88 protein-coding genes, 2 tRNA genes, 1 pseudogene and 1 riboswitch (1 of these 92 cut by a window edge) are annotated in these 95,472 nt (G+C 57.6%); of the genes and pseudogenes, 35 read left to right on the forward strand and 56 right to left on the reverse strand.

Translation table 11 applies throughout. The features are described from left to right. The 8 genes from AC0N03_RS11270 to AC0N03_RS11305 all read right to left on the reverse strand — a co-directional run. Positions 1-1,104, reverse strand: the 5' portion of a protein-coding gene (locus AC0N03_RS11270; protein ID WP_474288855.1) for a sugar ABC transporter ATP-binding protein. The gene continues 366 nt to the left of window position 1, outside the view; only the first 1,104 of its 1,470 coding nucleotides appear in the window; the start codon lies at positions 1,102-1,104; its stop codon lies beyond the left edge, outside the window. Between the two features lie 43 nt (positions 1,105-1,147). Beyond that, complete coding sequence (locus AC0N03_RS11275) at positions 1,148-2,170, reverse strand: substrate-binding domain-containing protein (protein WP_474288856.1); 1,023 nt, start codon at positions 2,168-2,170, stop codon at positions 1,148-1,150. 303 nt (positions 2,171-2,473) lie between these two features. Then, the gene (locus tag AC0N03_RS11280; RefSeq protein ID WP_474288857.1) at positions 2,474-3,487 is read right to left on the reverse strand and encodes an LLM class flavin-dependent oxidoreductase; all 1,014 of its coding nucleotides are present in this window, start codon (positions 3,485-3,487) and stop codon (positions 2,474-2,476) included. Positions 3,488-3,611: 124 nt separating this feature from the next. After that, positions 3,612-4,403, reverse strand: coding sequence for a DUF1217 domain-containing protein (locus AC0N03_RS11285; RefSeq protein ID WP_474288859.1), 792 nt, complete (start codon positions 4,401-4,403; stop codon positions 3,612-3,614). An 88-nt stretch (positions 4,404-4,491) separates the two neighbouring features. Beyond that, positions 4,492-7,623 (reverse strand): efflux RND transporter permease subunit, encoded by a 3,132-nt coding sequence (locus AC0N03_RS11290; RefSeq protein ID WP_474288860.1) that lies wholly within the window; start codon positions 7,621-7,623, stop codon positions 4,492-4,494. A 2-nt stretch (positions 7,624-7,625) separates the two neighbouring features. Further along, on the reverse strand, positions 7,626-8,888 hold the full coding sequence (locus AC0N03_RS11295; protein WP_474288861.1) for an efflux RND transporter periplasmic adaptor subunit: 1,263 nt from the start codon (positions 8,886-8,888) through the stop codon (positions 7,626-7,628). A 350-nt stretch (positions 8,889-9,238) separates the two neighbouring features. Then, entirely contained in the window at positions 9,239-9,976 is a 738-nt protein-coding gene (locus AC0N03_RS11300; protein WP_474288862.1) for an SDR family NAD(P)-dependent oxidoreductase, read from the reverse strand. Positions 9,977-10,161: 185 nt separating this feature from the next. Beyond that, positions 10,162-10,716 (reverse strand): hypothetical protein, encoded by a 555-nt coding sequence (locus AC0N03_RS11305; protein WP_474288863.1) that lies wholly within the window; start codon positions 10,714-10,716, stop codon positions 10,162-10,164. A gap of 223 nt (positions 10,717-10,939) precedes the next feature. Here AC0N03_RS11305 and AC0N03_RS11310 point away from each other — a divergent pair, with 223 nt between their 5' ends. Then, on the forward strand, positions 10,940-11,509 hold the full coding sequence (locus AC0N03_RS11310; protein ID WP_474288864.1) for an HNH endonuclease: 570 nt from the start codon (positions 10,940-10,942) through the stop codon (positions 11,507-11,509). Here AC0N03_RS11310 and AC0N03_RS11315 read toward each other — a convergent pair. Both AC0N03_RS11315 and AC0N03_RS11320 read right to left on the reverse strand, forming a co-directional pair. Beyond that, a complete protein-coding gene (locus AC0N03_RS11315) occupies positions 11,482-12,024 on the reverse strand; it encodes a disulfide bond formation protein B (RefSeq protein WP_474288865.1) in 543 nt (180 codons plus the stop codon). The genes AC0N03_RS11310 and AC0N03_RS11315 overlap by 28 nt on opposite strands. An 8-nt stretch (positions 12,025-12,032) precedes the next feature. After that, complete coding sequence (locus AC0N03_RS11320) at positions 12,033-12,614, reverse strand: YqaA family protein (protein WP_474288866.1); 582 nt, start codon at positions 12,612-12,614, stop codon at positions 12,033-12,035. 144 nt (positions 12,615-12,758) lie between these two features. Between AC0N03_RS11320 and AC0N03_RS11325 the strand changes: the two genes are divergently transcribed. Together AC0N03_RS11325 and AC0N03_RS11330 are read left to right on the forward strand one after the other, a co-directional pair. After that, positions 12,759-12,843, forward strand: a tRNA-Leu gene (locus tag AC0N03_RS11325). 85 nt (positions 12,844-12,928) lie between these two features. After that, complete coding sequence (locus AC0N03_RS11330; protein WP_474288867.1) at positions 12,929-13,546, forward strand: D-sedoheptulose 7-phosphate isomerase; 618 nt, start codon at positions 12,929-12,931, stop codon at positions 13,544-13,546. A 39-nt stretch (positions 13,547-13,585) separates the two neighbouring features. On the opposite strand, the gene cysC is transcribed toward AC0N03_RS11330, so the two are convergent. Continuing rightward, on the reverse strand, positions 13,586-15,433 hold the full coding sequence (gene cysC / locus AC0N03_RS11335) for an adenylyl-sulfate kinase (protein WP_474288868.1): 1,848 nt from the start codon (positions 15,431-15,433) through the stop codon (positions 13,586-13,588). After that, entirely contained in the window at positions 15,433-16,326 is an 894-nt protein-coding gene (gene cysD, locus AC0N03_RS11340; RefSeq protein ID WP_474288869.1) for a sulfate adenylyltransferase subunit CysD, read from the reverse strand. Before cysD ends, cysC begins: the two co-directional genes overlap by 1 nt. A 204-nt stretch (positions 16,327-16,530) precedes the next feature. On the opposite strand from cysD, the gene AC0N03_RS11345 reads away from it, so the two are divergent. Beyond that, entirely contained in the window at positions 16,531-16,746 is a 216-nt protein-coding gene (locus tag AC0N03_RS11345; RefSeq protein WP_474288870.1) for a ChaB family protein, read from the forward strand. Positions 16,747-16,769: 23 nt separating this feature from the next. Here the strand turns inward: AC0N03_RS11345 and AC0N03_RS11350 are convergent, their stop codons facing one another. Continuing rightward, positions 16,770-18,584 (reverse strand): ATP-binding protein, encoded by a 1,815-nt coding sequence (locus tag AC0N03_RS11350; RefSeq protein WP_474288872.1) that lies wholly within the window; start codon positions 18,582-18,584, stop codon positions 16,770-16,772. Between the two features lie 333 nt (positions 18,585-18,917). On the opposite strand from AC0N03_RS11350, the gene AC0N03_RS11355 reads away from it, so the two are divergent. Continuing rightward, on the forward strand, positions 18,918-19,772 hold the full coding sequence (locus AC0N03_RS11355) for an outer membrane protein (protein ID WP_474288873.1): 855 nt from the start codon (positions 18,918-18,920) through the stop codon (positions 19,770-19,772). Between the two features lie 45 nt (positions 19,773-19,817). Here AC0N03_RS11355 and AC0N03_RS11360 read toward each other — a convergent pair whose 3' ends face one another. From AC0N03_RS11360 to obgE, 11 genes are all read right to left on the reverse strand, one after another. Then, positions 19,818-20,321: an RNA pyrophosphohydrolase gene (locus tag AC0N03_RS11360; protein ID WP_474288874.1), complete on the reverse strand. Its 504-nt coding sequence runs from the start codon at positions 20,319-20,321 to the stop codon at positions 19,818-19,820. Beyond that, on the reverse strand, positions 20,318-21,535 hold the full coding sequence (locus tag AC0N03_RS11365) for a divergent polysaccharide deacetylase family protein (protein ID WP_474288876.1): 1,218 nt from the start codon (positions 21,533-21,535) through the stop codon (positions 20,318-20,320). Before AC0N03_RS11365 ends, AC0N03_RS11360 begins: the two co-directional genes overlap by 4 nt. Positions 21,536-21,657: 122 nt before the next feature. Then, a complete protein-coding gene (locus AC0N03_RS11370) occupies positions 21,658-23,022 on the reverse strand; it encodes a S41 family peptidase (protein WP_474288963.1) in 1,365 nt (454 codons plus the stop codon). Beyond that, positions 23,019-24,362, reverse strand: a complete 1,344-nt coding sequence (locus AC0N03_RS11375; RefSeq protein WP_474288877.1) for a murein hydrolase activator EnvC family protein — start codon at positions 24,360-24,362, stop codon at positions 23,019-23,021. Before AC0N03_RS11375 ends, AC0N03_RS11370 begins: the two co-directional genes overlap by 4 nt. A gap of 51 nt (positions 24,363-24,413) precedes the next feature. Next, the gene (gene rlmH, locus AC0N03_RS11380; RefSeq protein ID WP_474288879.1) at positions 24,414-24,896 is read right to left on the reverse strand and encodes a 23S rRNA (pseudouridine(1915)-N(3))-methyltransferase RlmH; all 483 of its coding nucleotides are present in this window, start codon (positions 24,894-24,896) and stop codon (positions 24,414-24,416) included. Positions 24,897-24,900: 4 nt separating this feature from the next. Continuing rightward, positions 24,901-25,233, reverse strand: a complete 333-nt coding sequence (gene rsfS / locus AC0N03_RS11385) for a ribosome silencing factor (RefSeq protein WP_474288880.1) — start codon at positions 25,231-25,233, stop codon at positions 24,901-24,903. A gap of 144 nt (positions 25,234-25,377) precedes the next feature. Beyond that, a complete protein-coding gene (locus AC0N03_RS11390) occupies positions 25,378-25,995 on the reverse strand; it encodes a nicotinate-nucleotide adenylyltransferase (RefSeq protein ID WP_474288881.1) in 618 nt (205 codons plus the stop codon). 11 nt (positions 25,996-26,006) lie between these two features. Then, on the reverse strand, positions 26,007-27,257 hold the full coding sequence (locus tag AC0N03_RS11395) for a glutamate-5-semialdehyde dehydrogenase (RefSeq protein WP_474288882.1): 1,251 nt from the start codon (positions 27,255-27,257) through the stop codon (positions 26,007-26,009). Continuing rightward, positions 27,250-28,395 (reverse strand): glutamate 5-kinase, encoded by a 1,146-nt coding sequence (gene proB / locus AC0N03_RS11400; RefSeq protein WP_474288884.1) that lies wholly within the window; start codon positions 28,393-28,395, stop codon positions 27,250-27,252. The genes AC0N03_RS11395 and proB overlap by 8 nt, the downstream gene beginning before the upstream one ends. Positions 28,396-28,453: 58 nt before the next feature. Then, positions 28,454-29,254, reverse strand: coding sequence for a DUF2189 domain-containing protein (locus AC0N03_RS11405; protein ID WP_474288885.1), 801 nt, complete (start codon positions 29,252-29,254; stop codon positions 28,454-28,456). Positions 29,255-29,272: 18 nt separating this feature from the next. Next, positions 29,273-30,310 carry a GTPase ObgE gene (gene obgE, locus AC0N03_RS11410; RefSeq protein WP_474288886.1) on the reverse strand — a complete coding sequence of 346 codons (1,038 nt, stop codon included), beginning with the start codon at positions 30,308-30,310 and terminating at the stop codon, positions 29,273-29,275. 105 nt (positions 30,311-30,415) lie between these two features. Here obgE and AC0N03_RS11415 point away from each other — a divergent pair, with 105 nt between their 5' ends. Next, a complete protein-coding gene (locus AC0N03_RS11415; protein ID WP_474288887.1) occupies positions 30,416-31,075 on the forward strand; it encodes a ferredoxin in 660 nt (219 codons plus the stop codon). A 6-nt stretch (positions 31,076-31,081) separates the two neighbouring features. Beyond that, positions 31,082-32,071 (forward strand): MBL fold metallo-hydrolase, encoded by a 990-nt coding sequence (locus AC0N03_RS11420; protein WP_474288888.1) that lies wholly within the window; start codon positions 31,082-31,084, stop codon positions 32,069-32,071. A 2-nt stretch (positions 32,072-32,073) separates the two neighbouring features. On the opposite strand, the gene AC0N03_RS11425 is transcribed toward AC0N03_RS11420, so the two are convergent. Then, positions 32,074-32,802 carry a GyrI-like domain-containing protein gene (locus tag AC0N03_RS11425; RefSeq protein WP_474288889.1) on the reverse strand — a complete coding sequence of 243 codons (729 nt, stop codon included), beginning with the start codon at positions 32,800-32,802 and terminating at the stop codon, positions 32,074-32,076. 199 nt (positions 32,803-33,001) lie between these two features. On the opposite strand from AC0N03_RS11425, the gene dapF reads away from it, so the two are divergent. After that, positions 33,002-33,865, forward strand: coding sequence for a diaminopimelate epimerase (gene dapF / locus AC0N03_RS11430; protein WP_474288890.1), 864 nt, complete (start codon positions 33,002-33,004; stop codon positions 33,863-33,865). After that, positions 33,865-35,148 (forward strand): tRNA (N(6)-L-threonylcarbamoyladenosine(37)-C(2))-methylthiotransferase MtaB, encoded by a 1,284-nt coding sequence (mtaB, locus tag AC0N03_RS11435; RefSeq protein WP_474288892.1) that lies wholly within the window; start codon positions 33,865-33,867, stop codon positions 35,146-35,148. Before dapF ends, mtaB begins: the two co-directional genes overlap by 1 nt. On the opposite strand, the gene AC0N03_RS11440 is transcribed toward mtaB, so the two are convergent. Then, positions 35,071-35,793 carry an RluA family pseudouridine synthase gene (locus tag AC0N03_RS11440; RefSeq protein WP_474288893.1) on the reverse strand — a complete coding sequence of 241 codons (723 nt, stop codon included), beginning with the start codon at positions 35,791-35,793 and terminating at the stop codon, positions 35,071-35,073. The two genes, mtaB and AC0N03_RS11440, sit on opposite strands and share 78 nt — an antisense overlap. Before the next feature lie 83 nt (positions 35,794-35,876). Here AC0N03_RS11440 and ftsY point away from each other — a divergent pair, with 83 nt between their 5' ends. Next, complete coding sequence (gene ftsY / locus AC0N03_RS11445; RefSeq protein ID WP_474288894.1) at positions 35,877-36,881, forward strand: signal recognition particle-docking protein FtsY; 1,005 nt, start codon at positions 35,877-35,879, stop codon at positions 36,879-36,881. On the opposite strand, the gene AC0N03_RS11450 is transcribed toward ftsY, so the two are convergent. Continuing rightward, the gene (locus AC0N03_RS11450; protein WP_474288895.1) at positions 36,882-37,778 is read right to left on the reverse strand and encodes a metallophosphoesterase family protein; all 897 of its coding nucleotides are present in this window, start codon (positions 37,776-37,778) and stop codon (positions 36,882-36,884) included. It abuts the gene before it with no gap. 30 nt (positions 37,779-37,808) lie between these two features. Further along, the gene (gene mbfA, locus AC0N03_RS11455; protein WP_474288964.1) at positions 37,809-38,804 is read right to left on the reverse strand and encodes an iron exporter MbfA; all 996 of its coding nucleotides are present in this window, start codon (positions 38,802-38,804) and stop codon (positions 37,809-37,811) included. A 185-nt stretch (positions 38,805-38,989) separates the two neighbouring features. Here mbfA and AC0N03_RS11460 point away from each other — a divergent pair, with 185 nt between their 5' ends. Both AC0N03_RS11460 and AC0N03_RS11465 read left to right on the forward strand, forming a co-directional pair. Then, the gene (locus AC0N03_RS11460) at positions 38,990-39,481 is read left to right on the forward strand and encodes an NUDIX domain-containing protein (protein WP_474288897.1); all 492 of its coding nucleotides are present in this window, start codon (positions 38,990-38,992) and stop codon (positions 39,479-39,481) included. Positions 39,482-39,539: 58 nt separating this feature from the next. Then, the gene (locus AC0N03_RS11465) at positions 39,540-40,037 is read left to right on the forward strand and encodes a GNAT family N-acetyltransferase (protein WP_474288899.1); all 498 of its coding nucleotides are present in this window, start codon (positions 39,540-39,542) and stop codon (positions 40,035-40,037) included. Between the two features lie 18 nt (positions 40,038-40,055). On the opposite strand, the gene AC0N03_RS11470 is transcribed toward AC0N03_RS11465, so the two are convergent. Genes AC0N03_RS11470 through AC0N03_RS11485 form a run of 4 tightly spaced genes read right to left on the reverse strand, consistent with a single transcriptional unit; the run spans position 40,056 to position 46,742 of the window. Continuing rightward, positions 40,056-42,158, reverse strand: coding sequence for a hypothetical protein (locus tag AC0N03_RS11470; RefSeq protein ID WP_474288900.1), 2,103 nt, complete (start codon positions 42,156-42,158; stop codon positions 40,056-40,058). Beyond that, positions 42,155-44,881: a DUF4159 domain-containing protein gene (locus AC0N03_RS11475; protein ID WP_474288901.1), complete on the reverse strand. Its 2,727-nt coding sequence runs from the start codon at positions 44,879-44,881 to the stop codon at positions 42,155-42,157. The genes AC0N03_RS11470 and AC0N03_RS11475 overlap by 4 nt, the downstream gene beginning before the upstream one ends. Continuing rightward, a complete protein-coding gene (locus AC0N03_RS11480) occupies positions 44,878-45,762 on the reverse strand; it encodes a DUF58 domain-containing protein (protein ID WP_474288902.1) in 885 nt (294 codons plus the stop codon). The genes AC0N03_RS11475 and AC0N03_RS11480 overlap by 4 nt, the downstream gene beginning before the upstream one ends. Further along, the gene (locus AC0N03_RS11485) at positions 45,759-46,742 is read right to left on the reverse strand and encodes an AAA family ATPase (protein ID WP_474288905.1); all 984 of its coding nucleotides are present in this window, start codon (positions 46,740-46,742) and stop codon (positions 45,759-45,761) included. The genes AC0N03_RS11480 and AC0N03_RS11485 overlap by 4 nt, the downstream gene beginning before the upstream one ends. A gap of 115 nt (positions 46,743-46,857) precedes the next feature. On the opposite strand from AC0N03_RS11485, the gene AC0N03_RS11490 reads away from it, so the two are divergent. The 4 genes from AC0N03_RS11490 to AC0N03_RS11505 are packed head-to-tail and all read left to right on the forward strand — an operon-like array spanning position 46,858 to position 49,563. After that, complete coding sequence (locus AC0N03_RS11490; protein ID WP_474288906.1) at positions 46,858-47,463, forward strand: DUF1285 domain-containing protein; 606 nt, start codon at positions 46,858-46,860, stop codon at positions 47,461-47,463. Further along, complete coding sequence (locus AC0N03_RS11495; protein WP_474288907.1) at positions 47,460-48,077, forward strand: NUDIX hydrolase; 618 nt, start codon at positions 47,460-47,462, stop codon at positions 48,075-48,077. Before AC0N03_RS11490 ends, AC0N03_RS11495 begins: the two co-directional genes overlap by 4 nt. Next, positions 48,074-48,337 (forward strand): DUF6111 family protein, encoded by a 264-nt coding sequence (locus AC0N03_RS11500; RefSeq protein WP_474288909.1) that lies wholly within the window; start codon positions 48,074-48,076, stop codon positions 48,335-48,337. The genes AC0N03_RS11495 and AC0N03_RS11500 overlap by 4 nt, the downstream gene beginning before the upstream one ends. Continuing rightward, positions 48,334-49,563 carry a CCA tRNA nucleotidyltransferase gene (locus tag AC0N03_RS11505; protein ID WP_474288910.1) on the forward strand — a complete coding sequence of 410 codons (1,230 nt, stop codon included), beginning with the start codon at positions 48,334-48,336 and terminating at the stop codon, positions 49,561-49,563. The genes AC0N03_RS11500 and AC0N03_RS11505 overlap by 4 nt, the downstream gene beginning before the upstream one ends. Here AC0N03_RS11505 and AC0N03_RS11510 read toward each other — a convergent pair whose 3' ends face one another. Continuing rightward, positions 49,564-50,328, reverse strand: coding sequence for an SDR family oxidoreductase (locus tag AC0N03_RS11510; RefSeq protein WP_474288911.1), 765 nt, complete (start codon positions 50,326-50,328; stop codon positions 49,564-49,566). A 462-nt stretch (positions 50,329-50,790) separates the two neighbouring features. Here AC0N03_RS11510 and AC0N03_RS11515 point away from each other — a divergent pair, with 462 nt between their 5' ends. Then, positions 50,791-51,435 (forward strand): outer membrane protein, encoded by a 645-nt coding sequence (locus AC0N03_RS11515; protein WP_474288912.1) that lies wholly within the window; start codon positions 50,791-50,793, stop codon positions 51,433-51,435. Between the two features lie 59 nt (positions 51,436-51,494). On the opposite strand, the gene AC0N03_RS11520 is transcribed toward AC0N03_RS11515, so the two are convergent. Beyond that, positions 51,495-52,097, reverse strand: coding sequence for a glutathione S-transferase family protein (locus tag AC0N03_RS11520; RefSeq protein ID WP_474288913.1), 603 nt, complete (start codon positions 52,095-52,097; stop codon positions 51,495-51,497). A 239-nt stretch (positions 52,098-52,336) separates the two neighbouring features. Here AC0N03_RS11520 and AC0N03_RS11525 point away from each other — a divergent pair. Next, a tRNA-Ser gene (locus tag AC0N03_RS11525) sits at positions 52,337-52,426 on the forward strand. Positions 52,427-52,857: 431 nt separating this feature from the next. Here AC0N03_RS11525 and AC0N03_RS11530 read toward each other — a convergent pair. From AC0N03_RS11530 to AC0N03_RS11565, 8 genes are all read right to left on the reverse strand, one after another. Further along, positions 52,858-54,483, reverse strand: a complete 1,626-nt coding sequence (locus AC0N03_RS11530) for a recombinase family protein (RefSeq protein WP_474288914.1) — start codon at positions 54,481-54,483, stop codon at positions 52,858-52,860. Continuing rightward, the gene (locus AC0N03_RS11535) at positions 54,473-54,985 is read right to left on the reverse strand and encodes a DUF2924 domain-containing protein (RefSeq protein ID WP_474288915.1); all 513 of its coding nucleotides are present in this window, start codon (positions 54,983-54,985) and stop codon (positions 54,473-54,475) included. Before AC0N03_RS11535 ends, AC0N03_RS11530 begins: the two co-directional genes overlap by 11 nt. A gap of 2 nt (positions 54,986-54,987) precedes the next feature. Further along, positions 54,988-55,902 carry a DUF3489 domain-containing protein gene (locus AC0N03_RS11540; protein ID WP_474288916.1) on the reverse strand — a complete coding sequence of 305 codons (915 nt, stop codon included), beginning with the start codon at positions 55,900-55,902 and terminating at the stop codon, positions 54,988-54,990. 296 nt (positions 55,903-56,198) lie between these two features. After that, positions 56,199-57,608 (reverse strand): phage terminase large subunit, encoded by a 1,410-nt coding sequence (gene terL, locus AC0N03_RS11545; protein ID WP_474288917.1) that lies wholly within the window; start codon positions 57,606-57,608, stop codon positions 56,199-56,201. Further along, complete coding sequence (locus AC0N03_RS11550; RefSeq protein WP_474288918.1) at positions 57,605-58,078, reverse strand: DUF5681 domain-containing protein; 474 nt, start codon at positions 58,076-58,078, stop codon at positions 57,605-57,607. Before AC0N03_RS11550 ends, terL begins: the two co-directional genes overlap by 4 nt. After that, the gene (locus AC0N03_RS11555) at positions 58,075-59,442 is read right to left on the reverse strand and encodes a site-specific DNA-methyltransferase (RefSeq protein ID WP_474288919.1); all 1,368 of its coding nucleotides are present in this window, start codon (positions 59,440-59,442) and stop codon (positions 58,075-58,077) included. Before AC0N03_RS11555 ends, AC0N03_RS11550 begins: the two co-directional genes overlap by 4 nt. A gap of 62 nt (positions 59,443-59,504) precedes the next feature. After that, positions 59,505-59,993, reverse strand: a complete 489-nt coding sequence (locus AC0N03_RS11560; RefSeq protein WP_474288920.1) for a hypothetical protein — start codon at positions 59,991-59,993, stop codon at positions 59,505-59,507. A gap of 281 nt (positions 59,994-60,274) precedes the next feature. Next, positions 60,275-60,718, reverse strand: a complete 444-nt coding sequence (locus AC0N03_RS11565; RefSeq protein ID WP_474288921.1) for a very short patch repair endonuclease — start codon at positions 60,716-60,718, stop codon at positions 60,275-60,277. Between the two features lie 70 nt (positions 60,719-60,788). Here AC0N03_RS11565 and AC0N03_RS11570 point away from each other — a divergent pair, with 70 nt between their 5' ends. Beyond that, entirely contained in the window at positions 60,789-62,321 is a 1,533-nt protein-coding gene (locus tag AC0N03_RS11570; protein WP_474288923.1) for a DNA cytosine methyltransferase, read from the forward strand. Between the two features lie 24 nt (positions 62,322-62,345). Here the strand turns inward: AC0N03_RS11570 and AC0N03_RS11575 are convergent, their stop codons facing one another. The 8 genes from AC0N03_RS11575 to AC0N03_RS11610 all read right to left on the reverse strand — a co-directional run bounded on the left by AC0N03_RS11575 (position 62,346) and on the right by AC0N03_RS11610 (position 73,468). Continuing rightward, on the reverse strand, positions 62,346-63,368 hold the full coding sequence (locus AC0N03_RS11575) for a hypothetical protein (protein WP_474288924.1): 1,023 nt from the start codon (positions 63,366-63,368) through the stop codon (positions 62,346-62,348). Positions 63,369-63,438: 70 nt separating this feature from the next. Then, positions 63,439-65,244 carry an AIPR family protein gene (locus AC0N03_RS11580; protein ID WP_474288925.1) on the reverse strand — a complete coding sequence of 602 codons (1,806 nt, stop codon included), beginning with the start codon at positions 65,242-65,244 and terminating at the stop codon, positions 63,439-63,441. Further along, on the reverse strand, positions 65,241-66,251 hold the full coding sequence (locus tag AC0N03_RS11585) for a PD-(D/E)XK motif protein (RefSeq protein ID WP_474288926.1): 1,011 nt from the start codon (positions 66,249-66,251) through the stop codon (positions 65,241-65,243). The genes AC0N03_RS11580 and AC0N03_RS11585 overlap by 4 nt, the downstream gene beginning before the upstream one ends. Beyond that, on the reverse strand, positions 66,235-69,129 hold the full coding sequence (locus AC0N03_RS11590; protein WP_474288927.1) for a Z1 domain-containing protein: 2,895 nt from the start codon (positions 69,127-69,129) through the stop codon (positions 66,235-66,237). Before AC0N03_RS11590 ends, AC0N03_RS11585 begins: the two co-directional genes overlap by 17 nt. Then, entirely contained in the window at positions 69,126-70,628 is a 1,503-nt protein-coding gene (locus AC0N03_RS11595; RefSeq protein WP_474288928.1) for an ATP-binding protein, read from the reverse strand. The genes AC0N03_RS11590 and AC0N03_RS11595 overlap by 4 nt, the downstream gene beginning before the upstream one ends. Positions 70,629-70,632: 4 nt before the next feature. Continuing rightward, positions 70,633-72,807, reverse strand: coding sequence for a sigma-70 family RNA polymerase sigma factor (locus AC0N03_RS11600; RefSeq protein ID WP_474288929.1), 2,175 nt, complete (start codon positions 72,805-72,807; stop codon positions 70,633-70,635). Then, positions 72,791-72,934: a hypothetical protein gene (locus AC0N03_RS11605; RefSeq protein WP_474288930.1), complete on the reverse strand. Its 144-nt coding sequence runs from the start codon at positions 72,932-72,934 to the stop codon at positions 72,791-72,793. Before AC0N03_RS11605 ends, AC0N03_RS11600 begins: the two co-directional genes overlap by 17 nt. A 162-nt stretch (positions 72,935-73,096) precedes the next feature. After that, positions 73,097-73,468: a hypothetical protein gene (locus AC0N03_RS11610; RefSeq protein WP_474288931.1), complete on the reverse strand. Its 372-nt coding sequence runs from the start codon at positions 73,466-73,468 to the stop codon at positions 73,097-73,099. Between the two features lie 569 nt (positions 73,469-74,037). Here AC0N03_RS11610 and AC0N03_RS11615 point away from each other — a divergent pair. From AC0N03_RS11615 to AC0N03_RS11640, 6 genes are all read left to right on the forward strand, one after another. After that, complete coding sequence (locus AC0N03_RS11615; RefSeq protein WP_474288932.1) at positions 74,038-74,772, forward strand: recombinase family protein; 735 nt, start codon at positions 74,038-74,040, stop codon at positions 74,770-74,772. 327 nt (positions 74,773-75,099) lie between these two features. After that, positions 75,100-75,459, forward strand: a complete 360-nt coding sequence (locus tag AC0N03_RS11620) for a MerR family transcriptional regulator (RefSeq protein WP_474288933.1) — start codon at positions 75,100-75,102, stop codon at positions 75,457-75,459. 26 nt (positions 75,460-75,485) lie between these two features. Next, the gene (locus tag AC0N03_RS11625; RefSeq protein ID WP_474288934.1) at positions 75,486-77,564 is read left to right on the forward strand and encodes a VIT domain-containing protein; all 2,079 of its coding nucleotides are present in this window, start codon (positions 75,486-75,488) and stop codon (positions 77,562-77,564) included. Between the two features lie 243 nt (positions 77,565-77,807). Further along, the gene (locus AC0N03_RS11630) at positions 77,808-78,068 is read left to right on the forward strand and encodes a hypothetical protein (protein ID WP_474288935.1); all 261 of its coding nucleotides are present in this window, start codon (positions 77,808-77,810) and stop codon (positions 78,066-78,068) included. A 302-nt stretch (positions 78,069-78,370) separates the two neighbouring features. Beyond that, positions 78,371-82,162 carry a RecQ family ATP-dependent DNA helicase gene (locus AC0N03_RS11635; RefSeq protein ID WP_474288936.1) on the forward strand — a complete coding sequence of 1,264 codons (3,792 nt, stop codon included), beginning with the start codon at positions 78,371-78,373 and terminating at the stop codon, positions 82,160-82,162. A 7-nt stretch (positions 82,163-82,169) separates the two neighbouring features. Then, a complete protein-coding gene (locus AC0N03_RS11640; protein ID WP_474288937.1) occupies positions 82,170-82,757 on the forward strand; it encodes a coiled-coil domain-containing protein in 588 nt (195 codons plus the stop codon). A gap of 106 nt (positions 82,758-82,863) precedes the next feature. Here the strand turns inward: AC0N03_RS11640 and AC0N03_RS11645 are convergent. Further along, positions 82,864-83,484, reverse strand: a pseudogene (locus tag AC0N03_RS11645) (integrase core domain-containing protein); the annotation flags it as partial. A gap of 446 nt (positions 83,485-83,930) precedes the next feature. On the opposite strand from AC0N03_RS11645, the gene AC0N03_RS11650 reads away from it, so the two are divergent. Next, positions 83,931-84,125 (forward strand): hypothetical protein, encoded by a 195-nt coding sequence (locus AC0N03_RS11650; RefSeq protein WP_474288939.1) that lies wholly within the window; start codon positions 83,931-83,933, stop codon positions 84,123-84,125. Positions 84,126-84,178: 53 nt separating this feature from the next. Here AC0N03_RS11650 and AC0N03_RS11655 read toward each other — a convergent pair whose 3' ends face one another. After that, a complete protein-coding gene (locus tag AC0N03_RS11655) occupies positions 84,179-85,066 on the reverse strand; it encodes a hypothetical protein (protein ID WP_474288940.1) in 888 nt (295 codons plus the stop codon). Between the two features lie 82 nt (positions 85,067-85,148). Here AC0N03_RS11655 and AC0N03_RS11660 point away from each other — a divergent pair, with 82 nt between their 5' ends. The 3 genes from AC0N03_RS11660 to AC0N03_RS11670 all read left to right on the forward strand — a co-directional run bounded on the left by AC0N03_RS11660 (position 85,149) and on the right by AC0N03_RS11670 (position 86,957). Continuing rightward, on the forward strand, positions 85,149-86,147 hold the full coding sequence (locus AC0N03_RS11660) for a helix-turn-helix transcriptional regulator (RefSeq protein ID WP_474288941.1): 999 nt from the start codon (positions 85,149-85,151) through the stop codon (positions 86,145-86,147). Positions 86,148-86,231: 84 nt separating this feature from the next. Then, complete coding sequence (locus AC0N03_RS11665) at positions 86,232-86,441, forward strand: hypothetical protein (protein ID WP_474288942.1); 210 nt, start codon at positions 86,232-86,234, stop codon at positions 86,439-86,441. 84 nt (positions 86,442-86,525) lie between these two features. Beyond that, a complete protein-coding gene (locus tag AC0N03_RS11670; RefSeq protein WP_474288944.1) occupies positions 86,526-86,957 on the forward strand; it encodes a hypothetical protein in 432 nt (143 codons plus the stop codon). Between the two features lie 250 nt (positions 86,958-87,207). On the opposite strand, the gene AC0N03_RS11675 is transcribed toward AC0N03_RS11670, so the two are convergent. The 4 genes from AC0N03_RS11675 to AC0N03_RS11690 form a co-directional block, all read right to left on the reverse strand. Further along, a complete protein-coding gene (locus AC0N03_RS11675; protein WP_474288945.1) occupies positions 87,208-88,164 on the reverse strand; it encodes a tetratricopeptide repeat protein in 957 nt (318 codons plus the stop codon). A gap of 34 nt (positions 88,165-88,198) precedes the next feature. Further along, on the reverse strand, positions 88,199-88,354 hold the full coding sequence (locus AC0N03_RS11680; RefSeq protein WP_474288946.1) for a hypothetical protein: 156 nt from the start codon (positions 88,352-88,354) through the stop codon (positions 88,199-88,201). Positions 88,355-88,493: 139 nt separating this feature from the next. Further along, a complete protein-coding gene (gene metK / locus AC0N03_RS11685) occupies positions 88,494-89,642 on the reverse strand; it encodes a methionine adenosyltransferase (protein ID WP_474288947.1) in 1,149 nt (382 codons plus the stop codon). Between the two features lie 86 nt (positions 89,643-89,728). Beyond that, entirely contained in the window at positions 89,729-90,157 is a 429-nt protein-coding gene (locus AC0N03_RS11690) for a DUF3293 domain-containing protein (protein ID WP_474288948.1), read from the reverse strand. 27 nt (positions 90,158-90,184) lie between these two features. After that, a riboswitch (SAM-I-IV-variant riboswitch) is annotated at positions 90,185-90,289 on the reverse strand. 484 nt (positions 90,290-90,773) lie between these two features. On the opposite strand from AC0N03_RS11690, the gene AC0N03_RS11695 reads away from it, so the two are divergent. The 6 genes from AC0N03_RS11695 to AC0N03_RS11720 all read left to right on the forward strand — a co-directional run bounded on the left by AC0N03_RS11695 (position 90,774) and on the right by AC0N03_RS11720 (position 95,338). Then, a complete protein-coding gene (locus AC0N03_RS11695; protein WP_474288949.1) occupies positions 90,774-91,541 on the forward strand; it encodes a hypothetical protein in 768 nt (255 codons plus the stop codon). Positions 91,542-91,679: 138 nt separating this feature from the next. After that, entirely contained in the window at positions 91,680-92,162 is a 483-nt protein-coding gene (locus AC0N03_RS11700) for a DUF6508 domain-containing protein (protein WP_474288950.1), read from the forward strand. Between the two features lie 127 nt (positions 92,163-92,289). Then, the gene (locus tag AC0N03_RS11705) at positions 92,290-93,030 is read left to right on the forward strand and encodes a DUF6946 family protein (RefSeq protein ID WP_474288951.1); all 741 of its coding nucleotides are present in this window, start codon (positions 92,290-92,292) and stop codon (positions 93,028-93,030) included. 357 nt (positions 93,031-93,387) lie between these two features. Beyond that, the gene (locus AC0N03_RS11710) at positions 93,388-93,729 is read left to right on the forward strand and encodes a hypothetical protein (protein ID WP_474288952.1); all 342 of its coding nucleotides are present in this window, start codon (positions 93,388-93,390) and stop codon (positions 93,727-93,729) included. Between the two features lie 35 nt (positions 93,730-93,764). After that, positions 93,765-94,676, forward strand: coding sequence for a DUF6884 domain-containing protein (locus AC0N03_RS11715; protein WP_474288954.1), 912 nt, complete (start codon positions 93,765-93,767; stop codon positions 94,674-94,676). Continuing rightward, on the forward strand, positions 94,673-95,338 hold the full coding sequence (locus AC0N03_RS11720) for a GIY-YIG domain-containing protein (protein WP_474288955.1): 666 nt from the start codon (positions 94,673-94,675) through the stop codon (positions 95,336-95,338). The genes AC0N03_RS11715 and AC0N03_RS11720 overlap by 4 nt, the downstream gene beginning before the upstream one ends. Positions 95,339-95,472: the final 134 nt, after the last annotated feature.

Consider the following 95,472-nt stretch of genomic DNA (forward strand, 5'->3'; position numbering starts at 1 on the left):
GGCAAATTCATCTTCCATCTGCGCCGAAATCAGACCGAAACGCCGCAATCGCGCCAGCGAACGGATGCCGACATTCTGGCCGATGGACCAGAGATTGAACACGCCGTCGCTCTGCCTGTCACCGGCGATGAAGGCAACGGGTGCAAAAACCTGCACGGGTCCGCTCCGGCTGCGTTCGTGCGCGAATACCGACACGAGTATGTCGGTCTGGCCATGTCCGGCCAGACCAGCAAGACCGATCACCTCCCCGGCATGAGCGACAAGTTCGCGCCCGTCGGCCTGACGCGCGGGGCGCACCCTGACGCGCATCTCGCCGGCATCCGCCTGCGCGCCGCTGGCCCGCACGGCTGACTGTTCCGCCGCATGGCCGCCCATCAGGGTAATGAGCTTGTCGCGGTCGAATGTGGCGCACAGATCATGCGCCACCACGCGCCCGTCGCGCATGACGATGATCTCATCCGATGCTGCGAGAATTTCGCCGAGCATGTGCGAAATGAGAATGCAGCTCACGCCCTGCTTGGTGATCTTGCCGATGAAATTCAACAGCTGATGGGTGGCGTGGGAATCGAGCGAGGATGTCGGCTCATCCAGGATGACCAGCGACAGCGGCTCCTCGGTTACGGTGAAGGCGCGGGCGATTTCGATCATCTGACGCCGGCCGATGGACAGGTCGCCCACCAATATATCCTCTTCAATGCCGTGACCGGGGAAAATCTCATCGAGCTTGTCGCGGATGAGCTTTCCGGCGCGCCTGCGCCAGCCAAAGCCCCGGATCGCGCCGTGCATGACACGGGTATTTTCCGCCACCGTCAGATTGGGGCAGAGCGAAAGTTCCTGAAATACGCAGCGCACGCCAAGCTGATGCGCGACGCTGACGGAATAGGATGAAACCGGCTTGCCATGAAAGAACAACTCGCCCTTGCTCGGCGCGAGGGTTCCGGCAAGAACATGCATCAATGTCGATTTGCCCGCGCCATTATGGCCGACAAGGCCGAGGCAGATGCCTGCCTTCAGGGCAACGGTTACGCCGTCAAGAGCCCTGACGGCGCCGAAATGCTTTTCGACGCCGTCAAGAACGATCATGGGTTTGATCGCCTCGTTCATGTTTCTCACAGTCTCAGCGACCCCTGAACGTTGAAAATCACGCTTACTTTTTCATATTGGCCGCAATGGCCTTCTGTGCGTCTTCCAGCGTATATTCAGCGCTGGCAACGCCGCCCTTCGGAATGCTCTCCAGAGCCTTTTCGAACGTATCCTGCGTGAATTCGAGATAAGGCACGCTCAGGTCATGCGGAATGTCCTTGTGGCCATCCAGCACCTGCTGGGCGATCCAGAATGCCAGAGTCGAAACGCCGGGCGCGATGGATGCAGACCAGGTCTTATAGCCGTTGGCGGCCTTCTGTTCCTTCCACCATTGCAGTTCGTCCTGACGATTGCCCATGATGATGGTCGGGATCGGCTTGCCGGCGGCCTTGAAAGCCTGCGCTGCACCATAACCGTCGCCACCCTGATCAACGACAGCTACAATTTCCGGCAGCGACGGCAGAACGGTCGAGACGGCCTTCTGCGCGGTTGTCTGGTCCCAGTCGCCCTCAACCGAATTCACAATCTTGAAATTCGGATGCTTGGCCACGCCTGCCGCAATACCGGCATGAATGGCATCGTCGATGGAAGTGCCGGCCACGCCGCGGATTTCCAGCAGATTGCCACCCTTGGGCAACTGGCCGGCAAGGAAGTCCACTTCCTTCTCGCCCATCGACTTGAAGTCGACGGTCACGCGATAGGCGCAAGGCTCGGTAACGATACCGTCAAACGAGACAACGACGATACCGGCATCGCAGGCCTGCTTGATGGCGCCGTTGAGCGCATCCGGCGAAGCCGCATTGATGACGATGGCGTCATAACCCTGCAGGATCAGGTTCTGAATCTGCTGGGCCTGGGTCGCGACTTCCTTGTCGGCGGTTGTGAACACGTCCGCCGCGCCCACCACATGGTCGGCCACCGCTTTCTTGGTGACGATGTCATAGCTCTTCAACATGGCCTGACGCCAGGAATTGCCGGCGTAATTATTTGAAAAAGCGATCTTTTTCTTGCTGGTATCGGCATGGGCCGCCACACCCACGCAGGTCATCAGCGCCGCAACGGCAGTCATGGTCACAAAACGTTTCATATGTACCTCCCTGTATTCCGACCAGCAAACGGGTCGGAAATCTTTTATTGGAAGCTGGGAAATTCCGGCTTCGTTGATCAAGCAGGAAAATGACTTCTCTTCCATCCGGGAAAATACCGAGGCAATTCGCCGGAGAATAGGAATTCAATGCGTCCTGCTAATAGCACTAACATGCTTGTATGTTTCTACTAAGACCTGTTAGCGCTGTCAATTGAGCCAGGTCAAAACACCGAAATTTATCGGTAAATGTCGGCATGGCCCGGCATTGACTTCGAAAAATGCGGGTTTTCGGCGTAAGTTCGCTTAAACCGGCGCCAATTTATCCATAGCCGCCCGGAACAAGGGGATCTGCGCCAGCAACTCATAGGAGCGGCGGCGAGCCTCATGGTCATAAATGGCCGCGGAGACAATCAGTTCATCCACGCCGGTTTGCCGGACAAAGGCTTCCAGCGCGCTATTGACCGTTTCCGGCGAGCCAACGAAGGAACAGGCCAGCATCCGCGAAACCTGCGCCTTCTCCGGAGGACTCCAGTAGGATTCGATATCGTCGATCGGCGGCTGGAGGAAACCGCGCCGCCCGCGAACCATCTCGGTAAAGCGCTGCTGGATCGTGGTGAACAGGCGGCGGGCCTCGCCGTCCGTTTCAGCCACGACCACATTGACTCCCGCAGCAGCATAGGGGGCAGCAATTCTGCCGGAAGGCTCAAATCGCTCCCTGTAAATCTCCAGCGCCGACCCGAGCGCCGCTGGGGCAAAATGCGAGGCAAAGGCATAGGGTAATCCGAGCATGGCGGCCAGTTGCGCGCCATAGTGGCTGGAGCCGAGAATCCAGATCGGCACGTTGAGCCCGCCGCCCGGCACGGCCTGCACCGCCTGCCCCGGCTGCACCGGCCCCAGAAAGGCTTGCAGTTCCAGTACTTCCTGCGGAAAATTCTCCGCAGCCTCCGCGTTGAGGCGCAGCGCCCGGCTGGTCAGCGGATCTGTGCCCGGCGCGCGGCCAAGTCCAAGATCGATGCGCCCCGGAAAAAGCGATTCCAGCGTGCCAAACTGCTCGGCAATCACCAGCGGCGGATGGTTGGGCAGCATGATTCCGCCCGCGCCCACGCGGATTGTGCGCGTACCCGCCGCGATATGGCCAATAACAACCGATGTCGCCGCACCCGCGATGCCAGCCATGTTGTGGTGCTCGGCGATCCAGTAACGGGTATATCCCAGTGCCTCGGCATGCCGCGCCAGATCAAGCGCATTGCGCAAAGCATCTGCCGGCGCACGCCCCTCCGGCACGGGCACCAGATCAAGAACCGAGAAAGCAACCATATCCAATCCCCACGGCGAGGCGAAAGCCTCAGTTCAGGGATATGGCCCACCCGCGCGCGCAGAACAAGGGCAGAAAGCGCATTGCATGGGCGCCCGCCATATCAAGGGCGCACTAAATCCGGATCTAGGCGCCGCCAAGAGTAAGGCTTTGCAGGCTGGCGAGCATTGTATCATTGATCGTTGAACCGCTGGCTGTGCCGTCAAACAAGGTCGAGACGGTGGCATCGCCATTGCTCTGATTAGTGTTGAGGTCATACAGCGCGGTAAAGCGCATGGCCAGTTGATTGACCTTGGCAGGACTCTGCAGGTCCTTCATGCCGTTTAGCCCTTTCCTGATTGCCGAGGCCTGCACATCAACGGCATCCGCTCCGCTCAGGGTCGGCAATCCCAGAGCCGTCTCAATAAAACTGGTCAGTTGCTTATTGCCCAGAAATGTATAGGGATCGGCGATATTCGCCGCGACCCGCCTGAAATAAAGCGCGGTCTGCACGGCGGGGTTCTGCTGTCCTGCCTTGTCCTCAAGCTTCTGCTCTGTATAGGCGCTCGTCGTGGCGGCGACAGCCGCAGAGGCGCTGATCGAGGAAACCCCGCGGCCCGCAAAATCGAAGGCCTTGGCGAAAGCAAGGTAGCGCTTGTCGCTCAATCTATTGGCGAGGCTTTTCGGGTTCGTTACACCACCTTCGAGCACCTTTTTGATCAGGCTTTTGTTCTGAAGCTGATCTTCCATGCCATAGGCCGTCAGGGCATAGGAAAGCAGCTTGTAATTGCTGGTAAAATCACTGATCGACTTAACTTTGCCGATATTGGCCTTATAATAGGCCGTCGCCGAAGCAATCTCCGGCGATTTGGCAGTGGCGGCCTGCATTCTCGGAAGATTACTGACGATATTCAGGTAGGACAATGTCGTGCTGGTCATGACGGGCGCTCAGGAGACACGCCACCAGTCTGAACTGTGAGGCTTGCGCCGGGCTGTCTGCCCGCTGCGGCGCAACACCCGCTTCGTCTCAATCCTTCCCAGTTGCCGGAACAGGGCCGGGCGCGGGCGTCTGTGTCTGCCGTCTCGCGCCGCTCAGCCATTTCGACAGCCGATCGAGATAGAGATAGATCACAGGGGTCGTGAAAAGCGTAAGAAGCTGGCTTACGATCAGCCCGCCGACCATGGCGTAGCCCAGAGGCTGACGAATTTCCGAGCCGGTGCCGGTGCCGAGCATCAGCGGCACGCCGCCGAGCATGGCGGCCATGGTGGTCATCATGATCGGGCGGAACCGCAGCAGGCAGGCGCGGCGGATGGCCTCGAGCGGAGTCATGCCCTGATCGCGTTCGGCGACAATGGCGAAATCCACCATCATGATGCCGTTCTTCTTGACGATGCCGATAAGCAAAATCATGCCGATCAGCGCGATCAGGCTGAAATCGAAGTGAAACAGCATAAGAGCCGCTATGGCGCCGACCCCCGCCGATGGCAAGGTGGAAAGAATCGTGATCGGATGGATGAAGCTCTCATAGAGCACACCCAGAATGAGATAAACCATGATCAGCGCCGCCAGAATCAGCGCCGGAATGGTGGAAAGAGACGCCTGAAAGGCTTGCGCATTGCCCTGGAACATCGTGTCGATCGTGGGCGGCAGGTTCATTTGCGTTTCCGCGCGCGTCACGGCCTCCGTCGCCTGACCAAGAGCCACGCCGGGCGCGAGATTGAAGCTGATCGTCACCGCCGGAAACTGGCTCTGATGATTGACCGAGAGCGGCTGCACCGGCACGGTTGTCCATTTGGCAAAAGCCGACAGCGGCACCTGCGCGCCCGTCGTGGGCGAGCGCAGATAGATCTTGTTCAGCGTATCCACATCGCCCTGCAGTTCGGGCAATATTTCCATGATCACCTCATAGCTCGCCAATTGCGTGAAATATTGCGCAATCTGCCGCTGGCCGAAGGCATCATAGAGCGTGGCGTCGATCACATCCGGAGACAGACCGTAGCGCGCCGCCTGATCGCGGTTGACGGTCAAGGTCAGCGTGGTTCCCTGCGTCTGCTGGTCGCTCGCAACATCCTTGATCTCCGGCAGCGTTTTCATCTTGTCGAGCATGCGCGGCGCCCATTTGTTGAGCTCGTCGATATCGGCGCCCTGCATGGTGAACTGGAACTGCGTCCGCGATGGCCGCCCGCCGACGCGCACGTCCTGCGCCGCCTGCAGGAAGAGCCGCGCGCCCTCCACCTTGGCCAGCTTGGGCTGCAGTCGCGCGATGATCTGGTCTGCCGAAACATCCCGCTCATCCCGTGGCTTCAGACTGATGAACATGCGCCCCGTATTGGTCGTGTAGCCGCTGCCGCCGATCGCCATGGCCACATGCGCCACAGCCGGATCGCTGAGCACGATATCGCCCAGCACCTGCTGGTGCTTCTGCATGTCGGCCACGGAAATATCCTGCGCCGCTTCGGAAATGCCGATGATGAGGCCATTGTCCTGCTGGGGGAAAAACCCCTTGGGTATGATGATGAAGAGATAGACCGAAAGCCCCAGCGTCAGGAAAAACACACAGAGCGTCGCGAAACGATGCCTGAACACCAGATCAAGCCCGCGCTCATAGGCGCTGATCATCGCGTCGAACCCGCGCTCGAACGTCATGAATAGGCGCCCGTGCTTCTGGTCATGCTGGGATTTCATGAAGCGGGACGCCATCATCGGGGTCAGCGTCAGCGAAACGACGGCGGAAACGGCGATGGTCATGGACAAGGTCACCGCAAATTCGCGGAACAAACGTCCGATAATGCCGCCCATCATCAGCAGGGGAATCAGAACCGCGATAAGCGAGATGCTGATGGAGAGAATAGTGAAGCCGATTTCCGACGCGCCGCGCAGGGCCGCATGCATCGGCGTATCGCCCTCCTCGATGTAGCGCGTGATGTTTTCGAGCATGACAATGGCGTCGTCGACGACGAACCCCACCGCAATGGTGAGCGCCATCAGCGAAAGATTGTCGAGCGTATAGCCGACAAACCACATCAGCGCGCAGGCTCCGAGCAAGGCCAGAGGCACGGTGATGCTGGGAATGATCGTCGCCCAGACGCTGCGCAGAAACACAAAGATCACCATCACCACCAGAGCGATGGTGATCAGCAGCGTGAACTGCACATCCTGCACCGAGGCGCGGATTGTCTGCGTGCGGTCGCCCAGCACCGAAATCTTGATCGACGGCGGAATGGCTGCCTCAAGCTGCGGCAGCGTTTTCATGATCTGGTCGACAGTATCGATCACATTGGCGCCGGGCTGCTTGAAGATCACCAGGAATATGCCCGGCTTGCTGTCGGCCCATGCTGACTGGGTGTTATCCTGAGGGGCGTTCACCGCCTGTCCGATATCGCGCACCCGCAGCGGACTGCCGTTGCGATAGGCGATGATGACGTCGTTCCAGTCCTCGGCGCGGGTAAGCTGGTCGTTGGTATAGATCGTAAAGGCGCTGGTTATGCCGTTGATCGTGCCTTTCGGATTGTTGACAGTGGCCACCGACAGCGGCAGGCGCACATCCTCCAGCGAGAGGCCCTTGGCCACCAGCTTGGCAGGGTCAAGCTGCACGCGGATCGCAGGCTTGCGCTGGCCGCCGATAAAGACCTGCGCCACGCCGCTGATCTGACTGACCTTTTGCGCCAGCTTGGTTTCGATATTGTCATCCACCTCGACCAGCGGCAGAGTGTCCGATGTCGCGCTCAGAATGAGAATGGGCGAATCCGCCGGATTGACCTTGCGGTAGGTTGGCGGTGACGGCAGGTTTTTCGGCAATTGCCCGGACGCGGCATTGATGGCCGCCTGCACGTCATTCGCGGCGGCATCGATGTTGCGGTCGAGATCGAACTGGACGGTGATTGACGTATTGCTCAGCGTGCTTGTCGACGTCATCTGCGCAACGCCGGGAATTTGCGAGAAATGCGTCTCCAGCGGCTGCGCGACCGAAGAGGCCATCGTGCTCGGGTCGGCGCCCGGCAGCGAGGCGGTCACCAGAATTGTCGGAAAATCCACCTGCGGCAGCGGCGCCACCGGCAGGCGCGGATAGGCGATGATGCCCAGAAAGGCGATGCCAACCATGATCAGCGTTGTCGCGATGGGCGCGCGGATGAACGGGGTCGAAATTCCGAGCGCCATGGTCAGTCTGCCTCAACGGCAGGCAGTTTCACATCCTCCAGCATGGCGTCGTCCTGCAGGGGCTTGGCGGGCGTCGCCTCGACGGGAGAACCGGGCAGCAGGCGATACTGGCCGGTCACAACCACCTTCTCGCCGGTCTTGAGCCCGCTGGACACCACCGCGCGGCCGTTGCCGCTCACCCGCACGCCGATCTCGCGCACGGACACCTTGTTGTCCTCGCCGATGACATAAGCAAAAAGGCCATAAGGTCCGTGCTGCACGACGCTCTCAGGCACGACAGTCACGTCCTTGAGCAGGTCTATGCGCATCTGCGTGGTCACGGAGAGCCCCGGCCAGAGGTTGTTATCGTCATTGGCGAACACCGCCTTGAGCGCAATGGTGCCGGTGGCCTGATTCACGGCATTGTCCACCAGCACAAGCCGGCCATGCGAGAGCACTTTCGTACCGTCCGAACTCAGCGCATTGACCGGAACCGCGCCCTTGTTCAATGCCGCATTGATTTCCTGCACCTGATCTTCCGGCGCGGAGAAAACCACCGAAATCGGCTGCATCTGCACGATGGTGACAATGCCGTTCTGGTCGCTTGCGTGAACGATATTGCCTGCATCGATCAGCCGGAAACCGGTCTTGCCCGAAAGCGGCGCCGCGATTGTCGTATAACCCAGTTGCGTGCGGGCATTGTTGATGGCGCCCTGATCGCCCTGCACCTGCGCAGTCAGTTGCTCAACCAGAGCCTGCTGCGTGTCGAGCTGCTGGCGCGAGGCAAAATCCTGCCGCGCGAGGCTGTTGTAGCGCTCCAGGTTGAGTTTGGCGTCCTTGAGGCTGGCTTCATCCTGCGCCTTGCGGGCCAGAGCCGAGTCCAGCGTGCCCTGATAGGGACGCTTGTCGATCTCGACCAGAGGATCGCCCTCCTTCACCATCTGGCCCTGCTTGAACAACACCTTGATGATCTGCCCGTCGACACGGCTGCGCACCGTCACCGTGTTGAAGGGCTGCACAGTCCCCAGACCGGAGAGATAAATCGGAAAATCCGCCTGTCTGACCTCGGTAAAGGTAACAGGCACAACCGGCATCCCGCTCCTCTCCGAACCGCCGCTGGCCGCGTCCTTGTGCGCCACAGCGGAGGAATAACCCGGAAGCGCGCCGATCAGGCGGCCAAGCGCAGGCGCATGGCCTTCGAGGTAAGGCAACAGCGCCGCGCGCTGCCACCAGCCGAGCGCATAAACCAGAACCAAAATCGCAATGACAGGACGCAGGCGTTTCATGGTCTCACTTCAAAAATTTAACTTGTCCGGGCGTGCATGCGGATGCGCGAGCAAACCCAAAAAGCGGCCCGGCAGCGGGGATGGAAGACGAGCCTGCCACACCCCCGGGTCTCTTCCCTTGCGCAAAAGTGGCCAGACACTGGTTTTAAGCACGCCGGACGGAGCTTTCACAAACTTGATCGCCATTAGGCACAACCGCCTTTGTGTCACCGGATCAGACAAAAATCCATCCATTTTGCTGACGCATTGGTCAAACCGTGATTACATTTTTGTAATGCTCCCGCACAAGCACCGCGCTGTGCAGGCATCTTGGTGGCAATAAGGCACCTTTCCTGATTGGCATGGGCTCCTCAGCCTTTCACCCGCAGCCGCGAACGCCCGCCGTCAACGCCAATCACCTGCCCGTTGATCCAGCCTGCCTGTTCGGACAGCAGAAACGCGGCGAGGCCCGCGGCATCCTGCGCCTCGCCAAGGCGCGGAATGGGGTGAAGCGCAGCAATGGCCGCAGCCATCGGTTCATTGCCGGTCAGATGCTGCGCCAGCGGCGTGCGTGTCAGCGACGGGGCAATGACATTGACTCTGATTCTGGGCGCAAGCTCCGCCGCCAGCGAGAGCGCGAGTCCTTCAACGGCGCCCTTGGCCATGGCTATGGACGCATGGGCGGCAAATCCCTGCGTCACCGCTATACTGGAAAACAGCACCACGGAGCCTGCGGTCTCGCCCTTGCGCAAATCCGCCAGCGAAGCCTGCACAGCCCTCGCCGCGCCCAACGCATTGATCCGGAAATCCTGCAGAAAATCCTTTTCGGTCAGGCGCGTGAGCGGCTTCAGATTGATCGAACCCACGGCATAAACCAACCCCTGTACGGCGCCATGAACCTGTGCCGCCGCTGCGGCAGCGCGGTCGAACAAGGTTTCGTCCTGCACGTCCCCCGCTGTGATCGTGGCGCCGAGTTCATCCTTCAGCGCGTTCAGACGCGTGAGATCGCGCCCGACAAGATGCACATGCGCGCCCGCTTCATGCATCAGGCGCGCGGTTGCCGCACCGATTCCGCTGTTGCCGCCATAAATCAGGATCGTCCGCTTCATCCTCTGCCCTCCCCGACCAGCAGGTTCATTCATCCGGTCGGCAGAAGCTCTTACGGTCGAAACGCGGGCAAGGATCATGTGCGCAGGAGGCTGGCCGATCCGACAGGACCATAAATCGGCATTTCCCGTGTGACAGAGGTTAATTCAGGCAGACAAGCGCTGATGTGGCGTCAAGCCCGCCGGATCTAAAACGCCTGACGCCGGGTGTTGAATCCGTCGCTGACAAGGCGGCGCAATTGTTCGAATTCATCGGCGCTGTCTTCTGCTTCCCCGCTCTCATCGGCATCCTGCATGGACGCGGGTGCGGAATGCACCGGGCGGTGCGACTCGATTTCCTCGCGCACCACGCGGCGCAGCATATGGAGGAAATGCTCGCCTTCGCGCGAAAAGATGAAATTGGCCATATCGCGCATCTTCACCGGTCCGCTTGCCGGAGCGCCTTCATCGGCGGCCTGCCTTTGCTCGGAAGCGGCCTGCGCGCGCGCGCGCCTGAGTTCCTCGGCAACACGCAGCAGTTCGGCCCGTTCGCTTTCGACCAGCTGCAATTCCTGCTCAAGTTTGCGGGCGGCTTCCGCGATCTCGCCAATCAGCCGCAGCATCCGACTGCGTCCGCCAGCCGCATTCTCATCGGTGAACCACGACGGATCAGGCGTGTCCTGCGCTTCACTAAAAGCAAATTCTTCCTGTTCCTGCCGGAGGGACTTCAGATTGTCCGCGAATGATGTGCGATCCTGATTCATACCGAGCTCACAGAACTGAAATTCACAAAAGGCCAGTTTCAGCATTCTCCCAGAAACGTTAATCGACCTTTAAAACAGGCCGCATGCGCGCGCTGCGGCCTTCCGTCACGTCAGGAATTCGTAATTCTTAGTTAAATTGCCCCTTCACAAGGCTGTCATAGCCGATAGACTATGATTGTTGGCAGAAGCGAGTCCCCGCGGCACAACAGGAAGAGGTAGCCATTTGACGGTTCACTTCCAACAGCACATTTCCCCTCAGGCCTGCCCGGCATTGGTCCTGAATGCGGATTTTCGACCCCTGAGCTACTATCCGCTCTCGCTGTGGGGATGGCAGGACACGATCAAGGCTGTGTTTCTCGACCGGGTGAATATTGTCTCCCACTATGAAAAGACCATCCGCAGCCCCAACTGGGAAATGCGCCTGCCCTCGGTGGTTTCGCTCAAAACCTATGTGAAGCCTTCGCGTTTTCCGGCCTTCACGCGGTTTAACGTCTTCCTGCGCGACCGCTTCAGCTGCCAATATTGCGGCGCACGCGACGACCTCACATTCGATCATGTGATTCCGCGCTCAAAAGGCGGCACAACGGTCTGGGAAAATATTGTCGCGGCCTGCGCCTGCTGCAATCTCGCAAAAGGCGACATGCTGCCGCGGCAAGCCAACATGTTCCCGGCACGCAAGCCGTTTCAGCCTACCATCAACGACCTGCACCAGAACGGGAGACTGTTCCCGCCCAATTATCTGCATGAAAGCTGGATGGACTATCTCTACTGGGACAGCGAACTGGAGCCCTGAGACCGGAAGAGGCTCAGCGTGCTGCGCGCGCCATTGAGCGCAACAAGAGCCAGGCTCGCGCTGATCAAGGCATTCCAGCCCGCCAGAGACAGGCCGAAAATGCGGAGCGCCACGACATCGCATCGCACAACCTTGACGGTTTCAAGTTGCTTGAGAAAATCGCCGACCTTGGCCGCCGCCTGCACAGCGCCCGTGCATTCGCTGGGCCCTGCCCAGAAATGCCATTCGACACCGGCGTGATAGACCCCAAAAACGGCATTGGCAGCAAAAATCAGTGCAAGACCGGCGAAACCCGGCCCGACAAGGCTCTGATAACGCGGTTGCCGCGCCAGAAGAAGCACGAGCACGGCCAGCGGTATGCCGTAATAATAGGCAAAACGCTGCTTGAGGCAAAGCTCGCAGGGCAGATAGCCGAACGCCTGAAAAATCCAGGCCCCGGCAATGGCAAGAAAGGCTATGACCGCGATCAGCCCGGCGGATTGGACCGCATCAACATGTCTTAAACGCTGCAACATAACCTGCCTCACAGCAACCGGGCCGCAATCCAGAACCCCAGAATGATGATCGCCAGCAACGACAGCATGAATATGGCAAAATGACGCTCAAGCAAATCCTTGATCGGTTCTCCAAGATGATGCAGCAGCCCGGCCAGAAGAAAAAAGCGCGCCCCGCGGGTCAGCAGCGCAAGAAACACGAAAAGCGGAAAATTATAGCCCAGCAGGCCGCTGACGATTGTCACCAGCTTGAAGGGGATCGGCGTCAGGCCCTTGATGAGAATGACAAGCCAGCCCCAATGCTGGTAGAGCGCCCGCAGCGCCTCGACCCGCGCGCCATATCCATAAAGGTCGATCAGCCACAGCCCCAGCGAGTCATAGAGCATCGCGCCAATGAAATAGCCCAGCATGCCGCCGAGCACTGAGGCGACCGTGCATAAAAAGGCGTAGAAAATCGCCTTCTGAGGCTTGGCAAGCGACATCGGGATCAAAATCACATCCGGCGGGATGGGGAAGAACGAACTCTCGGCAAAGGCGATGGCTGCCAGCGCATAAGAGGCGCGCGGGCTCTCGCTCAGGGCAAGCGTCCAGTGATAGAGCCGTTTGAACATCCAAGTCTCCAGCCGGAAATGATCAGGCAGAGTGCTGATCGAAATCACCGCAAAAGTCCAGCTTCATTTATTTCAGATTTTTGCCAGAACACGGTTGACCCCTCCACACGGGCTTGTATTATCCGCCCGCTTTTGCAGTGCAGGGCCCCTATGGCGGAACTGGTAGACGCGTCCGACTCAAAATCGGATTCCGCAAGGAGTGCTGGTTCGATTCCGGCTAGGGGCACCAAAAGCTTTGCCATGATTTACATAAACCGGGTGCGCTTTGCTGCGATGACAGCCCGAAGCAAGGTTGCGCATGGCATGCTGCGATTATGGATGCCATTGAAACCTATTTCGCCCTCTCAGACGACGTGATGCGCGCCGCCGCCACCAGCAGCGCATTCCGTCAGTCTGTGACCCGATGCGCCGATATCCTGTGCGGATGCCTGCGCAACGGCGGCAAGATTCTGCTCATCGGCAACGGTGGCAGCGCGGGCGACGCGCAGCACATAGCGGGAGAACTGGTCGGCCGGCTGAATTATGACCGGGCGCCTCTCGCCGCGTTGGCCCTGACCACGGACACATCGGTCATGACGGCCATCGCTAATGACTATGGCTATGAGCAGGTGTTTGAGCGCCAGATTCAGGCTCTGGGGCGCGAAGGCGACGTGCTGATTGCAATTTCCACGTCTGGCCGCTCGCCCGGTGTGCTGCGCGCCATGGAGGCAGCCCGCGCGAAATGCCTGACCGTCATCGGCTGGAGCGGCGCCTCGGGCGGCTTGATGCCGGAGCGCGCCCATATCATGCTCCATGCGCCTGCCGAGGCAACACCGCTTATCCAGCAGGTGCATATGGCTGCCGCCCATATGATCTGCGCTTTAGTGGAAGAAGGTCTGTTTCCCCGGCCTCACAAGGATGGCGGCGGCGAAACCATTCGCGGCAGCCATTGAGACAGAGCCGTTACTGGCAAAAACCCCAATTTCCTGTCTTCAATCGCCGGACGGCAGGAGGAAAGGATTCAGGCGTTTCATGATGCCCTCCACCGCCGCTTCGGGAGCGACCTGATCCGTGCGCACATGTATTTCAGGATTTTCCGGCGGTTCGTAGGCACTGTCGATTCCGGTAAAATTCTTGAGTTCGCCGCGCCGCGCCTTTGCATAAAGCCCCTTGGCATCGCGCGCCTCGCATGTCTCGATCGGCGCATCGACATAAACCTCGATAAACTCGCCGGGCTGAAACAAAGCACGCGCCATGTCGCGTTCGGACCGGAACGGCGAGATGAAGGAGACCATCACGATCAGGCCGGCATCGACCATCAGACGCGAGACCTCCGCCACACGGCGGATATTCTCGACACGGTCAGCATCGGTAAAGCCAAGATCGCGATTAAGCCCATGGCGCACATTATCGCCATCAAGAATATAGGTATGCCGTCCTTCGGCATGAAGGCGCTTTTCCAATTGATTGGCGAGCGTCGATTTGCCTGCGCCTGAAAGGCCGGTGAACCAGATGCAGCAGGGCATCTGCGCCTTGAGCGCGGCGCGCGAGGCGCGGGATATATCGAGCGCCTGCCAATGAACATTCTCTGCCCGACGGAGCATATGGTTGATCGTGCCAGCCCCGACGGTTTCGTTCGACTGTCGGTCAATGACAATGAACGCGCCGAGCATCCGGTCCTCGGAATAGGGCGTGAACGGCACGGAGCGATCAAGCGAGAGCGTGACAATGCCCAGTTCATTCTGCTGGAGCGATTTTGCTGCAAGGCGCGCGCCGCTCGTGACGTCGATACGGTGCTTGATTGCAGCAATGGAGAGGCCCGCAAGTTTCCGATGCATCTGAATAAGATAAGACCGCCCCGGCAACAGAGGATTTCGCCCGAACCAGATGATATTGGCGTCAAATAGGTCGGCGTGCGCCACCGGATCAGTGTCGCTGGCAATGACATCGCCGCGGCTGATATCAAATTCATCCGCCAGAACCAGCGTCACGGACTGGCCGGCCACAGCGGCACCGCAATCTCCCCTGCCATCCAGAATACGGCTGACCGCGACGTGCTGGCCACCCGGCGAAAGGCGCACCCCCTCGCCCACCGATATGCTGCCCGAACTCACGCGCCCGCAATAGCCGCGAAAATCCGCATCCGGCCGGTTCACCCATTGTACGGACATGGCAAAGCCGCGTGTGCTTGCCTGCGCGCAAGCGGGCACTTTTTCGAGCCATTCCAGCAGCAAGGGGCCTTCATACCAGAGCGCTTCATCTTCGCTGCGCCGCGCAATATTGACGCCCTGCGTCGCACAGACCGGAATGGCGACAACGGAGTCCAATCCCAGCGATCGGACAAAAGCCGCATATTCCGCCGCGATGGCCTCAAAGCGGGCCCGCGACCAGCCGACCAGATCCATCTTGTTGACGGCCAGCGCGAACTGGCGAACCCCGAACAGATGCGCAATCCGGCTATGGCGAAAGGTTTGTCCGGTGAGTCCCGCGCGCGCGTCCACAAGAACGATGGCGGCTTCAGTCTGCGAGGCGGCTGTCGCCATATTCCTTGTATATTGCTCATGACCGGGGGTATCCGCCACGATAAACCGGCGCGATGAGGTGGAAAAATAACGATAGGCCACATCGATCGTGATTCCCTGCTCGCGCTCGGCTGACAGTCCGTCAACCAGCAGGGCAAAATCAAGATCAGCGCCACGCGTGCCAAATACCCGGGAATCGGCTTTCAGCGCGTCAATCTGATCGGCAAAAACATGCTGCGTATCATGCAGCAGCCGACCCAGAAGCGTTGATTTGCCATCGTCGACGCTGCCGCATGTCATAAAGCACAGGCTGTCCATCAAAAATAGCCTTCCTGCTTTTTGCGCTCCATGGAACCGGCGCCGTCATGATCAATAAGACGCCCCTGCCGTTCTGACATTGTAGCGTCCAGCACTTCGGCAAGAATGCCGTCGAGATCAGCTGCCTCGCTTTCGACAGCCGCGGTAAGAGGGTAGCAGCCAAGCGTGCGAAAGCGCACCATGCGCAATTCTTCGCTTTCGCCGGGAGCAAGCGGCAGCCTTTGGTCGGCACGCATGATCCATTGCCCTTCGCGCCGCACCACCGGGCGGAGCGCAGCAAAATATAATGGCACGACGGGAATGTTGTCCCGTGCGATATAGGCCCAGATGTCCGCCTCGGTCCAGTTCGAGAGCGGAAAGGCGCGGATCGTCTCGCCCGGATTGATCCGCATATTGTAAAGCGTCCACAATTCCGGCCTCTGAGCCTTGGGGTCCCACCGATGGCCCGGCGCGCGAAACGACATCACCCGTTCCTTGGCGCGGGACTTTTCTTCATCGCGGCGCGCGCCGCCAAAAGCAATGTCAAAGCCATAACGATCGAGTGCCTGTCGTAACGCTTCGGTTTTCATGACGTCGGTATAATAGCCGGACGGAGAACCGATCGGATCTATGCCCTCCGCCGCGCCGCGAGGATTCGTATGGACGATCAGATCCAAATCCAGCTCGCGCTGAAGCTTGTCCCGAAAGGCGATCATTTCCGGAAATTTCCAGCCGGTATCGATGTGCAGCAGCGGGAAAGGAATGCGCCCGGGGTAAAACGCCTTTTGCGCGAGGCGCAACAAGACGGATGAATCCTTGCCGATGGAATAGAGCATCACCGGACGAATTGCATTCGCCGCGACCTCACGAAATATTTCTATCGACTCGCTCTCCAACTTGTCCAGATAATCCAAGTTAATCTCCGGCCATGGATGATTTGCCAAATTGAAGCATCTTGCGGCCTGTGTCCAACCGAATAATCGCTGCAAGCGCTTCAATATCTGGCGCAGACCCGCTCTCCAACCAGATGCGCATTGATTATTATCACATAAAAATGACTTGCCGTTTACAGCGCAGAGGCTTTTGCTGGGCTTTTTAAAACCGCCGGAGGCGTTGCTATGCCTTACGCTTCGATAGAAGATCTGCCGCCGTCATTGCGCAGCCATCTGCCGCCGCATGCCCAGGAAATCTACCGGGCGGCGTTCAATGCCGCCTGGATCAATTATGCGGAACACGGCGCGGAACGCGAGACGATCGCCCACCGTGTCGCCTGGGCTGCTGTCAAACGCCGCTATCACAAAGAAAACGGCGGCTGGGTCGCCCGTGTAAACTGAAGGCGCAACTTTTGGGCTGTGCCTCAGCCTGCGCCATCCCGGCCAAAAAGCTTTGCATCGGCGCGGTAAAGCGAGGAGCGCAAGGCTGCCCCAGGCCCTGCCGGAAGCGGAGGCGCACCGGCGGCAATCGCGGGGGCCGCAGCCGCGCCTGCGGCATGGAGCTGAACTGAGCCGGCCTCGTCCTCGGAAGACTTGCTATGATCATCCAGACCGCGCATACGCAGGATGATCTGGCGCATATCCGCTTCGTGATTCAGGAACAATTTTTCCGAACCACGCAATTTGCTTACTTTGGAAGGGTGCTCGACTGTCTCGAAATAAAGCCGCATCGGCATGGCAATGGCCTCGCCAAATGCTATGGCCTCTCGATTTCGCAGCGAGGACAAAAATCCGATCCGGCTCTCGGAGGATTGCGCCAGCGCGGAACGGACAATGGATTTGTCCGCTTCATTGACAAGGCGCATGGCAAAAAGGGTGGAGCATTGCGAAACGATCGTGGCGTCCAGTTCGGACGGGCGCTGCGAGATCACACCAATGGAGGCGTTGAACTTGCGGCCCTCCTTGGCAATGCGCGAAATGGCCTGACGCGTCGGGCCAAAGCCGCGGGTGGGGTCAAGCGGAATATAGCGATGCGCTTCTTCGCAAATGAGCGAGATTTCAAATCCGCCGTGGCTCATGACGGCAAGATCGAGCGCCAGACGGCCAAGCACCGCCACCACCGAATTCACGACATCGGAGGGCAGATCGGCCATTTGCAGCACAGTTATGCGCCGCCCCTTGTGCGGAATGCGGAAAATATTGCCGATGACCTTTTCGATATTGTCCTCGATCATCGTATTGCGGAACATGAACCGATAACGATAATTGTTACAAAGAGCCTCGAGCCGGCTTTTCAGTGCGCGCAGATCGGCCCGGCCATGCCTGGGATCAAGCTTGCCCATGGCATCAAGAATGATCTGAAAGACATCGGCCATCCGGTAGGGCATGGGCGAATCGACATTGATTCCGCCGCCCTCTTCCGTACTGACGCGGCGCGCAAGCCCGCCGCCCAGAGACAGGCGCGCCTGCTGGAACCGTGTCTTGGCAAGGGCAATGACTTCAAGCAGCGCGCTCCGCTCCCCGTCCGGCATGATGCCGTCGCGAAAGACGACAGCGCATAATTCATCGAAATTAAACAGCCAGAACGGCAAATCCAGCGTGTCGGAACCAAGCGAGATGGAGTCGATGCCGAATGCCTGTTCATATTCATTATGCGGATCGAGGATCAGCACGCGCAGATTGGGGCGCGCCGCAATCGCCTTGCGGATGAGCAAGGTCACGGCCGTCGTTTTCCCGACACCGGTTGAACCGACCACCGCGAAATGCTTGTCCAGCATGTCCCCGACATTGACCATGGCCGAAATATTCGGGTCCTGGCTCAGATGGCCAATGCTCACCGCATCGCCATTGGAGACCGTGTAAATGGCTCCAAGATCAGCGGCGCGCACCCGGTGCGCGAGAGCGCCGATTGTCGGATAGGAGGAAATGCCGCGCGTGAACACGGGTTGTCCGTCAGGACGATCACTGACTTCACCAGTCAATTCCACCTTGAAATTAACGATATTATCCTTCCCCTCGCTCCAGAGCGGATCAAGCGTCGTCATTTCCAGCACCACGCCGACGATCCGCTTGCCGGATTGTTCGAGGCTGATGATGCGGCCGATGGACCAGAAATCCGCCGTACTTTTGTCGTTGTTCGACAGGGTCACGGATATAACCGCCGAGGCGCCAGTGCATGAGACCAGACGGCCAATCTGGCGCTTTTCCGGCTGCAACGGACTTCTGTTATCCAGCACCATCACGACTCGCTTTCATCGAACGGTTATTTTGCGTTTGCGCACACGACGCAGCGTAATTCACGCATGCGTCCTAGTTTTGCAGCATATTTACTTAAAAATTTAAGAATAAATGCAGGTAAACTTCTAAAATTTTTGTATAATTTTACAAATCTATAGGTAATCAATAAAATACATTTCTTGTATATATAATATATCCGGATTTTTACCTGAAGAATAAATTTGGGCCGCGCACCGCCAGCAACCGGTTAAAATTTAAGGTTAATTGACCATTAACACTTGCATGTCACGGTTCGTCATCGGCGTTTGATTCGATGAATTTTCACCTGAGTTTATATGATGACGGCATTCCTGAAGGGCAGTTTTGCGAGCCTCCTCCTGATCTGGGCCGCATTGATGCCGGTTTCCTCTGTCGAAGCCGGAACTTTGCCCGACGCACCGCCCCTGCCGCCCGCGCCCGAATTGATCGATTTCTCCGACCCGAGCGGCTGGTATCTGCGCGCAGACGCGGGGCTGGCCTTTTCAGCAAAACCTGACCCGGTTTACGGGCTGCTTGATGCAGGCTCATCTGCACGCGCGCCCGGCAGCTTCATGAATTCAAATCTCGCCAATCAGGGCGTTTTTGACATTGGCGGGGGCTATAATTTCGGAACCTGGCTGCGGACAGATGCAACGCTCGAATATCGCGCAAAAGCCACCTTCACCGGCCATGATCAATATGCCTGCCTGAGCTGCTCCGGCGCCACGGTCGACGGCCAGTGGAGCGGCCGCGTGTCATCCATTGTCGGCCTGGTCAATGTCTATGCTGATGTCGGCACCTGGTCCGGTCTGACGCCATACGTCGGCCTCGGATTTGGCGTCGCCTATAACAAGACCGGTTCCGTTGTTGAAAACGGCACGGTTTCCGGTGCTCCGTTCGACCATCTTACATCGGGCGGCAAGGGCAAGGCCAATTTCGCCTGGGCGCTGATGACCGGTCTTGCCTATGACATCAACAGCACGACAAAACTTGAATTCGGCTATCGCTACATTCATCTTGGCAGCGCGCTCACCGGAGACGAATCGCCGGTCTCCGGCGCGGGCGGCAGCGCAACCGACGATCTGCGCCTCAGGCACCTCGCCGCGCAGGAATTCAGGATAGGCATCCGCTGGATGCTGGACGGCGCCCCCGCAGGCGCGCAGACAGACTAACCATATGCCAGATGTTCCGGCCTGCGGGATGTCCCGCGCGCCCGATCATCCGGCAAGATGAGCAAAATCTGCCACGACTCTCTCATAGACAGACCGCTTGAACGGGATGATCAGATCGACAAGCCTGTGCATTTCCTCCCAGCGATAGGCGTCAAATTCAGGCTTGGCCTGTCCGCCTGCCGGGTTGTCGATATCGATTTCCGACGGATCGCCCGTAAAGCGGAATGCGAACCAGCGCTGGATCTGCCCCCGATAGCGGCCACGCCAGGTCTTGCGCATGGTGTCAGCAGGCAGGTCGTACCGGTACCAGTCCCGCGATTCCGCCAGCAGTTCGACTGAGGAAATATTCGTTTCCTCGTAGAGTTCGCGCAGCGCCGCCTGATAAGGCTCCTCGCCCTCGTCAATGCCGCCCTGCGGCATCTGCCACTCAAAATCAGGCGCGACCTGCTCCGCCTGGCGCTTGTTCTTGCGATGACCGATAAGAACCAGACCCTCTCGATTAAGAACCATCACGCCCACGCAGGGACGGTATTCATGCAACATATTCATTGTTCCGCCACGGATCTTGGTGTTTGTCCAATCAATGCACTCAGCGGCACGAGCAGAATGCCCCTGCCTTCAAGACTTTTGGCCCATTCGGCAATCTGGTCAAGTGTCGCGGGATAGCCTTCGGCCACGCCTATGGCAAGGCCATGAGCGCGCGCCTGCGCCTCCAGCCGGGCCAGAGCAACTTCCACGGCCGCATGATCGGGCCGTGCATCCACGACAATATCCGCGTGCAGAGACGGTGCCGAGAGCCTCCGGGCCACATCGGAGATCAGGCTGCGGGGCGAGGAGCCGTCATCGACCATCAGCAGGCCGCGCGCCGCCACCTCGCGCATGACGGGCGTCAGCGCCCCCGATCCGGCGGTAAAGCGGCCACCCCTGTAATTCATGATGCCGATATAGCCCGTCATCCGTCCCATAAGCGCGCGCAAATGGGCCAGATTGACCTCCTCATCGGCTGAAGTCATCAGCGTGTCAGGCGCAACCTTGGCATTTTCATCGCCGAAAGCTTCCATCGGCACCTGCAGCAGGAGTTCGTGGCCCGCATACCGCGCCTGCCTGACCTGATCGGAAAGATCATGGCCGTATGGCGAAAAACCCAGCGTCACGGCTTCCGGCATTTTTTCGATGGCTGCCTGCGTCTGCGCGGCGGAAAGACCCGCGCCGCCAAAAACCAGCGCCAGTCGCGGCATGCCGATACGCCCGCGCGACAGCGCCGGCAAAGGCCGCGCGTAAAGGCTCATGGGCTTGAGGCCATCTGCGCCAATATGTGGCAGCAACCCGTATTTGCTCTGCTCGACAAGGCGCGGATCGGGCGCATCCACAAGCTGCACCCCGGTGCTGTCCGGAATTTCGATCACCATCGCGCCCGGCGCGGGCGCATCGCCGCCGCGCATCACCCTGACACCGCTTGATGCCTCGATCGCGGCCGCTGTCTGCGCCTTGGGCTGCGATCCGGGCGCCTGCTGTTGTTTCGGCGGGTTTGAAAGCTGCGGCTGATTAAACTCCGCTGCCTGTTCAAGCGGAGGTTCGATCTTTTCAATCGGCGCGAGTGCATAACGTTCCGATACGGGGCGGTCGCCCGTCACAAAAACAAAAGACACGAGCCCGACGACGAGACACAAGCCCAGCCCTGCAACGATCCACCCATGGGCAGAGCGGCGGCCCGTTCTGGAGGGCCTGCGCTCCAGGCCTAAAGGTGCATTCAGGTCATCCAAGCAATATCCCCCTCGCCCAGAAAGACCGGCGGGCCACGCGGGAGGCATCCGCATCGGCATTATGATCATGCGGCCCGGACGACCCCGCTATAAAACGGGGCCGCCGCGCCGGTGCCATTTCATCAGTTCGACTTCGGGGCGGCACCCGTGGCGTCGGCCTTCGGCGGAGTGCCTGCATTGGCCGGCGGCACTGCCGCCTCCGCCTTGTAGGTTCCGTGCAATATATCCACGGCGGCCTGAATCTGCTTGTCGTCCTTCTCTTCCGGCGGCACATAGGCTTGCGAGCCATGTTTCTCATCATTGCCGTTGAGCAGATGCCCCTTGAGCGAGGCCTCGCCCATGATGTCGTCCTTGCCCTTCAGGCTGTCCGGCACATTTTCCATAACCACGATATCGGGCTCGATGCCCTTGGCCTGAATGGAGCGCCCGGACGGCGTGTAATAGCGTGCGGTCGTCATGCGCAGCGCGCCGTTGCTCTGCGGCAGCGGAATGATGGTCTGCACAGACCCCTTGCCGAAGGAACGCGTGCCGACGATCGTGCCGCGCTTGTGATCCTGCAACGCACCGGCCACGATTTCCGAAGCTGAAGCCGAACCGCCGTTCACGAGCACGACGAGGGGCTTATCCGGCGAAAGCGCCGGACGCGTCGCGGTATAGCGCTGTGTTTCGTCGGCGTTACGCCCGCGTGTCGAGACGATCTCGCCATGTGCAATGAACGCATTCGACACCTGCACCGCCTGATCGAGCAAACCACCCGGGTTATTGCGGAGATCGAGGATATAGCCCTTCAGTTTGTCGCCGGGCAGATCGGTCTGGATCTTGTCGATGGCGTCCTTGAGTCCCTGATAGGTGTTTTCGGTGAATTGCGTGATACGGATGACGCCGACATCGCCCAGTTCATGCGAGCGGACGGATTTGACCACGATGACTGCGCGCGTCAGCTTGACCTCGAAGGGGTCCTTCTTGCCGGACCGCACAATCTTCAGGCGGACGGACGTATCGACCTTGCCGCGCATTTTATCCACGGCCTGATTGAGGGTCATGCCGTCGGTGGTTTCGTCATCGATCGCCACGATAAGATCGCCCGATAGAATGCCGGCCTTGGAGGCAGGCGTATCGTCGATCGGGGTCACAACCTTGATGACGCCGTTTTCCTGCGTGACCTCAATGCCGAGGCCGCCGAATTCGCCATGCGTCTGCACCTGCATGTCGCGGAATGCCTTGGCGTCCATATAGCTGGAATGCGGATCGAGCGATGTCAGCATCCCGCTGATTGCCGCCTCGATCAGCTTCTGCTCATCAGGCTTTTCGACATAGTCCGTACGGATCTTCTCGAAAACATCGCCGAAGAGGTTAAGCTCGCGATAGGTGTCGGCCACAGCCGCATGGGCAAGGCCGCCGACGAAAAGATCAGTCCGCGTTGCCAGAGAAACCGTAACCGCACCAAGTGCAACGCCAAACATGAGTGTAGAAATCTTGCGCATTATCCGCGAACCTTTTCCATATCCGACTTGGCCCACCACGGGCCAGGATCGATCGAACTGCCGTCCTTGCGAAACTCTACATATAGAATAGGGCCTGAAGCTCCAAGTGCAACATTTGACGCTGCTTTTGCAGAGCCGTCTCCCATCGTGCCGACGGGCTCGCCCACAAGAACAAACTGGCCGACATGGACGTTAATTTTATCCATTCCCGCCAATAATATATAGTAGCCTCCGCCCGCATTGATGATCAAGAGCTGCCCGTAAGAACGAAACGGGCCCGCAAACGATATCCAGCCATCGGTCGGGCTCGCCACCGTCGCCCCCGCCCGAGTCGCGAGAGAAATTCCCTTTTCCGAACCGCCCATACCGTCCGGCGCGCCGAAGGCGCGAATCACCTCGCCCACGGCAGGGCGCGGCAACATGCCCTTCACCGCTGCGAATGGCATGGCGGGAGCGGTGCGCGATTTATCCCTAAAGGGCGGCGGCAATGAGGCAAAATCGAGATGCTTTGATTCCAGCGCCGCAAGGCGGGCCTGCTGCGCGGCATCGGCCTGACGGGCCTCATCGGCGGCTTTGGCCGCAGCAGCGCTGGCAATTTCCATCTGGCTGATGAGATCTTTCAGGCTTGTGGCCTTCTGCGCCAGTTCCGCCGCATGCGCCTGTTCGGCCGCCAACGCGCCCTGCGCCTGATCCAGCGAGGCCTGGCGCGCGGCGACAAGCTCGGCCAGATGGTCGCGCTCGCCTTTGAGCTGTTCGAGTTGCTGATCAAGGGCAGCCTTCTGGCTGGACATATCGGCCTTGAGGCGCACCAGTTCGCCCAGATCTCCGGCCAGCGCCTCGGTTTCCGCCTTCAGATCCGGCAGGACAGCTCCCAGCATCATGGCGGTGCGCACCGCCCCCAGCATATCTTCCGGCTTGACCAGAATAGCCGGCGGCGGCGAGCGGCCCATGCGCTGGAGCGCGGCCAGCACATCACCGATGAGGCCGCGCCGCTTTTCCAGCGAAAGCCGGATCGCATCCTCGCTGCCCTTCATCGTCTCCAGACGCACTTCCATCGTATGGATGCTTGTCTCATCGGCCTGCACCTTCGCATTGGCGTCGATCAGAGCCGTGTTGAATTTTTCCCTGTCGGTGCGGGCTGTCTCGATATCGGCCTGCAATTTCTGCCGCTGCTCTTCCGAGGCCTTGAGATCGCCTTCAATGCTGCGCAGTTCCATCTGGCGCGTATCCTGCCCGGCCGGCTCCGGCCCGCCCGAACCGCGCAGGACGGTCTCGCCCCGCGAGGGCCCGATGCACAGGCAAAGCAGGCCGAGTGCGATCAGGCTTTGACGCAATGCTCCCATACCCGTTCCATCCACCGCGAATCATCGCGCAAAGGTTAACCTGCTTTGGCCTCAAACGCGATGATACGGATGGCCGGACAAAATGGTGGTGGCGCGGTAAAGCTGTTCCGCCGCCATCACCCGCACCAGTTGATGCGGCCAGGTCAACGCGCCGAAATTCAGCGTGAAAGCCGCCGAACGCCGCACCTGCTCGTCGAGGCCGTCCGGCCCGCCGATAACCAGCACATAGGCCGGCACGCCATGATCGCGCGCTACGGCTATGTCCTCGGCAAATGCGGGGCTTGCAAGATTGCGCCCGCGCTCGTCAAGCGCCACGATGCGGCTGCCTGCCGGAGCAAGCGCCAGCAGGGCGGCGGCTTCCTCGGCCTTGCGGTCCTCGGGGCGGCGGGCGCGGCTTTCGTCCAGTTCGCGCAGTTCGACGCCTGTCAGGCCAACCTGCCGCGCGCCGGCCTCGAGACGCTGCCAATACCGCGCGACAAGATCGCGCTCCGGGCCTGCCTTGAGGCGGCCAACGCACAGGAGGATAAGCCGCACAGGATCAGCTCAGACGGGCTTCTTCCGGACGGTCCGCGCCCCACATTTTTTCAAGATTATAGAAACGGCGCACTTCCGGGCGGAACACATGCACGACGATATCGCCCATATCGACTAGAACCCAGTCATTATGGGGCATACCCTCCACGCGCGGCGTGCCGTGACCGGTTTCCTTGCTCAGCCGGATCAGTTGTTCGGCAATGGCGCCGACATGCGTATTGGAGCGCCCGCTGGCAATGACCATGACGTCGGCAATGGACGTGCGCCCGACGAGATCAATGGCGACAATCTCTTCGGCCTTGGCATCGTCGAGACAATGGATGACTTGATCCCGCAATACAAGCGGGGTGCGGGCATTCGGGGCGGTATCCTGCCCCTTGGTGGAAACGTGCGTAGTCAGTGTGACATCCTCAAAGGTGATAGAAACGTGATCCTACCAAAATTGCAGCCCCGTGCCTATCCGATTTTATACGCAGCTGTTTCAGCCCGTCGGGTGCTGCCCGAATTCGGCCTGCCGCAACTGCGTGGACGAGAGATCGAGCCGCCGCCCATGCAAAAAGACAAAGGCCGGCGCAATGGCTCGGGCAAGCAGCGGCGCACGGTGCTCGGGCCAGCGCACCGACTCCAGAAAATGCGCCGCCGGCGAGGACAGGCTGCGCAGAGTCGAACCGGGGCGGTCGATCACGGCAACGGGCATGGCCGACGCGATATCGCGCCAGTTCTGCCAGCGGTGAAACTGACCAAGGTTGTCCGCGCCCATAATCCAGACAAAATGCACGCCGGGGCAGCGGGTCTTGAGATAACCAACCGTATCAGCCGTATACCGCGCGCCGATATCCGCCTCAAAGCCGGTAATGCATATGCGCGGATCGCGCGCCATATGCCGCGCCGCAGCCATGCGTTCAGCCTGTGCGGGCAGCCCCTGCAGCGATTTGAGCGGGTTGCCGGGGGTCACCAGCCACCAGATACGGTCGAGCCTGAGACGGCGCAGGGCCGTTTCCGCCACCAGTACATGGCCCTGATGCGGCGGGTTGAACGTACCGCCGAACAAGCCGATTTTCATGCCGGGCTGATGCGGCGGAAGTTGCGCAGGTCGCACGGGCCTTGGTCTCACGGCCGCAATTGCCCCGCGCCGTGCACCCGGTATTTGAAAGAGGTAAGCTGCTCGACGCCCACCGGTCCGCGCGCATGCATGCGGCCCGTGGCAATGCCGATTTCTGCGCCGAAGCCAAATTCGCCGCCATCGGCGAACTGGGTCGAGGCATTATGCATGACAATCGCAGAATCAACCTCGTTCATGAAGCGGGCCGCCGCTGTTGCATCCTCCGTCACGATACAATCGGTATGGTGGGAGCCATAAGTCTCGATATGTTCGATTGCGGCATCCAGACCGGCCACCACCCTGCAGGCAATGATCTTGTCGAGATATTCGGCGCGCCAGTCCTCGTCGGTCGCGCCGCGCACGCGCGGATCGACAGCCTGCGTCGCCTTATCGCCGCGGACTTCGCAGCCCGCGTCAAGCAGCGCTTTGACCAGCGGCGCGAGATGGGTTGCCGCGCAGGCCTCGTCCACGAGCAGCGTCTCCGCCGCGCCGCAGATGCCTGTCCGGCGCAGTTTGGAATTGAGCACCAGCGGCAGCGCTTTCGATAAATCGGCGGCGCGATCGATATATAAATGCACGACGCCCTCAAGATGCGCGAAAACCGGTACGCGCGCCTCCGTCTGCACCCGGGCGACAAGGCTTTTACCACCGCGCGGCACGATCACGTCGATATTGCCGCCCAGCCCGGCCAGCATTTCGCCAACCAATGCCCTGTCCGTCGACGGCACGCGAGAGATCGAGGCCTCGGGCAAGCCCGCCTGCCTTAGTCCGGCCACCAGACATTCGTGAATGACGCCGGATGTACGGAAACTCTCGGAACCGCCACGCAGGATGCAGGCATTGCCCGCCATCAGACAGAGCGCCCCCGCATCCGCGGTCACGTTGGGGCGGCTCTCGTAAATAACACCGATGACGCCGAGCGGCGTCGCCACGCGCTCGATCTCAAGACCATTGGGGCGTGAGAATCTGGCCAGCACGCGCCCCACAGGGTCGGCCAGCGCGGCAACATCCTCCAGACCGCGGGCCATCGCTTCGATGCGCGCCGCATCCAGCTTCAGCCGGTCGATGAACGAGCCCGCCGTGCCGCGCCCCTCTGCCTCGGCCACATCCAGAGCATTGGCAGCGAGGATGTCGCCCGCACGCAGGCGCAATTGCGCGGCAGCAGCATGAAGCGCGGCGCGTTTCGTTTCGCCCGAAGCCAGCGCCAGCTTGCGGCTGGCCGCCCGCGCCGCGGCGCCTATGATCATCAGTTCACTCATCGCGTCCGCCCAAAACCATGTCGTCTCTGTGGATCATCTCCGCCCGCCCCTGAACGCCGAGCAATTCAGCAATTTCGCCGGACTTGCGCCCGACCAGCATCTGCGCGTGGTGCGAATCATAAGCAATCAGCCCGCGGCCCAGTTCTGTTTCGTCCTGCGCACGGATGATAACACAATCCCCGCGCGAAAACGTGCCCTCAACCCGGGTCACGCCCGCCGGCAGCAGGCTTTTCCCGCTCAGAATAGCGCGCGCCGCGCCGGCATCGACACTAACACTGCCGCGCGGCTCCAGCGAGCCGGCGATCCACTTTTTCCGCGCCGTGACCGGATTGGACGGCGTGAGAAACCATGTGCACGGCTCCCCCTGCATCAGGCGCTTGATGATGCCCTGCTTGCGTCCGTCGGCAATCACCATGTGCGTGCCGCCGGTGGTGGCGATTTTCGCCGCCTCGATCTTGGTGCGCATGCCGCCGCGCGAAAGCTCCGAGGCCGCGCCGCCTGCCATGGCCTCGATATCCGCCGTAATGCGCGGCACCACGGGAATGAGCGTCGCATCGGGATTATCCTTCGGCGGCGCCGTATAAAGCCCGGCGATATCGGACAGCAGGATCAGCAGGTCGGCGCTGGCCATTGTGGCAACGCGCGCCGCAAGCCTGTCATTGTCGCCATAGCGGATTTCCACGGTCGCGACCGTATCGTTCTCGTTGATCACCGGCACGGCGCGCAAATCCAGCAGGCGCCCGATGGTGGCGCGGGCATTGAGATAGCGGCGGCGCTCTTCGGTATCGCCCCATGTGACGAGAATCTGTCCCGCAGTGATGCCTTCCGCGCTCAGAACCTCGGACCAGATTCGGGCCAGCGCAATCTGCCCCACGGCAGCTGCAGCCTGCGCCTCCTCCAGCTTGAGCGGGCCTTTCGGAAATTTCAGCACATTGCGCCCCAGCGCGATGGAGCCGGATGAAACCACGAGAATATCTGCCCCGCGCCGGTGCAGATCGGCCAGATCCCTGACCAAAGCCTCCAGCCATCCGCGCCGCAGCCCGCCAGCCGGATCAACCAGCAGGGAAGACCCCACCTTGACCACTATGCGTGAAAAATCGGCGAGGGAAGGAACCGGGAGTGAGGACGCGGGCTGCACAGACTTCTCTTCAGGATATGCTTTCAAACAGGTGCATCCGCCTTATACATGAGCCGGCTCAGACCGCAATCACCCGCCGGTAAAGATGCCAGCAGGAATGGCCCAGCACCGGCAGCACCACAAAGAGGCCCAGCAGCGCCGTGAGAATGGCAAAGCCCAGCATCAGGCCCGTCAGCACGGCCCAGGCCAGCATCTGCAGCTTGTTCATCTTGACGGCGCGCACGCTCGTGATCATGGCCGTGATGAAATCGACATCGCGGTCGGCAAGCAGCGGCATCGACACGATCGTGATGGAAAAGACGAAGGCGGCGATCACGGCGCCCGCGCCATTGCCGATCGCGGCAAACAGCATCCCCTGCGGCGTCGAGAGAATCTCGATCAGCATCTGCTGCACATCCGGCACATGCAGGCCGTAGAACATGAGAAACAGGAATATCGCAAAATCAACCCAGATGATGAGGGCAAACAGCGTCACAAGCGCCATCCAGCCCAGATCGCGGCCCGAGCGCCGCCACACGGCGCCGAACACGCCAGGCAGCGTCAGGGCCTCGCCCCGCTCGCGGCGGCGGCTGACCTCATAGGTTCCCGCCGCCACGAAAGGCACGATCAGCGCAAAACCCATCGTCAGCGGATAGGCTACATAGGGCAGATGCAGCAGCAGGAATGATGCAAGCACCAGCCAGCCGCCGACGGCATAAAAGCCGCCGAAAAACAGGCCATAGAGCGGAGCAGCCATGAAATCGCGCCATCCGGCATGAAGGCAATCGGAAAGATCGCCCTTTTTCAGGCGCAGGATGATCAGATCAGGTTTGCTGGCGGCAACGCCAGCCGGTTTCATCACGTCTGCCTGCTCGCTCATCCCCGCCCTTCCCTTGCCTCAGGGCTGCCAGACCTCTTTGGGCCGGGCCTCTGCGGCTTCCTGTTTTTTTGATTGATCGACACTATCCGCCACATGGCGCAAAACGTCCACAACGCCGTCGCGGGTGGCGGCAGACATTTTCATCGGCGTCTGGCCGCAGGCGCGCTTGAGTTTCTGCATCTGAGATTTCAGCGTGTCCGCATCCACAGTGTCCGTTTTGGAGAGGACGACCAGTTCGGGCTTTTCGGCCAGATCCGCGCCGTAGGCCTCGATTTCGCCGCGCACGATCTTATAGGCCTTGCCCGCATGTTCGCAGCCGACATCGACAAGATGAACGAGAATGCGGCAGCGCTCGACATGGCCAAGAAAACGGTCGCCAAGGCCAAGGCCTTCATGCGCGCCCTCGATCAGCCCCGGAATATCGGCCATGACAAACTCGCGTCCGTCGACATTGACGACGCCGAGGCCGGGATGCAGCGTGGTGAAGGGATAATCGGCAATTTTCGGCCTCGCGGCGGAGACAGAGGCCAGAAAGGTCGATTTGCCGGCATTGGGCAGGCCCACAAGCCCCGCGTCGGCAATCAGCTTCAGGCGCAGGATAATGGTGCGCTCCTCGCCTTCCTGCCCGGGATTGGCGCGGCGCGGCGCCTGATTGGTGGAGGTCTTGAAATGGGCATTGCCGAAACCGCCATTGCCGCCCTTGGCCAGAACCAGCCGCTCGCCAACCCGGGTGAGGTCGGCAAGCAGGGTTTCGCCATCCTCGTCGAATATCTGCGTACCCTCCGGCACTTTGAGCACCGCATCGGCGCCCTTGCCGCCATGCCGGTTCTTGCCCATGCCATGCATGCCTGTTTTGGCCTTGAAATGCTGCTGATACCGGTAATCGATCAGCGTATTGAGCCCTTCGACACATTCAACAACCACATCGCCGCCGCGACCGCCGTCGCCGCCGTCCGGCCCGCCGAACTCGATGAATTTTTCACGGCGGAAGGAGACGCATCCCGCGCCGCCGTTGCCGGACCGAATGTAAATTTTTGCTTCATCTAGAAATTTCATGTCCTGTTCCTAGATCAGAACCACAGAAATTTGAAGTTGTTTGTTGGAATTTGGCCTTTAAAGTCGCAAAACCTGATAACATCAGCCGAAAGTGCTCAGGGGTTCATGATACTCGAAGATATTCTTGCCGCGACTGCCGCCACCGGGCTCGATTTCCGGGGCGGCCTTGCCGTGCAGCCAGATGATGGCCTGCCACTGGCGCAGGGTACCCTGTTATTGTTCGGTTTTGCCGGCGGCGCTGGCTGGCAGGCTTTTGCCGCCGCACCCGAATATACCGACGGCGGCGCTGACCCGCTCGACCGCTGGTCGCGGCGCATCATCGACAAACTGGCCGGGTCATGGGGCGGCCTCGCCTTCTACCCTTTTGGCGGACCGCCCTACAGGCCGTTCCAGCAATGGGCACAGCGCGCAGAACCGGTGTTTCCCTCGCCGCTCGGCCTGCTTATTCATCCTGTTTTCGGCTTATGGCACGCCTACCGCGGCGCGATCCTGCTGGGCGAATCCATAAAGCTGCCCGCACGGGAGGAAGCCGGCCACCCCTGCCTCAGCTGCCCGGACAAGCCGTGCCTTTCGGCCTGTCCGGTGGACGCCTTCGGCCAGAGCTATGATGTGCCGCGCTGCACCGCCCATCTGAAAACAGCAGAGCAGACGTGCCTCGGGAGCGGCTGTCTGGCCCGCCTCGCCTGTCCAATCGGCGCCGCCCACAGGCACGGCGAAGAACAGATGCGCTTTCATATGCGCGCCTTTTACCACAGCCGCAGCTGAGCTCACATGCCCAGAAATCCATACTATACCGGCCCGGTCTCCGACCATTTTGACGGCACGCGCTTTTTCATTCCCGGGCATCCCTTCGCCAAGGGCTTCCGCGAAATCATAAAATGGCGGTTCAGGGGCCAGAGGGAGCGCTGGCCGCGCACAACCGCCCCGCTTCTGCATGACATGCCGCCGGAGCGCAGCCACGGCCCGGACCTGCGCATTTCCTATATCGGCCATGCCAGCTTCCTTATCCAGACGGAAGGCGTCAACATTCTCATTGACCCTGTATGGGCGGAGCGCGCGAGCCCTCTGGCCTTTGCCGGACCAAAGCGCGTCAATCCGCCGGGCGTCGCACTTGAGGCGCTGCCGCCCATCGATCTGGTGCTCATCACCCACAATCACTACGACCACCTTGATCTGACGACGCTGAAAGCGCTGCACGCGCGCTTTGCGCCGCGCATTCTCACACCGCTCGGCAATGACACGATCATGCGCCGCGCTGTGCCGGACATAAGGGTGGAAGCCTATGACTGGGGGGCGCGCGTGCCCGTTGCGGCGCACCTCGCGGTTCATTTCGAGCCAAGCTATCATTGGTCGGCGCGCGGCGTCAGAGACCGCGCCATGGCGCTCTGGAGCGCATTCGTGCTGGAGACACGCGCCGGCCCCGTCTATCATATCGGCGATACCGGTTACCGCGACGGGGAAATTTTCGCCGCTGCGCGCCGCAAACACGGGCCGATGCGGCTCGCCATCCTGCCCATAGGCGCCTACGAGCCGCGCTGGTTCATGAAAGATCAGCATATCAACCCTGAAGAGGCAGTGCGCATTCTGCTGGCGGCGCAGGCCAAGACCGCCATTGCGCATCACTGGGGCACGTTTCAGCTGACCGACGAAGCCATTCAGGCGCCATTGGCGGCGCTCAAAGCGGCGCTGCTGCATCATGAGGTACCGCGGGAGCGGTTTCAGACACCGCGCCCCGGCGAGTTCACTCTGATCAAAGCCTGAGGCTATTTCAGGAAAACGTAGATGTCGACCTGCATGTTATTATCGTCCGAGCCCTTGGACTCATTGAGATATTCTTCGGCAAAAACGTCCTTCGCCTCGAGACCCTTCTCGTCGAGATAGGCCGTGATCGCCTCATAGGTTGAATCTATGCCGTCATAGGCACCGCGATGCTGGAACTTCAGCACCTTGCCGCCCGGCGACATGCCAAACTGAACGCCGCCCGGCAGGCTGGTCTTGCCGTCCGGAGCCTTATCGATGGGCAGCATCACATCGAATTTGAAATCCTGATCGTTAGTCTCGGTGAACACGGCCATCGGCTTTCCCGTTACCGTGATTTTCTCGGCGGCGAGCGCATCGGCGATCGCCTTGAAGTCCTGATGGATGGTCTTGTAGCCATCCTCCCACTTGGCCTGTCCGTGCAATAGCGCAACCGGATGCGGCGCAAGATCAAACGGAGCGGAAGATTCTATCGTCGGCGCTTCATCGGGGATCGGCGTCACGGAGGTATTATCCGAATTGCCGGCAGGGGCTGCGGTTGCCGGTGCAGCATCATTTGCAGGCGCAGCCGGTGCCGGCGCGGCGCTGACAGCGGGCGGGGTGGAGGTCGCGGGATTGGCAGCAGGCGCCGTTTCGGCACTGGCCCCCTGCAGCCCCGCCGCGACAAACAGGCAGGCAAAAGTCATAGCGAAGGACACACGCCTGCCGGGTTTCGATAGCCTGCTCAAATTCATCACTCTCTCCGGAACATTCCGCCAGCCGAATCACATTGTCGCGCAAGGCCCGGCTTTTTGCCAGTGCTGAGCGGCAATATAAAGCCCGGCGATGCACAACACAGTCTAAGGGCCGCTTCCTGCACGCCAGATGAACAGGCGGGACTGGTGAAACGTTTAAAGTTCGATTATGTATCGGCTTTGATCAGGAACTGCCGCCATGAGCCCCCTTGCCAATCACACCTTTGCCAAGATGAACGGAATCGGCAACGAAATCATCACGCTGGATCTGCGCGCATCGGGGCTGGACGTCAGCCCTGCCGAAGCCCGGGCCATTGCCCGCGCGCTGCCCTATGATCAGCTGATGGTGCTGCTGAACCCAAGAACGCCCGGCACCGAAGCCTTTATGAAGATTTTCAACAATGACGGTTCGGAATCAGCGGCCTGCGGCAATGGCACGCGCTGCGTCGCCTGGGGGCTGATGCGCGCAACGCCGCTCCAGAGCCTGCGGCTGGAAACCAGCGCCGGATTGCTGGATTGTGTGCGCATCAACGACCGGACCTTCCAGATCGATATGGGCGTGCCGCGACTGAACTGGAACCAGATTCCGCTGGCGCAGGAATTTACCGACACACGCGCCATCGAACTGCAGATCGGACCAATCGACGCGCCGCTGCTGCATTCACCCGCCGTGGTCAACATGGGCAATCCGCATGCAATCTTCTGGGTTGAAGACGTCGAAGCCTACGATCTGGCCAGCCTTGGGCCGCAGCTGGAGCATCATCCGTTGTTCCCCGAGCGGGCAAATATCTCTCTGGCGCAGATTGTCTCGCGCCATCAGCTCGTGCTCAAGGTATGGGAGCGGGGCGCGGGCCTCACGCGCGCTTGCGGCTCAGCCGCCTGTGCGGCGGCCGTGGCCGCTGTCCGCAAGGGCCTGACCGAACGCAAGGTCCGCGTTTCGCTGCCGGGCGGCGACCTCATCATCGAATGGCGGGAGAGCGATGACCACGTTCTGATGACCGGCCCGGTCGAACTCGAATTCGAAGGCACATTCTCGCCCGATATTTTCAGGACCATGGCCTGATGGGCGTTGAGGTCGTCACGTTCGGCTGCAGGCTGAACATGGTGGAATCGGAAGCCATGCGCCGCAGCGCGCTGGATGCCGGCCATGACGACATTGTCATCGTCAACACCTGCGCCGTTACGGCGGAAGCCTCCCGGCAGGCGCGCCAGGCCATCCGCAGGCTGGGCCGCGAGCATCCGGGACGGCGCATTATCGTCACGGGATGCGGGGCCCAGACCCAGCCTGAAGCCTTCGCCAACATGAGCGAGGTGACGCGCGTCATCGGCAATGCCGAAAAGACCAGCCTTGGGACATGGCAAAGCCTTGCCCGTATGCTGGAGCCGCGCGCCAACGACACGCGCCGCAACGCCGTTGAGGACATCAGCAACTGGCGCAGTATCGAGACAGGCTCCGCCAGCGCCGTCGAACATCATACCCGCGGTTTTCTCGCCGTGCAGAACGGCTGCGATCACCGCTGCACGTTCTGCATCATTCCCTTCGGGCGGGGTCCGAGCCGCTCTGTGCCGATGGGCGCGGTGGTGGAACAGGTGAAGCAGCTGGTCAGCATCGGCCAGAAAGAGATTGTGCTCACCGGCGTCGATCTGACCTCCTATGGCGGCGACCTGCCCGGCACCCCCGGACTTGGCACTCTCGTTCAGATGATCCTGCGGCATGTGCCGGATCTGCCGCGTCTGCGCCTTTCCAGCATCGATTCCATCGAGGCGGATGACGCGCTCGTCGACGCCATGGCCTCGGAACAGCGGCTCATGCCCTATCTTCACCTCTCCCTGCAATCGGGCGACGACATGATCCTCAAGCGGATGAAACGCCGCCATTCCCGCGCTGAGTCCATCAATTTCTGCCAGAAAATGCGGGCGCTTCGCCCCGATATTGCCTTCGGCGCCGATCTTATCGCCGGTTTCCCGACCGAGACCGAGGATATGTTCGAAAACAGCCTTTCGCTGATCGCCGCCTGCGCGCTCACGCATGTCCATGTTTTCCCGTATTCGCCGCGCACCGGCACGCCCGCTGCCAAAATGCCGCAAGTGCCGCGCGACATTGTCAAGGCGCGCGCCAACCGCCTGCGTGAAGCTGCGCAAGAGGCCTTCCGTGCGCATCTGTCGGCTCAGAGCGGCAAGACATTTGAAGTGCTGTCCGAGCGCGGCGGCATGGGGCGCCTGCCCGATTTCACGCCCGTGCGCCTTGGCGCCGCCGAGGCCAATCAATTACTGGCCGTCACCATCGGCGGACATAACGGGCGCGAGCTCATCGCCGGATCCATCCGTCCAGCCGCAGGCGGCTAGGGCTGCCAGCATATGGCCGGGCGGCGGGGCTTCGACAAAGACCGGCGGCTTATTTTTCGAGAGCGGAATGGCAATGCTGCGGGCATGAAGGTGCAGCGCGCCGCCCCTCTCCGGCCCGTAGATCGGATCGCCGAGAATGGGCCAGCCCATCGCCGCGCAATGCACCCGCAACTGATGCGTGCGTCCGGTGAGCGGCGTCAGTTCCAGCCAGACGAGGCCGGAACCGCGCCCGAGCACGCGCCATTTGGTCACGGAAGGCGCTCCGGCCGGATCAACCTTCATCCACCAGCCGCGATCCGGATTTTGCGGCGCGAGCGGCAGGTCGATCGTGCCCTGATCCTCCTGCGGGCCACCGGCCACGATTGCCCAGTAGGATTTGCCGATATCGCCGCGCTTGAACAATTGCATCAGCTTTTCCAGCGCCTTACGATGCCGCCCCAGCACAAGGCAACCCGACGTGTCCTTATCGAGGCGGTGCGCCAGCGCCGGGTTGCGCGGCAGGCCGAAGGTCAGATGATGAAAATGCGCCTCCAGATAATCCCCGCCCTTGGGGCCGCGATGCACCGGCACGCCCGCAGGCTTGTTCAGCACGAGAATGAGGCCGTCGCGGTAAAGCAGGCGCGCGTTGATTTCGTCTTCGGTCATGTCTTTCAGGCGGGTTGATGTTTTTTACTTGCGCTCAAACCGGCGCTGCGTCAATTCAGGTGCAGGCAAGAATGAGAGATGAGATGAGCGATACGGAAAAACCCGGCCTGCTGGGCAGGCTTTTCGGCAGGACGCCCGCACCAAAGCCGGAACCCGAGGCGGCTGCGCGCCTCTCCTGGTGGCAGCGCCTGCGTCAGGGCCTTTCGCGCTCCTCCGGCCAGCTTGCGCAGGGCATCGCCGATATTTTCACCAAGCGCAAGCTCGACACAACGACGCTTGAAGAGCTGGAGGATCTGCTCATACAGTCCGATCTCGGCCTGCCCATGGCCGCGCGCATCTGCGCCGTCGTCGGCAAGGGTCGCTATGAGAAGACCATTGAGCCGGAAGATGTGAAAGCCATTCTGGCGCAGGAAATAGAGTCCGTGCTGGAGCCGGTCGCCCTTCCGCTCACGCTCTCGGGAGCAAGGCCGCATGTGATCCTCATTGTCGGCGTCAACGGATCGGGCAAGACCACCACCATCGGCAAGCTCGGCTCGAAATTCATCGCCGAAGGCCACAAGGTGATGCTGGCGGCTGGCGACACGTTCCGCGCCGCCGCCATCGAACAGCTTAAAATCTGGGGCGCGCGTATGGGCGCTGAAGTGATCGCGCGCGATCAGGGCTCGGATGCCGCAAGTCTCGCCTTCGAGGCCTATCAGGCCGCGCGGGAGGGCGGCGCCGACGTGTTGCTCATGGATACGGCGGGGCGCCTGCAGAACCGCAAGGAGCTGATGGACGAACTGGAAAAGATCGTGCGCGTCCTGCGCAAGATCGATCCCGGCGCGCCGCACAGTGTCTTGCTGGTGCTGGATGCCACGGTCGGCCAGAATGCGCTCAGTCAGGTCGAAATATTCGGCCGTACGGCAGGCGTCACCGGCCTTGTCATGACCAAGCTGGACGGCACGGCGCGCGGCGGCATTCTTGTCGCCATTGCTGAGAAATTCAGATTGCCGGTGCATTTCATTGGTGTCGGAGAGAGCGCCGACGATCTGGAGCCCTTCGCGCCGAGGGATTTTGCCCGCGCCATCGCCGGTCTTGATCAGGATTGATCAGCGCGGCGCAAGGTTGAGCAGGCCAAGGTCGTGCACCACCCGTTCGCCCGGCTTGAGGCCGCGCTTGTGGCCTTTGATCATCCAGCCGCTGCCTGATGGGGAAATTTCATAAATATGATAGGCCGCAAGATGGTGCGGCGAGCCCGGCACAGCCGAGGCCGAGGCGACGCCGACAACCGGCACCTTGCCCGCAGGCCCACGCAGAAAATGCACATTCTCGCGGTGATTATGGCCATGCAGGATCAGATCGGCGCCGTGGCGGGCGATCACCTGTTCAAAGGCGGGCGCATCCATAAGGCCGCGGCCGAAACGCGCGCCCTGCAGATAGGGCGGATGATGGATCATCACGACGCGCGCCATCTTACGGATGTCCGGCGCGCCGAGCAGTTCGTCGAAGGCAGCCATCTGCAGCTTGCCCATGCGCCCGGAGGCAAGAAACGGCAAGGTCGGAACGCCGGACGTCAGCCCGATCAGCGCCACCGGGCCGCGTTTGCGCAAATAGGGAAACACATGGTCGGTGGGCTCGTCCGGCGTGAGCCAGGGTCCGAAGAATTGCGAGATCGCCTTCACATTTCCCGGCACATAGACATCATGGTTGCCGGGAACGAAACTCACCCTGTCCGGCGGGCCCAGCGTCTCCAGCCAGCGTTTCGCCGGCCCGAATTCAGCCCACAGGCCGATATTGAGAATATCGCCGGTCATGGCGCAATGATCGGCTTTCTGGGCGTGGATATCCTCGACCAGACTTGCCAGCACCATCATGTCGTGAACCCGGTAGCGCCCCTGATGCCAGTTGAGAAAGCCAGTCAGGCGCTTGCCGAACAATTCGCTGACCCTTGGCCGCGGCAGCGGGCCGATATGCGCATCGGAAAGGTGGGCAAGACGAAAGACCATGGGCCTTTTTGACCAGCCGCGCCGCTCCCGTCAAGCGGAACCGATAAGAATACCGACCAGAAACACCGCCACCCCGCCCAGAACCACCTGAAAGGCAGCCTGAAGAAAAGGCGTATCCATGAAGCGGGCGCGCACATAGGCAATCACCCACAATTCAAAGAACACAATGACGGCGGCAATGGCCGTCGCGATCTGGAACGCATCGAAGGCTCTGCCGCCCAGCGTCACGGCCCAGCTGTTGGGCACGAGATATGGCAGAGTGTGGCCGATACCGCCGACAGTCGTCATCAGGCCGGTGACGAATCCGCGCATCCAGGGCGCGCCGCGCCCGGTCAGCGACCCATCGTCCGAGAGCGCCTCGGCAAAAGCCATGCTGATGCCCGCGCCGATAGAGGCCGCAACACCGACAAGAAACGTATCCCAGTTGTTCTGCGTGGCAAAGGCGGCAGCGAAGATCGGCGCCAATGTGGACACCGATCCGTCCATGAGGCCGGCAAGACCGGGCTGGATATAGCGCAGCACGAAGGCGCGCCGCGCGGTAGCGGCCTCTTCGGCCTGCGCATCGCCGCCAACATGCGCCTCGACAAGCTCATTGGCCTTTGTTTCATGGCCGCGCTCAATTTCCGCGAGTTCGTTGAGCAGCTTGCGCACCGAGACATCGCGGCTTTGCAGGGCCGCCTTTTCGTAGAATTGCGCCGCCTGATATTCCATCAGCGCGGCTTCCTTGCGCATCCGTTCGATGCCCAGATTCTTGGTCAGCCAGAAGGGGCGGCGCTTGAGAAAGCCCTTCACGTCCTCGCGGCGGATGGGCGGCAGGTTCTCGCCGAATTTCTGCCGGTAAAGGTCGAACAGCATGGATCGATGGCCGCGCTCCTCATCCGCCATATCCTTGAATATGGCCGCCGAATGCGGATAGCTCTCGAGCAGGTCATCGGCAAACAACTGGTAGATGCGCGAATCCTCTTCCTCATTGGCTATGGCCAGCGCCAAAACTTCGCGCTCGGTGAGTTCCGCAAATGCCTTCATCATCTGTCCTTCAGGTCGTGTCTAATTTAGAATATTTCTAAGATACTCGTGCCGTTTTGTCCAGTGCGTTTCATCCGGCTGGCGGGTCACAAAACGCCGCGCCAGTGCGAAAAGGGCCGCAGTATGATGCGGACAAGACACGAAATGGTCTGGCGGATGCGCGCGCAAGCGAATAAAACCCGTTCATGTCCGCTCACATATTCAGGCCCCACCCGCATCTTGGCTCGCGCATCAGAGCGCGGCTTTTTCACACTTATTTCCGGTTCTCGCGCGGCCTGACTTTCGGCGCGCAAGGCTGCATTCTCGATCAGGAAAACCGCGTGTTTCTGATCCGCCACACCTATATTCCTGGGTGGCATTTTCCCGGAGGCGGCGTGGAGACGGGAGAATCCTCGCTTGAGGCGCTGGAGCGCGAATTGCGCGAGGAGGGCAACATCCATCTCACAGCGCGGCCACGGCTGTTCAGTCTTTATTTCAACCGGAACATGTCGGTGCGCGACCATATCGCGCTCTATGTGGTGCGCGATTTTCAGCAAACGGCGCCGCGCAGGCCGGACAGAGAAATTGCGGACGCAGCTTTTTTCCCGCTCGACAACCTACCAGCGCAGATCAATACCTCGACTCGGCGCAGGCTTGACGAAATCCTCAATAATCTTCCGCCAGACCCGATCTGGTGAAAGTGACAAGTTGAAAATTTGTGCTATAGGCGCAGATGAACAAGGACATTTCCCGACCATGACCGAACTGCGCCTGACCCTGTCGCCCGAAAGCCCCGACGATGCCGAAGCGGTGGAAAAGCTGAATGAGCGCGCCTTCGGCCCGGGGCGTTTTGCCCGCTCGGCATACAGGCTGCGCGAGCACAATCCGCCGGACCTGAGCCTGTCCTTCGTGGCTTATGTCGGCACCCTGCTTGTGGGTTCAAATTGCATGACGCCCATCCGCTGCGGCGAAACGCCCGCCCTGCTGCTCGGACCGCTGACCGTCGATCCCGCGTTCCGCCAGCGCGGCATCGGCGCCGCGCTGATCAATGCCTCGCTGCAGGCCGCGAAGGACAAGGGCCACAAGCTGGTGCTGCTCGTGGGGGATGAGCCCTATTACAAGCGCTTTGGCTTCAAGCCGGTGCCGCGTGGGCGTCTTTCCATGCCGGGGCCGGTCGATCCGCGCCGACTGCTCTATTGCGAGCTAGCCGAAAATGCCTTCGACGAGGTCAAGGGTCCGGTTCTGGCCGCCTGACCCAAAGGGCACGCCTGTTCACATATCGTCGGATCGCCACCTCAACCGCGTCAATGCCTGCCGCAGCCCATTGGGAAATGCCTCGCGCAGCCAGATCAGCAGGAAAAGCCCGGCCAGAACGATCAGAGCCGGAAAGCCAAGCCCGACTGGCTGGCTGGTCAGGCCGCTGAGCGTGCTCAGATCGTTGCGCTTGATGCCGATATAATCGCGTCCCGCATAATGGCCGCTGGCGCTCATCCGCACGAGATAGGGCAGATCGATGGCCGCGCCGGAACCGCCGGACAAACGCCGGACGCTGCCGCCGCTCGCCTCTGCCAATGGCGCGAGCCGTTTGGGCGTCGAGACAACATCGGCAAATTCGCGCGGGTTCATCAGCCCGACATTGACGAAGGTCTGAAATGTTCCGTCGGAAAGCTGATAAAGCCCCTGCTCGTCCACGCCAACCTGTGCCTGCCAGAGGCCGGGCTTTTCCTCGGCAAGTTTGACATCGCGCGCCTTGCCGGAGGGCGCTGTCAGATGCACATCGGCCACTTTATCGGCCAGCGTCTGCCGCTCGATACGCAGTTCCAAGCCCTTGGCGGAGGCGCGCAAGGCCTCTTCCTCAAGGGCTGGCTCTTTCAGGAGCCAGTGCGTCATGCGGCGCAGCAGGTCGATATGCGGCCCGCCGCCGCCAACGCCGCGCGCCCAGAGCCAGAGCTGGTCGGTCAGGATCATGGCAACACGCCCCTTGTCGGCATGGGAGACCACGAGCAACGGCTGATCCTGCGCGCCCTGCATCAGCGTCATGCCCTGCGCCTCGCCGGCGATCTGGCGGTAGAACATTCCCCAGTGCGCCGGATCGGGCAGATCCCGTGTCAGCGGATGCTTAAATCCAAGCGGCGCGAGCGTCGGTCTGAACGGCTGCACCAAAGCCTGCTCCCGGGCGCGGAACGGCAGAATGTCGGCAAGCGGCGATTGCGCCAGCCCGTCGGCATCGGCAAAATCAGGCCCGACAGAGACGAGCAGAGCCCCGCCCCGGCGCACGTAATTGGTGATATTGTCGAAATAATAGTCCGGCAAGGGCGCCTGATTGGCATACCTGTCGAAAATGATCAGATCGAATTTCTCGATATCCTGCGAGAATAATTGCTCCATCGGAAAGCTGATCAGCGCCAGTTCGGAAACGGGCGTATCATCGCGCCGGTTGGGATAGCGCAGGATGGTGTAGTGAATGAGATCGATGTTCGGATCAGATTTCAGAACATTGCGCCAGCTGCGCTCGCCCGGATTCGGCGCGCCGGAAACAAGCAGCACACGCACCCTGTCACGCACCCCCTCGATAGAAATGACGAGATGATTATTGGCCAGCGTCAGTTCACCCGGAACAGGCGTAAGCTGCACTTCGAATATATTGGCGCCCGGATGATCGATATGCACCGGCACATCGATCGTGCGCCCGACGGGGGCAGAGAACGCACCCAGATCGTGCTCTTCACGCCTGATCTGAAGCTGCCCCGGCTCGCCATTGAACATGGTGTCGTCGACGCGCAGCTTCAGCGTCACATCCTTGCCGACAATGCCGAATTTGGGCAACTCAACGCCTTCGATCCGCCTGTCGCGCTCGTTCTCCCGCCCGGTGAGGAGCACATGAACGGGCGCGTTCAGGCCAAAAGCGGCAAGATCGGGCGTATCCTCAACTTCGCCATCGGTGAGCAGGATCACCCCGCCCATGCGCTCGGGCGCGACATCCTTCAGGCCCTGCCGGAGCGCCTTGAACAGATAGGTGCCATCGTCGCCCTGGCCGTCATAGGTGATGACGCGGGTCTCCACATCCGGCAGCGCCTTCAGCTTTTCCTGCAAGGCGGCGCGGGCTGCGGCCATCTGCGCCGGGCGGACATCGACGGACTGGCTGGCGCTCTCGTCCAGCACCAGCGCGACGACATCCTTGATCGGACTGCGCTGTTCCAGATCGAGCAGCGGATTGAGCAGCGCGACAAGCAGCATCAGCAGGCCCAGAGCCCGCCAGGCCCAGAACGCCCGCCTTTGCACGAGGCTCCAGCCAAGCAATCCGGCGGCGGCAAGGGCGAGGACGCCAAGCATCCAGAGCGGCAGAAAGGGCGCGGTGTGAAGATGCAGGCTCATCGGTTGCGCATCCGCTCCAGCAACGCCTTCACATGCACCTGATCGGCCTTGTAGGAACCGGTGAGCGTATACATGACGATATTGACACCGCCGCGCAGGGCCAGTTCGCGCTGGCGCGGACTGCCCGGCAACAGCGGAAACAAAGGCTGGCCATTGTCGTCCATTGCCCAGGCCGCAGCCAGATCATTCGAGGTGATGATGATGGGCGAGACGGAATCGCCCGCCCGCACCGGCCGGGCCGCCCCAGCCTCCGCTGGCGGCAGCGCCTCGACATAGGTCTCGCCCATGGTGGTGCGGCCATAAAATCCATCGAGCAGATAAAAGGTCTTGGTCATGACATGATCAGGCGGCACCGGCTCCAGCGGCGGAATATCGAGCCCCTGCAGGGCGCGGCGCAGCCAGAGCTGTTCGGGCGTCGGCGTCCCGTCCGCCCGCTGCATCAGGGCATCGCGCGTATCGACAAGCAAAGTGCCGCCCCGGTTCATATAAGCTGCAAGCCGCTGCATGGCCTGCGCCGGCGGCTGAGGCGCGCTCGCCACTATGGGCCAGTAGATCAGCGGATAAAGATCAAGCACATCCTTGCCCGGATCGACGCCGACGGGCGCGCCCGGCGCAACGGATGTGCGGCGCGCCAGCACCCGCGAAAGCCCCTCCAGCCCGGCGCGACTCTCCTCGTCAGCCCTGCTATCGCCGGTCAGAACATAGGCCAGATGCACATTGAGCGTGGCCTCGATGTCGCGCGGCGCGAGTGCGCTCTCCTCGGCTTTCGCACGTCCTGCAAGCGGCGCGACAAAAGCCAGAACAAGCAGCACGGCGAAAGCCTGCCGCGCCTGCAGACGAAACATGACAGCGCAATCGGCCAGAAACAGCAGCAAGGCCAGAACCAGCAGCGGCAGGCGCAGGTCAAGGGCCGTCCGCTCCCCGGCAGACAAAGTCCGCACCGCAAAGCCGGATGCATCCAGCGCCGTGAAATCGGACAGGTGAGTCATCGCGTTAAGTGCAAAATCCTGTTCCGGCGCGCCGTATAATCCGGGCGGATGTTCCAGGCTCGCCATGTCGGCAAAGCCCGCAGGAAGCGGCTTGGCCAGCGGCGAAGGCGCACCCAGCGCGCCAAAGCCATCCAGCGTGAGGCGCGGCGCCAGCACACCCTCCGCCGGCCTTCTGGCCAGCGCGCCGCCAAGCCGTGCCCTTTCGCTGATGCGATGCAGCATGTCAACAAACAGGCCGGAAAGCGCCAGATTGGACCAGCTCGTATCGGCGTTGATATGAAACAGCATGATCAGCCCCTTGCCGCGCGCAGCCGCAGTGACCAGCGGCGTGCCATCCGCAAGACTTGCCCAGACCCTGCGCGGCAGGTCGGCATCCGGCTCGGCAAGCACCTGCTTCGAGACGGTGACGTCCTCCGGCACATTCAGCCCCGCAAAGGGCGAGGACGGCTCGAATGCCGCCAGCTTCTTCGGCTTGTCCCATGAGAGGGCTGCGCCGAAAGCGCGCTCTCCGTGCCGCAGCGTCACCGGCAGGAACGGATCGTTTTCGCCGGTCACGCGCGGGCCGGTGAAGCGGACCAGAACGCCGCCGCGCGTCAGAAAATCATTGAGCTTGCCAACCTGCTCGGGCGTGAACCTGCCCACATCAGCCAGAATCAATTCCGTCGGCGAAGCGTCCAGCACATTGGCGATGGGATCGGCGGCGCCTTCACGCGGCAGCACAATCTCCGCATGGGGAGAAAGCGCCTTTTTCAGATAATACAGTCCATTGAGCAGCGGCTGCTCGGCCACATCCGCCGCCACATCGCCGACAAGGCCGACATGCACACGCCGGTTGGATGCATCCAGCAGAAAACGCGCGCCAGCACTGTCCAAACCCGCTATCGCGACATGATCGATCTGGTTCAGCAGATCCATCGGCAATTGCAGCGAAACATCGAGATCCATGCCTGAGGCAAAGGAGAACTGCTGCGCCAGAATAAGCCGGTCGCGCGCATCGAACGCGCGCAATTCGCCCGGTTGCAGGCCTTGATCCGCGCTCCGGCGCATATGAACTTGCGCCCCGGCGGACAGGGGGCTGAATGCGGTGAGAGCCAGCACGGGCTTGTCATTCAGCCAGATGCGCAGACGGCCAAGCTTCTGCAAAGCCGTGCCAAATTCACGCGCCCCGCCAAAAGAGAGACCATCGCTGAACCATTCGATGTCCATGTCCGGCAGGGCCGCGGCGCGGATAGGCGCCACAAGCGGGCTGTGCGCAAACAACACCGGAGCCGGCCTCGCCGCTGCAAGCTGGCGCAGCACGGCATCGGCAGACTGAAAGCTGATGTCCCGCGCGCCGAGCGAAAGCAGAGCGAGCGCAACAAGGCGGCCATCGTTCTGCGCCGCCTCGATCTCGCCGCGCGCCAGTTGCACCCTGCGGTCCCAGTCCGGCGCCGCCGGCCAGCTGTCATCCAGCACGAGCAGCAACGGCCCGTGCCGCATGGCGCTGCCGCCGCGCCAGACCGGACCGGAAACCGCGAGAATCACGGCGGCAAGCAGGGCAAGGCGCAGAAGCAGCAGCCACCAGGGCGTCCGGAAAGCGGTGACCTCATCGCGCGCCGCGGTCAGAAACAGCCGCATTGGCGGAAAAATAATACGCTTTGGCGAAGGCGGCACGATGCGCAGCAGATAATAGAGCGCCGGCAGCGCCAGCAGCGCACCCAGAACCCACGGCGCGGCAAAGCTCAGGCCCATCATGGCTGCAAACCCAGACTGAGGCCAAGGCCCAGCAGGCTGGCCGCCATCGGCCGGTCGGTCCGATGCTGGGTCAGCGTCCAGCCGCACCGCCGGGCGAGCGCGGCCAGCCCCTCGATATGCGCGGCGCGTCGGGCCAGATAGGCCTCGCGCGTCAGTTCGGCCCGCCCGAAGCGAAGCCTGTGCTTCGCCGCGCGCCCGGCTTCTTCCTGCGCCATAAACTCGATATGGCCGGCGAAGGGAAACAGTTCCTCCTGCGCATCGGCAATAAGAAGCAGAACGCCCTTTGCGCCCGACTGGCTCATGATGCGGAGCTGCGTTTCAATTTCAGACAGCGGCTCCAGAAAATCCGAGATCCAGACGGCCTGCGCCCGCCCATCCAGCGGCTGTGCCGGCGGCATTCTGACACGAGGCGCATGGATCAGGATTTCGGCAAATTGCGCGATCACACTGCGACTGGCCAGCGCGCGGGAAAGCCCGATAAGCCCCACCCGCTCGCCGCCGCGCACCAGCATATCCGCCAGAGCGAGCCCCATGACCAGCGCGCAATCGCTCTTGCTCAGAATTTCAGCCCGGGAAGAAAACTGCATCGAAGCGGAGCGGTCGATCCAGAGCCAGACCTTCTGCGCTGCCTGCCATTCGCGCTGGCGCACCAGCATCTGCATCGAGCGGGCCGAACGCCGCCAGTCGATCAGGCTGCTGGAATCGCCGCTCATCAGCGGCCGGTATTGCCAGAACGCGTCACCCGCGCCCGGCCGCCTGCGGCCATGCACACCCTGCATCACGGAAGCCGCCACCTGCCGCGCCTTGAGGATCAGTTCCGGCAAGGCCCGGCTGAGGGCCAGCGCCCGAGCCTGCAGCGTTGCGGCATCGGCTGCGCTCATTCCATCGCCCTTGCCACCAGCCGCGCGATGATGGCCTCGACGCTCTCGCCCTCGGCCCGCGCACTATAGGTGAGTTCCATACGGTGCTTGAGCACGGGTTCGGCAAGGGCGGCGACATCCTGCAGCGATGGCGAGAAGCGGCCCTGCAGCAAGGCGCGCGCCCGCGCCGCCAGAATCAGTGCCTGTGCCGCGCGCGGTCCGGGGCTCCACGAGAGACGTGCGGCCATTTCGCTCTCGCCGGGACGCGCGCCGCGCACGATATCGAGACAGGCTTCGACCACCGCCTCGCCCAAAGGCACCTGCCGGACCAGATTTTGACAGGACATCAGCTCCTGAGCCGAAATCACCTGCCGTGGCCGCACCTCGGCAAGGCCCGTCGTCTCCAGAATGATGCGGCGCTCGGCGTCCCTGTCGGGATAGGTCACGTCGATCTGCATCAGAAAACGGTCAAGCTGTGCCTCGGGCAAGGGATAGGTGCCCTCCTGCTCCAGCGGATTCTGGGTTGCCAGCACGTGAAACGGCTTTGGCAGTTCGTGCCTGTGCCCGGCAACAGAAATATGCCCTTCCTGCATCGCCTGAAGCAGCGCCGATTGCGTGCGCGGGCTGGCGCGGTTGATCTCATCCGCCATCACCATCTGCGCGAAAACCGGCCCCGGAATGAACCGGAACGACTTCGCGCCCTGCGTTTCGTCGAGAATCTCGGAACCCAGAATATCGGCAGGCATCAGATCGGGCGTGAACTGCACCCGGCGCGTATCAAGCCCCAGAACGATGCCCAGCGTCTCGACCAGCTTGGTTTTCGCCAGCCCCGGCAATCCCACCAGCAGGCCATGTCCTCCGGCCAGAAGCGTGACAAGCGTCTGCTCGATCACCTTGTCCTGTCCGATAACGATGCCTGCGATCTCGGCGCTGGCGCGGGCCAGCTGCGCCGCGGCCTGCTCGAACTGCGCGACAATGACATTGGCCGGTTTCTCGTTCATTCCATCTCCTCGTCGGGCCTGCCGCGCAAGGCACCTGTCAATTTTCGGTTTTCAAACTTACATTATGCGTTGATACATCAAAGTCGATGTTTCAGGCGAGAGGTTTTGCAAGATCATGTCCGCTTCACCATCCCAGCCGTCCGGATTTGGCAGCCTTGATCAGCTTGCCGGCACGATCAACACCCAGACCACAAACCGTCGCGGCCCCGCGCCGGTGCATCTGTGGAACCCGCCCTTCTGTGGCCGGATCGACATGCGCATCGCCCGCGACGGCACCTGGTATTATAATAAATCGCCGATCGGCCGCCTTGCGCTGGTGCAACTATTTTCCAGCATATTGCGGCGCGACGGCGAAGATTATGTGCTCGTCACTCCGGTGGAAAAAGTCGGCATCGAGGTCGAGGACGCCCCGTTTCTCGCCATACGCATGGCCGTCGACAAAGCACAAGGGCAGATTATTACCTTCACAACGCAGGTCGAGGACGAAATTGTCGCAGGTCCCGATCATCCGCTGCGTTTCGAGCGCGATGAGAAAGACGGCCTCAAGCCCTATGTTCTGGTGCGCGACAATCTCTGGGCGCTCGTCAAGCGCGCTCTGTTCTATGACCTTGTCGCGCTGGGCGAGCGGCGTGTCGTCGATGGCGTGGACATGTTCGGCGTTGTGTCGCAGGGCAGCTTTTTTGCCATGGCGCCGGCCGCTGATCTGGACGAGGACGCATGACCTCGTTCCTTGCGGATTTCCTTGACCGTGCCAGCACCCGCCTGCCGGGCGAGGGTTTGTCGCCGGCGGGGGATCACCACCTGAACGAACCGGCCGATCATCCCGTCAATCCGGGGCAGGCCAAGCCTGCCGCCGTGCTCATTCCCATTCTGACGCAGGGTCCGCAGGCGCGGGTGCTGCTCACGCAGCGCGCGCCGCACCTGCGCGCCCATTCCGGCCAGATCGCCTTTCCGGGCGGGCGGATGGAACCGGGCGAAAGCGCGCTTGAGGCCGCCATCCGCGAATCCGAGGAAGAAATCGGCCTTGACCGGCGGCAGATCATGCCGCTCCGCAGCATGAACCCCTATCTGTCCGGCACGGGCTATCTCATCCACCCCGTCCTTGCGACCATTGCCGGAGACCCCGGCCTGCACCCGAATCCGCAGGAAGTCAGCGAAATCTTCGATGTGCCGCTCGATTTTCTCATGCGCGGCGAAAATCATCAGGTACACAACCGCATATGGAACGGCCACACACGATATTTCTATGCAATTCCTTATGGCGAGCGCTATATCTGGGGCGTGACGGCCGGCATTATCCGCGCCCTTTATGAGAGGCTCTACCTTCAGCCATGATCCGCGTCGCCCTTGAGCTGCTTGGCGCTTTCGCCCTTCCCTTTCTGGGCTTTGCGATCCTGCTCAGGTTGCGGCGCGCGCTGGCGCTGTCCGAGCCGCAATGGACCCGCGATATCGCGATCACACTCAGCCTCATTGGCTTTTTTGCCTGCGCGGCCCTGATTCTGGCCATCTTCCTGTTTTCGGAACGCGGCATGGGCCCCTACCAACCGGCACATGTCGAAAATGGCCGCGTCATCCCGGGTCATATCCAGCAATGATGACGCCGCTCGCCGATCCCGCGCTCCGGACCATCATGCAGGCCTTCGAGGCAGATGGCGAAGAAATCCGCCTCATCGGCGGCGCGGTGCGCAATATGCTGATGGGACTGCCGCTCTCCGATCACGATCTCGCCACAACAGCCCTGCCGCTCAAAATTCTGGACATTGCCGGAAAACATCACTGGCGCGCCATCCCCACCGGCATCGAGCATGGCACGGTCACGATCCTGCTGGACGGCAAGACCTTCGAGATCACCACCTTGCGCGAGGATGTGGAAACGCATGGCCGTCACGCCACGGTAAAATTCGGCCATGACTTCAGAACCGACGCGCTGCGGCGGGATTTCACCATCAACGCCCTGTCGCTCTCGCTGGACGGCACGATTCACGATTACACCGAAGGCCGCGCCGACATCGCCCGCCGCCGGGTGCGGTTCATCGGCAAGGCGCGCGAACGCATTGCCGAGGATTATCTGCGCATCCTGCGTTTCTTCCGCTTTTCGGCCCGCTATGCCGATGGATTTGACGCCGAAGCGCTGCACGCCATCATCGTAGCGCGCTCCGGCCTGCTGACGCTGTCAAAAGAGCGCATTCTCAGCGAAATGCTGAAAATTCTGGAAGCGCCCAGAGCCGCATCCGCCGCGCGGCTGATGAGCGATATGAATATCCTGCCGCTGATTCTCGGCGGCATCGGCAACCCTATGCGCCTTGACCGGCTTGTCCGGCTTGACCAGCTCGGCACTCAACCATCCGACGCGGTGCTGCGCCTCGCCGCTCTGGCTTTGTTCTGCCCCGATGATGCGCTCCGGCTGCGCGAATATCTTCGGTTGTCCAACGAACAATTGCACCGCCTGCGCCATATGGCGGCCATTGGCGCGTCGCTGCACGGCACCCAGACGCCGCCGTCAAAATCGGCGCTGCGCGAGGGCTTGTTCGTCCATGGCCGAACCGGCTGGCACGATGCCCTGACGCTCGCCTTCTGCGAAAGCCGGGCTGAGCCGGACGATCCGCAGTGGCAAGCGGCCCTGCGTTTCGTGCGCGACACGCCGCTGCCGCAACTGCCCTTTACCGGAGCGGAACTTGTGGCGCGCGGTCTTGCGCCGGGGCCGTCGGTCGGCGCGGCGCTCAAAAAACTGCAGGCCCTGTGGATCAGGGCCGGATTTCCGCGTGAACCGCACGAACTTGCACAATTGCTCGATCAGGCTATCGAACAGAAAAACCCCTGATTATTCGGCAAGGCCGCTGACATCCGGCGTGCGCCAGACAAGATGTTGCCCGCCGTCCACGGCAATCATCTGCCCGGTTACAAAGCGCGCCCGCGCCAGATACAGCACCGCCTCCGCGATATCCTGCGGGTCTATCGCCTCGCCCAGAAGCGTCGCATTGGCCTGCTGCGCAAAATCGGTGGCGCTCTGGCGCGGATTGGCCAGAGTTGGTCCCGGCCCGACGGCGTTCACGCGGATACGCGGCGCCAGCGCCTGCGCCATGGTGCGGGTTGCGGTCCAGAGCGCCGATTTTGTCAGCGTGTAGGAAAAGAATTGCGGAGTCAGCTTCCAGACCCGCTGATCGATGATATTGACGATGGATGCCCCGTCCGGCGCCTGCTCCGCGAAAGCCTGCGCGAGAAATATCGGCGCATGCAGATTGACGGCAAAATGCGCATCCCAAAGGTCCGGATCCAGCGTGCCGAATTCATCCTGCTCGAACAGGGAGGCCGAATTGACCAGCAAGGTCAGCGGCCCTAGAGCCTCGACTGCCTGATCGACCAGTGCCCGCGCCGCGCCCCGCCCCGCGAGATCTGCCTGAACCACGGCCGCACGGCCGCCCGCCGCACGCAACTCACCGGCCAGGGCATCGGCCTCCTGCCGGGAATGACGGTAATGAACCGCCACGCCATAACCCGCAGCGCCCAGATGCAGAGCGATGGCGCGCCCGATACGCCGCCCTGCGCCCGTGATCAGGACATTGGCCGGCAGCATTTTCCCATCCATTGGCCTCATATTCTCTCCCTGCCCGGACCCGGATAATTGGTTGTAGCGATAAATCAGGCGTCCGGGCACTGCATGCCGGAACGCCGCGCCCCTCCGATTTATCGTCTTACATAGAATATCTAAGGCAGAAAACCGGTTTGGCCAGAATATTGTGCAGAGCAAAATAATTTAATTTAAATGCAAGTGTGAAAATTTAAAAAATATTAACTATAAAAAAATCAAGTTATTCTGAAATATTATAACGTATTAAAATTTATTTCTTAAGTTATATTGAAATATTAACCATAATATTCTGCTAAATACTTTAGCCTTATTCTATTCAAATACTTGTCTAATTCCAGCCACATTTCACGAATGTTATGTGATCACTCGGCAACAGACTTTGGCAACCATTCGGCGTATATGTCACGACATCCGGTGAGCACCAAAACTTACCGAACGCGTTTAATCAGGAGTAAAAAAATGAAGAAGATTCTTTCCGTCGGCGTGGCTCTGGCTGCCCTCAGCGCAGCAGTGAGCGCACAGGCCGCCGACCTTCCGAACCGCAAGCAGGCCCCCGTCATGGCCGCTTACACCCCGCCGCCGGTGTTCACCTGGACGGGCTTCTATGTCGGCGCCAATGCCGGCTTCGGCACCGGCAAGTTCACCAAGGACGGCAAGGGCGCATTCGGCTCGCCAAACGGCGGCCTCCTCGGCCTGACCGCCGGCTACAATTACCAGATGGGCCAGGTCGTGGCTGGTATTGAAACCGACCTCGACAAGGCATGGCTCAAGTCGACCAGCACCGACGGCACCGGTCATCTGACCTCGGCCGGTTCTGTCCGCGGCCGTTTGGGCTATGCGGTTGACCGCGCGCTGGTTTACGGCACCGGCGGCTTTGCTTATGGCAACATCAAGGGCAGCACCGCACTCGGCACGAAGAACAAGCTGGCCCCCGGCTATGATCTTGGCGCAGGTATCGAATATGCCTTCACCAACAACATCTCGGCAAAGGCTGAATATCTCTACACGGCTCTCAGCGCCCGCGACATGGATGTGATCGCCCCCGGCGCCAAGACCGGCATTGATTATTCAACCGTCCGCGCTGGCATCAACTATCACTTCTAGTCGCCAAGTCCCGCCCCTGCGGGAAAGAACCGGCCGGGGACATGCCCCGGCCGGTTTTTTTATGGATTGACCCGCGTGGCCGCAAAGGCAGGAACGCGCGCCTCAAACCGCGCAAGCCATGCCGCGAGCTTGGGATGGCCCGAGCGCCAGCGCCCCTCAAACCGCAGATCCAGATAGCCCAGCGCGCACGCAACGGCCACGGCGCCCAGCCTGTTGTCATCCGCAGGCATATTGTTCTCCAGATAATCTAGGCCCCGCGCCACCTTGCCGGCCTGATGCTCGACCCACCGTGCGCTGCGCTCGGCTTCCGCACGAAAACGCTGCTCATAAATCTGCAGGAGCGCGGCATCCTGAATGCCATCGGCCAGCGCTTCAAGGCCCAGTTCGGCGAATCGGGCTTCATGCTCACGCGGAATCAGCGCCTCGCCGCCCGCCAGTTCCTGCATATATTGCACGATGACACGGCTATCATATATGGCCCGACCATCCTGCAAGACGAGAACCGGAATTTTACCCAGCGGATTTTGTTGACGCAGGCTGTCTTCGGGATTGGTTGTATCGGCATCAACCGGCGTGATCTGGTCCCACAGGCCCAGCAGTTTGGCCGCAATCTTGACCTTTCTGCCGAAGGGCGAAGCGGGGCTCGAGCGCAAAATCAGCATCATTTTCTCCATTCATTATCTCAGGCGGCGCGGACCGCGTAGACGCACTGTTTTGCCGCGGGCGCGCCGAGTCAAGCGCGTTGCGGGCCAACGTGACATTTTGACCGCGCCTGACGGAAATGCACAAGAATTTCAAGCCAGCCGCCTATTTGATTCGAGCTTGCATCTTGTGCTTTGGCCGGAGCCGTGCTAACTGCCCGATCGACCAGATGAACAGCGCAAGCCTGATCGTCGGACCCGGAGAGGTGGCAGAGTGGTCGAATGCACCGCACTCGAAATGCGGCATAGGTGCAAGCCTATCGGGAGTTCGAATCTCCCCCTCTCCGCCATTAAGTCTTTGATATAAAACAATATTCCATCCTACCGAGAGTTTTTCTGCGCAATTTCGGCGCTTTGCGCACGCTTGTCTCCACGGTTGGATCAACTCGTTTTCGGATGATTCTCCGGTTCATTTGTCTCTGCGCGGAGGATTGCGAGGATTTTTGCCCGATATTTGCGCACTTTGGCCGCTTATAACCAACCGCTGGTTCCCGGGACGGCTTGCGGGGCAAGGCACGCGTAATAAATGCCTTGGCGCCGAACAAGGTGACCAATTTTGCCGATAGCGCGCCAGTTCCTTTGACCCACCCGAACCGGAGATGCCTGCTCGTCTTCGCTGATTCGCGCCGCCGGAGGCGAATATCTCTGAGCGCATTTGTGCCGGTTCGCTTCAATTCTTGTGGGTCATGTTGAAGGATCTGCGCGAATTTGGCGCCAGATCTCAGGGCGCGGCAAAGCCAAGACGGTGGCGCTGATCGTTCCAGCTTAATGGTATCTCGGTCTGTTTGATCAGACGCTCGGAGGTCAGTTCGGGGGGCTGCCGGCCAGCGGCAATGGCCTCGACGATATCGGGGGCCAGAAAGGCCAGCGGCAGGAGGTTGCCCACATATCGATCACTGATATGTTCGCGCCGCGCGATCTCAACCAGTGAGGCCACACGGCCGCTGGTCAGATCCTCGACCCAGCTTCTCGCCCGGGCAATGGCTTTCATCAGAGCCGGATCGGCCTTTGTTGCGGCAAGGTCATTGCCGATGACCAAGCGCATCTCGATGCCACGACGGCGGATTTTGAGGGGAATATGATGAATGAGGCGCAAAGGTTCACCGACGAGGGTGTCCAACACGAGTGTGATCTTGAGCTCATGCTGACCAAGATCGACCCGTTCGATCAGATCAAGCGGATTGATCGCCGGCAAAGCCGCGGCTTCAAGCAAAGCAGGGATTTTTTCCGGCTCCAGCCCCTCGGCCCGCGCGACCGAATTCAGATCGCCGGCCTGCTTCATGAACGCCGTGACCGCATGGGCCAATAATCGTTCAATCTCATGCGCGGGCAGCCGCCAGCCGCATTGATTTCCGCCGCTCTGATCCAGACCTCTCTTGCCGGCCAGATCATGGATCAACGTCTTTGAGACATAATAGCGGTAGCGCCGCCCTTGCTTGTTGGCGTGGCTTGGCGAGAGACCATCACCTGTTTCATCATAGAGCTTGCCCATCAGTGGACTGGCCTCGACCTTGCGGCTTTGACGCTGTTTGACGCCATTGCCCGCCAGCCGCGCCTGGACCGCATCCCACAAGGTTCGCGTGATGATCGCCTCATGCTGCCCTTGATAGATTTTGCCCTTGTGGCGCACTTCGCCAAGATAGATCGGATTGTTCAAAAGGGCATAAAGACCGCCACGCGAGAACGATCCGCCGGATTTTGACGTGAGGCCTCTTTGATCCAGTATTGTCTTGAGCCGTCGCACGCAGCCCAGTTCCAGATAGGTGTTGAAGATTTCTTCAACCTTGGCGGCATCGGCATTGTGAATGAGGAGTTTGCGGTCCTTGACCTCATAGCCAAGCGGCACATTGCCGCCCATCCACATGCCCTTGGCCTTGGACGCCGCAATCTTGTCGCGAATGCGTTCACCGGTCACCTCGCGCTCGAACTGGGCAAAAGACAGCAGAATATTGAGGGTCAACCGGCCCATTGAGCTGGTGGTATTGAACTGCTGGGTCACGGCGACGAAAGAAACATTATGTGCGTCGAACACTTCGACCATTTTGGTAAAATCGGCCAATGAGCGGGTCAGCCGATCGACTTTGTAGACAACGATCACATCGATCTTGCCGAGCGCGATATCGGCCAGCAGTTTTTGCAAAGCCGGGCGCTCCATCGAGCCGCCCGAGAGCCCACCATCATCATAGGCCGTCTCGACCAGACGCCAGCCCTCACCCTTCTGGCTACGAACATAGGCCTCGCAGGATTCGCGCTGGGCATGGAGCGAGTTGAAGTCCTGCTCGAGCCCTTCCTCGGAGGATTTGCGGGTATAAATGGCACAGCGCTTCACGGGAAGTTTAACCGACATGGGATGCCCGCCTTTTTAAGCCGAAGAACAGGGGGCCGGAGCGATGCGAGCCGGTGATATGACCGGCCACTTCCGAGAGCGAGCGCCAGACACGGTCTCGATAGCACACGCCCTCCTCAAGCACGATCACTTCATGCAGAGCGCCCTGCCATTGGCGCAGCAACCGCGTACCCGGTTTGATCGCTGAAGCGGGTACCGGAAGAGCGCCCGCCGCCACAGCCACGGCATGACGCGCGAACACGCGCTGCAGCTTCGGCTTCAATCCTCCCGCGTGCTGGAGCTGCAGATGATGGGCAAGAACGCGCAACAACAGGATGCGGCTGATGCGCCGAGGGGCTGCGTGGCCGAACACCCTCTGCCAGCGCTGTTTCAGATCCTCAATCGGCAAGTTGACGAGATCGGCCAGTTCATCTTCGATTTGCCCTGATGATTGATCCGCGACGCGGCCCATGCGCGCCGAAGTTTGCACGGAGCGAGACGGAGATTTGGTCGGCCGCGCCATCGTCAGATCTGCTCCGAATTGGCATCAATTTGGTAGGTTGTCGCGCCCCGTCCATCACGACCCTTGACGATGATTTTGCCGCTTTTGCGCAGGCGGCTTAAGGCCGCACGGATCGTATGCGCCTGCCAGCCGGCCTCTGCGCCAAGATCGGCCAGCGAGCACGGGGCTGCGCGCAGCCGATCGATCAGACGGGAGAGTTTCGTGGCTCCCGCGCGTGCAACTTCACGTGATACGTCACGCGCCTCTCTCGGACTGGTCATCTGCTCCAGCGAAGCGATATCTGCGAGCTGGTCTTGCAGGTAAGGCGCATCGCCACAGGCGCAGCACGCGGCATCATCCGCCTCGCAGCCCGATCGACGCGTATCTGACGGGCGATGACCGCCCGCAATCGCCGCGGCGTGATGGCATTCCTTATCGGAACGGTCAGGCGCCTGCGCGTCGAAAGGCCAGATTTGCGGCGGTTCTGGCCCCTCATCCAGCCCAAGTGCCGCAAGGCCTTTCTCAGTAATGGCGAAATTCGGAAGGTTGGATCCGCGAGATTGATCCGGTGCAAACCGCGCGTCGAATGCAGCGTCTGCAGAAATTCGATCGGCTGGTGCTTCAATCGTAAAGACATCTGAATCATCAGCGAGATCGAGATCCTCGCAGTCAGCCCCCTCATGTGAATCTCCGTCAACATCCGGGATCTTGATCGGATCAATCAATCCTCGAGCCGTCAATCCGGCCAGAACGGCCATGGCCGCGGCACCTCTGAGTTGATCGGGCAGGATAATGTGACCATCCGGGTGCTGGCTGGCTCTCGATAAAATGATGAGCTGCGTGTCCGTGAGAGGCAGGTCGTTTTGACATAACATCCTGGCGTTTGGCTTGGGCGTCATTTTGGAGGGTATTTTGCGGTTTAATTGCTGCGGGCTCATTTGATGCTCCATGTACCGGCGACATGGCGCCGGTACGGGCACAAGCCCCATTGCGGGGCAGCGCGCGATAAGGCCCAGCGCGGATCGGACCAAGCGCGGGTTAAACCAGCCGGCGCAATCGGCAGCCGCAAACCCAAGTGCACCGATCGAGGGCCTGTTCAGGAGCCTGAAGGCCTCGGCCGATCGCGGCTAGTCTCACCCGATCACGCCCAATTTCTGGCATCCGCCTGCTCTCGATCGCACCCACAGCAATGCTTGCGCTTGGCACAAAGTCCAGTCCGAAGATGGTCTTTGCATTAAGCGCCCAGGCGTTCCCATAGGATCACACCGTTTTTCGTACGCAGGTAATCAAGCGCCTGCGTCGTCGAATCGACCTGGTCGTCATGGCGCGTGCCGGGAAAGCCGGTGAGCTCGCGGACATAATCATCGAGCCACGGCGCCGCCCGCGGCAGCAACACATCGCCTTGCTCGAATACGGTGGTCTGGGCGTGCAGGCGCATGATCTTGTCAAAACCCGAGCGCGGCTCATAGGCCTCGATGCCATAAAGGCCCTCGGATTGCAGGTCCTGGAGCAGCTGCGTGCCAGATGCGCGATCTTCGATCAGCACCCGATCGACATCATGATCTTGGACCAATTGCAGCACGGCGCGTTTCAGATCGGGATAGTTCAGCTGCTTTCGCAAGACGTGCAGCAGATAAAATTTGTGGTCGCGATAGCCCCAGATCGTGCCGACGCTAAAATCGTTGAGCTCACCGGCTTTGTTGGCTGTATCTAGACTCAGCAATCGGAATAAGAATCCATCCGGCACCTCGTCGTAATATCGTAGCCAGTCGCTCCGAACGATATTGCCGCCCATTGGGATGGGATTTTGCTGGTATTGCGCGGCAAAATTGTAGGTTCCCAATGTTCGGCGCAAATTGGCCAAGGTGCTTTGCGACTCGCGCGCATCATGCAAAACATCGCCGGCCTTGCGATGATGGAGCCGCATGCCAAAGGGCGTCTCGATCAAAAAACTCTCATCCTCTTCGGCAATGGCCGGGAAAGAAACGATCTCCCAATCCTCCTGCTCAAGGACATGGCCAACAAGATCGTCCTGGTGCAGGCGCTGCATGACAATGATGATGCACCCCTTGGTTTTGTCATTCAGACGGCTGAGCAACGTGTTATCGAACCAGTCATTGACCGCCTTGCGGCCGGCTTCCGACAGGGCTTCATCCGGCTTTTGCGGATCGTCGATGATGATAAAATCCGCGCCGCGCCCGGTCAGCACCCCGCCCACCGAGGTGGCCATGCGCAGGCCCTTGGCCTGTGTTGCAAAATCATGAACCGCCTGACGCTCGGACAGGCGGGTGGCAAACAGGCTCCGATAGAAGGCACTGCTCATCAGGGTGCGCGTATCGCGCGCCAATTTGTCGGCCAGATCCTGACCATAGGAAGCACAAATGATTTGCAGGGCCGGATCATGGCCGAGCAGCCAGGCCGGAAAGGCAATAGACGCGCAATGGGATTTCAAATGCCGCGGCGGCAGATTGATGATGAGCCGCTTGATCCGACCCTGCCGACAGGCCTCGAGCTTGCTGGCCATGATTTCGATATAGGGGGCGAGCTGCAGTTTGGTCTGGGGATTGAGCTCATAGAACGCACGTTCGATGAAGCTGACCAGGTCCCGCCGCAGCACGGCGCGATATTCGCTCAGCGTGATCATGATGGCGCGCCTGTTGCTGCATTGGGAACTTCTGTGGGCGCGTCATGCATAACCGCTTCCGTCTCCGGTACCTGCAGCGCGCGCATCCGCTGCAAGAAATGCGCGATGACCATCTGGTCCTGCTCCGGCAGGGATTCAGGCGCATCCGGTGCGGGTTGTGTTGGCGCCGTGTCGCTTAGCCGTTCCTGCTGCAACAGCAGCCCGATGGCTTTTGGATCGCCCTGCGCGCCCTTGTTGACGAGCTGTTTCGCGATCAGGGTTCGTTTTGCCACTTTGCGCGTCTTGCCATTTTCGCTCACCGTAACGCGTGATTTAAGCTCGGCCTCGATCTCGGTGGCAAAATTACGCGAGCCCTTCGGCCGGCCTTTCGGATTGCCGCTTTGTCCGGCCTTGAACCGGCTGGCAAGCGGCGGCGCGCCATAGCCCACCGCCGGGTTCGGATCCTTTTGATCTTTGTCAGCCCCGCTCATACCACATCCTCCAAATTCGAAGTTTCGGGGTTGGCCACAACAGCGACACGCCTCTCGGCCTTCACCTCATCAAAACTGCGCCCGTCGCCCTCGAGCACCGCCTCCAATTTGGTCTGGCCCTGCCAGCGACGAATGATCACGTCGACATATTTCGGCTCATACTCAAGGCCGTAGCAGCGCCGCCCGACCTTCTCGGCGGCAATCAGCGTCGAGCCCGAGCCCAGAAAGCCATCCAAAACAATGTCGTGTTTGAGCGAGCAATCGCGGATGGCATCGGCAACCAGCGCGACGGGTTTGACGGTTGGGTGCCACGCCAATTCTGCCGTGCGGTTGGCGCGAAAGCTGTTCGCGCCCGGATAGGTCCAGACGTTCGAGCGGGTACGGCCATAGGAGCCCAGACCAAAGCTGTTGATATGTTCACCGGTCCCGACCTTGTAAGCGAGGATCAACTCGTGCTGGCTGCGGTAGAAACTGCCCTGCCCCGGCGAGGTTTTATTCCAGACAATCAGGTTCTTGAGCTCTTTAAACACCGCATCGCCCGCCTGCTGCAAGTCCCGCAAATGCCGCCAGTCCATGCAGACAAAACTGATGGCGCCATCGCGGCAGGCGCGGGCCAGATTGCCGAGTGTCGTGGTCAGGAAGGACGTAAATTCCACAGAGGACATTTCGCCACTGGCAAAGGCGAATTCCTCATGCTGTACCTTTCCCCGCCCCTGGACATGGCCGCCGATGCGTACATTATACGGCGGGTCGGTGAACATCAGGCGCGCCGTCTCGCCCTGCATCAGACGTTGGACATCCGCGAGAGACCGGGTATCGCCGCAGAGCACACGGTGCGAACCGAGCAACCAGAGATCGCCGCGGCGGCTCACCAATTCGCGCGGCAAGTCCGGCAATTGATCCTCGACTTTGACCAATGTGCCGTCATGATCGGCGTTGATCTGGTCGAGTTCTCCAGCCTCGAACCCGGTCAGGGTCAGATCGAACTCGAGCCCCGGCAAGAGAACCGCCAATTCACCAAGTTCGATCGCCAATGTGGCGCGATCCCAACCAGCCTTCTCGGCAAGCTTATTGTCTGCCAGCACATAGGCGCGCTTTTGCGTCTCGTTCAAATGGCGGATCTCAACGGCCGGCACCTGGCCGAAACCGAGCAATTTGGCCGCCGCCAATCGGCCATGTCCGGCCAGCACCATGCCCGTTTCATCGATAATGATCGGATTGTCGAACCCGAAAGCGGCAATACTGTCGGCAATCTGTTTGATCTGGCGCTTCGAATGTTTCCGGGCGTTACGCGGATTGGGCGTCAGGCTGTCAGTCGGGTGGTAGGTCACTGCCAGTTGTGGCAGATTCTCAAATTTCGTCATTCCAGTCTCCTAGGAATCAGAGCCTGGACTCGGTCGTACACCTCAAAAATCGCGCTAGCTGGCTAGCGCGAGCCAAGAACCTTTCGGGCACGGGAGAGGCGGTCCTTTAGGCCGGCAAGCGCCGCTTGCTGGCCATGCCCCTTGCGATCGACAAAATAAATTTTTGTCCGATCAATATCCTCGACAATCCCGTTTCCAAGTTCCCGCTGCAATTCGTCCTGCAATTGCGGCGCGCGGATATCCGGTTTGCTTTCGACAATTCGCAAGATCAATTCCTGCAACCGGTCGACGCGTGGCACCTTTGCGACTTCTGCTGACCGCGCCCGCAGAACAATCGCCATCAATTGTTCCGCCTTCTCCAGATACCCTTCGGGTGAGAACTGTTGACCCATCTCGACGCCACGAACCCGATCAAATCTCTGTAATTGCTCAGCCAATTTCCGCACTGTCTCCCGCTGCGCGCGTTGCGCTGTCAGAGCCGTCTGCCGCACCCAGAATTGCTGATGAAGAGCGTTAAGTTCAGCAGGCGTGATCGCGGGTTTCGACACCATAGGCAAATCCATTTTGTTCTGCTGCGCCGTCATCTTGTCTGATCATCAGTTTCAGAATTCAGGGTAAAACCGGAACACATCAGGATCATAGATAAAATCCAGCAAATAGCATAGGAACAGCCAAAGGCATTCCCCAAATAATTCGCCGACTCATTCAGCGCAGGCTTTGAACTGTTCACGCGACGGTCGGTTGCAGAAGAGTAGTTCTTTATCCTGCGAGTCCCGGCTTGGAGGCTTCCGCCCCTCTAACCCTCGGCCATACGTCAAGGGTCAATCCGAGCCTAACTCCCAATATCAACCTGAGTCTCACTCGACCGCAGCCAAGCGGACAAAATTTCAACCGCAGCGTCAACCTGATGCGGCTTACGCAGGGCGCACTCCCATATTGTCGCTACTCGCCATCCGCCTTCAAGAAGTATCCTGATAACAGCGCTGTTCCGCGAGACATTCCCCTCGAATTTCGCTTGCCAGAACTCCGAGCGGGTTGAAGGATTGGTGGTGTAGCGACAGTCCTTGTGGCGATGCCAGAAGCAGCCATGCACGAAGACCACGGCGCGATGTTTAAGAAGAACAAGGTCCGGTCGACCATAAACCTTGCTGGAATGAAGCCGGAAGCGAAAGCCGCGCGCATGTAACGCCCGCCGTAGCGCCAATTCCGGTTTCGTGTTTTTTCCCTTGATCCCTGCCATCATCCGTGACCGGGTGGACCTATCAACAATGTCCATCACATGCGCCCTGGTTTTCGTATCTAAACCTAGTATACAACTGCTGAACCAAATTCGTTAGGAGCGTGATTTGCCTTCCACTTTCGGCATTGTCGATCTGTTTGCAGGTCCTGGAGGACTTGGTGAGGGCTTCGCCTCACTCGTCGAGGATGGACTTACGCCGTTTCGGATCGGAATTTCGGTTGAGAAGGAGGCATCGGCCCATCGGACCCTGACGCTGCGCGCGTTCCTGCGTGAGTACCGTGCGCGCCATGACGTCTTGCCCGAACAGTTCGTCGATTTCCACGCGGGACTTGCCGCCCAACCAGACTGGTCAGCCGTTGACAATGAAGCGTGGCAGCATGCCGTCAACGAAACGCGCGCGCTCGAGCTCGGCACAGTGGCTGCAGCAACAGCCATCGACGGTGCCATCGTGAAGCTGAAGCGAAAGTACGACGACACTATCCTGATTGGCGGACCGCCATGTCAGGCCTACTCACTAGTCGGGCGAGCTAGGGCCAAGGGTAAGATCGGTTATGTTCCAGAAAAGGATGAACGGCACTTCCTATTTCGCGAGTACATCCGGGTGCTCGACAAACTGCGCCCCGCCGCCTTCGTTATGGAGAACGTCAAGGGTATGTTGTCATCAACAATTGAGAGCAGACTTGTCTTCGAGATACTGATGGAGGACTTGTCCTCTTTGGGAACGGGTCACGGCCATCACTACGAACTGCGCGCCATCAGCGTCGAAAATGGAAAGGCCAACTTGCATGAGGCAGTCCAGCCTTCCGACTTCATCGTTCGTGCCGAGACATTCGGAGTGCCGCAGCGACGTCACCGGGTGATTATCATCGGAATCCGGTCTGACCTTGCAAGCAAGGCCGCCAACGCCGAGATCGCCATCTCCGAAAAGGCGCGGACAGTCAGCGAAGTCATCGGAACGATGCCCGCCCTGCGCAGCGGCCTTAGCCGAAACCTAGATGGCGCGGCCGTGTGGCGAAAGGAGGTCATCGACTCCGCGAAAACGCTCGAGGACATATACAGAGAAAAGGGCGACGACCAACTTCGCGAAGCTTTCTTGGCCGTTTCAAGGAGGCTTACATATGAGGCGCCGACCCTTCGGGTCGCATCGTGCCTGCCGGAGAGCTACGGCGCTTCGGACGATGAATTGCAACGCTGGCTTGAGCGACCGAACATGCGCGCCATCGCTCAGCATGAAACCCGCAGGCACATGGCATCCGACCTAGGGCGCTACATGTTTGCAGCGGTGTTCGGAGCGACACGCGGATACAGCCCCAAAGCTTGCGACTTCCCTATCGCGCTCAGCCCTGATCACCGCAATTGGCACAGCGGTATCTTCAACGACCGCTTCCGGGTTCAGCTGGCCAACGAGGCTTCAACCACGGTCACTAGTCATATCTCCAAGGACGGACATTACTTTATCCATCCCGATCCGATGCAATGTCGCAGCCTCACAGTTCGCGAAGCCGCCCGACTTCAAACCTTTCCCGACGACTATCTGTTTCTCGGCAATCGAACTCAGCAGTATGTCCAAATCGGAAACGCAGTGCCTCCGTTCCTTGCAAGACAGATAGCGAAGCTACTACGGATTTCCTTGGAATAATTCTGTTTATTCGCGCGGCTTGATCTAGCCCGTGAGTAGTTTCCGTAAAATTTCCACGTCGGCCTTCAACTCAGAAACGTTTGAACAACGACCCAACAAGTATTTCAAAGCATTAGCCTCTGGCTGCGCCAAAATGACTTTCGCGTTTCCCAGTTTGGCAAGGGCACCACTTGACTTGGGTGACAACCAGTATCGTTTTCCAGCAACCTCGCGCACCCGATTAACAGAAGAGCTAATCTTTTTCTGGGTGGTCAATTTTGCTTCGGCATCGATCTTCCTGTTTAGGGCTTTCTTAATAACGATTTCCGTGGCGCTGTGTTTCATGCGACAGGGGATTAGATGCATCACTTCAGCATCGTCGCCCGGCTTCTGCGTCTTATACAAGACACTTCGAAGGGTCTCCGAATCGGCCCGGGTTCGAGTAAAGGTGCCGGCGATTTTAATTACATGCTCGATCGCAGCTAGCTCACGCTCAGAGACGGTGGTAGGCGCCTGCAATGCCTTGTCAAGCGCGGCAGCCGCAGCCAACCAGCGCCGTTCCAAAGCAAACTCTCGCATCCGCTTAACTGCGCCGCGTTGTCGAGAGTGAACTTGAGCTTTAGCTTTTTCTGGTTGTTGCTTACTTTGTGAGCGGGGCTTTGCCGGATTTGGAGCAGCCGGATTGGCTGGTAGCTCAAAGTCCAAATCCTCGATGGTCCAATTAGTCTCGTCGTGATCCCACCGTATGAAATCAACCTTTTGAAATTTCCCTCGAGCCTGTTTCCCTTGGTTGGCGCTGAAATAGCTCTCTCCACTCATCTCAACCTCGAAATCGAGTGCTAAAACATCTCTTAGAATAGAATCTTCGGGCTGGTCGATGTCTATTTCATTTGATGATTCTGGCTCAGAGGACACGCGTCGAATTCGATCGTGGTTGACGGGTTGTGACGCAATCCGCATACCATTATCTTCAATCGAAACCGCATGGTGAATTTCCTGATCGGTATGAGATGCCCAGTACTGTCCGATCGACTGAATGAATGATCGTGCCTTATCGAACAAAATCACTTGGCTTTCCTTTCGCCGTTTTCATCAGCCTGTTCTATGTAGCGAGCTCACCCAATATCGAAAACCAGCGTTATGCCTGTCGCAATTCTTGAATATCTCCCTGAGGCGCAGGAAATTCAGCGGATCGCACCGTTGTCCATGTATCCGCGCGTTTTGCCACCTCCGAAATCTGCTGACCTGGAGCTATCCTGTTGAACTCGGCGTTCACAACCACGGCCCAGTCCCAAAGCAAGTCGTGCAGACCACCGGAAACCCCCTGCCGCATCCAGATCTGCTCTAGGTCGAGCCTGTCGCCAAGCCTATCAGCGACGACCGAGACGACATAGGTTGCGATGTTGACCCACCCCTGGCGGAAGACGTCCTTCACCTCCTTCGTCTTGATCATGCTTTCGATCGTCTTAAATAGAATTACCTTGGCGATCATTGCTCGATACCAGCGTGCGTCGAGCGGATTAGGGACAATGGCCGGATCATCATCGAGTGCCGCCATGAAGGCTGCGAAGTTCTTCTCGCCGGCCATTGCGACTTGATTCGGTTTGCCGCGCCAAGCTTCATGATACTTTGCAATGTCGTTCTTGGAGAGCTTGCGCTTTGGAAGGATAATCTCCTGCAATTTCCGGCGCTTCGCCGGAGTGTTTCCGTCTCTTAGCAACATGACGCTATAGGCCCCAGCCGCGCGCTCGTAGAACCACCGTGTTGCACCGTCGGGGCACCACGTCTCGTTTGCTAGCTTCTCCAACTGAACATGGAACGGCCGATTTGCTGACAGGTCTGACATCTTCACTGCATTCTGGCTATTTGCATAGCGGGAAACATTGCTAATCAGTCGCTCGCGGGCTTCGTCCTGCGATACCTTGAGAATGATGATCTTCGCAGGGACCATTACGTGGCTGAGATCGATGGTCCTATCGTCGCGAGACGCGAAGTAGATTGACGAAGTGGTCTGGCCGCCATTTACGATTTGCAGACCCTTCAAGAATGAAATCCCCAAGTTTCCATCGTCAGCTCGTTCGAATACCGCTTCGTCACAGACCAGCACCAAACCATTGTTGAACGCGAGGAAATGCTCTGGTTCCCTTCGCAATGTGTCGACGATGCCTTTGTTTACAGCTTTCTTGGCACCGAGAAATGTCCGCACGTTTGCCTCCAGCAGCCGCGTCCCGAATCGCAGGTAGAGGTCTCGAATGATCTGCCCTGGAATCGCAGTCAGCGCAAATTCGTAGTCGGCATCCGGATCTGGGACATGGACGCAAGGAAGTGGTCTGCCAATCGTCTGTTTGAAACTGAGAGCGAGTTCGTCTCGAGGCTTGCCGTCAGTGTGGCGGAACAACCTCTCCATGTCCATGGCCTCGGCAGCCACCATCTTTCCATGAACCTCATGATTTGAGAACCTCTTGGTTTTCGTTCGACCATCAGTAATTACAAATACTCGTAATCGGTCGATATTGCTCCACCGAGATCGGATTGTCGCCACGAGGTCACGAACTGGATGTGTAGGATCAATTTTCGCGTCTAGTTTGCCGCTCGCTGCGCCAAGGAGAAATCGTACGCCTTCTTTGGCGGTGGTCGAGGCATCCAAGTCCGTCAACTCTTGCAGGTGGTCAGAGCCAAAGTAGTGGGTCACGAACAGGTCGAGTTCAGTTTGATCGGAGCTGAGGACATAGCCCGTGATGCGAAGCCTCGCGTTTCCGACTTTGCCGTTCCAGTGGCAGATCGTCGGCTCTTCACAAATTCCGTTATCAGCGACGTGCTCCATTACCTTCTCTGCAAAAACGAGTTCCTCTGAAGGAAACGGTCCCTCGTTTGCCTCCACGCGGTCGGAAATGGCGGTTTGCAGATCAGAGCGAAAGTTACGGTGAAATTCTTCCAAGCTCATGTCAATTCTAGTCCAAATTTGTTGATGAGCTCCGAGAGCCCGATGGCGGGGACTTCGAGAGCATCAAGGTCGAGCACATAGGCAGCTGAACGAATAGCAGCTGGCAGGGAGGCGCGCGTGAGACGCGGCATTTCACCTTCTGCGTGAAGTACTCTAGAGTCCTTTAATATCAGTGTACGCCCGTAGAACGGTGCATGCTCGTCAAAGTACCCAATCACCAGAAGCAACGCCTCGAATCCGCGCTTAACTCCGCCAATCGCAAACCTCTCTCGAAGTTCAGACACGAGATCGACTAGCGATATCCCGTCCATGCTTTCTTCGAAGCGGAATGCGCAGAGGAAGATGGGAGCTCTATCACCATCCAGTTGATCGATACTGTTGATGCTTGCTAGAAATCTTCCGGTCTGAACCGTGCTCTTCACTTCTATGGCGCCGCCAAATACGTGGAAATCCTGCGCGGCGTGCAACGGACCCCGCCAGCATTCAAGGGCACCAGTCCCGAGGGATGAGCCTACAAGCAATCGAAGCATCCACAGTTCGCCGAGCAGTCCGATCTGCGCATCGGATGAAAGTGGGCGGCGCGTCCGTGCCATGAAGGATTGCCACTCCCTGACCCGCTCTAGAAACGTCTCCATAACGTCACGGGTCGCAGTGTCTGCTGTGACTTGGAGCATCCTCAAGATATCGACGACCATGATAGTGAAAATATCCAGAGACCCCTCTTGCCGTCTTATCAAGGCAACGGCGGTCTTTCCTTCAAAGACTGGTTGGTTTTCGATACAGTCTACGTCAAAGCCCTTGCCTTCAGGTAACCGAGCCGGATCTACTGGAGTGGATCCGGGGAAAGAAACGATCAATGCCTCCCGCCCAAGGGGGAATTGACAACCTGCCTCGACCGAGACGGCACCCACCCCGGTGAGGTGAATGAAACGCCAGTTCTCTCCAACTTCCTGGCGCGCGAGCGCCCGCCACGCCCGTACGAGACCGTCTTCAGTCCAATCCCTCATTGAGACCTCCCCACAGTACGCTGTTGGCGATGTACCGCGAGTTGGATACCCTTCTCTCGGAAGTGCTTGATGGAAAACTGATTGCCCAAGCGACGATCGGATCAGCATTCTTTAACTCATCGATACCAGCTTCCTCGGGATCGAGAAGATAGAGCATCAGCAGGCCGCGTTCCCGGCGAGCTGGAATGCCCGCTTCGACAACACCGTCTCCGAGAACATGACGGATCTGGGGACCTCTAGGCTCTGACGGAGGCTCCTTGCCATCGTTTCGATCGGTGTCATTGCGCCAAGTCTTCCGGCTAAGATCCAGCGCAGCCTTCCATTCCGCTTCGGTCAGATCGATGGCCTGATCTCGAGGCGAGATCAGGGTCTTGATGGAATATCGATCCGCATGTTCCGTCGTTCGCCTCCTCTGGAGCATGTTGACTGAACAGCCACCAACCTTCCGAAGCTTGTCGTCGGCGCCACTGTCCTTTCCGATCAGCGCAACCGTCCAGCTCGTGAGCTCAAAATCCTTGTTCATCTCCTCTATGAAGTCAGCTATCAGCGGACTCATGATCCTGAAGCTGGCCGGGTGGGTCCTGTAGTCCCGGAGGAACGAAATTACACTGAGCGCTGGTACGTCTCGCCAAAGGTGGCCGTTCCACTTCTGACCTGCTGGCAAGAAGAACTGGTCGTTCAGATCCCTTGATTTGCCAAGTAGTCCTATGAAGCGATCCATAGCTTTGAAGTTTGCCGTGATGTGGTCCTTTCGGTTAGGAAAAACGATGGTCTGCAAAAGATCGCCTGAATAGGTAAGCTGCATTGCGCGAGCATTTCTCATCTTGGCCCGCGAAGTCACGGTTAGGACAGAATGCGATTTCACGCGCAGTCCAAACTGTTTGGGTGTGGCGCCGGCCGCAACCATATTGTCGAACTCTTGGCGCAATTCTTCGGCAGCATCAGCGATATGGCCGAACCACTCCACCATTTCCTGAGACGTATAGAGGCGACAGACATCGAGGTAGCCATCGCGATAGCCGAACCAGCGCCCCATCTGCATGAGCGTGTCGTACATACGTGCGGTGCGCAGAAAATAGCTCGTACAGAGACCTTCAAGCGTTAGACCACGCGCTAGCTTGTCTCCGCCGACGGCAATCACTTTTAGACCTGTGCCATCATTCTCGGCATAGTCGAGTGCGTCCTTCGCCGTACCGTTAATCTCACGAACACGAATGTCGGACAGGACGTCAGGGAGGACTGCACGAACGTCAGCCCATGAAAAATCCTCCAGCATTTCCCCTTCAACGAGGGCAAAGCGGATATCCTGCATCCCTTTCCGGAAGACTTCCTCATACTCTGTGCGCATTAAGGCCTCGACATCCGCAAGTTCAATGCCGCGGGTGTATCGGCCCTTCAAATCACGGACATATTCGGCCACCTGATTTACGACTTCGCTTTGAACTGACGTGAAGCGCGTTACATGAATAAGCATTGATGAGTGCTTGCTGCCCTGTCCGCGCAGCTTCCGCACTACGCAAGCGTACACGAACGATCGGATCGCTTCCGCGAGCGAATCCGGCACACGGTTGTCTCCGTTCCAACGAGGCCGATGTCCGTTCTTGTGCGGTTTAATCTCCGGCGATGTCGTTGTTTTGCTAGGCATCCAGAGCTGGAATTCGTCGTCCGAGAGCGGGCGCACCAAAGGCAGGTCATTTGGCATGCTGGACGCAGATCCGAAGACCCGACCCGGTCCAACATAGTTTGATGGCGCCGCAAGACTGGTGATGAAGGCCGCTGGAAAAAGATCCGGTCCGTACTCCTGTGTCTCGCCGCGATCGTGAATAAAGATGTTTGCGAAGGGTGTCGCCGTGTAGCCTACGTAAGCCTTTCGCGAAAAGTGGTGGAGGATCGACCTGATCAGCCTGTTGATGGTCTTGGGTTGATGTTCGAGATCTGGATTGCCGAACTCATCCACGACGTTTTCACCCGTGTCGACGGACCCATGATCTGACTCGTCGTCGATCACGAGAAGCGGGAGATTGGTGACGAGCTTGCGATTTGTCTCAGGATCGACGTTGTTGGCGACTCGGTTGCGGATCCAGTGCAGCAGTCGCTCGAGGACCGTCTTGTTCTTCTTGACTACGAATAGCCACGGTCGCTGCTCCGGGCTGATATTCATCTTGGCCGCAACAGCTGTGTTGAAGTCGCCCTTGTCACTTCGATTGGTTGCCGCGTTCGGACGAACAGAAACGTCCTTGTCTATCAGACCCACCCCGACTGCCGGGAGCTCGTCAACATCAGCTATAGTGGCAAAACCGAGGAACCCTTCGTCAAGGCGGATCTGCGTCTGGGTTCTAAGGTTATTGTGTAGGCCGGCCAGCACGATTATGATCTTGTAACCAGCGTCAGCGGCCTTGCAAATAAGGCCCGTGTAGTTGCCGGTTTTTCCCGACTGAACGTGGCCAACGACTAGTCCGCGACGATCCCATGCGCCTTCTCGGGTCGGATCCTCGAGTTGTGACAGCACCTCGTCTGTGGCGACATCAAGGGCATCGAGCGCCGTCCAAGGGATACGCGCTTCCATGTACTCGGAGTAACGCAACCAATAGGTCCAGCCTTTTTTCCTTTCCGCATCCAGCCACGCAATATGATCATCTCCGCTAGAAAGAGTTGCGTTATCGCCCACCGTACGGCTTGATCGGCGGATGAGTTCGTCAACGAGCGCGTCCCGATCAACGAGGGCAAAGTCGTCCTCCATCATGATCGCAAGTTTGGTCAACTCCTTTTCGATCATTTCTGGCGTGACAGGGCTCTGAGCGCGCTCCGCGGCGAGGCGAAGCATGTTCTGTGCCATGGAAAGAATTGAATCGAAAGCTTTCTGATTCGAAATCGTCATTGCACGTCTTTCACTTTAAGGGATGCAACCAGATTACGGTGCTGGTCGAATGGAGGCGTGCGACCGAGGCGTTCGCGCGCCTCGGTCGGGCTAAATCCGCGAAACCTCACTAGTGCTTCAAACATCGAGGCCAGCGTCTCCATCACTTCGTTGTCCGGTGCCCCGGCAAAACCTGTCCTCGGCGTCTCCTTGTCTTCCGCGGTATCCAGCCAGATGCGCTGCACAGGAACTGTCTCCTCGACGAGCCTGAGAAGAGCGAGGATATCGGGTTTCAGCGAACCTGCGCGATCCAGAATTGAGGCGACAAGATCATGATCGCGGGCAATCCGATAGGATGTCCCTTGTGCCGAGCGTCGCACCTGCCAAGCTTCTGCCACAGCGTTCGCGCGCATTCCCGCAACCGGCGTGATATGACCACGATGAGCGAAAACCAGCTTCGCTTTTTTGCGTGTGTCCGATGCCAGACGGTAAAGCTGAGTTCGCAATCGGACTGGATAACTGGCCGTCGACTTCAGGACATTGATTTTCCAATCGGAGTCCGCGCTGTTCGGTATGTCGAGCCGGATACGAGCAAGTCTGTGAGCTTCATCGCGCGGCCATAGCTTGCGGTCATCGCCGAGGCCCAGCCAACCTCCGGCAAGGATGAGACGCTTGTTGCGGTAAACGTAGAAACCTTCCTGCTGCGTCCATCCTCCGGGTCCCGCTGCGGCTTCTTGTTCTTCTGTCTTGAGCATATCGCGATGCGGAAGGACATGGCATTGAACCGTCACACCTGTTGCGTGTTGGATGCGGTACTCGGTGCTTTCGAGCGCCTTACCCGGATGTCCCATTAAGTATGGATCCCATGGCTTCACTCCTCTATTGTTGAGAAGGAGGCTAAGCTTGGGATGCTGGACATCAAGAAATCGATGAAAGGTCATCGCAAGATGCGCCTCGACACGATCGACGAGCTCATTCATGTCGTTGGCGGCGAAGCCATCGGTTACAATGCGGTCGAGCTTTTCCCAGACGACGACAGTTCCGTGATCCAGCTGGTCGAGCGGCGCAATCAGATTCTCTGATCCCGGCGCTGGACCCTCAAACAGTGGCCACTCGGTGCCCTGCTCCTGACCAATTAGGTCGAGATCCCAGCGTAGACACACGACAGATCCGCCGTTCTGCCGACTTGCGACAGTCAGTCTTCGCGCTTGCGAGAAACTGGCTGTCTTCAGCCCCAATCCAAAACGCCCAAGGTCACTGGTGGCGCGTTCAGCCCTCGGATCGCGTGCGCCGAGTCGCATTCCGGCCTCCAGAGCCGCATCATCCATGCCGTCGCCGTCATCAATGATCCTTACCCAGCTCTCTGGACCGGCCCATTCAAAATGAATGTCGACCTTGCTCGAATTTGCCGCTATGGAATTGTCTACAAGATCGGCAAGTGCGGTAGGACACGCGTAGCCCAGCCCGCGAAGGGACTCAAGCATCGATCCGGCATGAGGAGGAGCATTTCTTACACCCATGCCGTCATTTCTCCAACAAGAAGGCAAATCGGCCTAGTCTGCTAGGATGCTTTAGAATTTGCAGCGCCTTTGCTTCAATTTGTCGAATTCGTTCGCGCGTTAGTCCATAAATCTGTCCAATTTCCTCAAGAGTCATCTCTTTGTTCCCTCCGAGTCCAAAGCGCTTCCGGATCACATCTGCCTGACGCTGCGGCAGTTGAGCCAATGCATCCGTGACGATCCTTTCGGTCTTTGCCTGATCAAAGATATCCGTGTTCTCCTGCTCCGTGAGCAGTTCGTCCCACGCGTCATTGCTTTCTGGGTATTCGGCCTTGCGGGGTATTCTCCGGAAGGCTCTCACCTCGTCAATTGTACATTCCAGATTGGCGGCGAGTTCATAGTCGGAAACAACGCCGTCAGCCCGGACGTCGAGCATGTCCTGGGCACGATCAAGCTTCGCGATTTTCTCTTTTCGATGTACCGGGATGCGGATCGCTGCGCCTTCATCAGCGCGCCAACGCGTGACGGCCTGCCGCATCCAGTAGGTGGCATAGATCAGGAATCGATAACCGCGCTCGGGATCAAAGCGCCATGTGGACCGCTGCAGCCCCATGAAGGCTACCTGGAACACGTCCTCCGGCTCTTCATCTTCCGCCACGTTCCGCGCCGCAAAGCGCCGCACGTAAGGCAAGTGCTCCTTAATCAGGTGCGCCGCAGCAACTTCGAAGAGCAGAAGCTGTGTATCCAAATGAACGGCGCGCTCTCGGCAAGCTGGGTTCTGTTCCAGTGTGCGGACAAGTTCCTTGTGGAACGCAAGAGAGAAATCGAGCGCTTCGAGCGCCGCGAGCGCTTCCCTTCGCTGTTTGCCATCCATCACACGACCATTGGCATACCAAGACTTCAGAGTTTCCGCAGCGGCCATAACTTCGGTCGTATCGGGATGGCCCGGACGCGAGGGCATGATGGTTCTCAGCGAAACCGAACTAGGGTCCCGCGAACCTTCGCGGATACGGTCGACGACATCAAGGATTTTTTCAACCGCAGCTTCGGACGCAAGAATCCCAAGTTGGAGCTCTTGCTTCGCCCGTATCATGGGTTCCAACACTTTTAGCTCGTCTGACTTATACATAACAAAGCGCTGTGTCCCGGGCAACCGCGTTGCACGCGTTAGGGCTGCCTCGACCGCTTCAACTAAATCATCGGACGATAGGTCCGGTCCGGCGTCCCAGAGCCCGGAATTATACCCGTTCGCCTGATCGAGGTAGAGGCCCGCAACTTCGAGGTTAAGCTGGAGATTGGTTCGCAGTTCCTCGAGATCACCATTCCCTTCGCAATTGGCAACGAGACGGTCGACGTCATCGAAAGAGCACCACCCCTTCGCCAACGTTTCCTCTACCCAGACGATGCAGATTTCTGGATCAATCGACAGCCGTGTGCCGGTCTGAACGACAGCGCGCTTGACAGATTGCCGACCGCGGTTACGCACCTTCAGGAAGTCATTCTCTGCATTTTTATCGACGGCTACTAGGTCGCTGGAGCCGATGCCCTCTCCTGCTATCTGTGCAGGTGAAGGGTCTAGATCCCAATTTCTGTCCTCGCAATCCGAAACTGCAGGTGCTGAACTGCCGAACGCGACGAATGTCCCCGACGCTGTTTTGCCCACATACTGGGCGATAAATTCTTCGGGCTCTGCCTCGGGCTCGAAAATAAAGAGATCATCCAAATCATTGAATATATTATCTTTTTTAGCCCCATGAACCTCAGCAACACGATACTCCGAAACTGCATTAGTTAATGCCGGCACGGGGTCGCACTCCAATATATCTTCTTGCTCGTCGCCCGCCTCCGACAACGTTGCAGCAAGCGAATACAGCAGCTGCGCGACGACGTTATGGCCTTCGGCAAATGCCACATCAGCGGGCGTCCGTCGGTCATGGTTCAGTCGCCCGGGGTCGGCGCCCTGCCGAATGAAGAGATCGCAAACAGCAAGATTTCCCATGCGCGCCGCAAGGTGAAGTGGTGTGTCTCCCTTTGGATCGACCGCGTGCAGGCGAGGAGATGAAGCGAAATCGGCAAGTTTCTCGATCTTGCCTTCAACAATCCGTCGGATCTCAACAGGGTCAAGAACTTGACTTATCGATTCGCTAACCGGCATGGCGCGACTACCTAAGATATGGGACACTCTATCCATGTTCTTCATGGACAATCACCCGGTTGGGAAGCACTTTCTGCTGGTCTTGCAGCTTCCTTACGCCGAGATCAGCATCGAACCACATACGCCCGAGCGTATCGTACGGCAGCGCTCGTGGGACGTTGATCTTCGCCATGCCTCCTCGCATCCCATAATCCACGCTCTGATCCCTTAAAACTGGATACTTTTTGATTGGGACTTTCTCTTTACGTCCTCCAGAAAATGCAGGCAATTCGGAGGTCAGGTCAAGGTGAACCACAACAAAAAAGTGGCAGCTTATCGCATCAAAAAGGAACAGTCAGTCGTCCAAGGGCTCAAAGCGCCGACCATCGACGCGAAATTCCAGCAAATCTTCATCGCGGAACACCGCAACCACCAAAGTAAGTGGTTCCTGAAAATATTGACTGCCGGAAAAGTCTTCACTGGGATCGAAGATCGGAGCAGATAAAACGGAGGTCACAATGGCCGGTTCTCCGTACTCGGGATATTTCCGATTCTTGAGCCCGGGCTTCCAAACAACAAATTGGCCCTTGGTAAAAACATTATGACGATCAAGTCGCTCCGTCAGCTCCGCGAGCATGGATTTATGCGCAGCGGTTGGATCTTTGCTCCCTGGTGCCTGCGCAATATGTAGGGGGCGAAATTTATGATCAATTTTTTCCTTGCGCATCCGACACCCCAATAACAATTTCACATGAAAAGAGAATAATCAGCAGGTATGACAAAAACAGACACGTCATTAAAAAGCTTAACGAAACAGTGGGCGAGAAAGCCATGGCAATTGCCGGACCGTAATGATCTGCTTGCCAATTGCTGGCAAATTCGACCCGAAGTCCAAACAAATATCTTGCCTGTGACCCGCGTTTAAGCTGCCGCCAACACACCCCGCGATTTCAGCCAGGCCTCAAACGTTTCGGTCGTTCGTGATGCCAACCAAAGAGTACGATAAGAGACGCAGCGATATTCCTGCTTGTTTGCGAACAGATATTTGTCGGCCCGACGATGCCCAAGAGCCGCGCTGATGCATTTCACACCTGAATTATTTGCATTCCGCCTGACAGAACCTGACATGGTGAGTGTCTCCCTGTGCAATGGGTGGAGACATAACAATAGCAATTGAGACAGAGAGAATATTTTGAGCTGGAAACTCTGTTTCTGCAAAATGCTGTGTTTGTCTCCCACTAACAGCACCACAGAAAGCGAACGATCAAGATGCATGAGATAACAATATGAAAAATATTGCTAAATTATAATTTTTATGTAAGTTTGATTGCCTATATTACAGATTTTAGGTTTGACATGAAAGCAGTTGGTTATTGCTGGGCAGAGGTGGACGATACAGATGGCGAAGATAAATCGGCCCTGCCCCGCTTTCTGATCGAAACCCACATAAAAAGGAATCAATGGCCACGGCGCGGTATATTTTTTGAGGACCGCACTGACTCTATCCTGCCCTTTGATCAGCGCCCTGTCGGCGGGGGTTTGATGGAATTATTAAGCCGAGGGGACGTCCTGATCATTCCGGCGCAGGATTGCCTGTTCCGCTCAGCAACTGATGGCGTCGCCATAATTCAGAAATTTCGTAAACGAGGCATTGGCGCCCATAGTCTCGACCTGAATACGGATATCGTGAACGGATCGCTGGCTGACACCGTTCTGGCTGTTCTAGGACCTTTGGCGCTTTCAGAAGCCCGCCTCCTCCGTGACCGCGTCAAAAAGATGAAACACGTTCATCGAACTGAAGGGCGTTACCTTGGGGGCAAAGTTCCGTTTGGCTTCAGGATTGACGAAGCCGGAAAACTGGTTCCAGACCGACACCAGCAAGCGTCGATCAAGAAAATGCGCGCCATGCGCGCGGAAGGATTTTCGCTCCGTGCCATTGCCAGCGAAATGAACCGACGAGGAATTACAATCAGTCACGTTGGCGTTAAAGCCGTTTTGAACAGCCAATCTTTTACTGCGACGCTTGACTGACCTCGGATCATTATGTGATCGGCCGATATGAGCTGGCGGGCGGCCGTTGCAAAAATACCAGCAGTGTTGATTTGCACGCCATTGCGACCCGGTTTGCATAAATTGCGGTGTAGCGTTTACAGTCTGAGCACAGTGTCGTCTGCGGTGCCAGCGAGATTAAATGCGGGGCAACCCATCTGAAATACCGGTTGGATTGGGGTCGAATTCAGCAAATCCCCTCATTTTCGCACTCGACTTAGTTTCGACCAATCACAACAAAAATTTTGTCAAGTTTTCCTTGACAGCCGGAAAAACGTGACATAATCATTGTCATGTTCAGAGGCGCATATGACACTTGCCGAATTTGCCGACGCTGTTGGCGTCCCGCCCCGCCAGATCCGCTACATGATTGCGGAGGGCTGCATACCTGCGGCACATGCAACAGGTCGTGGCGCCGACGCATATGGCGAAGCGCATCTCATCAAGGCGCGGCGTTATATCGCGCTTCACAAATTGGGCATGAAGTCTGCGGCAATCAAAGTGCTGATGGCCTTCGACGAAGCTTTGCCGGTGTACCAATCGGCGGGCGTGGAATTGCGGATCGATCCTTCGGTAAAGCCGCAGGAGATTGATGTTGAACAGGCTTTGCGCGGAATCGAACAGGCTCTGCGCGCATATGTGACCAAAATTACGCATAGCGGCTCTTAACCGGCTCTTGAATTCAAGGAGTTCACATGGAATTCGACCATATCGGCATGCACCGAGCAGATCCGCTCGCACAAATTTCCAATTCCATTGGTCGCGACGCGCCTGCAAAAAAGCCCGCGCCGCTGGTCGGGCTGCATCTCGAGATCGACGTGACGCTTGGCCTCGCCCGAATTGTCATGAACCGCCGGTACCGCAACACTGAAGCGGTGCCTATCGAAGCTGTCGCCACCTTTCCCATACCGAGCGAGGCCATTGTCACCGGCCTGACCGCAACCATCGGCGAGCGCCAGTTATACGCCATTGCCAAATCGCGCAAAGCCGCGCGCGCCGATTATGAAGATGCCATCGACCGCGGTAAACTGGCCGTGCTGCACGAAGAAAAGATGCGCGGCATTCACACCCTGTCGGTCGCCCAGCTCGCACCCGGCCAGGAGGTCGCGATCGATATCGAATGGATGATGCCGCTGGCCCTGATCGGACAGATCCCGATGCTGCGTATCCCGATGACGGTGGGCGAACTCTATGGCCCGTCGCCCTTCCTGCCCGTGGATGATTTTGCCACCACGACCGACAAGACGTTCCCGGCCATTCTGTCAATCCGGTCTGACAGCGGCACGCCGCGTTTCATGGATCAACGCATCATCGGCGAAAAGCCCGTGAATTTCCCGCGCAACCAGTCGCTCGAGATCCAGATCCCGGGTGCGCAATTCGGGACGATGACGGGGCGCAATGCCGCCGGTCAGCAGCTTGAATTGAGCCTGAAGCCGCTGCCGACAGGTGCCGGTCAGATCGATGTGGCGATCCTGTTCGATCGGTCGGGTTCGACGGGCGCGCAGGTTTCGAACGGCGGAATCTTGTGGACCAACATGCGCGACGGCCTGAGGCATGCGCTCAACGAAATGCGCATCGACGATCGCATTGCCCTCTGGCAATTTGACGATACGGTCGAATGTCTGGGTCGTGCCAACGGTCCGAAATCGCACCAACTCACCGATAAAATTGGTCAACCGGCCGGCGGCACGGAACTGGGCAACGCGGTGAGCACCCTGCTCGAAAGCGACGTGCGGGACATCCTGATCATTACGGATGGAAAGACCCATGCAACGGAAGTGCATCGGCTCGCCGCCACGGGCGCGCGCATCTCGGCCGTTCTGGTTGGACGAGACAGCATTGATGCCATGATCAGCTATATGGTGGCGCAAACCGGCGGACAACTCTTCATCGCCCCCGAAACTCACGAAGCAAAGGCCATCATCTCGGCGTTGCACAGCCTTCGCATGCCCAACATCGCCGAAGGCAAGAATTCGGGGAAGGCAAACGCGTTCAGTCTCGCCCACTCAGGTGTATCGATGCACATTCATTGGCGCGAAGCCGCGGCAGAAGGTGCGATGGATGCCATTGGCCGCTATGCGACGGCCCTGACACTGGCGAAGTTTGACACGTCCACAGCAGAGCAGATGGCTCTGGCCAACAATTTATGCACGCACCTCACCAGTCTTATTCTGGTCGATGAGGCCGGCGCCAGCGTCAACGGCCTGCCCGAGATGCGTCAGGATCTTTTGGACGCTCCGGCCTTTTTGCGCAGATCAGATTCCCCGCCCGTGCGACAAAGCCATGCCTATATGAGCGATTCAAAGCCAAGCCATAGCAATCGAGACGATGTCCGGATGAGTATGATGAATCGGCTCATCCAATTCAGTTCCAAAGATCACAGTGCTCAGATTGACGGCATCGACATCCAGGCCTCGCTGTCAACCCACTCCTTTGACGAGCCTGTCGATGCGCTTGGCGAATTCGGATCAGAGATCAACGAATTTCCCGCAAACAAAGCAGGCGAACTCCCCCTCCCCGTCGAGCTTGCCCGATCGATCGACTGGGTCACGCATGGCCCGTCCCTTGGCCGCGCCGATGTCAGCGCATTGCCGTTCTGGCTCAAGACACGGCTGGCCCTCTTCATGCACACGCGCCTTGTGCGCCAATTGGCGCGGCGGTTCCATCGGTCAAAGCGCGAGGTCGCGATTTACCTGCTCGCACGAAGCGTCGCTGCGCAGAACAATTATGCCGCCCGGGTGATGCGGCAAATCGGTATTGCTATGGAGGAATAAGCGCTCGCGATCCTTTGCCCCAGAAAATGGAGGGACCTCGGGTCTAAGGTAACCGCAAATCAATCTATTCTCCCAATAATCTCGCAAATATCTTCAAGATAGAGCCATTTCTCATTGGGCTCTGTTCCCTTGCGAAGATATTGTGGAACACTAACGAACTGGAGTTCCCCATGAAGTGATCCATCTTTTGGGATAATTCTGTCCCGCGATACGGAGCACCAACCTATAACAGGCAAACGGGAAATGGCCGAAGATATAGTCATGAAGCTTCGGCAGGCTGAGATTTTACACGGACAAGGCAAGTCGGGTTCCGACGATGTTCGGCACATTAGCGTAACGGTTCAGACTTATTACAGGTGGTGCCGGGAATACGGCAGCTTTAGCCAAGATCAGGCAAAGCTATTAAAGGAGCTTGCAGCAGAAAATGCTCGGTTTTACAGAGCGGTCTCCGATTTCAGCCTCAACAAATTGATTTTGAAAGAGCCTGCAAGAGGAAATTTCTAAGCCCTTCGCGTCGCCTCCAATGCATTGACCACGTCTGCCAGGCTCTCGGCATGGCGCAAGCCCTCGCCGATCTGATCCATACGTCTCCTCTATCGTAATAAAGTAATTACGTCCAAATGAACCTCGCCATTGTCAATCGCCCGATTGGAGTGCGAAATCCAGCCGAATATTCTGCAAATTCATGGACTATTAGTGCAAGGTAGACATTTTAACCCATGCGATTTATCGTTTCCAAAAAAAGATGTTGTATTGATCGCTCAGTTCAATAACATGATTTTGATGATAAATAACGGCGTGACAATTTGCCTATTGCTGAAAAGACTTGCCCCATTTGCAATTCGAGCATGGTACTTCGTACTGCTCGCCGAGGTATAAACGCGGGTGGCCAGTTTTGGGGATGTTCCAAATATCCCACTTGCAGAGGCATCGTTACAGCTGACAAAATTAATACCAAGGGATCGAATGAAACAAGAAACTCTTCATTTGCAAATTTTACTGAAGAGCTTGCTATTGAACCCGTTCATTGGCGGGATGCAATCCCGCGAGATCAATACTATAGCGAGTACGTATCAATTGGCGCTGCCCCCAGCTTCGCTGTCGAACATCGGGCGCTGCAGGAACCTAGCATTCAACGGATTGCTTCTCAGACACTTTTGTTAAGCCGAAAAGTTAAAGTTCAAGATGTATCAGAAGAACAAAAGACGATATCGAGTATTATCCAGAAACTTCTCACACGTGGCACAATGCCTCTTTGTACACTGCGTGTAGAAGAAGCTTTGGTTCATTTACCTGGCATTGCTGAAAATATCGCCAAACTTGGTGATAAAAATATTGAAGTCGGTTGGCGATGGATTGCTAAACATCCGAAAGGCCTGTCACGTGAAATCGCAGATGCCTATGCCTACAGATCTTCGATCTCCGAAGATGATGTTTCCGTATTGACCAATAATATTCTGGGTGAAGTTCTAAACGGAGACAATGAAAAATATTTCTTTTCAAAATGGCTTACACGGACACTGGGCCGAACTGCATTGCACTGGATTACTCCACAAGCTGAACTTGATCTAATCTTAGCTTCTGCTGGCATTGAACAATCGGGACAGCGGAAAATAGATTTCTTGTTTTGCCACCCAACTGGAGGAACAATCGCTATCGAACTGGATGGTGAAGACCATGCATTAAAAGTTAAATCAGACGAATTACGAAATATTCAACTAGCAGATGCCGGGATCAAGACTTTCCGCATTCCAAACAGTGAGATAAAGGTGGGCAATGGTCCAAACCTAAGTCAACTTGAGCGGATTCTTAGATCTGCACTAACACCAACGTCTGAAAACATTCTAGCTACTGGAATACCGCTCGCAATAAACGCATCTTGTATGGCGGCGCGATTTCAATTTGCTCTAGCACGAGCACTAAGTTCCGGACAGCTTGAAATACGAACAGACAAGTGGAACCTTGCCGTTCGCTCTGACCTTGTTGACTTGGAGATTTTCCAAGCAGCCGCAAATGACTTCGCCGACATGTTAGAGGCACTAACATCCTTGTACCTCGGCTCGCCACGAAAAATTACAATCAAGTGTATAGCCGATATCAAAACCACTGAATCAATCAACCTCAGTATAGCAGCCTTCGCGACAGAAAGCCCCATTACGATAAGCCTTCTAAAACTGAACGAGGACTTCGCTTTCTGCCCTGCTTTAGCTCCAGTCGAATTCGCTACGGATAAAAATCAAGTTTCTAGCCGAATATCGTTAACATGCAGAGATGACGCTCTCATCTCATCAGCTCTTCTGTTTTTCCTACAAAATCTTTTTCGCAAACGTGCCTTCAGGGAACTGCAAGCAGAAGCCATTCGCAATGTACTCGCTAGACAAGATACAGTCACGCTGCTTCCGACCGGAGCAGGTAAGAGTATAATTTATCAGCTCGCGGGTTTGTTACAGGGTGGTATCACGCTCGTAGTCGACCCAATCGTTGCATTGATTGAAGACCAAATACTTGGCTTGGCTCGCGTTGGAATAAATAAGGCCGGCGCACCGCCTTCAGGCTTAAATAAAGCTGAAGACCGCAAAAAGTGGTTGCGGGCTGTTGAAAGAGGTGATTATCAATTCATTTTGATGTCGCCTGAAAGGTTACAGATGGCAGATACGCGAGAGGCGCTTCGTTCCTTAGCAGAAATTACATTCATAAACCTTGCCGTTATCGACGAAGCTCACTGCGTCTCAGAGTGGGGACATAACTTTCGATTTTCATACCTTAATCTAGCTGACAACCTGAGAAATTACTGTCGTAACCTCCACGGGGAAAGCCCGACCTTGCTAGCTCTGACGGGAACTGCATCAAGGTCTGTGCTTCGCGAACTTCTTACTGAGCTTAAGATTGGTAAAGACAATAGCGATGCTTTGATCCGTCCACTTAACTTCGATCGGACCGAACTCAAATTCCATATAACGAAGGTTGGCTCCGGCGGAGATAGTTCGGCATTGTTGCGAGGTATTCTTAACAGTCTCCCCGCCAAATTTAATGTGCCGACTGGTGAATTTTTTCAGCCCGCAGGAACAGCAACAAACTCCGGTATCGTATTTACGCCGTTCGTCAACGGCCGGACGCACGGGCTAATTGCGGTAAAGTCAGCAATCGAGACAGCGGTTAAAGCGCCGATAACAATTTACGCTGGGTCGGCTCCAAACGGCATTAATCTTGCTGCATGGGAAAAAGAAAAACGAGTGAATGCACAGAGATTCAAGGACAATGAAGCTTCCATTCTCGTAGCGACCAAAGCCTTTGGTATGGGCATCGATAAACCGAATATTCGTTGGACAATCCATATGGGAGTCCCCTCCTCAATGGAAGCTTTTTATCAAGAGGCAGGCAGAGCAGGTCGAGACAAGAACCTGGCCTACTGCAGCTTAATTTTTTCTGAGGTTGATGCTGACTCGACCGATAAGGTACTTGCTAGCCAAGGTACATTGGACGATCTGCGTAAGGCGTCCGCTTCATTCAAAAATAATAATGATGATATAAGCCGCGCATTATTTTTTCACTTAAACGCCTATTCTGGCGTCGACGAAGAGATTAAAGAAGTTTTGAAAGTGCTTCAGATAATTGGAAGCAGGAACGAACGTAAAAATGTCGAAGTTCCATTTACAAATGACTCCAAAGCGTCCGTCGAGAGAGCTATCCTAAGGTTAATAAAAACCGGCATCGTTGATGATTTGGAAGTCAATTACGGCAGCGGTTATTTCACTCTGAGGGTGCCCGTTTTTGATTTTGATCGTGCTCGCAAACAGATTGAGCAATATATCAATGACTCCCAACCTGCCCGTTTGAAAAAAATTGTCCAAGAGATTGACCAAATTAAAGAATATGATCGGGACACGCAACCTCTAGAGCTTTGTCGTTTAATAATTAACTTTGCCTATGACGTCATCGAGCGTTCGCGCAGGAGAATGCTTTACGAAGCGATACTACTTGGTCGTAATTATTCCACTGATAACGAAATACGTCAATATCTGCTGGATTACCTTCAAGAGGGACTGGGCGCCGAGCAAATTGCAGCCTTGGCCGAGCAGAAAGAGATAGACTTTGGTGCATGGATCGATCTGTTTGAGAAAATCTCAACGCCTTTGGATGCGGGTGAACTACGCGGTATGATAATCCGTCTGCTTGAAACCTTTCCAGACCACCCTGGCATGTTGGTGGCTCGTGGGCTCTCTGAATCGCTGGTTGCCATGCCTGACCAAACGCTAATCCGCGATAGCCTGCTCTCAGCACTAGATAGCGGAAAAAATAGATATTCGATCATCACCGACAAGCTCTATGAACTGCTTGAAAATTTAGTAAACTTGGCAAGTTCAAAATCAGTACACTTGCGAATACCACTATTAGACGTAATCCAAAAATTTTCGACAATCAGCGAAGACAAAAAGGCAAGGCTCTGGGACCAAATCAGAGATTATTCGGCAGGATGGGACCAGACGTCGAAATTTTGCGTCTCCGCTATCACAGCTGACGAACTTATTAAGCCTTCACTGCGCAGGGCCACTACAGCAGTAAAGCACTTTGCAGATATCAAACGTAAATTAAACTGAGGGCATAATGTCGGACATTATTGAAGAGCTTCTGGAGTCGTTTCGCAGATCAAGTGAAAAGCTCGCTGAGCTCAGCGAGGGACTCGAAGAACTCCAAAGCGCTCAAGATCTTATTGAACAACTTTCATCAAATTTGAGCGCGGCCGCGCGGTCTCTTCAGGGCACAGCAACGTCGCACAGCGAATTTATCAAATCAGCGCAATCTACCAACGCCCAACTAGCTAAGGTCGTCAAAGTTCTTAAAGACTTAGACACAATTTCGATAAATGGTTCGTTATCTATGATTGTTAACGTCGTAAACGAAAATAGGTTAAAGCTCTCGAATGTAACCACAGCGTTAAGTGATGCAGAGCGCAAGGCTACGCTTTCGGAGGCCAAGCTAGCCCAACTTTCAAAGCAACTTGAAACAACCCTCTCAGCAAATGCTTCACTCTCGACACAGCTTGCAGAGGTTCATAAGGCGATCACTAATCGGACCAATAAATTTGAACTCTCGGCAGGAGCTCGCCACAAAACGGTGATGTTTTTATTGCTAATTTCCTTAGCTACGTCTGCCGCTTTAGTCGCAAAGTTATTCCATTTTCTGCCAATTTGATTGATTTTCTGGGCCGCGCCCAGTTGAGACAACGAACCGCACTTTGGCGGCCACGGTCGTGGGGGCCAGTTTGTGGGCCTGCAGCACATACGCCACCACTGAACTTTCATCCAGCGGCGACTAGAGCCTCGGCGTGTTTTACGCCTGTTGGCGCGGGTTGAGCAATCTGAGATCGACCGAACAGGTCAGGAAGGTTGATCACAGATTGCGGAGGGCGTGGCGGCATGGACCGCCGGCGGAATATAGCCCAGTGCCGAATGAGGCCGCCGGGTATTGTAGTCTTCGGCCCATCTGGCGAGGAGCAGGCGCGCGTGATCGAGGCCCTTGAACAGGCTCTCGTTCAGCAATTCGTCCCGCATGCGACCATTGAAACTTTCACAAAACCCGTTCTGCATCGGTTTGCCCGGAGCGACAAAATGCTAGGTGATTTTGGTTTCCTGCGCCGAGGCCAGCACGGCATTTGAAGTGAATTCGGTGCCATTGTCGGAAACAATCCTGCCCGGCTTGCCGCGTCTTTCAACCAAAGCCGTCAGTTCCCGCGCCAAGCGGCGTCCTGAAATTGATGTATCTGGGATGGCCGCCAAACATTCGCGGGTAACATCATCAACGATGTTCAGGATGCGGAAGCGCTGGCCATTAGCGAACTGGTCTGGACAAAGTCCAGAAACCAGCGTGCATTTGCTCTGGCTTCAACCAGTGTTGGTGCCCTTGTGCCCACAGCGCGGCGGTTCCAGCGGTCAAAGCGCGAGGTCGCGATTTACCTGCTCGCACGAAGCGTCGCCACACAGAACAACTATGCCGCCCGGGTTATGCGACAAATCGGTATCGTTATGGAGGAATAAGCGCTCGCGATCCTTTACCCCCAGTTCAGCACCCCGCTGTCGAACATAGTACATTTTCAGGGCCGCCCTTGCCTCAAAGGCGGCCCTGAGATGATCGTGAGCCGGACTGATTTCACAAAAAATTTCAAGGCGGATTCTGCTGATGTTCCTGCGCAACTCGGCTTTTCGGCCATTAAAAAGTGGAATCACCGGAACGAAAATCAGTGCGAATGCGCTGCCCACACAGCAAGGGCGTAGACATGCAAGGACAGAATCTGACACCCCGTTGCGTTATCAACCAACAGACAGCGACAGGAACCTATCCCGGCAATAAGCAGCACGGAGTTGCGGCATGACAAAGATCGTTCGGATCGAAATTCAGGACCAGTTCGGCGCCTGGCAGACATACACGCGTGTCTCGTCCATACCATCCAGCATCAAACAAGCGCTGCAAACTGCGCTGAAGCAGCAATTGGCATTGAAGTCGAAAAAGGTTCGCGCTGTCGACGACAAAACCGGACAGCTGATGGACATTCTGCAAGGCTGAAGCCTTCCCAGGATCAATCTCTGCAAAAAATTCAGGACCGACTTAACCCCCGGTCATTCGACGACTGGATAATAAGGTGCGCCCCAATCCTCATGCGGGTGATCCATCATCAGATCGATAAAAATTGGCAGCAGAAAATTCAATATTGCACGACCATCGCGCACCTGCTCCCGATTGACCGAGCTGTTCCAAGTCGCGCCGCCATGGATGATCTGGTTGCGCAAAACATATAGCCGATCAAACAAGGTCACCAGAATGGTGCGCGTATCGAATGAGGAGAGCGCCTTGTGCAGCCGTTTGCGGCTTTTCTGAAAACGCTCCTCCCAGTCCTCGTGGCCGGGCTGTTTATTGTGAAAGCACCAGAACGACTGAAAGACATATTTGTTGTCGATCAGGAGGCGGATCGGCCCCGGAAACTTCAACCACAAGGCGTCATAAATCACCTGCTTGCGGTCAAGTACGATCAGCTTGGCAAAATAATCGTCAAACTGGTTCCGCTCGCCACCGGCTGGATTCTGTTTGATCTCTTCACTGTAGGCCGCATTGAACGCGATCCACAAAAATATGAAGCACGCATCATCATCGTTTTGCGCCAGCTCGGCGCGATGCAACCAGCTGAGCGCGCGATGAACCCTCAGCCCGAGTCCAACAGGAAATTCATGCCGCAAGGCGCGCTGTTTTTCTTTCAAGGCCAGATGGTTCATGTTTCGGCATCCTCGACAATTGGGTCGACACAAAGCTGTAGCTACAAATTCATCTGTGAAACTTGAACAAATTAAGCCGAATTCGACGCAAGCACCTTGAGTGAATTTATTCGTAAATTGGCCAATTGGAAGACCGGAGTTTATCGGGAACGCCTGGGACCAGCGGCGAGCCGTCAGGGCTTGCACAGGCACGATTTCCTTCATCCAACCGACATCGCCGGCGTCGAAAGCACCCAAAATGAATTTTTAAGGCATCACGTGACATATTTTGTCACCCAAACTCGTCATTTTAAAAAATAATAATTAGGGGATCCCCCGCATGTCCTTTGCCAAAGCCGAACAATTGCTTGATCTGGCGACCATGGTGTCCGCGCGCCATCAGGGCGTGATGCTTGATGAAGTCATGGAGCGATACGAGATCTCCTTGCGCACAGCCCAGCGCATGATGCGGGCGCTGGAGCTGCGCTTTCCCGACGTCGAGAGCTGGCAGGACGGCGATGGCCGCAAGCGCTGGAAAATGATCGGCGGACATCTGCGCGAATTGCTGTCCGTCAGCGCCGACGAACTCGCCGCGCTTGATCTTGGCCTCAACCACCTCGTGCGCTCGGGTCTCGCGCTCGAAGCCAAGGCGCTTGCCTCGCTGCGCGAGAAAGTCCTCTCGATGATCCCGCGCCAGAAATTCAACCGGATCGGGCCCGATTATGATGCCATCCTTGAAGCCCAGGGCTTTGTCGCCCGGCCAGGGCCGCGTCCCCGCGTCGATGAACAGATTGCAGCGACGATTGCCGAAGCCATCAAGGCCTGCAAGTTCATCGACATTACCTACCGCTCGCATTTCGACGAAGAACCCAAGATCCGGCGGGTTGCACCTTATGGGCTTCTCTCCGGCCCGCGTCGCTATCTGGTCGCACATGATCCGGGCAGCCGGCGCGATGGTGCCATCAAGACCTACCGGGTGGAAGCCATCAGTGCTGCGAGTCTGACCGACCGGTTTTTCATCCGGCCGGATGATTTCGACCTGCAGGCCTTTGCCGCCAAGGGCTTTGGGCTTTATCAGCGCGAAGAAGAATATGGCGAGGTGGAATGGCGTTTTACCCCCGAGGCGGTCGAACAGGCCCGCGGCACGCTGTTTCATCCGTCCCAGACTGAGGAACTCCAGCCCGATGGTTCCCTGAAGATCCGGTTCAGGGCGGCAGGCCATCTGGAAATGGCCTGGTATCTCTATCAATGGGGCGACAAGGTCGAGGTCATCCGGCCACAAAGCCTGCGTGACATGGTTGAAGGCTACATGCGTTCAGATTTTCCGGCGCTGCCCTAGGCCAAACGCCGCAATCGAGCCGGCTTCCTGAAGCCCGCAGCAAACAACCGGAGCCCGCAAGGCGGCCGGAGGGAGAGATCTGCCGTGCATTTCATCATCATTGGCATACTCATCTGGATCGGCCTCGCCATTGCGCCCTTAGTGGTCAGCTGGATCATTCTGCTGATCCCCTTCGTACTTGGTGCCTTTATCGGCGGACTTGTCATCGGCGGCTTGACGGGCAGACCGGGCGGGTTCCTCTTCGGGGCCATCATTTGCGGGTTTCTGCCCTATATCTGGCGGAGCCGAAAATAAGGACGAATGACCGAATCTGTCATCCCTGCCACCTAGCCTGTTCAGGCATCGAAATCGTCGATCGCCAATGAACGGGGCAACTCAATGAACTGCCAAACTCACTTTTCCGCCAAGACCATTTCGCTCAAGGCCGCGACCCTGTTGTGCGTTACGAGCTTGGCTCTTGCAGGCTGCGCCACCAATCCGGACAATATTTCCGCGTCCTATGTCTCGCCAATTCAATATGAATCCTATTCCTGCCCGCAATTGCGCGAAGAGGCTTCGCGTGTTTCCAGCAAGGCCGCGGAAATCAGCGGTGTGCAGAGCAGCAAAGCGACCGGCGATGCCGTTGCCATGGGGGTTGGTCTGGTGCTGTTCTGGCCCAGCCTGTTTTTCATCAAGGGCGATGGCACCACGGCCGCTGAAGTCGGGCGTCTGAAGGGTGAAATGGATGCAATCGAACAGGCAAGCATCAAGAAAAAATGCGGCATCGAATTCAAGAAGGACACTCAGCCCGCCGCCATGCCGGCAAAGTGAAAATCCAGCTCGGACCAACATGATCAGGCTCTGATTGGTCCCCTATTGCAGAGCATGGCGACGAATTCAAATCATTCGTCGCCGTGCGTACATGCCTTTACTGCGTACCGGGCAAATTAGCCCGCTTTTTCATTTTTTAACCCGCACTTACGGTCTCACAGCAGAGTGGCAGGCTTTCACGAACACGCCTGTCGAAATCAGAGGGAATTTCGGAGCAGATCTGCACGAAATTCAATTTTCACATCATCACTCAGTTTAGGCTTTGCGAATGACGTGGTTCGTCGGGAAATTTGTCTGGCGCATCAGACATGAGCCTTGTTTCCTGAAATAATGGCTGCCAAGCTTGCGCCAGTTCCTGGGCGCGGACAAAATCTTCGCTCCCTAACCTATCCTTCAAGGATGCCAGACAATTCTGGGCAGCCGCCTTGTTTTTTCCGTCAGGAAGACCCGCAATAGCAAGAATGGCAAATTTCGCGGCGTCGATAAGCATTGCGCTATCGACGGCTGTAGATTCAAAAAGCGTTGCAAGACTGAGGTAGGCTGTCGGCTCGCCTCGCTCTGCAGATCGAGCATACCAATAGCTGGCATAAACTTCAGACTTTGCGACATGCGCCCCGACTTCGTATTGATCACCGAGGTTGTTCTGAGATCCGGCGAATCCGCCTTGCGCGGCTTCCCGATAGAGGCGAATGGCAGCTTGCGGGTTCGGTTCGGCACCCCAAAGATGACGGATAGCTGCTGAATGACGTCCAGCGAAGTCATCACCCTGGAACGCGCCGCTTTCTAGCACTTTTTCGACAAAGGCATTCAAGGCATAAATGAAGAAACCAGCCTTATAGGCAAAATCGGCCTCCCAATCGACCTCCACATTGAAATCCATTCGGAGGCATACGAATTTCTTGGAATTCCCCCCGACAGAAAATTTTGCAAAGCGAAATTCATTGTTGAAATGGTTACAGACTTCCAGAAGGCGGGAGAGATTGGATGACGGCTTGAGGTAGATACCGGCCTCAAACTGGAAAGCTGCAAAACCACGTCCCTCGTCTTCGTCCATTTCAAAAAAGAAGACCCGAAAATTCAGCCCGAGTGCGGCGCTCTCGATGAAACTTGGATTTTCCACATCACTCAATTTGCCGCGATAACCCATATCCTGCAGGATCGCAGCTGCATCTTCCGGGCGGATGTAATGTTTTCTATGATCGCTCATTTGATTTCTCTCACATAGACGGACTCGCGCTTCGTCAGCCCGCATTCAAAGAAAAAGTGGAGCCCGCTTCATTCGAAACCGTACCCACAGCTTCCTTGGCTGCGACCCATCTCGTCATTCCCGCATCAATCCGCCACTGCTTCTTCTGACGATCCACGCATTGCGGGGCGAATTCACCAAACTGGACCATTTCCAATATCCAAACCTCGCTCCACCAGCCGAAGCACTATGGGCGGCATCGTAATTTGCGACAAAATCATAAACCATCGAAACGACAGTATTTGTCATCAAGCCGATGATCGGGAGATTACATTTTGAAAATTTTATGATCATCGAACCGCCTCCCAGGGAAGTGCGAGATCATTTCGTCCAAAATGTCCATATACTGCGGTCGGATAGTAAATCGCACGTTTTAGATCCAAAGTTTCGATGATACCCATTGGGCGTAAGTCGAATTCACCAGCGAGTCGTGCTGCAAAATCTTGATTTCCACCCGTTTCAGTTCCGAATGTCTCGACTGCAAAACTCACCGGCTCGGCAACGCCTATCGCATAAGCAAGTTGAACAAGCGCACGGCGCGCCCAGCCTCGGGCAACAACTTGCTTTGCAAGAAAACGGGCCATGTATGCTGCGGAGCGATCAACCTTCGAGGGGTCTTTTCCAGAAAACGCACCACCTCCGTGCGGCGCGGTGCCTCCATAAGTGTCCACGATGATTTTGCGTCCCGTGACGCCGACATCACCCTTTGGTCCGCCCGTGACAAAACGGCCTGTTGGATTGATGAGGGTACGAAATGTTGACGAGCGCAGCTCAACCGGAATCACTGGGTCAATAATGTGCTGTTGAACCGCAAAACGCAGATCGTCCAGCGCGACCGTTGCATCATGCTGTGTCGAGAGCACAACGGCTTCAATCTCCATTGGCCTGCCATCGATATATCGGAAGGTTACTTGCGATTTGGCGTCCGGTTGGAGCCAAGGCAGTAATCCGCTTTTTCGTACTTCCGCTTGTCTGCGAACAAGTTCGTGCGCATAGATGATCGGAGCGGGCATCAATTGGTCTGTCTCGTCGCAGGCGTAGCCAAACATCAGGCCTTGATCGCCGGCGCCAAGGACACCATCCGCGCGATCAACGCCTCGGCCAATATCCAGCGACTGGCCGTTGAACCGGATTTGTACCTCACAACCATCGGGATCAATTCCGGTTTCAGCGCTATGATAGCCCGTCTCATGCAAGACCTGGCGAACCAAGTCGGTGGCTCGCTCGCGCACCGTCTGAAAATCTTCAAAACGTTTGGTCTTGAACTCGCCGGCAACTATCACGCATTGGTCGGCGATCAAGGTCTCGCAAGCCACACGGGCGTCTGCATCGAGCGCAAGAAAAGCGTCGAGAATCTTGTCTGATATCCGATCTGCCAATTTATCTGGATGACCTTCGGATACGGATTCAGACGAGAAAAGTCCATTAAGAATAGACATTCCGTTTTCCTTTTAGCCATTTTGACCCGATGTCAGGGCTGCAATTTGGATCAAATCGCCAACTTAAAAATGGTTGCAGCCATTGATCAGCGAAGCAGCATGAGCTGGGGAACAGCATCTCGGCCTATCCAAATCACGGCATCCTGTTGATACTGAATTCCGATAGAGCGTGCGGCCATTTCATCAAGGCCGAGTGCAAGATAGCTAGGTTCAGCTGGCCATCGCCCGTCTGGATCTGCTCCAGCGCCTTCAACCACTGGTGAGGTTAAGGCAGCAAGATGTTCACCTAGCCGCCGATTGGCGGCCTGATTGGTCAAATTGTCCCGGATTTCACCGAACGGATTATAGGCGGTGATAAAAACACCACACCATCTATTGGCAGACCGGTAGAGCGCATTTAACTGCGGCGAGTATTCACCAATCCTTAGTGTGAAGGCGTCGGGGCCAAGACCCACACGATAATGGGTTCCCATGTAAGCAGCGATTTTATTGCTCGATATTTCAGTCTGCGTCATACACCGTCTCCGCTCGGGAGGGTCGACGCCATCCCGCTTGTTTGCTCTTTCTGAGCCTCATCCCCTTTCGGGAGGCCACCTTGCCCGGGAAGGCAGGTTGGCTTGGGTCTCTACCCAATCCTAATGATGCTCGTACTTTATATCAGTACATTCGTTTGTCAAGACGAACGAAAGCAAGCTCTCCCGTCCTTTTCTCGTCGGCGGGAAATATTTGAAATGTAGAACAATAACATACCATTAAATCTGGCACCGACCTGAGCCCCTGGCGCCAAGCGAGCCCAGGTTTTCGAACCACTTCAAAATGATCGGAGCCGCCAGGGCTGCCGCAGGAGAGATTTGCCGTATATTTCCTCATCATTGGCATACTTATCTCGATCGGCCTCATCATCGCGCCCCCTGTCGTCAGCTGGATAATAATGCTTATCCCGTTCGTGCTAGGCGCGCTCGTCGGCGCCCTCGTCTTCGGCGGTTTGACAGGCCAAGTCTCCGACCTCGCGTTTGGCGCCATTATCTGCAGCTTCCGGCTCTATGTCTGGCGGAGCCGTAAATGATGAGACATGACCGAATCTGACACCTGACTTCACTAGTTTCGCCTTCAACAAATCTAGGGGCAAACATGAAAAGACTATTCGGGTTCGTATGTGTCAGCGCACTGGCCTTGGCCGGCTGCATGCCGACGGAAAAAATCGAGTTCCATGCGGCAAGTAATCAGACAGCCATCGTGCGCGACGGCATGCCGGCCATCGTCTCGCGACTCAGGAATTCAATTGTGATGGTCAGTCCGGCGGCCCGCGATCCCCATGCCGGCAATCGTCAGGTCTTTGTCATTGCCGCAACCAACCTCACAAGAGCCCCGCTCGATCTCAGGATTGCCGATATTTCCGCAACTCAGACCCTTAAAGACGGCGGCTCGATTGATCTGCCGGTTATTCCTTATGAGCAGCTGGTAAGCGAAGAGCGCTCGCGTCAGGTGATCAGCGCCTTGGCGACCGGTCTTGCAGCCGGAGCCAACAGCTACTCAGCTTCGCGCGCCGGCTATGGCACGGCGAATGCGACAATCTATGGGCCTTATGGCACACGGACGATCTCGGCGTCCTATTATGACCCCGCAGCTGCGGCCATTGCCCAGAGCAACGCCAGTTTCCAGAACGAAGCCATGATTGCCGGTACGATCGAAACCGGACGCCGCAACATGGCCGCCCTTGAAGCTACTGTTCTCAAGGACAATACCCTGATGCCCGGCGAATGGATCGGCGGGCGCGTTTATTTCTGGCCCTTGTCCACTCAAACCAATGCCGAAAAAGTTTTCACCATCACCGTGCACCTCGCAGGAGAAACCCATGTCATTCATGTGTCGCAGAGCGAAGCAGGCGCTCCTCGCTGAGGGCAGTTTATCTCAACAAAACTCGCAATATCCGCGGGCTTTTGCCAATACCTCAGCAACTGGAACAATATTTGCCAAGCCGGATTTTTAGCATATCAATAATGGAATAATCTGGCCTCCAACCAGACGGCGGATATCATGACATCACAGCCCGAGAAAAATCCTCCGCTCAACGATCGCGCTGCGCTGGAAGCTTTAGCGAGCTTTCTCCCAAGATTCATGGAGAAAAATGCTGACTTCGGACATTTCGCCGAAACTCGGGGCAGCGGCACGGCGGATGATCCGATTCAGATGCCGGCATTTCTGTCGACGCCCCTTTTGGATGATTTCCTTCGAAGCATATATGAATGGGGCTGGATCGAGAAAGACAAGGACTGGATAGCCTGGTCGAAGACAAGCGAAGCCAATCGCTTGCTTTCGGACAATAAAGCCATAGCCACGGCGGATGTTGACCAAATTTCGCTCGTTCTGACAACTTTGGCACGCGCAGATCGTTTTGCAGAGGGCACTTTGGAGGCCCGTTTCAAATCGGGCACATTAACCGCCATTGCTCAAAGAGCTCACGATATTTTGAATAATAACGAACCTGTATCTGGTATTTTGAGGCGCATGCCTTGGTAAGATATTTTATAATTTATAATATAAATTAATATATAATTATAAAAATATAATTTTATTTATAAAAATTATTAATTTTTTTGGTTAAATTTATTTCTAATTAAAATTATACATAAATCCAGGAGGTACTATGCCTTACATTCCTCGCCTACATATACCAATGCGGCAGCCTGAAGATGTAATTCCATTTCTTGCATCTCCAGAAAATTGGAAATGCGGGTATTCAGCAAAATCGACTGCCAAATCCTGGTTCCGCGCAAATTTGCATGAAAACGGGTTACCAGATCTCGTGAGTGTAACATTGGCAGGTAACAGCCGCTTCGCAGAGGCAGAACTGGTGGACGCGTTCCTGGAACAGCAAGTTGAATTGCGTGATGCATTTCGGCCGTCGCAGGTTGATGTGCTGGCGATTGTCGGATTGCCCGATGAAATTGCCGTGATGGCGGTTGAAGGCAAGGTGAAAGAGAGTTTTGGTCCTTTGGTGTCTGACTGGCTCAAGGATGCCTCAAATGGCAAAACTGAACGGTTGAACAGCCTTGCACGGACATTGGGCCTCGACCCCTCGCAATGTCACCCGCTCAGATATCAATTGCTGCACAGAACGGCGTCTGCAATCTATGAAGCGCAGCGTTACCGCGCCAAAGTGGCAATCATGATGGTTCATTCATTTGATCCAGAGGACCAGGGCGTGGACGACTTCAAACGATTTGCAACACAAATGAAACTTCCGGATGCTGCCGCCACACGCATAGTTGGCCCTGTCGTATGCGAAGGCGTGGAGCTCTATCTGGGTTGGACGGCAGATCGTGAAGCGAACGACGGTTATTATATCGAAAACGGCCGCAAACGAGATGCTGGCCTCTATGAGTAAAATCTAAACATAATGCATCGTAGAAAGCGTCGCGCCTTATCCCAAAGTTTTAAACTACAGAAGCATCAATAACCTCCGTGAAGTTTAAGTCCAATTTGCAGAAACATCATGAGCCGTCCTCAAGGTCATACAATCAATATCTTCCGAACGAACGAAATCGAGACGAATTGACACCAAGGCATCAGACTTGTTCCGCAGACGATAAGCGGCAAATTTCCGATTATCAAATCGGCCAAACATGCTTCAATGAGTAAAAAAAATTGGTTCTCAAAAATAAATTTCGAATTCAGTCGAAATTTCAGAAGCTTATGCGACATTTTTCGTTGGCGGCCATACTGACAAAAATGAGGTCATGCCATGCAAGATCTGGTCAGCAAATTTGAAATGGCAATGTTTTCCATTTACCAGCGCGCAAAATCGGAGGCAGGATATAATGCGACCATATTTCTCCGAATGCTCCATGAAAAAGGCGGGCTTGCGACAGCCAAATATCTCGTCAATTCGTCACATCCCTCGGAAGGTTACACACATCTTTTCGAGCGTGGTCGCCTTGATCTGACTCTTGAAGCGTTGATCGTCGAGAACCCACGATGGCATGCGTTGTTCGACGAGCAAGAACTCGTCAAGGCGCGCAATCGTTTGCAACAATATGGCTATAAAGTGCGCTCAGCCGGTACGGATCCAAAAACTGGCATGTAGCCAGATGCCGCAAAATATCATTCCATAGGTGGCTTATGACGATCTATCACTTGCCGACGAAGGCGCTGTTGCGTGAATGGGCCGAGCGACATCTTGGAAAAGATCAAATTTTCTCGGTAGATGCCCCGATTGATTGGTTCGCAAAGCATTATCCCGACACAAGAAGTACGACTGTGCGGGCTCATGTTGAAATGATGAGCGTCAACAGCCGTAACCGCCAACATCACTCAAATGTGAATCCTCATAGCGATCACAATTTATTCTTTAAGGTTGGACCTAATAGATACCGACTGTGGAATAAAGAAACGGATCCTTCGCCCATTTATAAATCGACAATTGCGAAAACAAAAATCGTGCCGAGAACGCAAAGCGAAATTTATCCTGTTAAAGCTCCAGCATTCCGGGACGTCATAAATATCGCGACTAAATTTTTTAAAAGCAAATTCGAAGCAATATCTCATAGTCACGATGGCGGCGTCAGTGCCCCTCATAATGAGCTCACCTCAACAAACAACAAAGATTTGGATTTCCGGCAGGCTCTCGTGCTGATTTCCTGCGTAAAATCCAAGAAACCTCAAGCAGCTCCTGCACGAGATTTATATACATCGCCATGGTTCAAGGGGGTACGGGATTACGTTGAACATCATGGCGGCGATTGGCTTTTGCTTTCATCCAGATATGGACTTGTGCGTCCCGATCAAAAAATTGAACCCTATGATTATACGCTTAATGCGGTTGATGTTGCGACCCGGCGAGCCTGGGCGAATGAGGTGCTCAATAAATTATTGCCTGAACTGAAAGGAAGGACGCGCATCATCTTTTTTGCCGGCGAGAGATACCGGGAATTCCTCATTCCACCATTGCAGGCGCGCGGATACGAAATCATCATTCCGATGAACCATCTGCAACGAGGTAGGCAACTCGCGTGGTTGGCGAAGAACCGATGAATCGTCTGGACTGGGTTTCCCATTTCTATGCTCTGATTGATCAACTGGCGGTTGCTTCAAACGGGCCCGTCGCGTTCATTGAATCTCAAAAATCAGAAAGCATGGTCCGAAGCGGGGTTTATTTTTTCTTCGAACCAGCTGAAATGCGGAGCGATAGCGGTCATGGGCCGCGAATTGTTCGTGTTGGTACGCACGGATTAAGGCGAGGATCTAAGTCGACCTTGGCTCGGCGCCTCGCGCAACATCGCGGAACCAGACAAGGCTCGGGCAATCATCGAGGATCCGTCTTCCGGTCGCTTGTTGGACAAGCGCTGCTCAATCGAGGAGATCTTGAACCGTGCCCTTCCTGGGGGGAAGGAACCAACGTCGGCGCCGCAAGCCTGAAATTGAGCATTCCAAGAAGTTACATCATAAGCAATGAAGCACCCATCGAGCAGAACGTAAGCAGCTTTATGGCTTCACTGTCCTGTCTTTGGCCCAAAATTGATGACGCGCCCGGACCTGACAGTTTGCGCGGTTATATCGAACGAAATGTCATTGGCTTGCTGAGCAATTGCAGACGGCCTCCCCTGGATCCTCCATCGTCAAATTGGCTTGGGCAATACTCCAATAAAATTTTGGTTCGTGAGGCAGGGCTCTGGAACCAACAACATGTCGATTAAAACTTTGAACCTCAATTCTTGCGGATATGAATAGCCCCTAGAATTGTAGACACCTTGTCCCTTAAAAATGAGGCAAGGAGATCGTCATGGGTAATGCCAATTTCACAGAAGAATTCAAACAGGACGCGGTTAAA

Source organism: Methylocystis sp. sgz306128 (genome assembly GCF_056032725.1).

Excerpts from the sequence above, each read along its gene's own strand:
- AC0N03_RS11480 (WP_474288902.1), bottom strand. The coding sequence starts at position 45,762 with ATGAGCGCAGCCGATGCCGCAACGCTGCAGGCTCGGGCGCTGGCCCTC.
- AC0N03_RS11630 (WP_474288935.1), top strand. The coding sequence starts at position 77,808 with ATGGCCGAAGATATAGTCATGAAGCTTCGGCAGGCTGAGATTTTACAC.
- AC0N03_RS11305 (WP_474288863.1), bottom strand. The coding sequence starts at position 10,716 with ATGAATCAGGATCGCACATCATTCGCGGACAATCTGAAGTCCCTCCGG.
- AC0N03_RS11460 (WP_474288897.1), top strand. The coding sequence starts at position 38,990 with ATGTCCGCTCACATATTCAGGCCCCACCCGCATCTTGGCTCGCGCATC.
- AC0N03_RS11625 (WP_474288934.1), top strand. The coding sequence starts at position 75,486 with ATGGAATTCGACCATATCGGCATGCACCGAGCAGATCCGCTCGCACAA.
- AC0N03_RS11715 (WP_474288954.1), top strand. The coding sequence starts at position 93,765 with ATGACGATCTATCACTTGCCGACGAAGGCGCTGTTGCGTGAATGGGCC.
- terL (WP_474288917.1), bottom strand. The coding sequence starts at position 57,608 with ATGATCACGCTGAGCGAATATCGCGCCGTGCTGCGGCGGGACCTGGTC.
- AC0N03_RS11670 (WP_474288944.1), top strand. The coding sequence starts at position 86,526 with ATGAACTGCCAAACTCACTTTTCCGCCAAGACCATTTCGCTCAAGGCC.
- AC0N03_RS11450 (WP_474288895.1), bottom strand. The coding sequence starts at position 37,778 with ATGGTCTTTCGTCTTGCCCACCTTTCCGATGCGCATATCGGCCCGCTG.
- AC0N03_RS11515 (WP_474288912.1), top strand. The coding sequence starts at position 50,791 with ATGAAGAAGATTCTTTCCGTCGGCGTGGCTCTGGCTGCCCTCAGCGCA.
- mbfA (WP_474288964.1), bottom strand. The coding sequence starts at position 38,804 with ATGAAGGCATTTGCGGAACTCACCGAGCGCGAAGTTTTGGCGCTGGCC.
- AC0N03_RS11350 (WP_474288872.1), bottom strand. The coding sequence starts at position 18,584 with ATGGTGCTGGATAACAGAAGTCCGTTGCAGCCGGAAAAGCGCCAGATT.
- AC0N03_RS11610 (WP_474288931.1), bottom strand. The coding sequence starts at position 73,468 with ATGCGCAAGGAAAAAATTGATCATAAATTTCGCCCCCTACATATTGCG.
- metK (WP_474288947.1), bottom strand. The coding sequence starts at position 89,642 with ATGTCTATTCTTAATGGACTTTTCTCGTCTGAATCCGTATCCGAAGGT.
- AC0N03_RS11520 (WP_474288913.1), bottom strand. The coding sequence starts at position 52,097 with ATGCTGATTTTGCGCTCGAGCCCCGCTTCGCCCTTCGGCAGAAAGGTC.
- AC0N03_RS11465 (WP_474288899.1), top strand. The coding sequence starts at position 39,540 with ATGACCGAACTGCGCCTGACCCTGTCGCCCGAAAGCCCCGACGATGCC.
- AC0N03_RS11700 (WP_474288950.1), top strand. The coding sequence starts at position 91,680 with ATGACATCACAGCCCGAGAAAAATCCTCCGCTCAACGATCGCGCTGCG.
- AC0N03_RS11585 (WP_474288926.1), bottom strand. The coding sequence starts at position 66,251 with ATGAGGGATTGGACTGAAGACGGTCTCGTACGGGCGTGGCGGGCGCTC.
- AC0N03_RS11640 (WP_474288937.1), top strand. The coding sequence starts at position 82,170 with ATGTCGGACATTATTGAAGAGCTTCTGGAGTCGTTTCGCAGATCAAGT.
- AC0N03_RS11580 (WP_474288925.1), bottom strand. The coding sequence starts at position 65,244 with ATGAGCTTGGAAGAATTTCACCGTAACTTTCGCTCTGATCTGCAAACC.
- AC0N03_RS11475 (WP_474288901.1), bottom strand. The coding sequence starts at position 44,881 with ATGATGGGCCTGAGCTTTGCCGCGCCGTGGGTTCTGGGTGCGCTGCTG.
- AC0N03_RS11360 (WP_474288874.1), bottom strand. The coding sequence starts at position 20,321 with ATGAATATGTTGCATGAATACCGTCCCTGCGTGGGCGTGATGGTTCTT.
- AC0N03_RS11440 (WP_474288893.1), bottom strand. The coding sequence starts at position 35,793 with ATGACCGAAGACGAAATCAACGCGCGCCTGCTTTACCGCGACGGCCTC.
- AC0N03_RS11690 (WP_474288948.1), bottom strand. The coding sequence starts at position 90,157 with ATGACGCAGACTGAAATATCGAGCAATAAAATCGCTGCTTACATGGGA.
- AC0N03_RS11395 (WP_474288882.1), bottom strand. The coding sequence starts at position 27,257 with ATGAGTGAACTGATGATCATAGGCGCCGCGGCGCGGGCGGCCAGCCGC.
- AC0N03_RS11275 (WP_474288856.1), bottom strand. The coding sequence starts at position 2,170 with ATGAAACGTTTTGTGACCATGACTGCCGTTGCGGCGCTGATGACCTGC.
- AC0N03_RS11565 (WP_474288921.1), bottom strand. The coding sequence starts at position 60,718 with ATGGACATTGTTGATAGGTCCACCCGGTCACGGATGATGGCAGGGATC.
- AC0N03_RS11420 (WP_474288888.1), top strand. The coding sequence starts at position 31,082 with ATGCCCAGAAATCCATACTATACCGGCCCGGTCTCCGACCATTTTGAC.
- AC0N03_RS11355 (WP_474288873.1), top strand. The coding sequence starts at position 18,918 with ATGATGACGGCATTCCTGAAGGGCAGTTTTGCGAGCCTCCTCCTGATC.
- AC0N03_RS11495 (WP_474288907.1), top strand. The coding sequence starts at position 47,460 with ATGACCTCGTTCCTTGCGGATTTCCTTGACCGTGCCAGCACCCGCCTG.
- AC0N03_RS11490 (WP_474288906.1), top strand. The coding sequence starts at position 46,858 with ATGTCCGCTTCACCATCCCAGCCGTCCGGATTTGGCAGCCTTGATCAG.
- AC0N03_RS11280 (WP_474288857.1), bottom strand. The coding sequence starts at position 3,487 with ATGGTTGCTTTCTCGGTTCTTGATCTGGTGCCCGTGCCGGAGGGGCGT.
- AC0N03_RS11415 (WP_474288887.1), top strand. The coding sequence starts at position 30,416 with ATGATACTCGAAGATATTCTTGCCGCGACTGCCGCCACCGGGCTCGAT.
- AC0N03_RS11710 (WP_474288952.1), top strand. The coding sequence starts at position 93,388 with ATGCAAGATCTGGTCAGCAAATTTGAAATGGCAATGTTTTCCATTTAC.
- dapF (WP_474288890.1), top strand. The coding sequence starts at position 33,002 with ATGAGCCCCCTTGCCAATCACACCTTTGCCAAGATGAACGGAATCGGC.
- AC0N03_RS11315 (WP_474288865.1), bottom strand. The coding sequence starts at position 12,024 with ATGTTGCAGCGTTTAAGACATGTTGATGCGGTCCAATCCGCCGGGCTG.
- AC0N03_RS11405 (WP_474288885.1), bottom strand. The coding sequence starts at position 29,254 with ATGAGCGAGCAGGCAGACGTGATGAAACCGGCTGGCGTTGCCGCCAGC.
- AC0N03_RS11695 (WP_474288949.1), top strand. The coding sequence starts at position 90,774 with ATGAAAAGACTATTCGGGTTCGTATGTGTCAGCGCACTGGCCTTGGCC.
- AC0N03_RS11375 (WP_474288877.1), bottom strand. The coding sequence starts at position 24,362 with ATGGGAGCATTGCGTCAAAGCCTGATCGCACTCGGCCTGCTTTGCCTG.
- AC0N03_RS11470 (WP_474288900.1), bottom strand. The coding sequence starts at position 42,158 with ATGAGCCTGCATCTTCACACCGCGCCCTTTCTGCCGCTCTGGATGCTT.
- AC0N03_RS11345 (WP_474288870.1), top strand. The coding sequence starts at position 16,531 with ATGCCTTACGCTTCGATAGAAGATCTGCCGCCGTCATTGCGCAGCCAT.
- AC0N03_RS11290 (WP_474288860.1), bottom strand. The coding sequence starts at position 7,623 with ATGGCGCTCGGAATTTCGACCCCGTTCATCCGCGCGCCCATCGCGACA.
- AC0N03_RS11425 (WP_474288889.1), bottom strand. The coding sequence starts at position 32,802 with ATGAATTTGAGCAGGCTATCGAAACCCGGCAGGCGTGTGTCCTTCGCT.
- AC0N03_RS11590 (WP_474288927.1), bottom strand. The coding sequence starts at position 69,129 with ATGACGATTTCGAATCAGAAAGCTTTCGATTCAATTCTTTCCATGGCA.
- AC0N03_RS11680 (WP_474288946.1), bottom strand. The coding sequence starts at position 88,354 with ATGGTCCAGTTTGGTGAATTCGCCCCGCAATGCGTGGATCGTCAGAAG.
- obgE (WP_474288886.1), bottom strand. The coding sequence starts at position 30,310 with ATGAAATTTCTAGATGAAGCAAAAATTTACATTCGGTCCGGCAACGGC.
- AC0N03_RS11300 (WP_474288862.1), bottom strand. The coding sequence starts at position 9,976 with ATGAAGCGGACGATCCTGATTTATGGCGGCAACAGCGGAATCGGTGCG.
- AC0N03_RS11505 (WP_474288910.1), top strand. The coding sequence starts at position 48,334 with ATGATGACGCCGCTCGCCGATCCCGCGCTCCGGACCATCATGCAGGCC.
- AC0N03_RS11295 (WP_474288861.1), bottom strand. The coding sequence starts at position 8,888 with ATGAAACGCCTGCGTCCTGTCATTGCGATTTTGGTTCTGGTTTATGCG.
- AC0N03_RS11540 (WP_474288916.1), bottom strand. The coding sequence starts at position 55,902 with ATGAGCCCGCAGCAATTAAACCGCAAAATACCCTCCAAAATGACGCCC.
- AC0N03_RS11720 (WP_474288955.1), top strand. The coding sequence starts at position 94,673 with ATGAATCGTCTGGACTGGGTTTCCCATTTCTATGCTCTGATTGATCAA.
- ftsY (WP_474288894.1), top strand. The coding sequence starts at position 35,877 with ATGAGCGATACGGAAAAACCCGGCCTGCTGGGCAGGCTTTTCGGCAGG.
- AC0N03_RS11555 (WP_474288919.1), bottom strand. The coding sequence starts at position 59,442 with ATGACGAAATTTGAGAATCTGCCACAACTGGCAGTGACCTACCACCCG.
- AC0N03_RS11330 (WP_474288867.1), top strand. The coding sequence starts at position 12,929 with ATGGATGCCATTGAAACCTATTTCGCCCTCTCAGACGACGTGATGCGC.
- AC0N03_RS11650 (WP_474288939.1), top strand. The coding sequence starts at position 83,931 with ATGACAAAGATCGTTCGGATCGAAATTCAGGACCAGTTCGGCGCCTGG.
- AC0N03_RS11595 (WP_474288928.1), bottom strand. The coding sequence starts at position 70,628 with ATGGGTGTAAGAAATGCTCCTCCTCATGCCGGATCGATGCTTGAGTCC.
- AC0N03_RS11320 (WP_474288866.1), bottom strand. The coding sequence starts at position 12,614 with ATGTTCAAACGGCTCTATCACTGGACGCTTGCCCTGAGCGAGAGCCCG.
- AC0N03_RS11675 (WP_474288945.1), bottom strand. The coding sequence starts at position 88,164 with ATGAGCGATCATAGAAAACATTACATCCGCCCGGAAGATGCAGCTGCG.
- AC0N03_RS11550 (WP_474288918.1), bottom strand. The coding sequence starts at position 58,078 with ATGAGCGGGGCTGACAAAGATCAAAAGGATCCGAACCCGGCGGTGGGC.
- AC0N03_RS11605 (WP_474288930.1), bottom strand. The coding sequence starts at position 72,934 with ATGGCGAAGATCAACGTCCCACGAGCGCTGCCGTACGATACGCTCGGG.
- AC0N03_RS11510 (WP_474288911.1), bottom strand. The coding sequence starts at position 50,328 with ATGGATGGGAAAATGCTGCCGGCCAATGTCCTGATCACGGGCGCAGGG.
- AC0N03_RS11660 (WP_474288941.1), top strand. The coding sequence starts at position 85,149 with ATGTCCTTTGCCAAAGCCGAACAATTGCTTGATCTGGCGACCATGGTG.
- AC0N03_RS11620 (WP_474288933.1), top strand. The coding sequence starts at position 75,100 with ATGACACTTGCCGAATTTGCCGACGCTGTTGGCGTCCCGCCCCGCCAG.
- AC0N03_RS11600 (WP_474288929.1), bottom strand. The coding sequence starts at position 72,807 with ATGAAGAACATGGATAGAGTGTCCCATATCTTAGGTAGTCGCGCCATG.
- AC0N03_RS11500 (WP_474288909.1), top strand. The coding sequence starts at position 48,074 with ATGATCCGCGTCGCCCTTGAGCTGCTTGGCGCTTTCGCCCTTCCCTTT.
- AC0N03_RS11285 (WP_474288859.1), bottom strand. The coding sequence starts at position 4,403 with ATGACCAGCACGACATTGTCCTACCTGAATATCGTCAGTAATCTTCCG.
- AC0N03_RS11530 (WP_474288914.1), bottom strand. The coding sequence starts at position 54,483 with ATGTCGGTTAAACTTCCCGTGAAGCGCTGTGCCATTTATACCCGCAAA.
- cysC (WP_474288868.1), bottom strand. The coding sequence starts at position 15,433 with ATGGACAGCCTGTGCTTTATGACATGCGGCAGCGTCGACGATGGCAAA.
- mtaB (WP_474288892.1), top strand. The coding sequence starts at position 33,865 with ATGGGCGTTGAGGTCGTCACGTTCGGCTGCAGGCTGAACATGGTGGAA.
- AC0N03_RS11560 (WP_474288920.1), bottom strand. The coding sequence starts at position 59,993 with ATGGTGTCGAAACCCGCGATCACGCCTGCTGAACTTAACGCTCTTCAT.
- AC0N03_RS11705 (WP_474288951.1), top strand. The coding sequence starts at position 92,290 with ATGCCTTACATTCCTCGCCTACATATACCAATGCGGCAGCCTGAAGAT.
- AC0N03_RS11535 (WP_474288915.1), bottom strand. The coding sequence starts at position 54,985 with ATGGCGCGGCCGACCAAATCTCCGTCTCGCTCCGTGCAAACTTCGGCG.
- AC0N03_RS11485 (WP_474288905.1), bottom strand. The coding sequence starts at position 46,742 with ATGAACGAGAAACCGGCCAATGTCATTGTCGCGCAGTTCGAGCAGGCC.